Source organism: Microbulbifer sp. ABF4_148 (genome assembly GCF_056158985.1).
This window is the reverse complement of the sequence record NZ_JBSWUI010000001.1, coordinates 180,515-295,857: the sequence shown is the minus strand read 5'-3', so window position 1 is coordinate 295,857 and position 115,343 is coordinate 180,515. Positions and strand designations below refer to the sequence as shown.

The 115,343-nt window shown below is 59.0% G+C and carries 100 protein-coding genes and 2 tRNA genes (2 of these 102 running past the window's edge); 67 read left to right on the top strand and 35 right to left on the bottom strand.

What is annotated here, in order from left to right; genetic code table 11:
* The 10 genes from mutL to ACXAD0_RS01175 all read left to right on the top strand — a co-directional run.
* Window positions 1-1,070, top strand: partial view of a DNA mismatch repair endonuclease MutL gene (mutL, locus tag ACXAD0_RS01220; protein WP_475086522.1) — the 3' portion only. It extends 808 nt beyond the left edge of the window; the window shows 1,070 of its 1,878 coding nt (coding positions 809-1,878); the start codon falls outside the window, past its left edge; its stop codon occupies window positions 1,068-1,070.
* Window positions 1,071-1,164: 94 nt separating this feature from the next.
* Entirely contained in the window at window positions 1,165-2,088 is a 924-nt protein-coding gene (gene miaA / locus ACXAD0_RS01215; protein ID WP_475090280.1) for a tRNA (adenosine(37)-N6)-dimethylallyltransferase MiaA, read from the top strand.
* A gap of 178 nt (window positions 2,089-2,266) precedes the next feature.
* Window positions 2,267-2,545: an RNA chaperone Hfq gene (gene hfq / locus ACXAD0_RS01210; RefSeq protein WP_475086521.1), complete on the top strand. Its 279-nt coding sequence runs from the start codon at window positions 2,267-2,269 to the stop codon at window positions 2,543-2,545.
* 134 nt (window positions 2,546-2,679) lie between these two features.
* Window positions 2,680-3,978 (top strand): ribosome rescue GTPase HflX, encoded by a 1,299-nt coding sequence (hflX, locus tag ACXAD0_RS01205; RefSeq protein WP_475086520.1) that lies wholly within the window; start codon window positions 2,680-2,682, stop codon window positions 3,976-3,978.
* Between the two features lie 117 nt (window positions 3,979-4,095).
* Window positions 4,096-5,244 carry an FtsH protease activity modulator HflK gene (gene hflK, locus ACXAD0_RS01200; RefSeq protein WP_475086519.1) on the top strand — a complete coding sequence of 383 codons (1,149 nt, stop codon included), beginning with the start codon at window positions 4,096-4,098 and terminating at the stop codon, window positions 5,242-5,244.
* Between the two features lie 12 nt (window positions 5,245-5,256).
* Window positions 5,257-6,126: a protease modulator HflC gene (gene hflC / locus ACXAD0_RS01195; protein ID WP_475086518.1), complete on the top strand. Its 870-nt coding sequence runs from the start codon at window positions 5,257-5,259 to the stop codon at window positions 6,124-6,126.
* 159 nt (window positions 6,127-6,285) lie between these two features.
* Window positions 6,286-7,470, top strand: coding sequence for an ATP phosphoribosyltransferase regulatory subunit (locus tag ACXAD0_RS01190; protein WP_475086517.1), 1,185 nt, complete (start codon window positions 6,286-6,288; stop codon window positions 7,468-7,470).
* Window positions 7,471-7,521: 51 nt separating this feature from the next.
* A complete protein-coding gene (locus ACXAD0_RS01185; protein ID WP_475086516.1) occupies window positions 7,522-8,844 on the top strand; it encodes an adenylosuccinate synthase in 1,323 nt (440 codons plus the stop codon).
* A gap of 266 nt (window positions 8,845-9,110) precedes the next feature.
* Window positions 9,111-9,797: a PAQR family membrane homeostasis protein TrhA gene (gene trhA / locus ACXAD0_RS01180; protein ID WP_475086515.1), complete on the top strand. Its 687-nt coding sequence runs from the start codon at window positions 9,111-9,113 to the stop codon at window positions 9,795-9,797.
* A 133-nt stretch (window positions 9,798-9,930) separates the two neighbouring features.
* Complete coding sequence (locus tag ACXAD0_RS01175) at window positions 9,931-11,157, top strand: lytic murein transglycosylase (protein WP_475086514.1); 1,227 nt, start codon at window positions 9,931-9,933, stop codon at window positions 11,155-11,157.
* A 63-nt stretch (window positions 11,158-11,220) separates the two neighbouring features.
* Here the strand turns inward: ACXAD0_RS01175 and ACXAD0_RS01170 are convergent.
* A tRNA-Leu gene (locus ACXAD0_RS01170) sits at window positions 11,221-11,307 on the bottom strand.
* A 162-nt stretch (window positions 11,308-11,469) separates the two neighbouring features.
* Window positions 11,470-11,556, bottom strand: a tRNA-Leu gene (locus tag ACXAD0_RS01165).
* Between the two features lie 259 nt (window positions 11,557-11,815).
* Here ACXAD0_RS01165 and rnr point away from each other — a divergent pair.
* From rnr to dnaB, 11 genes are all read left to right on the top strand, one after another.
* A complete protein-coding gene (gene rnr, locus ACXAD0_RS01160; RefSeq protein WP_475086513.1) occupies window positions 11,816-14,545 on the top strand; it encodes a ribonuclease R in 2,730 nt (909 codons plus the stop codon).
* 3 nt (window positions 14,546-14,548) lie between these two features.
* Complete coding sequence (gene rlmB, locus ACXAD0_RS01155) at window positions 14,549-15,304, top strand: 23S rRNA (guanosine(2251)-2'-O)-methyltransferase RlmB (protein ID WP_475086512.1); 756 nt, start codon at window positions 14,549-14,551, stop codon at window positions 15,302-15,304.
* A gap of 311 nt (window positions 15,305-15,615) precedes the next feature.
* Window positions 15,616-16,188: an RNA polymerase sigma factor gene (locus ACXAD0_RS01150; RefSeq protein ID WP_475086511.1), complete on the top strand. Its 573-nt coding sequence runs from the start codon at window positions 15,616-15,618 to the stop codon at window positions 16,186-16,188.
* 18 nt (window positions 16,189-16,206) lie between these two features.
* Entirely contained in the window at window positions 16,207-16,929 is a 723-nt protein-coding gene (locus ACXAD0_RS01145) for a zf-HC2 domain-containing protein (RefSeq protein ID WP_475086510.1), read from the top strand.
* Between the two features lie 90 nt (window positions 16,930-17,019).
* Window positions 17,020-17,568, top strand: coding sequence for a hypothetical protein (locus ACXAD0_RS01140; RefSeq protein ID WP_475086509.1), 549 nt, complete (start codon window positions 17,020-17,022; stop codon window positions 17,566-17,568).
* A 64-nt stretch (window positions 17,569-17,632) separates the two neighbouring features.
* A complete protein-coding gene (locus ACXAD0_RS01135) occupies window positions 17,633-18,940 on the top strand; it encodes a tetratricopeptide repeat protein (RefSeq protein WP_475086508.1) in 1,308 nt (435 codons plus the stop codon).
* A gap of 301 nt (window positions 18,941-19,241) precedes the next feature.
* Complete coding sequence (gene rpsF, locus ACXAD0_RS01130; RefSeq protein WP_475086507.1) at window positions 19,242-19,688, top strand: 30S ribosomal protein S6; 447 nt, start codon at window positions 19,242-19,244, stop codon at window positions 19,686-19,688.
* 12 nt (window positions 19,689-19,700) lie between these two features.
* The gene (rpsR, locus tag ACXAD0_RS01125) at window positions 19,701-19,931 is read left to right on the top strand and encodes a 30S ribosomal protein S18 (protein ID WP_067084304.1); all 231 of its coding nucleotides are present in this window, start codon (window positions 19,701-19,703) and stop codon (window positions 19,929-19,931) included.
* A 47-nt stretch (window positions 19,932-19,978) separates the two neighbouring features.
* Complete coding sequence (locus tag ACXAD0_RS01120; protein WP_475086506.1) at window positions 19,979-20,812, top strand: hypothetical protein; 834 nt, start codon at window positions 19,979-19,981, stop codon at window positions 20,810-20,812.
* 38 nt (window positions 20,813-20,850) lie between these two features.
* Window positions 20,851-21,297, top strand: a complete 447-nt coding sequence (rplI, locus tag ACXAD0_RS01115; protein ID WP_475086504.1) for a 50S ribosomal protein L9 — start codon at window positions 20,851-20,853, stop codon at window positions 21,295-21,297.
* Between the two features lie 188 nt (window positions 21,298-21,485).
* Window positions 21,486-22,931 carry a replicative DNA helicase gene (gene dnaB / locus ACXAD0_RS01110; protein WP_475086503.1) on the top strand — a complete coding sequence of 482 codons (1,446 nt, stop codon included), beginning with the start codon at window positions 21,486-21,488 and terminating at the stop codon, window positions 22,929-22,931.
* A gap of 66 nt (window positions 22,932-22,997) precedes the next feature.
* Here the strand turns inward: dnaB and ACXAD0_RS01105 are convergent, their stop codons facing one another.
* From ACXAD0_RS01105 to ACXAD0_RS01070, 8 genes are all read right to left on the bottom strand, one after another.
* Complete coding sequence (locus ACXAD0_RS01105) at window positions 22,998-24,518, bottom strand: aldehyde dehydrogenase family protein (protein WP_475086502.1); 1,521 nt, start codon at window positions 24,516-24,518, stop codon at window positions 22,998-23,000.
* A 297-nt stretch (window positions 24,519-24,815) separates the two neighbouring features.
* Window positions 24,816-25,418, bottom strand: coding sequence for a hypothetical protein (locus ACXAD0_RS01100; protein ID WP_475086501.1), 603 nt, complete (start codon window positions 25,416-25,418; stop codon window positions 24,816-24,818).
* Between the two features lie 168 nt (window positions 25,419-25,586).
* On the bottom strand, window positions 25,587-26,225 hold the full coding sequence (locus ACXAD0_RS01095) for a DUF6515 family protein (RefSeq protein ID WP_475086500.1): 639 nt from the start codon (window positions 26,223-26,225) through the stop codon (window positions 25,587-25,589).
* A gap of 100 nt (window positions 26,226-26,325) precedes the next feature.
* Complete coding sequence (speB, locus tag ACXAD0_RS01090; RefSeq protein ID WP_475086499.1) at window positions 26,326-27,201, bottom strand: agmatinase; 876 nt, start codon at window positions 27,199-27,201, stop codon at window positions 26,326-26,328.
* 24 nt (window positions 27,202-27,225) lie between these two features.
* Window positions 27,226-28,419 (bottom strand): carboxynorspermidine decarboxylase, encoded by a 1,194-nt coding sequence (gene nspC, locus ACXAD0_RS01085; protein ID WP_475086498.1) that lies wholly within the window; start codon window positions 28,417-28,419, stop codon window positions 27,226-27,228.
* 27 nt (window positions 28,420-28,446) lie between these two features.
* Window positions 28,447-29,652 (bottom strand): saccharopine dehydrogenase family protein, encoded by a 1,206-nt coding sequence (locus ACXAD0_RS01080; RefSeq protein WP_475086497.1) that lies wholly within the window; start codon window positions 29,650-29,652, stop codon window positions 28,447-28,449.
* A 55-nt stretch (window positions 29,653-29,707) separates the two neighbouring features.
* Window positions 29,708-31,630 carry a biosynthetic arginine decarboxylase gene (speA, locus tag ACXAD0_RS01075; protein WP_475086496.1) on the bottom strand — a complete coding sequence of 641 codons (1,923 nt, stop codon included), beginning with the start codon at window positions 31,628-31,630 and terminating at the stop codon, window positions 29,708-29,710.
* A 263-nt stretch (window positions 31,631-31,893) separates the two neighbouring features.
* Complete coding sequence (locus ACXAD0_RS01070; RefSeq protein ID WP_475086495.1) at window positions 31,894-32,769, bottom strand: DUF6515 family protein; 876 nt, start codon at window positions 32,767-32,769, stop codon at window positions 31,894-31,896.
* A 291-nt stretch (window positions 32,770-33,060) separates the two neighbouring features.
* Here ACXAD0_RS01070 and panC point away from each other — a divergent pair, with 291 nt between their 5' ends.
* Together panC and panD are read left to right on the top strand one after the other, a co-directional pair.
* Window positions 33,061-33,912: a pantoate--beta-alanine ligase gene (panC, locus tag ACXAD0_RS01065; RefSeq protein WP_475090278.1), complete on the top strand. Its 852-nt coding sequence runs from the start codon at window positions 33,061-33,063 to the stop codon at window positions 33,910-33,912.
* A 16-nt stretch (window positions 33,913-33,928) separates the two neighbouring features.
* Complete coding sequence (panD, locus tag ACXAD0_RS01060) at window positions 33,929-34,318, top strand: aspartate 1-decarboxylase (protein ID WP_475086494.1); 390 nt, start codon at window positions 33,929-33,931, stop codon at window positions 34,316-34,318.
* 14 nt (window positions 34,319-34,332) lie between these two features.
* On the opposite strand, the gene ACXAD0_RS01055 is transcribed toward panD, so the two are convergent.
* Window positions 34,333-34,686 (bottom strand): cupin domain-containing protein, encoded by a 354-nt coding sequence (locus ACXAD0_RS01055; protein ID WP_475086493.1) that lies wholly within the window; start codon window positions 34,684-34,686, stop codon window positions 34,333-34,335.
* Window positions 34,687-34,968: 282 nt separating this feature from the next.
* On the opposite strand from ACXAD0_RS01055, the gene acs reads away from it, so the two are divergent.
* The gene (acs, locus tag ACXAD0_RS01050) at window positions 34,969-36,906 is read left to right on the top strand and encodes an acetate--CoA ligase (RefSeq protein WP_475086492.1); all 1,938 of its coding nucleotides are present in this window, start codon (window positions 34,969-34,971) and stop codon (window positions 36,904-36,906) included.
* A 131-nt stretch (window positions 36,907-37,037) separates the two neighbouring features.
* Window positions 37,038-37,553: a RipA family octameric membrane protein gene (locus ACXAD0_RS01045; protein ID WP_475086491.1), complete on the top strand. Its 516-nt coding sequence runs from the start codon at window positions 37,038-37,040 to the stop codon at window positions 37,551-37,553.
* 80 nt (window positions 37,554-37,633) lie between these two features.
* Here the strand turns inward: ACXAD0_RS01045 and ACXAD0_RS01040 are convergent, their stop codons facing one another.
* The 6 genes from ACXAD0_RS01040 to ACXAD0_RS01015 form a co-directional block, all read right to left on the bottom strand.
* A complete protein-coding gene (locus ACXAD0_RS01040) occupies window positions 37,634-37,780 on the bottom strand; it encodes a hypothetical protein (RefSeq protein ID WP_475086490.1) in 147 nt (48 codons plus the stop codon).
* A 205-nt stretch (window positions 37,781-37,985) separates the two neighbouring features.
* Window positions 37,986-38,219, bottom strand: coding sequence for a hypothetical protein (locus ACXAD0_RS01035; RefSeq protein WP_475086489.1), 234 nt, complete (start codon window positions 38,217-38,219; stop codon window positions 37,986-37,988).
* A 118-nt stretch (window positions 38,220-38,337) separates the two neighbouring features.
* Entirely contained in the window at window positions 38,338-38,985 is a 648-nt protein-coding gene (locus ACXAD0_RS01030; protein ID WP_475086488.1) for a flavin reductase family protein, read from the bottom strand.
* A 23-nt stretch (window positions 38,986-39,008) separates the two neighbouring features.
* Entirely contained in the window at window positions 39,009-39,395 is a 387-nt protein-coding gene (locus tag ACXAD0_RS01025) for a thiol-disulfide oxidoreductase DCC family protein (RefSeq protein WP_475086487.1), read from the bottom strand.
* Between the two features lie 169 nt (window positions 39,396-39,564).
* Complete coding sequence (locus tag ACXAD0_RS01020) at window positions 39,565-40,101, bottom strand: cytochrome b (protein WP_475086486.1); 537 nt, start codon at window positions 40,099-40,101, stop codon at window positions 39,565-39,567.
* 158 nt (window positions 40,102-40,259) lie between these two features.
* The gene (locus ACXAD0_RS01015) at window positions 40,260-42,161 is read right to left on the bottom strand and encodes a tetratricopeptide repeat protein (protein WP_475086485.1); all 1,902 of its coding nucleotides are present in this window, start codon (window positions 42,159-42,161) and stop codon (window positions 40,260-40,262) included.
* Window positions 42,162-42,355: 194 nt separating this feature from the next.
* Between ACXAD0_RS01015 and ACXAD0_RS01010 the strand changes: the two genes are divergently transcribed.
* The 6 genes from ACXAD0_RS01010 to ACXAD0_RS00985 all read left to right on the top strand — a co-directional run bounded on the left by ACXAD0_RS01010 (window position 42,356) and on the right by ACXAD0_RS00985 (window position 46,450).
* Window positions 42,356-42,694: a DUF4242 domain-containing protein gene (locus tag ACXAD0_RS01010; protein ID WP_475086484.1), complete on the top strand. Its 339-nt coding sequence runs from the start codon at window positions 42,356-42,358 to the stop codon at window positions 42,692-42,694.
* Between the two features lie 183 nt (window positions 42,695-42,877).
* Window positions 42,878-43,249 carry a VOC family protein gene (locus tag ACXAD0_RS01005; RefSeq protein ID WP_475086483.1) on the top strand — a complete coding sequence of 124 codons (372 nt, stop codon included), beginning with the start codon at window positions 42,878-42,880 and terminating at the stop codon, window positions 43,247-43,249.
* 32 nt (window positions 43,250-43,281) lie between these two features.
* Window positions 43,282-43,668, top strand: coding sequence for a DUF6632 domain-containing protein (locus tag ACXAD0_RS01000; RefSeq protein WP_475086482.1), 387 nt, complete (start codon window positions 43,282-43,284; stop codon window positions 43,666-43,668).
* A gap of 77 nt (window positions 43,669-43,745) precedes the next feature.
* Complete coding sequence (locus ACXAD0_RS00995; protein ID WP_475086481.1) at window positions 43,746-44,732, top strand: serine/threonine protein kinase; 987 nt, start codon at window positions 43,746-43,748, stop codon at window positions 44,730-44,732.
* Between the two features lie 41 nt (window positions 44,733-44,773).
* Window positions 44,774-45,595, top strand: a complete 822-nt coding sequence (cysE, locus tag ACXAD0_RS00990; RefSeq protein WP_475086480.1) for a serine O-acetyltransferase — start codon at window positions 44,774-44,776, stop codon at window positions 45,593-45,595.
* A 54-nt stretch (window positions 45,596-45,649) separates the two neighbouring features.
* Window positions 45,650-46,450, top strand: a complete 801-nt coding sequence (locus tag ACXAD0_RS00985) for a GNAT family N-acetyltransferase (protein WP_475086479.1) — start codon at window positions 45,650-45,652, stop codon at window positions 46,448-46,450.
* Between the two features lie 10 nt (window positions 46,451-46,460).
* On the opposite strand, the gene epmA is transcribed toward ACXAD0_RS00985, so the two are convergent.
* Both epmA and efp read right to left on the bottom strand, forming a co-directional pair.
* The gene (gene epmA / locus ACXAD0_RS00980; RefSeq protein ID WP_475086478.1) at window positions 46,461-47,420 is read right to left on the bottom strand and encodes an EF-P lysine aminoacylase EpmA; all 960 of its coding nucleotides are present in this window, start codon (window positions 47,418-47,420) and stop codon (window positions 46,461-46,463) included.
* Between the two features lie 62 nt (window positions 47,421-47,482).
* Window positions 47,483-48,055, bottom strand: coding sequence for an elongation factor P (gene efp / locus ACXAD0_RS00975; RefSeq protein WP_475086477.1), 573 nt, complete (start codon window positions 48,053-48,055; stop codon window positions 47,483-47,485).
* Between the two features lie 195 nt (window positions 48,056-48,250).
* Between efp and epmB the strand changes: the two genes are divergently transcribed.
* From epmB to ACXAD0_RS00940, 7 genes are all read left to right on the top strand, one after another.
* Window positions 48,251-49,282: an EF-P beta-lysylation protein EpmB gene (gene epmB / locus ACXAD0_RS00970; protein WP_475086476.1), complete on the top strand. Its 1,032-nt coding sequence runs from the start codon at window positions 48,251-48,253 to the stop codon at window positions 49,280-49,282.
* Between the two features lie 143 nt (window positions 49,283-49,425).
* Entirely contained in the window at window positions 49,426-51,144 is a 1,719-nt protein-coding gene (locus ACXAD0_RS00965; protein WP_475086475.1) for a hypothetical protein, read from the top strand.
* A gap of 192 nt (window positions 51,145-51,336) precedes the next feature.
* Complete coding sequence (locus ACXAD0_RS00960; RefSeq protein WP_475086474.1) at window positions 51,337-53,424, top strand: EAL domain-containing protein; 2,088 nt, start codon at window positions 51,337-51,339, stop codon at window positions 53,422-53,424.
* Between the two features lie 243 nt (window positions 53,425-53,667).
* Entirely contained in the window at window positions 53,668-55,632 is a 1,965-nt protein-coding gene (locus ACXAD0_RS00955; protein ID WP_475086473.1) for a M1 family metallopeptidase, read from the top strand.
* 197 nt (window positions 55,633-55,829) lie between these two features.
* The gene (locus ACXAD0_RS00950) at window positions 55,830-56,870 is read left to right on the top strand and encodes an efflux RND transporter periplasmic adaptor subunit (RefSeq protein WP_475086472.1); all 1,041 of its coding nucleotides are present in this window, start codon (window positions 55,830-55,832) and stop codon (window positions 56,868-56,870) included.
* Complete coding sequence (locus ACXAD0_RS00945; RefSeq protein WP_475086471.1) at window positions 56,867-59,995, top strand: efflux RND transporter permease subunit; 3,129 nt, start codon at window positions 56,867-56,869, stop codon at window positions 59,993-59,995. The genes ACXAD0_RS00950 and ACXAD0_RS00945 overlap by 4 nt, the downstream gene beginning before the upstream one ends.
* A 215-nt stretch (window positions 59,996-60,210) precedes the next feature.
* Window positions 60,211-60,387 carry a hypothetical protein gene (locus ACXAD0_RS00940; protein ID WP_475086470.1) on the top strand — a complete coding sequence of 59 codons (177 nt, stop codon included), beginning with the start codon at window positions 60,211-60,213 and terminating at the stop codon, window positions 60,385-60,387.
* A gap of 103 nt (window positions 60,388-60,490) precedes the next feature.
* On the opposite strand, the gene serB is transcribed toward ACXAD0_RS00940, so the two are convergent.
* A complete protein-coding gene (gene serB, locus ACXAD0_RS00935) occupies window positions 60,491-61,606 on the bottom strand; it encodes a phosphoserine phosphatase SerB (RefSeq protein ID WP_475086469.1) in 1,116 nt (371 codons plus the stop codon).
* A 101-nt stretch (window positions 61,607-61,707) separates the two neighbouring features.
* Between serB and ACXAD0_RS00930 the strand changes: the two genes are divergently transcribed.
* From ACXAD0_RS00930 to ACXAD0_RS00895, 8 genes are all read left to right on the top strand, one after another.
* On the top strand, window positions 61,708-62,790 hold the full coding sequence (locus ACXAD0_RS00930; RefSeq protein WP_475086468.1) for a hypothetical protein: 1,083 nt from the start codon (window positions 61,708-61,710) through the stop codon (window positions 62,788-62,790).
* A gap of 179 nt (window positions 62,791-62,969) precedes the next feature.
* Window positions 62,970-63,371: a MerR family transcriptional regulator gene (locus tag ACXAD0_RS00925; RefSeq protein ID WP_475086467.1), complete on the top strand. Its 402-nt coding sequence runs from the start codon at window positions 62,970-62,972 to the stop codon at window positions 63,369-63,371.
* 46 nt (window positions 63,372-63,417) lie between these two features.
* Complete coding sequence (locus ACXAD0_RS00920; RefSeq protein ID WP_475086466.1) at window positions 63,418-64,587, top strand: isovaleryl-CoA dehydrogenase; 1,170 nt, start codon at window positions 63,418-63,420, stop codon at window positions 64,585-64,587.
* 40 nt (window positions 64,588-64,627) lie between these two features.
* Window positions 64,628-66,235 (top strand): carboxyl transferase domain-containing protein, encoded by a 1,608-nt coding sequence (locus ACXAD0_RS00915; RefSeq protein WP_475086465.1) that lies wholly within the window; start codon window positions 64,628-64,630, stop codon window positions 66,233-66,235.
* 34 nt (window positions 66,236-66,269) lie between these two features.
* Window positions 66,270-67,067 carry an enoyl-CoA hydratase/isomerase family protein gene (locus ACXAD0_RS00910; RefSeq protein ID WP_475086464.1) on the top strand — a complete coding sequence of 266 codons (798 nt, stop codon included), beginning with the start codon at window positions 66,270-66,272 and terminating at the stop codon, window positions 67,065-67,067.
* A 37-nt stretch (window positions 67,068-67,104) separates the two neighbouring features.
* Complete coding sequence (locus tag ACXAD0_RS00905) at window positions 67,105-69,117, top strand: acetyl/propionyl/methylcrotonyl-CoA carboxylase subunit alpha (RefSeq protein ID WP_475086463.1); 2,013 nt, start codon at window positions 67,105-67,107, stop codon at window positions 69,115-69,117.
* 2 nt (window positions 69,118-69,119) lie between these two features.
* Window positions 69,120-70,025 (top strand): hydroxymethylglutaryl-CoA lyase, encoded by a 906-nt coding sequence (locus tag ACXAD0_RS00900; protein ID WP_475086462.1) that lies wholly within the window; start codon window positions 69,120-69,122, stop codon window positions 70,023-70,025.
* Between the two features lie 85 nt (window positions 70,026-70,110).
* Complete coding sequence (locus ACXAD0_RS00895) at window positions 70,111-71,379, top strand: DUF945 family protein (protein WP_475086461.1); 1,269 nt, start codon at window positions 70,111-70,113, stop codon at window positions 71,377-71,379.
* A gap of 45 nt (window positions 71,380-71,424) precedes the next feature.
* On the opposite strand, the gene ACXAD0_RS00890 is transcribed toward ACXAD0_RS00895, so the two are convergent.
* The 6 genes from ACXAD0_RS00890 to ACXAD0_RS00865 form a co-directional block, all read right to left on the bottom strand.
* Window positions 71,425-71,778: a DUF4870 family protein gene (locus tag ACXAD0_RS00890; protein WP_475086460.1), complete on the bottom strand. Its 354-nt coding sequence runs from the start codon at window positions 71,776-71,778 to the stop codon at window positions 71,425-71,427.
* Between the two features lie 135 nt (window positions 71,779-71,913).
* A complete protein-coding gene (locus ACXAD0_RS00885) occupies window positions 71,914-73,281 on the bottom strand; it encodes a response regulator (RefSeq protein WP_475086459.1) in 1,368 nt (455 codons plus the stop codon).
* Window positions 73,282-73,548: 267 nt separating this feature from the next.
* The gene (locus tag ACXAD0_RS00880) at window positions 73,549-74,241 is read right to left on the bottom strand and encodes an aspartate/glutamate racemase family protein (protein ID WP_475086458.1); all 693 of its coding nucleotides are present in this window, start codon (window positions 74,239-74,241) and stop codon (window positions 73,549-73,551) included.
* 18 nt (window positions 74,242-74,259) lie between these two features.
* A complete protein-coding gene (alaE, locus tag ACXAD0_RS00875; protein ID WP_475086457.1) occupies window positions 74,260-74,781 on the bottom strand; it encodes an L-alanine exporter AlaE in 522 nt (173 codons plus the stop codon).
* Window positions 74,782-75,199: 418 nt separating this feature from the next.
* Window positions 75,200-76,345 carry a beta-ketoacyl-ACP synthase III gene (locus ACXAD0_RS00870; RefSeq protein WP_475086456.1) on the bottom strand — a complete coding sequence of 382 codons (1,146 nt, stop codon included), beginning with the start codon at window positions 76,343-76,345 and terminating at the stop codon, window positions 75,200-75,202.
* 167 nt (window positions 76,346-76,512) lie between these two features.
* Window positions 76,513-77,214, bottom strand: coding sequence for a ComF family protein (locus ACXAD0_RS00865; RefSeq protein ID WP_475086455.1), 702 nt, complete (start codon window positions 77,212-77,214; stop codon window positions 76,513-76,515).
* A gap of 120 nt (window positions 77,215-77,334) precedes the next feature.
* On the opposite strand from ACXAD0_RS00865, the gene bioB reads away from it, so the two are divergent.
* From bioB to bioC, 3 genes are read left to right on the top strand one after another with little or no spacing between them, the layout of a single operon-like run.
* Complete coding sequence (gene bioB, locus ACXAD0_RS00860; protein WP_475090276.1) at window positions 77,335-78,384, top strand: biotin synthase BioB; 1,050 nt, start codon at window positions 77,335-77,337, stop codon at window positions 78,382-78,384.
* Window positions 78,381-79,607: an 8-amino-7-oxononanoate synthase gene (gene bioF / locus ACXAD0_RS00855; protein WP_475086454.1), complete on the top strand. Its 1,227-nt coding sequence runs from the start codon at window positions 78,381-78,383 to the stop codon at window positions 79,605-79,607. Before bioB ends, bioF begins: the two co-directional genes overlap by 4 nt.
* Window positions 79,604-81,208 (top strand): malonyl-ACP O-methyltransferase BioC, encoded by a 1,605-nt coding sequence (gene bioC / locus ACXAD0_RS00850; protein ID WP_475086453.1) that lies wholly within the window; start codon window positions 79,604-79,606, stop codon window positions 81,206-81,208. The genes bioF and bioC overlap by 4 nt, the downstream gene beginning before the upstream one ends.
* A gap of 62 nt (window positions 81,209-81,270) precedes the next feature.
* Here the strand turns inward: bioC and ACXAD0_RS00845 are convergent, their stop codons facing one another.
* The gene (locus ACXAD0_RS00845; RefSeq protein WP_475086452.1) at window positions 81,271-81,876 is read right to left on the bottom strand and encodes a L,D-transpeptidase family protein; all 606 of its coding nucleotides are present in this window, start codon (window positions 81,874-81,876) and stop codon (window positions 81,271-81,273) included.
* A gap of 195 nt (window positions 81,877-82,071) precedes the next feature.
* Here ACXAD0_RS00845 and bioD point away from each other — a divergent pair, with 195 nt between their 5' ends.
* From bioD to ACXAD0_RS00825, 4 genes are all read left to right on the top strand, one after another.
* Window positions 82,072-82,761, top strand: a complete 690-nt coding sequence (bioD, locus tag ACXAD0_RS00840) for a dethiobiotin synthase (RefSeq protein ID WP_475086451.1) — start codon at window positions 82,072-82,074, stop codon at window positions 82,759-82,761.
* Window positions 82,762-82,851: 90 nt separating this feature from the next.
* On the top strand, window positions 82,852-84,633 hold the full coding sequence (locus ACXAD0_RS00835; protein WP_475086450.1) for an acyl-CoA dehydrogenase C-terminal domain-containing protein: 1,782 nt from the start codon (window positions 82,852-82,854) through the stop codon (window positions 84,631-84,633).
* Window positions 84,634-84,817: 184 nt separating this feature from the next.
* Window positions 84,818-85,045 carry a DUF3094 family protein gene (locus ACXAD0_RS00830; RefSeq protein ID WP_475086449.1) on the top strand — a complete coding sequence of 76 codons (228 nt, stop codon included), beginning with the start codon at window positions 84,818-84,820 and terminating at the stop codon, window positions 85,043-85,045.
* A gap of 19 nt (window positions 85,046-85,064) precedes the next feature.
* Entirely contained in the window at window positions 85,065-85,733 is a 669-nt protein-coding gene (locus ACXAD0_RS00825) for a nitroreductase family protein (protein WP_475086447.1), read from the top strand.
* 96 nt (window positions 85,734-85,829) lie between these two features.
* Here the strand turns inward: ACXAD0_RS00825 and ACXAD0_RS00820 are convergent, their stop codons facing one another.
* Window positions 85,830-86,294 carry an EVE domain-containing protein gene (locus ACXAD0_RS00820; RefSeq protein ID WP_475086446.1) on the bottom strand — a complete coding sequence of 155 codons (465 nt, stop codon included), beginning with the start codon at window positions 86,292-86,294 and terminating at the stop codon, window positions 85,830-85,832.
* 136 nt (window positions 86,295-86,430) lie between these two features.
* Between ACXAD0_RS00820 and ACXAD0_RS00815 the strand changes: the two genes are divergently transcribed.
* From ACXAD0_RS00815 to ACXAD0_RS00790, 6 genes are all read left to right on the top strand, one after another.
* The gene (locus ACXAD0_RS00815) at window positions 86,431-87,525 is read left to right on the top strand and encodes a sensor histidine kinase (protein WP_475086445.1); all 1,095 of its coding nucleotides are present in this window, start codon (window positions 86,431-86,433) and stop codon (window positions 87,523-87,525) included.
* Window positions 87,526-87,530: 5 nt separating this feature from the next.
* On the top strand, window positions 87,531-88,349 hold the full coding sequence (locus ACXAD0_RS00810; RefSeq protein WP_475086444.1) for a LytR/AlgR family response regulator transcription factor: 819 nt from the start codon (window positions 87,531-87,533) through the stop codon (window positions 88,347-88,349).
* A 124-nt stretch (window positions 88,350-88,473) separates the two neighbouring features.
* Complete coding sequence (locus tag ACXAD0_RS00805; RefSeq protein ID WP_475086443.1) at window positions 88,474-89,118, top strand: DUF6515 family protein; 645 nt, start codon at window positions 88,474-88,476, stop codon at window positions 89,116-89,118.
* An 81-nt stretch (window positions 89,119-89,199) separates the two neighbouring features.
* Window positions 89,200-91,089, top strand: coding sequence for a hypothetical protein (locus tag ACXAD0_RS00800; RefSeq protein WP_475086442.1), 1,890 nt, complete (start codon window positions 89,200-89,202; stop codon window positions 91,087-91,089).
* Window positions 91,090-91,211: 122 nt separating this feature from the next.
* Window positions 91,212-93,386 carry a mechanosensitive ion channel domain-containing protein gene (locus ACXAD0_RS00795; RefSeq protein ID WP_475086441.1) on the top strand — a complete coding sequence of 725 codons (2,175 nt, stop codon included), beginning with the start codon at window positions 91,212-91,214 and terminating at the stop codon, window positions 93,384-93,386.
* Window positions 93,387-93,463: 77 nt separating this feature from the next.
* A complete protein-coding gene (locus ACXAD0_RS00790; RefSeq protein ID WP_475086440.1) occupies window positions 93,464-94,873 on the top strand; it encodes a rhomboid family intramembrane serine protease in 1,410 nt (469 codons plus the stop codon).
* 10 nt (window positions 94,874-94,883) lie between these two features.
* On the opposite strand, the gene ACXAD0_RS00785 is transcribed toward ACXAD0_RS00790, so the two are convergent.
* A complete protein-coding gene (locus tag ACXAD0_RS00785) occupies window positions 94,884-96,290 on the bottom strand; it encodes a B-box zinc finger protein (RefSeq protein ID WP_475086439.1) in 1,407 nt (468 codons plus the stop codon).
* A 189-nt stretch (window positions 96,291-96,479) separates the two neighbouring features.
* On the opposite strand from ACXAD0_RS00785, the gene pepB reads away from it, so the two are divergent.
* A complete protein-coding gene (pepB, locus tag ACXAD0_RS00780; protein ID WP_475086438.1) occupies window positions 96,480-97,769 on the top strand; it encodes an aminopeptidase PepB in 1,290 nt (429 codons plus the stop codon).
* Between the two features lie 39 nt (window positions 97,770-97,808).
* Window positions 97,809-99,122 carry a DUF3667 domain-containing protein gene (locus tag ACXAD0_RS00775; protein ID WP_475086437.1) on the top strand — a complete coding sequence of 438 codons (1,314 nt, stop codon included), beginning with the start codon at window positions 97,809-97,811 and terminating at the stop codon, window positions 99,120-99,122.
* A 99-nt stretch (window positions 99,123-99,221) separates the two neighbouring features.
* On the opposite strand, the gene ACXAD0_RS00770 is transcribed toward ACXAD0_RS00775, so the two are convergent.
* From ACXAD0_RS00770 to ACXAD0_RS00750, 5 genes are all read right to left on the bottom strand, one after another.
* Window positions 99,222-101,033: an IlvD/Edd family dehydratase gene (locus ACXAD0_RS00770; protein ID WP_475086436.1), complete on the bottom strand. Its 1,812-nt coding sequence runs from the start codon at window positions 101,031-101,033 to the stop codon at window positions 99,222-99,224.
* Between the two features lie 220 nt (window positions 101,034-101,253).
* Complete coding sequence (locus tag ACXAD0_RS00765) at window positions 101,254-101,409, bottom strand: hypothetical protein (protein ID WP_475086435.1); 156 nt, start codon at window positions 101,407-101,409, stop codon at window positions 101,254-101,256.
* A 38-nt stretch (window positions 101,410-101,447) separates the two neighbouring features.
* Window positions 101,448-102,635, bottom strand: coding sequence for a fumarylacetoacetate hydrolase family protein (locus ACXAD0_RS00760; protein ID WP_475086434.1), 1,188 nt, complete (start codon window positions 102,633-102,635; stop codon window positions 101,448-101,450).
* Between the two features lie 18 nt (window positions 102,636-102,653).
* Window positions 102,654-103,544, bottom strand: coding sequence for an SMP-30/gluconolactonase/LRE family protein (locus ACXAD0_RS00755; RefSeq protein ID WP_475086433.1), 891 nt, complete (start codon window positions 103,542-103,544; stop codon window positions 102,654-102,656).
* A 115-nt stretch (window positions 103,545-103,659) separates the two neighbouring features.
* Window positions 103,660-104,673 carry a LacI family DNA-binding transcriptional regulator gene (locus tag ACXAD0_RS00750; protein WP_475086432.1) on the bottom strand — a complete coding sequence of 338 codons (1,014 nt, stop codon included), beginning with the start codon at window positions 104,671-104,673 and terminating at the stop codon, window positions 103,660-103,662.
* 219 nt (window positions 104,674-104,892) lie between these two features.
* On the opposite strand from ACXAD0_RS00750, the gene ACXAD0_RS00745 reads away from it, so the two are divergent.
* From ACXAD0_RS00745 to ACXAD0_RS00730, 4 genes are all read left to right on the top strand, one after another.
* Entirely contained in the window at window positions 104,893-105,660 is a 768-nt protein-coding gene (locus tag ACXAD0_RS00745; protein ID WP_475086431.1) for an SDR family NAD(P)-dependent oxidoreductase, read from the top strand.
* Between the two features lie 241 nt (window positions 105,661-105,901).
* The gene (locus ACXAD0_RS00740; RefSeq protein ID WP_475086430.1) at window positions 105,902-108,871 is read left to right on the top strand and encodes a TonB-dependent receptor; all 2,970 of its coding nucleotides are present in this window, start codon (window positions 105,902-105,904) and stop codon (window positions 108,869-108,871) included.
* 105 nt (window positions 108,872-108,976) lie between these two features.
* Window positions 108,977-110,569 carry a sugar porter family MFS transporter gene (locus ACXAD0_RS00735; protein WP_475086429.1) on the top strand — a complete coding sequence of 531 codons (1,593 nt, stop codon included), beginning with the start codon at window positions 108,977-108,979 and terminating at the stop codon, window positions 110,567-110,569.
* Window positions 110,570-110,605: 36 nt separating this feature from the next.
* Window positions 110,606-111,595 carry a Gfo/Idh/MocA family protein gene (locus tag ACXAD0_RS00730; RefSeq protein WP_475086428.1) on the top strand — a complete coding sequence of 330 codons (990 nt, stop codon included), beginning with the start codon at window positions 110,606-110,608 and terminating at the stop codon, window positions 111,593-111,595.
* A 97-nt stretch (window positions 111,596-111,692) separates the two neighbouring features.
* Here the strand turns inward: ACXAD0_RS00730 and ACXAD0_RS00725 are convergent, their stop codons facing one another.
* Window positions 111,693-113,330: a glycoside hydrolase family 43 protein gene (locus ACXAD0_RS00725; RefSeq protein WP_475086427.1), complete on the bottom strand. Its 1,638-nt coding sequence runs from the start codon at window positions 113,328-113,330 to the stop codon at window positions 111,693-111,695.
* Between the two features lie 115 nt (window positions 113,331-113,445).
* On the opposite strand from ACXAD0_RS00725, the gene ACXAD0_RS00720 reads away from it, so the two are divergent.
* Window positions 113,446-114,294 (top strand): helix-turn-helix transcriptional regulator, encoded by an 849-nt coding sequence (locus ACXAD0_RS00720; RefSeq protein ID WP_475086426.1) that lies wholly within the window; start codon window positions 113,446-113,448, stop codon window positions 114,292-114,294.
* Between the two features lie 41 nt (window positions 114,295-114,335).
* Window positions 114,336-115,343: the 5' portion of a GH1 family beta-glucosidase gene (locus ACXAD0_RS00715; RefSeq protein ID WP_475086425.1), read on the top strand. The gene runs 369 nt beyond the window's last position; the window shows 1,008 of its 1,377 coding nt (coding positions 1-1,008); its start codon is at window positions 114,336-114,338; its stop codon lies off the right edge, out of view.

Here is a 115,343-nt window from a genome sequence, read left to right as displayed (position 1 = left end):
GCCACGCTGTGCGGCGGGCCTTCGCCGACGTGCTTTACCACGGCCGCCACCCGGCATTCGTGCTCTATCTGGAACTGGATCCGGCTTCAGTCGATGTGAACGTGCACCCGACCAAGCATGAAGTGCGTTTTCGGGATGGCCGGCTGGTGCACGACTTCCTGTTCGGCAGTTTGCATCGGGCCCTGGCATCGGTTCGCCCCGGCGACCGCTCCGGGTCCGAGGAGGGCGCGCCTCTGGAGCCGACGCCGGCGCCGCAGGTGAGCGGTGTGCAGGCGGGCGAATTCGGCGGCCAGGGCAGCATACCCCTTGCGCCGACGCGGGAGCCCGCGGCTTCCCCGGGGGGGTACCAGCCGTCGGTGCCTTCTCTCAATGTGCCCGCACAAATGGCCGGCTACGGGCAGCTGCACCAGCCGGCGGCGGCGCCTGGTGTCGCCGAGTCAGCGGCGATGGCCGGCGCGCTGGACGACAAGCCTGCTGAAGGGGATGCCCCTCCATTGGGATATGCGATGGCGCAGCTGCACGGTATTTATATTCTGGCGCAGAATAGTCATGGCCTGATCGTGGTCGACATGCACGCGGCCCACGAGCGCATTGTCTATGAGCAGATGAAAGCCGCCCATGCGGCGGGCGGTATCCAGGCGCAGCCGTTGCTGGTACCGGTGAGCCTGGCGGTGAGCCAGCGCGAAGCGGACTGCTTTGAGGAGCGCAGTGAAGTGTTTACGGCGCTGGGTTTTGTATTGCAGCGGGCGGGCCCGGAAACTTTACTGGTACGACAGGTGCCGACGATGCTTCACGGTGCCGAGGTCGAGCAGCTGGTGCGCGATGTCCTCGCTGACCTGCTGGCGCAGGGCGGCAGTGACCGGATTGGCGAGCGCATCAACGAGGTGCTGGGTACCATGGCCTGTCATGGGTCGGTGCGGGCGAATCGCAAACTCACCGTTCCCGAAATGAACGCGCTACTCCGCGACATGGAGCGGACCGAGCGCAGTGGCCAGTGTAACCACGGCCGCCCGACCTGGACCCAGGTCACCCTCGCCGATATGGATAAGTGGTTTATGCGGGGCCAGTGAGCAGGCCACCCGAGGATATCCAAGTTTGAACCAGTCAGCTGATGGCGCCGGGCCGGCCGCGTCGACAGAGAGCAAGCCGCACGCGATTTTCCTGATGGGCCCCACGGCCTCGGGAAAGACTGACCTCGCGATGGCGATCGCCGACCATCTGCCCGTGGAGCTGGTCAGCGTCGATTCCGCGCTGGTGTACCGAGGGCTCGATATCGGTTCCGCCAAGCCCAGTCCCGCGGAACTTGCACGCTATCCCCACCGTCTTATTGATATCTGCGATCCTGCGGAAGCGTATTCCGCCGGGCAGTTTCGCCGCGATGCGCTCGCGGCGATGGCCGAGATCTCGGCCGCTGGCCGGATCCCGCTGCTGGTGGGAGGGACCATGCTGTACTTCCGCACGCTGCTGGAGGGAATGGCTGATTTGCCCTCGGCAGATCCGCAAATACGCGCCGAGATTGAAGCGCGCGCGCAACGGGAGGGTTGGCCGACATTGCATCGGGAGTTGGCGCGCGTGGATCCCGAGCTGGCTGCCGAGCTCCATCCGAACCACTCGGCCCGTATTGAACGGGGTCTGGAGGTCTACCGGATTACCGGGCGCCCCCTGTCGGCGCTGCGCCAGGAGCAGGGTGGCGAGTCTGTGCGCGATCACTATGACGTCATCCAGCTGGCACTGGTGCCAGCCGACCGGCAACTGTTGCACGAGCGAATTGCTTTGCGCTTTCAGCGCATGCTGGAGCAGGGCTTTATCGAGGAGGTGCGCGGGCTGCGTGCCCGTGGCGACCTCCACGAGGACCTGCCGGCGATCCGTGCGGTCGGCTATCGCCAGGTCTGGCAGTACCTCGAGGGAGAGCTGGACTACGATGCGATGGTGGAGGCGGGCGTTGCCGCGACCCGCCAGCTGGCCAAGCGGCAGTTGACCTGGCTGCGCCGCTGGGCCGGGCTGACGCGTATTTGCACGCAGGATTCACGCGGCACGCCGCGCAAAATTGACGATTTATTGGCTGAAGCCTTGAAATTTCTGCCTTGAGCAGCCATAACGTCTGTGGGTAACCAAAGGGGGCCCATTCAGTCAGTTTTTACTGGGTACGGATTTTCGTCCCAACTTTATAACGCGTATTCAACCGTTATCGTCTTTTAGCCCGCGGAGTTCGCGAGCGCGGTGGCGGCCTGCATACGGCTTTCAGCTTTTGACAAGGAGAAAAAAGATGTCAAAAGGGCACAGCTTACAAGACCCTTACCTCAACGTTTTGCGCAAAGAGCGAATCCCGGTTTCTATCTATCTCGTAAATGGCATCAAGCTCCAGGGACAGATCGAGTCTTTTGACCAGTTCGTGGTGTTACTGAAAAACACCGTAAGCCAGATGGTATACAAGCACGCCATTTCCACCGTTGTGCCTTCCCGGGCGGTGCGCGTGCCGCTGCTAAACCCGGCTGCGCAACAGGGCGCTGGCGGTGAAGGTGGCGAAGGCGAAAGCTTCTCCTGAGGAAGATCGCGCGGATCGCAAATTCAAAGCCCCGGTTTACCGGGGCTTTTGCCCTGGGGGCGATATACCCCGGGTTGCTGTACACGTCTTTGCGGGGCTGCTTCGGTACCCCCAGCTACGCATGAGAAATCCCTTTGTTTTTTGATCGACCCGAGTCCGGTGAGCTGGCAGTGCTGGTGCACCTTGAACTATCTGCCATCGATAGCCCTGAGGATCCCCGAGAGTTTGAAGAATTGGCCCTCTCTGCTGGTGCCGATCCGGTAGCGTTTGTATTTGGCCAACGCGCCACGCCAGATCCAAAGACCTTCGTGGGACGCGGCAAGCTTGAGGAAATCCAGGGGCAGGTCAAAGAGCATGGCGCTGAACTGGTCATTTTTGACCATACCCTCTCCCCCAGCCAGGAGCGCAATGTCGAGCGCGAACTGCACTGTCGGGTGCTGGATCGCACCGGTCTGATCCTGGATATCTTTGCCCAGCGGGCCAGGACCCATGAGGGTAAGCTGCAGGTTGAGTTGGCACAGCTGCGTCATATGTCCACACGCCTCGTAAGGGGATGGACCCACCTGGAGCGCCAGAAGGGCGGTATCGGCCTGCGCGGCCCCGGTGAGACCCAGCTGGAAACGGACCGTCGATTGCTGCGGGCGCGTATTGATTCGATCGAAAAACGATTGGATAAAGTACGGCGCCAGCGAGAGCAGGGGCGCCGCGCGCGCTCCCGCGCAGAGGTCGCGACGGTGTCGCTGGTGGGCTACACGAACGCTGGTAAGTCCACTTTATTCAACCGGATCACCGATGCCGGCGTATATGTCAGGGACCAGTTGTTCGCCACACTGGATCCGACCATGCGCCGGGTAGAGCTGCCGAGTGTCGGCGCAATGGTGTTGGCCGATACGGTGGGGTTCGTCTCCCACTTGCCACACCGCCTGGTGGAGGCGTTCCGTGCAACCCTGGAAGAGGCGGCCAATGCCACCTTGTTGTTGCATGTGGTTGACGCTGCGGCAGACGATCGGCTGCATTTACAGGAAGAAGTGCAGTTGGTGCTGGAAGAGATCGGTGCCGCCGAGTTGCCCCAGCTGATGGTGTATAACAAGATTGACCTGTTGCAGGATCGCGAGCCGGGGATTGACCGCAATGCCGACGGCGTGCCGGTTGGCGTGTGGTTGTCTGCTGCGACGGGTGCCGGTTGTGACCTGTTGATCGAGGCCATTGCTGAGCGCCTCGGAGAGCAGATGGTGCGGGGGTTCCTGACATTGAAGCCCGCCCAGGCGCGCTTGCGCGCGCAGTTGTACGAAATTAATGCCGTGCAGCAGGAAGCATATGCTGACAATGGCGACTGCACACTGCAGCTGTTGTTACCCCGGAGTGATTTCCAGCGTTTGCTGGCACCGTTCGGGGAAGGAGACGACAGGCCGCAGTGGCAAGTGACAGAGTGACGGCAGTCGGGGGCAGAAGAGTGCTAAAATCCCGCCTCGGGGAAGCGCTTTTCGCCCGTCGAGCGAAGTGCCGCAGATAACAGTTCCCAAATTCACGCAGACAGTTGGAGTAGATCGATGGCCTGGAACGAACCGGGTGGTAATAACAAAGATCCCTGGGGCGGTGGTAACCGCAACAATGATGGCCCGCCGGACCTGGATGAGCTTTTACGCAAGCTTCAGGCAAAGCTGAGCGGTTTGTTTGGTGGTTCGGGTGGTGGTGCCAGCGCCGGGCAGTCTGGCGGTAGTTTCCCCTGGACAGTGGTGCTGGTGGTCGCTGCCGTACTGTATGGTTTGCTTGGCTTCTATCAGGTCAATGCCAACGAATCCGCGGTGATCATGCGCCTCGGTAAGTATCACGACACCAAGATGGCCGGTCTGCACTGGCGCCCGTTGTTTATCGATAGCAAAGATATCGTCAACATGACCGAGGTACGGACTGAGCGTACCACCGGGCAGATGCTGACCGAAGACGCGAGCATTGTGGATGTGGTACTGCAGGTTCAGTGGCATGTGGACGATGCAGAGTCCTACGTATTGCGTGTACGCGACCCGCTCAAGAGCCTGCAACAGGCCACGGACAGCGCCCTGCGCCATGTGGTGGGTTCCACCAGTTTGAATGGCGTTATCTCGCAGAATCGTACCCAGGTATCCGCAGATACGCAGGAGCGCCTGCAGGAGTACCTCGACCTCTATCAGACCGGTATCCGGGTTGATGTGGTGAACCTCACTGATGCCAAGGCCCCGCGCGAAGTGCAGGACGCGTTTGATGACGTGGTGCGAGCTCGGGAAGATGAGGTGCGTTTGCAGAATGAAGCACAGGCATACTCCAACCAGGTGATCCCGGTGGCCCGCGGTCAGGCGCAGCGCATGCTGGAAGAGGCGGAAGCTTACAAGTCCCGCGTCGTCGAAAGTGCCCGCGGTGAGGCGGCTCGCTTCGATAAGCTGCTGGCCGAGTACGAGCGTGCGCCGGAAGTGACCCGCGAGCGCCTGTACCTCGATGCTGTACAGGATGTGATGTCCAACTCCTCCAAGGTCATGCTCGACGTCGAGGGCGGCAATAACATGATGTATCTGCCGCTGGATCGGATGACCCAGCAAAGTACCCAGCGCGCGGCACCGAGTGTTGAAGCCGGTTCGAATGTCGTGGATGAGGTGTACCAGCGCGTGGTCGACCGCCTGCGCCAGGAAGCCGCCAATAACCGTCGCGCCCGCGAAGTACGCTGAGGGAGGTGAAGCATGAATAACAAATCCATGATTATCGTTGCGGCCGCTGTACTGGGTGTGCTGGTCTTTGCCTCCAGTGCCTTTGTGGTCAAGGAAACCGAGAAAGCAGTCTTGCTGCGCTTTGGTGAGCTGGTGCGCGCCGACTATACGCCGGGGCTGTATTTCAAGATTCCGCTGGTGCATGAACTGCGTAAATTCGATGCGCGTATCCAGACCGTGGACTCACAGCCGGTACGGATGCTGAACAGCGAAAACAAGTTCATGATGGTGGACTCTTTCGCCAAGTTCCGTATTTCCGATGTCAGCCGCTACTACATCGCCACCCGTGGTGACGAGCGCAATGCGGTGCGACTGTTGTCGGAACAGGTCAATAACCGCCTGCGGAACCAGTTTGGTGTGCGCGATCTGCACGAGGTGGTCAGTGGCCAGCGCGATGAGTTGATGGCCGAGATCACCAAGAACCTGAACGAGGCTGCGCAAAAAAGCCTGGGGGTGGATGTGATTGACGTCCGCGTCAAGCGGATCGATCTGCCACCGGAAGTATCCGAATCGGTGTTCCAGCGGATGCGTGCCGGCCGAGAGCTGGAGGCACGTGACCATCGCGCCAAGGGCCAGGAAGCCAGTGAGCGGATTCGTGCCAACGCCGATCGCCAGAAAGTGGTGATTGAGGCCGAAGCCTATCGTAAAGCCGAAGAGCTGCGCGGTTCCGGTGATGCGGAAGCAGCGGCGATCTATGCCAATGCCTTCAACAAGAACCCGGAGTTCTACAGCTTTACCCGGAGTCTGCAGGCCTATCGCGAGAGCTTCCAGGACCAGTCGATGCTGGTGGTCGACCCGGACAGCGAGTTCTTCCGTTACCTGAAAGATCCCAAGGGCCAGTAAGGCCGGGTCGCGCGATTGGCGGGCCGCGTGAGCGGCCCCTACCGCTGCGCGGCCACTTAGTGGTAAAATCACGCAAACCGGGCGCCGCCCGGTTTTTTTGTGCGACCGCATCCGGGTTCATCCGGGCGGTTACTGTCCTGGAAAGCACCTGATTTAACCATGAGCCGAGCCGATCGCTGGATGCTGCCCGAGGGCATTGCGGAAATCCTTCCCGCCGATGCCAAGCAGATAGAAACCCTGCGCCGAGACCTTCTGGACCTGTACCATCACTGGGGCTATGAGCTGGTGATACCGCCAATGGTGGAATTTACCGATTCTCTCCTGATTGGCATGGGCCGGGATATCGAGCTGAGCACCTTTAAGGTTACCGACCAGTTGAGTGGTCGCACCCTGGGTATCCGCGCGGATATCACGCCGCAGACCGCGCGCATCGATGCCCACAGTTTCCCCCGTTCCGGTGCCAACCGCCTGTGCTATGCCGGACAGGTTCTGCACACCCGGCCACGTACAGCGATGGGGTCCCGCGCGCCGATCCAGGTGGGTGCCGAGCTATACGGTGTGCCCGGCCTGGAAGCCGACATCGAAGTCATCTCCCTGATGCTGGAGAGCCTGGATTGCGCTGGCGTAAAGCACATTCACCTGGACCTCGGCCATGTAGCCATTTATCGCAGCCTGGCTGAAGCCGCTGGCCTCGACAGTGACCAGCAGCAGGAGCTGTTCGCGTTGTTGCAGAGCAAGGCCAGTGCCGATGTCAGCCGCTGGGTCGAATGCAATGTCGAGAATGAGGCTGCAGCCACCTGGCTGCGCGCGCTGCCAAAACTGGCTGGCGATGAGGCCTGTCTCCAGCACGCTCGCGAAGCCTTTAGTGGTGCTCCCGCGCCCCTGTTGCAGGCACTCGATGACCTGCAGCGTGTCGCCGCGGCACTCTCCCGCCGTTATCCTGCGGTTGAGCTCTTTTTCGACCTCAGCGAGGTGCGCGGTTACGACTACGAAACAGGGCTCGTCTTTGCCGCCTATACCCCCGGACACGGCCAGGCGCTGGCCAACGGCGGTCGCTATAACGGTATTGGCGCAGTGTTCGGCCGAGATCGAGCTGCCACCGGTTTCAGTAGCGACCTGGTGGCGCTGAACACTCTGGGGCGCGGTATCCGGCCCGAGCCCGGTGCGGTGCTGGCGCCCGCCCAGGAAGACGATGCGCTCTGGCAAAAGGTCAGCGAATTGCGCAACAGAGGCGAGGTGGTGGTGTTTGACCTGAGTGGAGACACCTCACAGGAGCTGCGCGATCGCTGTGATCGCGAGTTGGTGCGCCAGGGTGACGACTGGATTTTACGTCCGCTCTCCTGAGCGGTTCCTCAATAGCTAAGATTTACTGAGTTAACAGCGAGAATTGCGCAAATGGGCAAGAATGTAGTGGTGCTGGGCACCCAGTGGGGCGACGAAGGCAAAGGCAAAATCGTCGACCTGCTGACCGAGAAGGTTTCTCTGGTAGTGCGTTTTCAGGGCGGCCACAACGCCGGTCATACCCTGGTCATTGACGGCGAAAAAACCGTCCTGCACCTGATTCCCTCCGGTATCCTGCGTCCTTCGGTGACCTGCCTGATCGGCAATGGTGTGGTGCTCTCCCCGGAAGCGCTGCTGAAGGAAATGGGTGATCTCGCTGAAAAGAATGTCCCGGTGCGCGATCGCCTGCGACTGTCTCCGGCCTGCCCGCTGATCCTGCCGGTGCACGTGGCCCTGGATCAGGCGCGCGAAAAAGCCCGCGGCTCGAAAGCCATTGGCACTACCGGCCGTGGCATCGGCCCTGCCTATGAAGACAAGGTTGCTCGTCGCGGATTGCGTCTGGGTGACCTGTGCAACTGGGACAGCTTCTGCGCCCAGCTGAAAGAGCTGCTCGAATATCACAACTTCGCTCTGACCGAGTACTACAAGGTAGATCCGGTCAGCTATGAAGAGACGCTCAAGGAAGCAGAAGTCTGGCGCGAACAGCTGGTACCGATGATCGCCGATGTGGCAGACATCCTGCACTGCGCGCGTGAGCGCGGCGACCACATCCTGTTCGAAGGCGCCCAGGGGTCTCTGCTGGATATCGATCACGGTACCTACCCGTTTGTGACCTCTTCCAACACCACCGCCGGCGGCACGGCGACCGGTTCTGGTTTTGGCCCCCTTTACCTGGATTATGTTTTGGGAATTACCAAGGCCTACACCACCCGCGTGGGTGGCGGTCCCTTCCCGACCGAGCTCGACTGCGAAGTCGGCCGTCACCTCGGCGAAAAGGGTCACGAGTTTGGCGCGACCACCGGTCGCCAGCGTCGTACCGGTTGGTTCGATGCCGTGGCAGTGCGCCACGCCATTCGCATCAACAGTATCTCGGGCCTGTGCCTGACCAAGCTGGACGTACTCGACGGTCTCGAGGAAGTGAAAATCTGCGTGGGTTACCGCAATAGTGCCGGTGAAGAAGTACCGGTGCCGTTCGATGCGGCGGGCTGGGAAGGTGTCGAGCCGGTGTACGAAAGTGTCCCTGGCTGGAGCGACAACACCTTTGGTGTGCGCCGCGAGGAAGACTTGCCGGCGAACGCGCGCGCTTACATTGCACGTATCGAAGAGCTGGTGGGGGCGCCAATCGATATTGTCTCGACGGGCCCCGACCGCAACGAGACCATCGTACGCGCCTCATCTGCATTGTGTGAGATGGGTATCCATAACCCCAGCGTGTAATGCCTGGTGGGCGGCCGGCACCCGTCGGTCGCCTCTCTCCACTCGTCTCTCCCTTCTCTCTTCCTCTCTATAGGTTTTTCCGGCGAACGGTAGATCGCGTTGTCTACGGTTGACGATTTCATTTATGACCCGTCCTCTCGGGGAGTGGATTGTTGGTCGCAAATGTTCATTGCGCTCAGTTTTTGAGCACTGCATGATAGGACTGAATTAACTCATTCAGTCACAATTTTGTGGTTGTTCACCGAAAACCCCTGCTCGAGGTCATCATGTCGGCTACTCCGTCCGAGACTGTTGAGGCGCGCCAGCCGCGCTATAGCTTTGCCGAGGAAATTGCCAACAGCGTCACCCATGGCATTGGTGCGGTGCTGGCCATCGCGGGGCTGGGTGTGTTGTGCGGTTTTGCCGCCCTGCGGGGCGATGCCTGGCATATCGTCAGCTGTGCCATTTACGCGGCGACGCTGATTCTCTGTTTTGGTGCCTCGACCCTGTACCACAGTATCAGCGAGCCCCGTGCCAAACAGGCATTGCGGACGCTGGACCATTCGTCGATCTTCCTGCTGATTGCCGGCAGCTACACGCCTTACACGCTGGTTACCCTGCGCGATGCGAGTTTTGCGCTAGGCTCCTGGGGTTGGTGGCTGTTCGGTTTGATCTGGGGGTTGGCGGTGTTGGGACTGGCGATCCAGTTTACCTCCCTGAAAAAGTACCGCGCCCTGTCGATCACCCTGAGTGCACTGATGGGCTGGGTGGTCGTATTGGCAACCCGTCCCCTGCTGGAGAACTTGCCTACGGGTGGCCTGTGGCTGCTGCTGGCTGGCGGTCTCTGTTATACCGGCGGGATCGTGTTCTACCTCTGGCGCAGCATGCCCTTTCATCATGCCATTTGGCATGTCTTTGTACTTGCCGGCGCGATCCTTCACTACTTCGCGGTATTGCTATACGTCATTCCCTGAACCGGGTGATGGCCGCTGACGGCCTGGTCCACAATTCGGGTTGGCAGTGGCGCACACTCCCGGCAATCGGGCTTTCCGTTTGCCGCAACTGGCTCTACCCTTGTGCGAGCATCCCAGAGTTCCAGGAGTTGCCATGTTTGGCTTGCCGCTGTTGTCGCGCCTGATTCCCATTTTGATGATCCCACTGCTCGCCGTCTGCGCACCGGTACTATCGGTTGCAGACACGCCCGACCCCGGCTTTGAGCGCTGGAAAAAAGACTTTCGCCAGACCGCATTGAAGCAGGGGATTTCCCCGGAGGTTTTCGACAAGGCATTTAAAGGGGTGGATTCGCCTGATCAGTGGGTGCTCGACAAGGCGAACTACCAGCCAGAGTTCAAGGCACCGGTCTGGCAGTATTTCGACAACCGGGTGCAGAAGCGCGCAGTGCAGCGAGGTCAGGCAAAGAAGAAAGAGTTGCATACCTGGCTCGACCGAATCGAGCAGCGCTTTGGTGTAGATCGCAATATCCTGCTGGCCATCTGGTCGATTGAATCCAGTTTTGGCGCCATTCTGGATAACGACAAAGTTATGCGCAGTGTGGTCCGCTCACTCGCAACCCTCGCTTATGCTGATCCCAAGCGCGCCAAGTTCGGTCGCCAGCAGTTGCTCGCGGCACTGAAAATTCTGCAAAGCGGTGATATCGACGAGGGGCACTTGACTGGTTCCTGGGCCGGGGCAATGGGTCACACACAATTTATCCCCACCAGTTATCAGGCTTATGCGGTGGATATGGATGGAGACGGCAAGCGGGATATTTGGAACTCCGTGCCCGACGCACTCGCTACCGCCGCTAACCTCCTCAAGCAGAATGGCTGGCGTACCGGTGAAACCTGGGGCTATGAAGTGACGATTCCCGATCGCAAGTTGCCCGGCGGCAAACTGAGTATCGCCGAGTGGGAAAAGCTCGGGGTGAAACGCGCCAATGGCAAACCTTTCCCGCGCACCAGCGATAAGGCCGAGCTGAAACTACCTGATGGTCGCAACGGCCCTGCCTTCCTGATGTTGAAGAACTTTTTTGTGATCAAGCGCTACAACAACTCCGACCGCTATGCGACCGCAGTGGGACTGCTGGCGGATCAGATTGGTGGTGGTAGCGGGTTGGTGAAAGACTGGTATCGTCCGTTTACCCCGATTAGTGGCAAGCAGGTCGAAGAGCTGCAGCGGTTGCTGAAGCAGAAGGGCTTCTATGACGGGGAGGTTGACGGCAAGGCTGGCCCGGCAACACGCAAGGCGATTGCGGCATTTGAAAAGAAAGCCGGACTGGAGGTGCAGGCTTTCCCCAGTAAGGAAGTGTTGGACAAGTTGCGCAAGCACAAGTAAATCGCGGTCGCGGCGATAAAACAAAAAAGGCCGACTCTCGAGAGTCGGCCTTTTTTATAAAGATGGTGCCCAGGAGAAGACTTGAACTTCCACGGCCTTGCGGCCACTAGCACCTGAAGCTAGCGCGTCTACCAATTCCGCCACCTGGGCAAAGCAACACGGTGTGCCGCTGAGGTGGCGCACTATAGAGAAATCCGTGTCAGAGTCAATTGTTGTTTGTGACTGGCTGCCCGGCCGGGACGGGGAGATTAAAGAAGCTGAGGGTCCCAGAACGAAAAAAGGCCGACTCTTGCGAGTCGGCCTTTCGGAATATGGTGCCCAGGAGAAGACTTGAACTTCCACGACCTTGCGGTCACTAGCACCTGAAGCTAGCGCGTCTACCAATTCCGCCACCTGGGCATTCAACAGCGTGTGCCGTTGAGGTCGCGAACTATAGAGATTTGGTCGGGGGGTGTCAACGGGCTCCTGCCGCTTTTTTCCACTTTGCCTTTGCCAGTCGGGAAATGCGCGGAAATCGCTTATACTGCCTGTCAGATGCGACCAAACCGCCGGTAATTGTCACGCCGGTATTCACCGACCCGCGTCGCAGAATCATTTTCCCGGGCCCGCCCCGGACGCCGCCGGCCAATAGGCGGCCCTTTCGACAACGGATGCTGTTTTGACCCAAAAGATACCCGCCAGCCACGCTGCCGACCCTCATGCCGCGCGCGAGGCGGAAAAATATGAAAAACCTGTACCCAGCCGCGAGTACCTGTTGCAGCTGCTGGAACAGCAGGGCGAACCTGTCGCCTGGGAAACGGTGGCGGATCTCCTCGCCATTGACGATGACGACCGGCGCGAGGGTGTTCGCCGCCGCCTGATTGCCATGTCCCGGGATGGCCAGATTGCCAGCAACCGGGCCGGCGACTTCGGTGTGCTGGAGAAAATGCACCTGGTGCGTGGTCGTGTCATCGGCCATCGCGATGGTTTTGGCTTCGTCTCCCCGGGCGACGGCAGTGACGACCTGTTCCTGTCCCACCGCCAGATGCGCAAAGTCTTTGACGGGGATGAAGTGCTGGTGCGCGAGACCCCCGGCGGTTATCGTGGCAAGCGCGAAGGCGCTGTCGTGCGCGTACTCAAGCACAATACTCAGCAGTTGGCCGGCAGGTTGTACCGCGAGAGCGGAATTTGCTTTGTCCGTCCCGATAACCCCCGCATCAATGTCGATATCATGGTGCCGGAAGACAAGACCGGCGACGCGGCCCATGGCCAATACGTGGTAGTGGATATCGTCACCCAGCCCAGCCGCGACAGCTTGCCGAAAGGTGAGGTGAGCGAGGTGCTCGGTGATCACCTGGCGCCGGGGATGGAAATTGATGTCGCCATCCGCAATTACGGTATTCCCCATATCTGGCCGGCAGCGCTGCAATCAGAAGTGGACGCCATCGCTGAAGAGGTGGAGGAAGAGGACAAGCTTGCCCGTGTCGATCTGCGCCCCCTGCCTCTGGTGACCATCGACGGGGAAGATGCGCGTGACTTTGACGATGCGGTTTACTGCGAGCTGACGCCGGATGGCGACTGGAGGCTGCTGGTTGCGATCGCTGATGTATCCCACTATGTGCGCCCGGGTACGGCACTGGATGAGGAAGCCCATAGTCGCGGCAACTCCGTGTACTTCCCGGACTTTGTTGTGCCGATGCTGCCGGAAAAACTGTCCAACGGGCTCTGCTCCCTGAACCCGGAGGTGGATCGCCTGTGTATGGTGTGTGAGATGCACATCGATCCCCAGGGTCAGATCCGCGACTTTCGTTTTTTCGAGGGTGTCATGCGCAGTCATGCGCGCCTGACCTATACCCAGGTTGGCGAGATGCTGGCGGAGCGGGACAACCGGGACAGCGGGTCGCGTAAACAGCATGCGGCACTGGTGCCCCATCTCGACAATCTGCACGATCTGTATCAAGCGTTGCGCGGTGCGCGCGATCGCCGCGGCGCCATCGACTTTGAAACCACAGAGACCCGTATTCTGTTTGATGCCGCGCGCAAAATTGAACGCATTGTGCCGGTGCAACGCAATGACGCGCACAAACTGATTGAAGAGTGCATGCTGGCCGCCAACGTGTGTGCAGCCCGAATGATGGAAAAGTCGGAGTTGCCTGCCCTCTACCGCGTTCACGACACGCCGAAAGAAGAAAAGCTTTCCAACCTGCGCGAATATCTCGGTGAGCTGGGCTTGCGCCTGGCGGGGGGCAGTGAGCCACAGCCGAAAGATTTCCAACTGTTGCTGGAGCAGGTAGAGGGGCGTGCGGATGCCCACATCATCCAGATGATGCTGCTGCGCTCGATGAATCAGGCGGTATATCAGCCGGAAAATCGCGGCCATTTTGGTCTCGATTACGACGCCTACGCGCACTTCACTTCACCGATTCGCCGTTACCCGGACCTGTTATTGCATCGTGCATTGCGCTGGCTGGTGCGCAATGGCAGCGCCAATGAAAGAGTTGTCATGCCGCATGTGCACAGTGTGGCCGGCGCCCGTGCTATCCCGCGCGAGGCCATCCTGCCCTACGACATGCCGGCGATGGTGCAGCTCGGCGAGCATTGCTCGATGACCGAGCGTCGCGCTGACGACGCGACCCGGGACGTCGTGAGCTGGCTCAAGTGTGAATACCTGCAGGATCACGTCGGCGAGGTTTACCCCGGCGTCATTAGTGCGGTGACCGGTTTCGGGCTATTCGTCGAGCTGGATGACCTCTATGTCGAGGGTCTGGTACATGTGACGGCGTTACCGAAGGACTACTACCACTTCGAACAGGCGCACCAGCGACTGGTCGGTGAGCGCTCCGGCAAGCGCTATCACATGGGAGATTCGGTGCAGGTCCAGGTGGCGCGTGTCGACCTGGAAGAGCGCAAGGTGGACTTCACCCTGGAATCTTTGCAGCCGCGGCCGGCGGTGACTTCTGTGAGTCCGCGGGCCATGGAGCTGGCGGTGGAGCATCAGCAGGAGCGCGAGCGTCGCGGTAAAAACCGGCGCGGCGACAGCGAAACCGATGCGCCAGAGAAGAAGAGTGGTCGTGCCGCCAAGAATCCTTGGCAGCAGCGGGGGGAGATAACGCCGCAACCGCGCCCTATTCGCAAGCGCAATGTCACCAGTGGTGAGACAGTTGAGGTAGAGATTGATGCCTCTGAGCGCGAGATTGAGACGGAGCGACGTCAGGAGGCGTCGACCGAGGAAGCGCCGCAACGCAAGCGTGGCCCGCGCCGCACACCAACGCGCAAGGGCGGCAAGCGACCTGCCGTAGCAGCGCGCAAGGCGGCACACAAGGCGGCAAAGGCAAAAGCCAAGAGTGCCAAGCCCAAGAGCAAGGCGCGCAAAAAGCACACCGCCGCCAAGGGCAGGAAGAAGAAATAAATCGTGACTGAACAACTTGTTTACGGTCTGCACGCAGTGCAGGCGCTGTTGAAAAGTTCTCCGCAACAGGTGCAACAGCTGCTCCTGTTGCGCGGCCGCAAAGACCAGCGCTTGCAGAAAATCCTGCGTCAGGCGGAAAAAAATGCGATTGCGGTACGCTATGTGGACCGGCGTGCACTGGATGAAAAGGTCGGTGATGAAGGGAATCACCAGGGTGTCCTGGCCCTGTGTGTCGGGGATACCCGGGTTTACGATGAAAGCTTTCTCAAGGGGCTGCTGGGTGAGCTGGAGCAGCGCGGCGACGCGCCGTTTTTGCTGGTGCTGGATGGCGTGACCGATCCCCATAATCTTGGCGCCTGTTTGCGTTCCGCAGAAGCCGCCGGCGTGCATGCGGTGATTGCACCCAAGGACAAATCCGCCGGGTTGACGCCCACCGCGCGCAAGGTGGCTTGCGGTGCGGCAGAAGTCTTGCCGTTTGTGACGGTGACCAATCTCGCCCGTACGCTGCAGCAATTGCAGCACGCGGGTGTGTGGATCTACGGTGCGGCCGGAGAGGCCGAGCAAGATGTCTACCAGAGCCAGTTGACGGGTCCGATGGCGCTGGTCATGGGCGCCGAAGGCAGTGGTTTGCGTCGCCTCACCCGTGAACATTGCGATCACCTGATCAAGATTCCCATGGCGGGCGAGGTGAGTTCCCTGAACGTTTCGGTTGCCACCGGTGTGTGCCTGTTCGAGGCGGTACGCCAGCGTTCCACCTGAACCTGATGACGGGACCCGGCAAGCGCATTGCCTGGGGTCCCGCTCTCAATTCCCGACGACTCTCCGTCGCTCTCCAATTCCCTTCAACACGCTCCGCTCGGACCCTTTGCGCGACGCGGTTGGCACCAGATCGCAGTTTGCCAAAGTCGGCTGCGCCATTCTCCTTCGTGTCGCCGCGCGACTGCTAAATTAAATCGGACATGCGATGCCCGCAGGCCGCGCGTTTGGTCTGCAGGTCCTTTCATCGCCGCGCTCGCTTCGTGAGCGCAATCTGCGATGCTCGCGCCCGGATGATGCAGAGGAAGCGCGAAATGAGTGCTTGGCTATCTCGATTGTTTCACGGGCCCGCTGCGCGCGAAGATCAATTCGCGCGTCTGGTGCGGCCGCATATTCATTCCCTTTTTCGAATGGCCTTTCGATGGACCGGGGACGCGAGTGAGTCAGAAGATCTGGTTCAGGATGTCCTGGCCCGGTTGGTGCCCCGTCTCGATGAAGTCCAGAGTGTCGATCGGCTTGGCCCGTGGCTGGTAAAGGTGCTCTACCACCGCTATGTCGATCTCTATCGCAAAGACCGTCGTTCCCCGATCGATACCAGTCTGGAATGGGACGAACAGCTTTATTGCATCGAGCATGACCATGATGTGATGGAAGGCAGCTCGGGCCAGATGGAGTTGCGTCACGCGTTGGAACGGGCGCTGCTGCAGCTGGATGATCGATGGCGTGACGCCGTGCTGCTGCACGATGTGGAGGGGTATACGGTGCTCGAGGTGGCAGAAATTCTCGATATCAATGTGGGCACGGTGAAATCCCGCCTGCACCGGGCGCGAAAACAGCTGAAAAAAGTGCTTGAAGCGGGAACCGTTTCCGAATCGCGGGCGTGTTAAAGGGTATGGAGTAACACGATGGGCAGAGCGATGGATTGTGAGCAGGCACAGCAATTACTGCAGGCCAGGCCGCTGCGCAGAAATGCATTACTGCGCGCCCACCTGGCGGGTTGTGAGCGTTGCCGTACCTTCGCCAGCGATCAGCAGTTGATCACACTGTTGCAAAGCTCGCCCGGGCCCGCCGCGGATCCCACACGGGAAGAGAGAATCCTGCAGCGGGCGTTGAATAGCAGTCGACCGACAGAGATCTCCGCAGGCCCTGCGCTATGGCCGCTCGCAACCGCCGCCGCTGTGCTGCTGACCGTGCTTGTCATGCTGCCGTTTTCCCAAGAGACACGCGAAGTCCCGGTGTCGGCCTCCGTGCCGGTGCAGCCCGGACAGTCTGCTGGAATGGGTGCACCATTGGCGGAGAGTGGGCCGCGGGAAGTCTCCCAGACTGTCAGTGTGGTACTCGAAAGTGCCAGGGCGCTCGAAGGCGCGACCATTCGTATCGAGCTGCCACCGCACCTTTTATTAGACGGTTACGGCGGCCGGCGCGCGCTTGAGTGGCAGGCGGATATCGTGGCGGGATCCAATCGACTCGAACTGCCATTGCGTCGACAGCCTGGCGCGCATGGCGGTGAAATCCTGATAGAGATTGAACATCAGGGCGACAGCAAACGCTTGCGCCTGCCTGTGCCGCAGCCGCCTCCGCCGGAAGTCATCGAGAAGGCGCACGGCGAGCGTTTGCAGAAAATTTAATGCGTTTTTAACAAGGTGTCGGGAGCTGTCGTGTTCCCGTCGCGTCTGGAACTGTTTTGCTTGGTTCGACATTCGAGAGAGGTATTTGCAATGAAGTCGAAGATCAACGGGATTGCGCTGGGTTTATTGATTGCCACCGTCGGCAGTAACTGCCTCGCGCAGGTGGAGGCGAGCGACCTGGATATCACCATGACGGTCGTGGAAGAGGGGCAGGATGTCAGTGAGCTCCTGAATAATATCGAACTGCCCCAGGACGTGAGGGACCTGATAGAGAACAGTGCCGCTTTTGAGAGCGTGATGGCGGACGCCATGGAAACTGGCAGATTTGAATCCCGCGAGGAGGTCGAAGCCTACGTAAAAGAGATTGTGACCCGCAGCAATGAGGCGGCGATGAATGCACTGGCGGAAATGGACACCGCCAATGCATCGGCGCAGGAAGCCGCCACCATCGCCCGTGAGGCGGTGGAAGATGCCCTGAAAAACGCACTTTCCGGTGCGGAAATAGAGGGCATCGTAGAGGATATGACGCGCGATATTCTCGAGAACCTGCCCCAGGATGTACTCGACGAACTACCGGACAACTTCGACGCATTGATTGAGGAAGCCCTCAACGCACGCAAAGAGCCCGGTGAGAGCTAGTGCGTTGTTCCTCGCAGGGTAACCCTGCAGCAGTGGTCGTCATGGTGGTTTAGAGGAAAGTGCAGTGCGTAGTACAGTCAAGGGAATGGCTTCAGTCATGGCCGTTGTTGTGGCAATGGGATCTGCCACAGTCGATGCCGGAGCGGGTGATGCGGCCCGCGCATTCAAACAGGGGGATTATGAGCAGGCGCTGCTGCTCTATCGCGAGCAGCGTCGCGACAACAGCAGTGCGCGCCTGACCTACAACATCGGGGTTACGTTACACAAGCTGGGGCGTTATGCGGCCGCGGAACGCGAATTCCGGCGATTGCTGAAAGAGCCGGAGTGGCGACATCTGGCCCTGTTGAATCTGGGCAATATTGCAGAGAAGGACGGTCGCCAGCAGGTCGCGATTGGACACTATCGCATGGTGCGAGAGGAGGCTGCACCGGACAAGTTGCGCGCGCTGGCGGACCGCCGGCTACTTACCCTGGCGCGCAGTGAAGCTCAGGTCGACACCAAGCCCTGGCTGGCTGTCGCGAGCCTGGCGGCAGGATACGACGACAACGCTTACTCCTTGCAGAGTGAGCTACAGGTTGATGATTCGGCCGGGGCGGATACGTTCACCGAACTGTTCGGGTGGGGCCAGTACCAGTTGAGCGGTGATGCCGATGACGGCTGGAGAATTCACGGCTACGGTTTCGGCCGGCGCTACAGTGATCTCGACAGCCTGAATCTCACCAGCGGCAGTATTGCCCTGTCCCGCGACCTGACCTGGCGAGCCTGGCGTATCGAACTCGGCGGTGCCGCAGAAACCGCCTTCCTTGGGGGTGACAACCTGAGCCGCCAGTGGCAGCTGGTGGGGCGCCTGCGCCAGGATTTTGGCAGCGGCCGGCTATCGCTGTCATATATCCCCGCCTATTACAGTGGCGCCGACAATTACGCCTATCTGGATGGCTGGCGGCAGCGGATTGAAACCCGCTGGGAGCAGCCGTTGTGGGGGGTGGATATCAATACCTATTACCGCTTTGACCTGAATAACCGCGCCGACCTCGCCAGTACCGCGGGGGACTACTACAGCTATTCGCCGACCCGGCACAGCTTCGGCGGCGAGCTCGACTGGGGATTCATGCCGGGTTGGTCGATGTCGCTGGGCGCTGAGTATCGTCGCAGCGTATACGACGGTACCAACCGGCTCACCGACATTGACGGCACCGTAAAAACCCAGCAGCGAGCCGGCGACCGCTGGCGAACGTGGCTAGGCTCACAGGTACACCTGTCCCCCCGGTTGCGTATCGACGGCAAGTGGCTGTATCTCAACAACGACGACAACTATGACGTCTACTCCTATGACAAATCCGAGCTCAGCCTCGGTGTCAGCTATACCTTCTGATCCCACAGGGGCTGCGTGACCACGCAGCCCCTCCTTCGACGGCTGACCCTCGGGACCCCGCCCCGCAGTACCCCGGTATCGAGGCTCGGCCCCCCGCGATTCTGCGCTTTTATGACCCTTCTGTTCTCTTCGGTCATGTTTCTGACTGTGGGCCCTTCCGTCCCAAATCGATCAACTTGCAACCAGTTACGCAAGTGCATAGAATACGCCGCCCGCAATGGGACCCGTTTGTGCGTGGTTTCTGTTGTACTCCTTGCCTCACCGGATATCCGGGAGGCTGTTTAACCCGTAAGGAGCAAAAATGCGTCATTACGAAATTGTATTCCTGGTCCACCCGGATCAGAGCGAGCAGGTACCTGGCATGGTGGAGCGTTACACCGCTTCCATCAAAGACAGCGGTGGTCAAGTTCACCGTCTGGAAGACTGGGGCCGTCGCCGTCTGGCTTACCCGATCAACAAGATCCACAAGGCTCACTACGTTCTGATGAACGTTGAGTGTTCCGAGCAGGCTCTGGAAGAGCTGACCACCAACTTCCGTTACAACGACGCGGTGCTGCGTAACCTGGTGATTCGCGAAGACGAAGCCATCAGTGAAGAGAGCCCGATCATGAAGGCGGAGAAAGAGAGCCGCGAGCGTAAAGCTGCCCGCGCCGAGCGTGGTGAGCGCCGTGAGCGTTCCGAGCGTTCTGAAGCTCCTGCCGAGTCCAAGGAAGAGCAGTCTTCCGATAACGCCGCAAGCGAAGAGTAAGGGGATTATCAGATGGCACGTTTTTTCCGTCGTCGTAAATTCTGTCGTTTCACCGCCGAAGGTGTAAAGCGTATCGACTACAAAGATCTCGATACCCTGAAAGCCTACGTTTCTGAAACCGGCAAGATCGTACCGAGCCGTATCACCGGCACCAAAGCCAAGTATCAGCGTCAGCTGGCCACTGCGGTCAAGCGCGCGCGCTACCTGGCCCTGCTGCCGTACACGGACAGCCACGAGGCCTGATAGGCACTCGGTCTGTTTGTACGAGTAATTAGAGAAGTTATCTAGAAGTGCGCGCCCTGGCCGAATTCATCATGCGCGGGCGCATTCGCGCGATACTCATCACGATGCTGGGTATCCCGCTGATCAGCCCTGCGACACTGGCATTGGTCAGTCTCCGCAAGGGAACTGGCGAAGGTCTGGTCATACTGGCCTGGGCGTTACTGCCTGTGGTGCTGTTTGCGGCGAATGGCTGGACCTCGCCGCTGATGACCGGGCTTGCGGTCTGTCACCTGGTCGCAGTGTTTGTCGGATCGGCAGTGCTGCGCAGCAGTCGCTCATGGAGTGCCGCGTTGTTGGCACTGACCGCAGTGGCTGCAGTGGGCATGCTGTTGACGTCACACTTCAGTGGCGGTCTGTTGCAGACCCTGCTGGTGGCCGCGGAGGAATCCGGTAGCACAGTCCAGTCAGACCAGCTGCAACAGGTGTTTGGCAGCGAGCCGCTGGCCAGTGGTTACCTGGCGCTGGTATCGGCGATAACCGCCACTCTGGCGTTGGTATTGGGACGCTGGTGGCAGGGGGCGCTGTACAACCCCGGCGGATTCCGTAAGGAGTTCCACCAACTGCGGATGCCGTTGCCGGCAGCCGCTGTGGCGATGCTGCTGTGGGTCTACTGCCTGATGAGCGAAGACTACGTGTTCTGGGGCGCGGTACTGGCGTTCCCGATGGTGGTCGCAGGTATTGGCCTGATCCATTGGCTGGTGGCCCTGAAGGGCTGGGGACGTGGTCCCCTGGTTGGCATGTATGTGGCGCTGGTAATTGCTGCATTGCCGCTGGCTGGCTTCCTGTGTGGACTGGCGCTGATAGATAGCTGGATAGATATTCGCAGTCGTACCGCCGCCTGAGCGACGACTGCACAAGAACTGAAACAGAGGATTCCGAAATGGAAGTTATTCTGCTCGATAAAGTAGGCAAGCTGGGCAACGTGGGCGACCGCGTTGATGTGAAAGCGGGCTTTGGCCGCAACTTCCTGCTGCCGACTGGTAAGGCTGTTCCGGCGACTGAAGCCAACATCGCCGAGTTCGAAGCCAAGCGCGCTGACCTGGAAGCTGCTGCAGCTGCCAAGGTTTCCGCAGCTGAAGCTCGCGCCGAGAAACTGGCTGAGCTGGTAGTGACCATCGCTGCCAATGCCGGTGACGAAGGCAAGCTGTTTGGCTCCATCGGCACCCGCGACATCGCTGAGGCGATCACTGCGGCTGGCGTTGAAGTGGTCAAGGCGGAAGTGAAGCTGCCGGAAGGCGCTCTGCGTGAAGTGGGCGAGTACGACGTAGACGTACAGCTGCACGCTGACGTAGTGACTGCTGTTAAGGTAGTTGTCGAGGCTGAGTAAGCCCGACCGGGTCCGGCTGCGGCCGGGCCAGCCTTCGCGCGCGTGCGGGCCAGTTCCGCCGCAGAATGGGCACTGCCCCCCGAGTCGGGAACAGGGCGGGCGCTTATCTGTCAGTCGCGTTACAATCGGGCGCTGATTTCCCCTTATGGGATCAGCGCCCGTTTTGTTTTTGTCGGTCATACCAAGCCATGAACGAATTTCTGACCTCGCCAGAGGAAGAACTGCAGACTGAGGCTCAGTCGCCTCTGCCCCACTCGGTGGAAGCGGAGCAGTCGGTGCTGGGCGGCCTGATGCTGGATTCCAGCCGTCTCGACGGCGTCGCGGAGCAGCTCGCCGAGCAAGACTTCTTTGTCGCCAGTCACCGCCAGATCTTTACGGTTATGACCGAACTATCCACCGGCGAGCAGCCGCTGGATATTGTCACCCTTGCCGAAGCACTCGCCAGCCGAGAGCTGCTGGCGGAAGTGGGCGGTGCTGCCTACCTCGCAGAACTCGCCGAGAACACACCCTCTGCGGCAAATATCGTCGCCTACGCCAAGATCGTGCGTGAGCGCTCTATGCTGCGCCAGCTGATTGCGGCGGCGGGTGAGATCAGCCGTACCAGCTTCAATCCCGGCGGCCTGGCCTCCGAAGACCTCTTGCAAATGGCCGAGCGCCGCGTGTCCGAGATCGCCGAGGGGCGAGCCAAGGAGGGTGGCTTCGTCGGTGTGGATGACCTGCTCAAGCAGACGGTCGAACGCATTGACCAGCTGTTCAAGAGTGAAGGGGATATCACCGGCCTCAGTACCGGCCTGACTGAGCTCGACCAGCGCACCTCCGGTTGGCAGCCCGGCGAACTGATTATCCTGGCCGCCCGTCCTTCCATGGGTAAGACTGCACTGGCGCTGAACTTTATCGAGAGCGCGATGCTCAAGCAGGACAAGCCCACGCTGGTGTTCAGTATGGAAATGCCCTCCGATAGCCTGGTGATGCGGATGCTGTCCTCCATCGGTCGCATCGACCAGGGGCGGATTCGTAACGGCAAGCTGCAGGAAGAGGATTGGCCCAAGCTATCCAGCGCCGTGCAGAAGATGAAGGGCAAGGGGCTGTATATCGACGATACCCCGGCGCTGTCCCCCAGTGAGGTGCGTGCGCGGGTCAAGCGCACGGTGCGTGACCACACCAACAAATTGATGCGCGAGAACAAGCAGTTGTCCCGCGAAGCCGCCGAAGCCGCCGCCATGCCATCCGTCATCATGGTGGACTACCTGCAGCTGATGCAGGTCAAGGGCAGTACCGAGGGGCGAACCCAGGAAATCTCCGAGATTTCCCGCTCTCTCAAGGCGCTGGCGAAAGAATACGATTGTCCTGTCATCGCCCTGTCACAGCTGAACCGGGGCGTGGAACAGCGCCCCAACAAGCGCCCGATGAACTCGGATCTGCGGGAATCCGGAGCGATCGAGCAGGATGCGGACGTGATCCTGTTTATTTATCGCGACGAGTATTACAACGAGGACAGCCCGGACAAGGGGCTCGCCGAGCTGATTATCGGCAAGCAGCGTAACGGTGAGATCGGCACCTGTCGCGCTGCCTTCGTGGGCAAGTACACGCGCTTCGACGACCTGGCGCCAGAGTACTACCAGGACCACGAATAGCGCGCACCCAAGCCGTAGAAAAAACAGGGCCCGCGGGCCCTGTTGCTGTTTGTGGCAGAGAGAGCGTCAGAAGAAACCCAGCGGGTGAATATCATGGCTAACCAGTACATTCTTGGTTTGCTGATATTGTTCCAGCGCTGCTTTGTGGGTCTCGCGGCCGATGCCGGACTTTTTGTAGCCGCCAAACGCCGCGTGGGCCGGGTAGGCGTGGTAGCAGTTCACCCACACCCGGCCAGCCTGGATACCCCGCGACATGCGGAAGATCCGGTTGCTGTCGCGGGTCCAGATGCCGGCACCGAGGCCGTAATCGGTGTCGTTGGCAATCGCCAGCGCCTCGGCTTCGTCCTTGAAGGTGGTCACCGCGAGTGTCGGGCCGAAAATTTCGTCGCGGAAGACGCGCATACTGTTGTCGCCTTTGAGCAGGGTGGGTTCGACGTAGAAGCCACCGGCAATCTCCGAGCTCACGGATGCGACGCTGCCCCCCATCAGGAACTCCGCCCCTTCGTTGGCGGCGATATCCATATAGGTCATGATTTTGTCGAGCTGTTGCTGTGACGCCTGGGCACCGACCATGGTGTTCGTGTCGAGTGGATTCCCCTGCGTGATGCCCTTGGCACGCTCCAGTACCCGGGCCATAAAGTCCCCATAGATACTTTCCTGTATCAGCGCCCGGGACGGGCAAGTGCATACCTCGCCCTGGTTGAAGAAACCGAGCAACAGGCCCTCGGCACACTTGTCGATATAGTCGGTTTCCTGCTGCAGGATATCCTCAAAATAAATATTGGGAGACTTGCCGCCGAGCTCGACAGTCGATGGGATCAGGCTACGCGCGGCTTCCTCGAGAATACGATGGCCGGTGGCGGTGGAACCGGTAAATGCAATTTTTGCGATGCGGTCTGAACTGGCCAGCGCTGCGCCAATCTCGTTGCCATATCCATTGAGGATATTCACGGTGCCCGGCGGCAGCAGGTCCTGGATCAGTTCCATCATGACCAGCACCGATGTGGGTGTCTGTTCGGCGGGTTTGAGTATCACGCAATTACCCGCTGCCAATGCCGGCGCCAGTTTCCAGCCCGCCATAAGCAGGGGAAAGTTCCACGGAATGATTTGCCCGACTACGCCCAATGGTTCGTGGAAGTGATAGGAAACGGTATTGGCGTCCAGATCTGCGCTGGCACCTTCCTGCGCACGCAGACAACCGGCGAAATAACGGAAATGATCCACCAGCAAGGGAATGTCGGCGTTGAGCGTTTCGCGAATGCCCTTGCCGTTCTCCCAGGTCTCTACATAAGCCAGTGTTTCCAGGTTTGCTTCGATGCGATCAGCGATTTTCAGCAGCAGGTTGGAGCGCTCGGCCACCGAGGTTTTGCCCCAGCTGGTGGCGGCGCTGTGGGCGGCATCCAGCGCCCGCTCCAGGTCGGCGTCGTCCGAGCGGGGCACCTCGCAGAACGCCTCGCCATTTACCGGTGAGACGTTTTCAAAGTAGCGTTCGCTGAGCGGCGCCACCCACTCGCCGCCGATAAAATTTTCATAACGTGACTTGAACTCGAATAGTGCGCCCGGTGATCCGGGGTTGGCATAGATCATCGTGATGTCCTCTTTTGTTATCTTTGTGCGCAGGCGCGAGTCACATCATGCGTGTCGCCCCGATCCTGCGATGCAGTGGAAACAACGTCATCAACATAGGCCAAAAACCGAGGGGTGGTGTTGTTAGCGTAGAAGTCAGCGTCAGTTTTCATTCGCTTTATCGAAAACTGTGCTACGCGCGCGACGAACCGCGCTGTGTGAAGTGTATGTGGTGTTAACCGCCCGGTTGTGCCGGAAGGGAGAGGCTGAGCGGGCCCGGTCAGGCCGTGCTGCAGGGGCTGTGACGCCGCGAAGGGGTCACTCCTGGCGCTGGCAAAGTGCGTTGATATTTTGCGTCATCACCAGATCCCAGGGTGTTTCCAGTATCTCTACGGGGCAGACATAAGTGCCGTCCAGGTCATTGGCCGGCGAAAACTCCACTGTGCATCTGGCCGCCAGCGTTTTATCCACCGTCGTTAACGAACAGTCGACAGAAAACGCCGCACGCAACAGGCCGCAGGTAAAGTAAGAGCTGATTCGGTTTCGCGATTGTTCGATCCAGCGCGCTTTCTCGCACATCTCGAGCACAGACTCGAAATACTGGTGCTTGCAGCCGGTGTAGGTATCGAGGAAAGGGACGCGGCGCTGTCGCATGGTATTGCTGGCGCAGGGGCCAAAGACGATAAAGCGTCCCAGGTCGAAGCCGGGGGGGACGTCTGGCAACACCCCGGTTTCGTCGGCGCCTCGCTTTCGCCCGCCGGGGATCGAGGGGACTTGTGGCGCGTTCTTGAACTCCCGTTTGATTTTCTTGGACTCGACACTTTGCAGTTTGAGATCCGGGCCGTCGCGGTTCTGGGCTGTGACACTGCTGACCAGTGCACAGCTGAAGAGCGCGATGACCAACCCGGTTACTGTTCGCATCTGTGTCTCCCTGTGACTACGCCCTTCTCGATATCCCCTTATATCTAGTTAAGATCAATTGGCGCAGGACAGGCAAAAGCTGTGCCGCTGGCTTTTTTGCTGGCGCAGACGAAAACGGGCCCGCCAAGCGGGCCCGTTTCAGGCAGGATTTTGTAATGACCCGAATGATCAGAGGCGCACGACCACAAACACTTCACGACCATCGCGCTGCGTCGGCATAAAGTAATCGCTGCCGAAACGGTAGTACTGGACGCCATTGATGACTTCCGCCGAGTAGCCGGTCGGCAGGGTTTCCACGACGTCACCCGCTTTGTAACGATGCTGTACGGCGGCGGGTGCGGGCGCAGGTACGACGACGTAGGCATTGCGCGCGGGCTGCCACTGGTAATAGGCGTTGTCGTAGCGATAGTAGGTGAAGCCACCAATTTCAACGCGCACCGCACTCGCGGGCAAGGTCAGCACCTGTGCGCCGAGCGGTGCGTCGACCACCACATAACCGCCTGGCGTCGGGCGGTAGTAATAGCCGCCATGGTAATAGTAAGGATGCCCACCCACGGCCATCCGCACGTAGCCGACCGGTAGAACCGGGGCAATAAAACCGATAGAGATACGCGGACCACGGTGTCGGGGGCCGCGGTAATAGCGCGGACCGTGGCCAGGCCAGTGACCATAGCCCGGACGATGGTGGAAGTGGGCTGAACCGCTGCGCTCGAGGGTCGGCGTGCGGGCATCTGCCGAGGGCGTAAAGGCCAGGGCCAGTAACAGGGCCAAGGCGGCACTGCCCAGGGGTATCTTCAGCGAATTCATCTGACCTCCAGCGGAAGTAACTACTTACTATAGGTTGAATTTTAACCTGTCTAAGCTGACATCTTCCAGTCCCGGCGGTCAATTGTGGGTCGAAAAAGTGTTAAGAATGGTTGCGCTGGATAATCCCCATCAGACGATAGAGCAGCTGTGCGGCGGCGAAATCATAGGCGTGAAAGCCCTCGATGGGCGCGAATTCGAGCAGGTCGAAGCCGATGATCTGGCGCTGGCGGGCCACCGATTCAAACAGGTTCAGGGTCTGGTACCAGCCCAGTCCGCCGGGTACCGGGGTGCCGGTCGAGGGAAAGACCGATGGGTCAATACCGTCCACGTCGAGCGTAAAAAAGACGTTTTGGGGGAAATCCTCTGGCAGCGTGAATGCCTGCACGTTGGTTGGCACCAGCTCGTGGGCGTCCAGGTGGTGGACGCCGAACTGGCGGCGGGTTTCACGCTCCTCTTCACAGTAGGCGCGAATTCCCAGTTGGAACAGTGGGATCCCGGCCTCCACCACCAGTCGCATCACGCTGGCGTGACTGTGTCGCTGGCCTTCGTAGCGATCCCTGAGGTCCGCATGGGCGTCGATCTGCACCACACCGAAATCGCGCATGCCCGCGTCGAGATAACCCTTGATCACGCCCCAGGTAACCGAGTGTTCGCCACCGATCCCCACCGGCATCTTGCCCAGCGCCAGAACCTCACCAGTCGCGGCGGCAATGTTGTCCATGACCTGCTCTGCGCTGCCGTTCACGTTCACCGCAGTGCGGGTGTAGATGCCGAGCTCCGATGGGTTGGAAAAGTTATCAAAGGTTTCCAGCTGCCAGGAGGCTTCGAGAATCGATGCGGGACCGCTGGCGGTGCCACCTCCGTAGGAAACGCTCTCCTCATAGGGGATCGGCAGGATATGAAATAACGCATCTTCGGGCCGTGGCTGTTCGATTTCAGAACCGAGAAAGATCGGATAGTCGTCGTCTGAACGCATGCCGTGAGGGTTCCGGTTGAGAGGTTATGACAGTCGGTTGCGGAAGTCCGAGTAATCGAATTCGCGTACCACTTCGAGGGCATCGGTTTCGGAGTTCCACAGGACAATCGCAGGCAGCGGAATGCCGTTGAACGTATTGGTTTTGACCATGGTGTAGTAGGCCATTTCCTCGAATACCAGTCGGTCGCCGATCTTGAGCGGTTCGGCAAAACTGTATTCACCAATGCTGTCGCCGGCGAGACAGCTTTGCCCACCGAGGCGGTAGTCGTGTGGCAGTTCTCCGGGGCGTGACGCACCGGTGATCTCGGGACGATACGGCATTTCCAGGACATCGGGCACATGGCAGGTCGCGGAGACGTCGAGAATCGCCTGCTGACTACCGTTCCAGGTGAGGTCCACCACTTCTCCGACCAGGATGCCCGCGAACAGGGAGATGGCTTCGCCGGGCTCGAGGTACACCTGCACCTGGTGCCGGCTGGAAAAATCACGTACAGCGTCTACCAAAGCGTCTATCTGGTAGTCCTGCCGGGTAATGTGGTGGCCACCGCCGAAGTTGACCCACTCCATTTGTGCCAACAGGTCGCCGAACTTTTCTTCCACTGCGGCCAGGGTACGCTGCAGTGGCGCGAAGTCTTGCTCGCACAGGGTATGAAAGTGCAGGCCGCTGATGCCCGACAGGTCTTCCCCGTCAAACAGCGAGCGCACAATGCCGAGGCGCGAACAGGGCGCGCAGGGGTCGTACAGGGCGATGTGGCCCTCCGAGTGCTCGGGGTTGATCCGCAGGCCAAAACTCAGTTGGGGTCGTTTTTGTTGTGCGGCCAGGCAGCGCTCGCGAAAATGTCGCCACTGGGAGAAAGAATTGAAAATGATGTGGTGGGCGAACGTGAGAATTTCTTCGAGCTCGGCGTCCTTGTAGCCGGCACTGAATACATGGACCTCCTTGCCCTGGTCGCGCCCACCGTATTCCTCATAGCCGAGCCGGGCTTCATGCAGGCCGCTCGCACAGGTCCCGGTCAGGTATTCCGCCACCACCGGACCAATACGAAACATGGAAAACGCCTTGAGTGCGGCAAGGACCTTGGCGCCACTGCGGCGTTGCACATCCGCCAGCACGGCAAGATTGTCACGCAGCGCAATCTCATCCACGACGAAGCTCGGGGTCGGCACCCGGGTGGGATCAAAATTACCGAAATAATCCTTGCGCGGGGTCAGGTCCATAGCGGTGTCCTGGCTCGGCTTGTGCCGTTACTGGAAAGGCTTGTCCAACCAGACTTCCTGCCAGGGCAGGCCGTACTGGTTGAGATCTGCCATAAACGGATCCGGGTCCAGTTGTTCCATATTCCACACCCCGGGCTTCATCCATTTTCCTTCGAGCATCATCTTCGCCCCGATCATCGCGGGCACCCCCGTGGTGTAGGAAATAGCCTGAGACTGCACCTCCTTGTAACACGCCTGGTGATCACAGATGTTATAGACGTAATACACTTTTTCCTGCCCGCTGGTATCGCCTTTGGCGGTGCCGCAAATGATATTGCCAATACAGGTCTTGCCCTTGGTCAGCGGTCCCAGGCTGGCCGGGTCGGGTAACAACGCCTTGAGAAACTGAATCGGCACGATCTCCTGTCCCTGGAACTCCACCGGCTCAATGCTGGTCATGCCGACGTTTTGCAATACTTCCAGATGTTTCAGATAGCTGGCGCCGAAGGTCATCCAGAAGCGCGCGCGCTCGATTTCCGGCAGATGCTTGCTGAGTGACTCCAGCTCCTCGTGATACAGCAGGTAGATGTCCTTCTCGCCAATGCCCGCCGGGAAATCGAATACGCGCTTTTCTTCCATCGGCTTAGTCGTTACCCATTGACCGTTTTCCCAGTAACGGCCATTGGCAGTGATCTCGCGAATATTGATCTCCGGATTGAAGTTGGTTGCAAATGGCAGGCCGTGATCGCCGGCATTGCAATCGAGAATATCCAGTGTGCGGATCCGGTCGAAATGGTGTTTCTTGGCATGGGCGGTAAACACACTGGTGACACCCGGATCAAAGCCGCTGCCGAGCAGTGCCATCAATCCGGCTTTTTCAAAGCGCTCCTGATAGGCCCATTGCCACTTGTATTCAAACTTGGCTTCTTCGGGGGGTTCATAGTTGGCGGTGTCCAGATAATGCACGCCGGTCTCGAGGCAGGCATCCATGATATGCAGGTCCTGATAGGGCAGGGCCACATTGATCACCATGTCCGGCTTTATTTTTTCAATCAGTGCCACGGTTTCGCCGACGTTGTCGGCGTCGACTTCCGCGGTTTGGATCGGGCGGTCAATCATGTCGGCAATCTTGTCGCACTTGGCCTTGGTGCGGCTGGCCAGCGTAATGTGTTCGAAAACCTCCGGCACCTGAGCGCACTTATGCGCGACAACCTGGCCGACGCCGCCGGCGCCGATGATCAAAACATTAGCCATGGAATTTCTCCCCAAGCCTGATGGTGTTTATCAAACCGCGACAAGTGGCTCGCCGCTACTTCTCGAAATACGTATACCCACTCATGCTTACGGTATAGGTATGCAAAATCTGTTTGCGCTGCTGGGCCGAGATGCGTCCCTGTTTGACCGCGCGCTCTGCCAGGTTGCGAAAGCGCTCGAACATATCCTGTGGTCGAAATTCAACGTAACTGAGTACGTCAGAAATACTGTCGCCATGGATTTCCCGACTGTAGTCAAAGCTGCCGTCCTCATGGATGCGGACACTGACGACATTGGTATCACCGAACAGGTTGTGAAGGTCACCCAGGGTTTCCTGATACGCGCCCACCAGAAAGGTACCGAGAATATAGTCCTCACCGTCGCGCAGAGGATGGAGCGGCAATGTGTTGTTTTCATTGCGCTCACCGATAAAGCGGTCAATTTTCCCATCACAATCACAGGTGATATCAGCGATGATGGCGGAGCGCGTCGGCGCCTCGTCCAGCCGATGAATCGGCATCAGCGGGAAAACCTGGTCGATGGCCCACATGTCCGGCAGCGACTGGAACACGCTGACGTTGGCATAGTAGATGTCGGACAGCACTTCCGGCAGTGCCTTCAGGTCTGTGGGGATTTCGTCGACTTCATCGAGCAGCGCGCGAATCTTTTGCGCGCCCTTGAGAAACAGGTTTTCCGCGTTGGCACGTTCGCGCAAACTCACCTGGCCATGCAGGTATAGGGCGCGCACTTCATCGCGATAATAGAGGGTGTCGTTGTAGCTCTCCTGCAGATTGTTGGCGCTGGTGGCATGGACGGCTTCGAGTAGATTCCGCAGCATCGGGTGATCGTCTTGCGAAATTTTCGTGTATTCGAGTTCCACCGGTTCGAAGCGGGTGGTATCGAGAATGTCGAACAGCAATATTGACGAGTAGGCCACCGTGGCGCGGCCAGACTCGGTGATGATCACGGGATGCGACACCCCCTCACTGTCCAGCGTATCCATGATGGCTTCGACCACATCCACGCAATATTCATCGAGAGAATAATTTTTGCTATGGGTGTAGTTGGTTTTCGAGCCGTCATAATCCACTGCCAGGCCTCCGCCCAAGTCGAGATAACCCATGGCAGCGCCTTCTTCGACAAGATCAGCGTAGTAGCGGCACGCCTCCAGTACCCCGGTCCGGATATCGCGAATATTCGGCACCTGGGAGCCGAGGTGATAGTGCAGCAGCTTGAGGCAGTCGAGCATATCGTGCTCTCGCAGCTTGTCGACCATCGCAATCAGGTCGTTGCTGCCCAGGCCAAAAATACTGCGGTCGCCGCTGGTGGCATTCCAGTAGCCGCCGACCTTGGAGGCCAGTTTTACCCGCGCCCCAATATTGGGGCGCACCACTTCCCGTTCGGCACAGGCGATGATGGTATCAACCTCAGAAGGTGTCTCCACCACAAAGAAAACCTGAACGCCCAGACGCTGCGCCTGTAGCCCCAGATTGATGAATTCCTCGTCTTTATACCCGTTGCAGACGATCAGTGACTCGGTGTCGTCCAGAGTCGACAGCGCGGCGATGAGTTCGGCCTTGCTGCCGGCCTCGAGACCATGGTGAAAGCGACGGCCTGCGCTGGCGATTTCCTCGATCACCTGACTCTGCTGGTTGACCTTGATGGGGAATACACCGCGAAAAACATTGCCGTACTGGCTCTGCGCAATGGCTCGTGCAAAGGATTCATTCAGTCTGGTGACTTGCGCATCCAGCAGGTTTTCAATGCGGAGCAGCAACGGCATGCCGAGACCGCGGTCCATCGCACCACGGGCAATTTCCAGCAGCGATACCGCTGTTCCGGCCGTGTTGTCGCCAGTCAGTTTGAGTACCACCTCACCATCGTCGTTCAGGTCGAAATACCCTGCGCCCCAGTTGCGAATGCCGTAGAGCTCGGCGGAGTCTTCGCAGCGCCATTGCTGTATCTGCTGTCGCTTCATGAATCCTCATCTGCACATTTTTTCGGGCGGGAATCCTGGCGCCACTGAATGGCAAATACGATATGCCGGTTTTTGCAAAAAGCACCTGTCTTTTCGCTGAAACAATCAAATTCTTATTCGGCTTTTTGCTCGCCACAACAGCAGGGATTGCTGGCATTAAACCGTAACAAGATTAGTCAATCGGCGAGCACGGTCGAGCAGGGAGAATAAAAAAAGGCGGCCAGAGGCCGCCAAGTTGGGGTCGGAGTAAGGAGGGGTTGGGTTCAGTAAAATCCCGGGTTGGCGACGACGCGGAAACCCACCGCAATGTCGTCCCACTGGTAGTAAGTGTCATAGGCGACGTAATAGTCCCGTCCGGAGAAAGAGATGGTCACTGCGGTCGCCGGCAGGCTGTAGACCACTGCACCCATGGGCGGCTGGACGACCGTGTAACCGTGGCTATAGGGGCGGTAGAACACGCCATCGTTGTAGTAGAAACCCAGGCCGCCGACGTTGATGCTAATAAAGCTGGTGGGCAGGCGACGCAGGTGATAGCCATAGTGGTAATGCGTCGGGCGCCAGTGGTGGCAGCCATGATGGTGACGATGTCCGCGCTTCCATTTCACCCGACGCGGCCAGTGGTGAGGCTTGTGGCGGTAACCATGGCGGCGGCGGTCATGATAGTGGTTTGCCTCGCGATACCAGTCACGGCGTTCCCAATCACGACGGTTCCAGTCTTTCCGATATCCATCGTGTTGATCTTTATGCCGGTGGCCGTCATAGGCAGGACGATGCTTGCCCTTGTGATGACGGTCGCGATCCCGTCGCGGTTCGTGATGGACGACTTTTTTATGCACCACTTTCTTGTGCACTACTGTCTTGCGGTCGCCTTTACGGGGGCGATGTTTCTCAGACTTGTGCACTGTCTTTTCAACCACGACTTTCTTGCGCTTCTTATTCGGGCGATGTTGCTCGCCGCGGTGTGGTTTGTGCTTTTTCTCGGCCCGGTACTTGTCACCACGACGTGGCTTGTGGTCTGCGTGCGCGGCCCGTTCCGACTTGGGCACACCGCGGTACTGGTGTTTGCTGTCGCGATCTGCAAAGGCCGGCGCGGCCAGCAGCAGGCTGGCGGCGGCGAATGCTGTGATGAGTGTGCGCATGGGCTTCCTCCGGTGCCCGCCTGGCCTGATTGGCTGGCGGGCTATTTCTGTCACTGTGCGCACAGTGTGCCGGGGCGTCACTGAATCAAACCTGAACCGATCGCGTTGCCTGAAGAAAGCGTCGGACAGAAACCCGAGGGATTATTCTGTTTTGCCTGTTTTTTCGCTCATTACCCTCACGATCGCCGAAGTTGGGTGTATTTTCTGGTAAATGGCCCTGTGGGAATGTTGTCGCCCGCGGGCGCCGAGAGTATGATGCCGCGCTGATCAACCGTGGCAGAAATGATTGCTATGCAAGTATTCCATCACGTTGCGAGCCTGCGCGAGGCGCTGTCTGAAGCCCGCCGGGTCGGCAAGACCATCGGCTTTGTGCCGACCATGGGCAATTTGCACGACGCCCACATCGAGCTGGTAAAAGCCGCCCAGCAGCGATGCGATGTGGTGGTCGTATCGATCTTTGTGAATCGCCTGCAATTTGGGCTGAACGAAGACTGGGACAAGTATCCCCGCACCATGGAGTCGGATATGGCGCGCCTGCGTGGGGCCAATTGCGACTTCCTGTTCCACCCCGATGAAGCGGAGATCTATCCCAACGGTATGGATCAGCAGACCAAGGTGATCTGCCCGGCTATGACGGATGTCCTGTGCGGTGCCAGCCGCCCAGGCCACTTTGAAGGGGTCACCACGGTAGTGACCAAACTATTCAATATCGTTCAGCCTGACCAGGCGGTATTCGGTGCCAAGGACTTCCAGCAGCTGGCGGTGATTCGTCGCATGGTGGAAGACCTGTGTATTCCGGTGAAGATCGTCGCGGCGCCAGTGCATCGCGAAGCGGACGGCCTGGCGATGAGTTCGCGCAATGGTTATATCACCGCGGCGGAGCGTCCGCGTGTGGCGGTGCTCAATCAGGCGCTGAACTGGGCCAAGGGCGAGGTGGCAGATGGGCGGCGGGATTTCGCCGCGCTCGCAGAAGAGGCCCGTGCGCGTATCGAGGAGGCTGGCTTCCGGGTGGACTACTTCTCCATCTGCAATAGTCGCAATCTTGAGCCCGCCGCCAACGACGACACCGAGATTACTTTCCTCGGCGCCATGTATACCAGCGGCGCACGCCTGATCGACAACGTGTCACTGACGCTGACCTGAGACAAGAGGTATTTCCGTGCAGATCGAGATGCTCAAGTGCAAGTTGCATATGGCCGCGGTGACCCAGGCTGAACTCTGGTATGACGGCTCCTGCGCAATTGACGAAGACCTGGTTGAGCTGGCGGGTCTGCGCGAATTCGAGAAAATCGACATCTACAACGTCAGTAATGGCGAACGCTTTCACACCTATGTGATTCTGGCTGAACGCGGTTCCGGCATTATTTCCATGAATGGTGCGGCGGCGCGGCGGGTGCAGGTCGGCGACAGGGTTATCATCGCCTCCTATGCGTCCATGAGCGAACAGGAGGCCGATGTATTCAATCCACGGCTAGTGTACCTCGACCAGCACAACCGGGTGGAGCGGAGTACCAACACCATCCCGGTACAGCTGCCCGAACAGGCCTGACACCGCCCCTCGTTTTATTCTTCGTAAATGGCGTAAAACTTCTTCACACGGTCGATGGTTTCCCAGGTGCCTTCAAACCCTGCCGGAATACAGAAGGCATCCCCGGCCACCACCATTTCGCTGAGCCCATCGGCATCGGTGATGATCGCCGTGCCGTCGATGATGTAGCAGAACTCGTCTTCGCTATAACTGAGCTTCCATTTGCCCGCATCGGAAGACCAGATACCGCAGAAGAAATTCTCTTTCGCATTGGTGAAAAAGTGCTCGGTGAGCTGCCGGGGCATCCCGGTGATGACCTTCTCCTCAGCGACGGCACTGGCCTCGCGCTCGCCTTTGCCCTCGCTGATACGTAACAGTTTCTTATTCATCTCGATGTCCTGCTTATTTGTGATCACATTTTCCTATTGTGCACGCTGTACGGAAAAATGGCACGAATTTCCTCGCATCGCCGTCGACACGGGGATTGGCAGGAATTCGACGCGTTAAAATGAAGAGAGGCATCGCTTGACAGCGTTGTCATCCTGCTGCCGGCAGTGTTATAACGGTGACGAGATGGTCGCACTTGCCGGGTACTGCCGGCGTGCGCCCGTACCCCGGTTAGGGGAACCATGGCCGCGGAGGCCAACAGCATACTAATAACGGAGAAAGCGATGTCCGAAGTGCACACCCGCCCTGTGCCCCCCGAGTTTGCCGCCGAGGCCCTGATTCGCGCGGATGATTACCAGCGCCTCTACCGCCAGTCGGTGGAGCAGCCGGAGGCCTTCTGGTCTCAGCAGGCCAAGGATTTTCTGCAGTGGCACAAGCCCTTCACCAAAGTCTGTGAAGAGGATTTGCAACGGGGTCATGCGGCCTGGTTTGCGGATGGTGAGCTCAATGTCACGGTCAACTGCATTGATCGTCACCTGCCCGCGCGCGCACAACAGACGGCGCTGATCTGGGAGGGGGACGATCCCGCGGACAGTCGCCACATCACCTACGGCGAATTGCATGAGCAGGTATGCCGGCTGGCTAACCTGCTCAAGGCGCGTGGCGTCGATAAGGGGGATCGTGTGTGTATCTACATGCCGATGATCCCGGAAGCCGCATACGCCATGCTGGCCTGCGCCCGCATTGGTGCGGTGCATTCGGTCGTGTTCGGCGGCTTCTCGCCGGAATCCCTCAAAGATCGCATCCTCGACAGTGATTGCCGCGTGGTGATTACTGCCGACGAAGGTGTGCGCGGTGGGCGTAAGGTGCCACTCAAGGCGAATGTCGACAAGGCCCTGGGGCACTGCCCGGACGTGCATACGGCGGTTGTGGTCAAGCGCACTGGCGCCAATGTGGATTGGGATAGCCGTCGCGATATCTGGTACGCCGAAGCGGTGGCCGAGATGAGCACAGACTGTGCGCCCGAGGTCATGAACGCGGAAGATCCGCTGTTTATTCTCTATACCTCCGGCTCGACCGGTAAGCCCAAAGGGGTGCTGCATACCACTGGTGGCTATCTGCTGATGGCCACCATGACCTTCAAATATGCCTTCGATTACAAAGAAGGTGAGGTGTTCTGGTGTACCGCCGATGTGGGCTGGATCACCGGGCACAGCTATATCGTATATGGTCCGCTGAGTGCCGGGGCAATTTCCCTGATGTTTGAAGGGGTGCCGACCTACCCGGATGCATCGCGTTGCTGGCAGGTTGTGGACAAGCACAAGGTCAATATCTTCTACACCGCCCCCACCGCTATCCGCGCGCTGATGGGCGCTGGTGACGAATATGTCACGTCCACGGATCGCAGCAGCCTGAAACTGCTGGGCACCGTGGGCGAGCCGATTAACCCGGAAGCCTGGGAGTGGTACTACAAGGTGGTCGGCGATGAGCGCTGCCCGATTGTCGATACCTGGTGGCAGACCGAAACCGGTGCCCATCTGATTACGCCCCTGCCCGGTGCGACGGACATGAAGCCCGGTTCTGCCACACGTCCATTCTTCGGTGTGCAGCCTGCGCTACTGGACGAAAAGGGCGTGGAAATCAAAGGGGAAGGGGAAGGTGCGCTGGTGATGAAGGCCAGCTGGCCGAGCATGATCCGCAGCGTATATGGCGACCATCAGCGTATGATCGACACCTATTTCTCCACTTTCCCCGGTTATTACTTTACCGGTGACGGTGCCCGTCGCGACGAAGATGGCTACTACTGGATCACCGGCCGCATCGATGATGTGCTCAATGTCTCTGGCCACCGTCTGGGCACGGCGGAAATCGAAAGTGCGATCGTCCTGCATGATGATACGGCCGAGGCAGCCGTGGTTGGTTACCCACACGATATCAAGGGCCAGGGTATCTATGCGTATGTCACGCTCAAGGCGGGTCACCAGCCCTCGGAAGCACTGCGCAAGGAGTTGATCGATTTGTGCGTGAAGGAAATTGGTCCGATCGCCAAACCAGATATTATCCAGTGGGCGCCGGGTCTGCCGAAAACCCGATCCGGAAAAATCATGCGGCGTATCCTGCGCAAGATTGCCTGCAATGAGCTCGATACACTGGGCGATACCTCCACTCTGGCGGATCCTTCCGTGGTTGATGAATTGATTGAACATCGCGCGAATCAATAAGCAAATCATCGACCCATAAAAAAGCCGGGCAGTGCCCGGCTTTTTTTGTGCCTTGCAAACTATTCCATCTGAGGCAGACTGGCGCGCTGGCGCCAAGCCGGCAATTCCGGGTATCCAGTTGGGGGAAGGGTGTGACAGCAACGATAGATGATGAAACCTTGACGAATAGTAGAGCGGCGGACGCGCAACGAGCGGGCCAGGAGGCCTATGTTCTGGGCACGCCTGCCAGTACAGAGACGACCAGCTACCTGATGGAGCATTACCGGTTCAATGCCGATCAGCGTCTTAAAGCGTTCAACTTTTTTGTGGTGCTCACCATGTTTGCCGAGGGTGGGATCTTTACTGCGGTAGAGAACCAGTTTCACCCGTTGATCCTCGCCCTGCTGGGAGGGTTCGTCTTGATCCTGTGTTCAGTTTTCTGGCTGGTGGATATGCGCAGCCGGCAGTTGCTGGATCTCGCGGTGCCCGGCTTGCAGAGTCTTGAGCAGCAGTTGCCATTCAATGCACGGATATTTTGTGCCGATGCGCGGCAGTGCGGGCCAATCGTGCGATATTCCTTTGCGATCCGCGCATTGATCGTGGCGCAATTCCTGTTCGGGATTGGTGTGGCGAGTTATGGTATCTGGCAATGGATTCACTCCCCCTGATGGCCTCCAGCATCGTTGCGGACGGGAAAATGAAGACTTTCACCTGCAGTGGTTTTCATGCTGTGCACAGGGGGAAACGGCTAGCGTCCGGGGGGATTGCCGGATTTACGTTTTGGGTCAACCGGCTCGGCGCCAGCGCGATGAAATTCCCAGATCGTCAGGGCAATGCCGATCACCAGTAACGCGAAAACGCCAACGGCAATTTTCAGTAGCAGTGCTTCGGACATGGCTACTTCCTCCGCGCGAGCAGGGCGGACACTTTAAAATATATGCCGAAACATAAAATACTGGGCACCCATAGCGCGGTAAAAATACCCTGTTCCTTATAGCCGTTGAACCAGAGGTAGCCCGACAGAATGAAGGAAACCGCAACGGCGAGCAGAATAAACAGATCCGAAACTTTGAACATGCCAGAGCCCCTCAGGTGATGGTTCAGTTCTGGTCGTAATCCCAGAACCCAATGGCTGCAATCAGTAATCCGGTGATTGCCGCTGATGCTGGCACACGTAAACCAGGCACACCGAAGACTTCCACCATCGACGGTATCCCCGGTAGTACTCCGATCAACAACCAGAAAGCGAGCGGGGCAACGATTAGCACGCCGAGCCAGCCGGTGGCCCGGCGCACTTTGCGCGAGTGACTAAAGCGGTCAAAAAGATTTTTCACTGTACTGACCAGTGCTGCGCATTCGGGCGGCGGGATTCCACATTAGTTGAAGATAGCAGGCGCCGTGACAATGTTGGCAGTGAATCGTTGGCAGTGAGTCGAGAACCAGGGTGGCGAACTACTCGTCGATGCGCCTTGGTGGGTGCTCGGGCTTGGCATAGCTCAGGCGGCCCAGGCGCTCCGTTACGTGGTAGCTGTCCAGTCCGCTAATGGCGATGGCGCCCAGTTGTTCAATATCGATATAGCCATCGTCACCGGCTGCACCTGCTTTTACCTGCAGTTCCATGATCTGTCCGATGACCATGATGGTACCGTTCACCGCCAGGCGTTGCTGCTCCACCACCTGGCAGGCAAAGCGCAAATGGCTTTCTTCCACATAGGGGGCCGGACAGCGCTCGCTGAATGTCGGCGCTAGCCCGACCTCGTCAAACTCAGAAACCTCGCGCGGATAGCGCGCAGAAGTCTGATGTGCCCGTTGCCAGATGTCCCTGTTGACCTGGTTGACGGTGAACCAACCGCAAGCCGTCAGGTTCTCCAGGGTATGGCGCGCGGTGGAATCCGGCCGGCTAATAAACGCGATCAGTGGTGGGTTGGCGCCCAGATGAACCAGGGAGCTGACAATCGCCAGGTTGGTAACACCGCTTAAATTCGCCGTGCCGATCAGATTGGCGCTCTTGAAGCCGGACAGGCTGTTGATCAGGTTGACGCGGAAGCGCTGTTCCAGCGCGTCGAGGTCAGTGGACAGCCAGGTGTGGAAAGCGGTCATTGCGGCATATTCCGTGTTCCCTGTTATTGGTTGCGGCAGTCGTCATTATCGCACTGGCTGCGGCCAGTGAGCAGGCGAGCGATCTGCGGGCGGTAACGGGCAAACCCGCGGTAGAGCGCAGGACTGATCCAGCGAATGCCCGGCCAGCGCAGCCAGCGCACCCAGTGGCCGTGGCCAACGCCTTCCCACGCGGCAACGGTTGCGTCGATACCGGTCACTATCCTTCCGTCATCCAACTGGCCGTGCAGTATGGCCAGGGCGGCGTCGGCATCGATATGGGGGAAGTCCCGCGGAAAGTCGTCGTCGTGGATATTCACAAAGCGTACTTCGCCTGCAGTATTCCACTGGCGCAATTGCCGGATTTCCTTCATGCACAGAGGGCAGCGACCATCGTAAAACAGCGTAAACATTACCTTGCCGCGATTTTTCCTGAGTCAATCGGGTTCGTATACGCAGTGTAGAGTGGTCCGGTTTTGCCGGGTCGCCGATCGCGGAGGAGGGGGCGAATGATATCGATGAATACAGGGGCGGGGAGGGAGGGAGGCGCGCAGCCGCGAGGGCGACTGCGCGGTCTCAGTGTCAGGCCATACGCTTCAGGTACGCGCGCTCGCTGTCGTCAAACCAGTGATGCTTAATGGCGGCGCCAATGTGCAGGGCAATCAGGCCCAGCAGCACATAGGGAATGGTGACGTGAATGTCGTGCATCAGCGAACCCAGTTCCTTGTTCTTCTCGACCAGGGTCGGAAGTGTGATGCCGAACATCTGTACTGCGCGGCCGCCGGCGTTGGACATGAGGTAGCCGGACAGCGGAATCGCCAGCATGAGCATGTACAGTAAATGGTGAGAGGCCACGGACGCCTTACGCACGGCGCCGTTCACAAAGTCGGGCAGGGCCGGCTTGCTGGAGAATACTTTCACCAGCACGCGCACCAGCACCAGAATCAGGACCAGCGCGCCGAATGACTTGTGCAGGGGATAGAACACGGCGAACTTGGCTTCGACGGAGCGATCCAGCCCGACCATATACCAGCCAACGGCAATCAGGCCCAGGATCAGGGCGGCCATCGCCCAGTGCATCACGCGCATGGGCAGGGAATATTTCGCGGGTTGGGACATGGTCAGGGTTCTCCAATGAATCTGTGAGCTTCAGTGATTGCCCATCCTGCCTCAATTTCCCTCGCAAGGCTATACGCGCCAGTTTCGGAGGGGCGTATAGCCTGTGACTGGAATGGCAGATGTAGTACCCAATGCAGGGCTGTGTGGGCGGGAAGATCTCAGTCGGTTTTGAACACCCGTGCGAGCACGTGCTCAAAGGACGCGGTGTGGCGATGCGCAGAGAGCTGCGGGTCCACGCGCAGGAACACCAGCGAATGGGAATGCTGTTCATAGGCGCGTTCGAGCCAGCGTGCCGCGGCGTCGCCATCCCCGGCGGCGAGATGGGCCTTGGCCACCTCATAGGCGGGTACATAGCCGTCGGATGCCTGCAAGGCATCGAGTAGCGTGCGGGCTTCGTCTTCTCTGCCTGCCAAAGCGAGCACGCGGGCCAGTGAGGCCACGCTGATGCCGCTGCCGGGCGCTTGCTCGACGCTGCGCTGCAGCGCGGAGATGGCCCCGGCGTAATCACCCATGGCCTCAAGGGTCCAGCCGCGCCAAAGGTCGACGAGCTGGAATTCCGGGTCGAGTTCCCGTGTCGTCTCCAGCTGCTGCAGGGCCGCTTCGTATTCCCCAGCGTGGTACAGCACCCAGCCCAGTGCCGCATTGGCGATGAGTGACAGCGGGTCGAGCTGGGTGGCGCGCCGCATCTCGCGCTCCGCTTTGTCGAAGCGTCCCGCAGCGACCAGCAGGTTGGCATACCACTGGTGTGCCTTGGAGTACGCCGGATTGATGGCGATCGACTGTAAGAAACGGGCCTCCGCCTCCTCGAAGTCCCAATCAAAGTATAGGGCGGCGTAACCGAGGGTCGCCTCTGCGGAAGCATTGGCGGGGTCGAGCTGCAGTGCCCGTCGGGCGGCTCCCTTGGCCCGGCCGAAGGCTTCTTCCGGTGGCAAGTAATCGTAGAACCCGAGCACGGCAAAGGCGTCGGCGAGCCCCGCCCAGGCCGGGGCATAGTCCGGCGCTAGGCCAATGGCAGCCTCAAAATGTTCCACTGCGCGGCGCAGGTCCGCCTCAGAGCGTCTGTGCCAGTAGAAACGTCCTTTCAGGTAGTTGTCATAAGCGGCCGGATTGATTGCTACAGGGCTGCGGCTACTGCTGTCGGGCAGTAGTTTACCGGCCAGTGAAGTCGCGACCGTCAGCGCAACTTCCTCCTGTAGGGCGAAAATATCGGTGACGTCCCGCTGGAAGCTCTGCGCCCAAAGCTGGTAGCCGCTGCGTGTGTCCACCAGACGCACATGAATACGCAGTTTGTCATCGCTGCGGTGGACGCTGCCCTCCACCAGCGCATCGGTATCGAGGACCTTGCCGATAGCCCGCGCGTCCAGTGCAGAACCCTGCATTGAAAATGAGGAGGTGCGCGCCACCACGCGCAGGTCGGGGAAGCTGGTAAGGCGGTTTATGAGCTCGTCCGCCAGACCGTCGCTGAAATAGTCACGCTGGTTATTTTCGCCGGCATTCATGAAGGGCAGCACCGCGACTGAATGGAAGGGTTGTTCGCCGGGGGCTTCCCGGCCAGCAAAATTGAGTCCTGCGATCAGCGCGAGCGCCAGGGTGACTGCCAAAACTGCGGCGACGCCAGCGGCTTTTCGGCGCCGCGAAAATGTATTGCCTGCCGCCCGTTGTGGCGCGACAGTGCCGGTGTCCATATCGGGCGCATTTTTATCGGTATCTGCAGCTGTGGGGTCGGGATTGGCAGTGAGGGTTTCCGCCACTACCGGAGCGATAAACCGATAGCCCCTGCGCGGTAGTGTCTCGACAAAGCGCGGGTTGCGTGGGGAATCGTCGAGAGCCTGGCGCAGTTTGCGCACCAGCGTGTTGAGGTTGTCGTCGAGCATGCCACTCTGGTCATCCGGCCAAAAGTGGCGGCAAAGTTCGTCGCGATCAAGCAGCTCACCGGGGCGACTGGCCAGCAGTGCCAGCAGCCTGAGGGGGAGCTCCTGTACCACTACCTTGCGCCCGCGCCGGCACAGAGTGAGATATTCGGTATTGAGGGTGAACTCGCCGAATTGCAGTGTCGCCATGCGCCAGCCCTGCGCGGGGTCTGTACCCCACTATCCAGTTCATTGTTGTTGCTATGCGTTTGATTTAATGACAGTTTCCAGTTCAGGTAAAGGTTCAGTTGCAGTTCATTGAGAGCGCGGCGGGTACTTGTTTCCATGGTGATGCCAGCCGCAAGCGGGTGCTTGTGGAGGCTTAACCCAAGGAGACTTTTACCATGCGCCTGAGCAAAACCATTGTCGCCCTGACCCTTTCCGGTCTGACTTCTCTGGCGGCTGCCAGCAACCAGTACATCATCGAGCGTACCATTCCCGGTGCGGACCAGCTGAGCGCAGCCGAGCTCAAGTCGATATCACAAAAGTCACGCGCGATCCTCGAATCACTCGGTCCGGAGATCCAGTGGCAGCAGAGTTATGTCGCCGAGGACAAGTTCTATTGCGTCTATGAGGCACCCAACAAGGACATCATTGCGAAGCATGCCAAGCTTGGTGGTTTTCCGGCAGACAAGATCGTTCAAGTGAGCGGCGTGATCGGGCCACAGACCGCCGAGAACTGATATTGCCACTGCCAACGCCAGCGTCGGATGACTTCGCAGGGTTTACTGCGGGCATCTGGCGAGGGCGCACGGCGGTGGCGATGCCCGCCAGTTCGTGTGCCTACTGCCAGTGCTCGCCGGCGATAGCGGTTAGTCTTAAGTTGCGCCCGCGATCCTGCGGGTCTTTCGCCGGGGGCTATACCGATGCTTGACCATATTCGCATGAGCGTTCACAGCTACGAACGCAGCCGCGACTTTTACCGGTTGTCACTCGCTCCGCTGGGCTACGAGCTGGTGACGGAGTTTGGCGACTGGGCAGGTTTTGGTTGGGCAGACAAACCCGGGTTGTGGATCCGGGGGGGCACTAGCATGGCGCCCGCATTGCTGCTGGCGTTCCGTGCGGAGGATCGGGAAACCGTGGACGCCTTCTACCGCACAGCCATCGATGCCGGAGGGAAAGACGCGGGAGCCCCCAAATTGCATCCGGACCAGCACGAGAACTACTACGCTGCCAGTGTACTGGACCCGGATGGCAACACGGTGGAAGTTGTGTGTCATTTGCCGGTCTTTGACTGAATGGGAATGTACCGACCATCTGGGAGGAAATCGTGACCCCCGCTACTGCCAATCGCTTCCTGAAAATCGCCCTGGTCGTGTTCGGCCTGTTTTTTATCTTCGGTATCTTTCCGATGATGACCTGGATCTGGCCGGAGGGCTGGGGCTGGGAGCCGCGCCAGCAGGAGTACGAGCAGATGATCGTGGGCATCTACGCCACACTGGGGGTGTTCCTGTTACTGGCCGCGCGCAACCCCCAGGCGCATGCCAGCCTGATCTGGTTTACGGTCTGGTCGAGCGTGGTACATGGCGGCATCATGCTGGTGCAGGCACTGGTGGATCGTCATGAGCATGCCAACCTGTTTGGCGATGTACCGGCCTTGTTTGCGGTGGCGGTGATCCTCGGGTACCTGATGAGCAAGGCCAAGACTGCCGCGTGAACGCCCGGCAAACCGCAGTTTGTACTGAATCGGGGAGGGCGTTAGCATAGCCGGCCAATCGCCAGTCGGTTCGCACCATGTCCGAAAATCATCACCCCTATGAAGCCCTCACGCCGGACGTGGTGATCGACTGCGTGGAGAGCGTCGGGTTGCTCTCAGACGCGCGCATATTCCCGCTGAACAGCTATGAAAACCGGGTCTACCAGATTGGTATCGAGGGCGCTGAGCCTCTCATTGCCAAGTTCTACCGCCCCGGGCGCTGGAGTGATGCGCAAATTCTGGAGGAGCACGCGTTTACGGCCGAATTGGCAGAGGCGGAAATCCCGGTGGTTGCGCCGCTCGAATTCGAAGGCCAGACCCTGATGGCATCCCACGGGTTTCGATTTGCCCTGTTTCCCCGTCGCGGTGGTCGCCAGGTGGAACTGGATAACTTCGATCACCTGGAACAGGTGGGCACCATGCTCGGGCGAATCCACGCGGTGGGTGGTGCGCGGGATTTTGAGTATCGTCCTACGCTGACGCTGCAGCGCTTCGCGATCGACAGCCGAGAATTTATCCTGGCCGGAGACTTCCTGCCGCGGGAAAATCGCGAGGCCTATGCAACCGTGACGGAGCACCTCATCGAGCGCGTCGCGCCAATCGTAGAGCGCCCGAGGAAAACCCTGCGATTGCACGGTGATTGCCACAGCGGTAACTTTCTCTGGCGGGATGAGACTCCCTGGTTTGTCGACCTGGATGATTGTCTGACCGGCCCGGCGATACAGGATATCTGGATGCTGCTGTCCGGCAGCCGTGCCGAGCAGACGGCCTTTCTCGATGCGATTATCGAGGGCTACGAAACGTTTACGCCGTTTGATCCGCAGCAATTGCAGTTGGTCGAACCGCTGCGATGCCTTCGCCAGATGCATCATGCCGCGTGGCTGGCGCGGCGCTGGCAGGATCCCGCTTTCCCGCTGGCGTTCCCCTGGTTTAATACGCCGCGTTACTGGGCCGAACACATACTCGCGCTTCGCGAGCAGTTGTCAGCGTTGCAGGAGCCACCGCTGACACTGGGGGCCGTTTAATGTCCGCCATGGACACCTATCCATCCACAGGAGCCCGCGACATGGAAGCCGTAAAGTCCGATAGCACCACTGACACGCTGTGGCAGCAGATTCGTACCGATGTGACTGGGCAGGCCGAGCGTGAGCCGATCCTCGCCAGTTTCCTCCATGCGACCATTCTCAACCACAGTTCACTGGAGTCGGCGCTCAGTTTCCATCTCGCCAATAAACTCGACAGTGCGGTGGCTCCGGCGCTGCTGATTCGCGAGGTGATTGACGAAGTCTTTGTCTCTGATCCGGCACTCGGGCAGGCGGCCCGTGCGGATCTGGTGGCCGTGCGCCAACGGGATTCGGCCTGCCAATCCCTGAGTGAGCCTTTCCTGTATTTCAAGGGGTACCACGCCCTGCAGGCGTGGCGAGTCGCACACTGGCTGTGGCAGCAACAGCGCCGCTCACTGGCGTTGTTCCTGCAGCATCGTATTTCCGTGGTGTTTGGTGTCGACATCCATCCGGCCGCGCAGCTGGGGCAGGGGATATTGCTCGATCACGCGACTGGCATTGTGATCGGCGAGACGGCCGTGGTGGAAGATAACGTCTCGATCATGCAGTCCGTGACCCTGGGGGGGACGGGCAAGGAGAGTGGCGATCGCCACCCTAAAGTGCGCTGTGGTGTGCTGATTGGCGCCGGCAGCAAAGTGCTGGGCAATATCGAAATTGGCCACTGCTCACAGATTGCCTCGGGCAGCGTGGTGCTCAAAGATGTGCCGTCGAAAAAGCTGGTGGCCGGCGTCCCCGCAAAGGTGGTGGGTGAGGCCAGTTGCGATCAGCCCGCCCTGTCGATGGATCAGTTGGCGCTCGCCCAGCCGGGGTGTTCGCAGGGCTGACAACGGCGTTGCAACCCTCCTGACCGCGCGACAATCACGGCTATCCTTGTAGGCATGAAATACAGTCTCAGCGCCAAGAATCTCGTGTCTCGAAACCTCGAGTCCCGCGCCAGCTATTGTGCGGGTCTGGTCAATCCCGGCCACACCAAGGAAATTACCAGTATCCTTCGCAGTGACAGTGGCCTGCTGTCTTACACCTTCAATCAGGTGGTGACCAACGCGGTAATGCCCGCCCAGATTCTCAAGCGTTTTGTGGTGGATTACTTCGCCGAGCGACACAGTCCTTTTACGCTCTGGCACTGTGGCAGCAAATCACTCGACGTAGACGAAATGGGGGAACTCTCCCTGGCACCGCGCGACCCTTTGGTGGCGATGGCGGCCGAGGTGCCCAGGCTGGCTGTCGAGGATACGTTGCCGGAGGCACTGGATGGCAAGTTATCGTTTCGCGCGGTCACCGATGCGGACCTTGAGGCGTTCAGCGAATTGCAGGTCGCCAGTTTTGATGATGCGCGCGAGGCCGCACAGGTGCACAAGTTCTACCAGACGCTGGTGACCTTGCCCGAGCAGAAACGCAGTCGACTGAAGTACTTTATGGCGTTGATGGACGGGCAGCCGGTTGCCAGCGGCAGTCTGTTTGCGTCCGCCGAAGCGCTGGGTATCTATGACCTGTATACCCTGCCAGATTTCCGCGGTCGCGGTGTCGGCCTGGCCTTTTTGCATTACCTGTTCGAGCAGGTGCAGCACAGCCACCATAAGCATGTGGTAGCGCTCACCCCGGAGAGTCGTCAGCAGGCTTATCTGGATGTGGGTTTCTATGCGGTCGGCGAGGTGGGCCGGTTTCGTTTTAACGGTTGAGCATGCCGCTTTATGCGCGATTGATCGGGAACGCCAGAACGTCCTCGATTCGCCCAAACCCTCCGGCGAGCATCAGTAGCCGGTCAACCCCCAGGGCGACTCCCGCACAGTCGGGCAGGCCCGCCTCGAGGGCGTGCACCAGGCGGTCCTCGAAGGGTGCCTGTGGCAAGTGCAGCTGCTGCCGGCGCTGTAAATCCGCTTCAAACCGACGTTGCTGTTCTGCGGCGTCGGTCAACTCCCAGTAGCCGTTCGCCAGTTCAATGCCGTTAACGTAGGCCTCGAATCGTCGTGCGACGGATGTGCCCTGTGCGTCAGGCACTATGCGCGCCAGGGCAGCCTGGCTGGCGGGAAAGTCATACAGCAGGGTGATGCCATCACCCATGCGCGGCTCGACATAATGACTCATCAACAAATCGAGACATTCATCGCGATCCTGCGGAGAGAAGGACAGATCGACGTGCGCTTCTACACAGCGGCGCAGGGCATCGTCACTGGCGGTATGGGGGTCCAGTTTCAGGTGCTGGTCAAACAGCGCGCGGTAACTCAGTGACTGCCTGACCGGAAGCCCCAGTATCCCGGTGAGCAGTTCACCCACCTCGCGCATCAGCTGCCGGTCGTCCCACCCGCAGCGATACCACTCCAGCATGGTGAATTCGGGATTGTGGCGTCCGCCGGCTTCGCCCTGCCGGTACGCCTTGCCCAGGTAATAGCAGTCGCCCAGGCCGGCAGCGAGCAGGCGCTTGAGGCCAAATTCCGGGCTGGTCGCGAGCCAGGCTGGCTCTCCGTTACAGTCCAGCGTGATTGACTGGATATGCGGGTCGCTGGTGGCCCGGCGGGAGATGGTGGGCACCTCGACCTCGAGTACCGAGCGCCGGGCGAAGAATGCGCGGATGTTGGCCAGCAGGGCAGCGCGCTGATGTAGCGCATCAGTACTGGCGGTTGGTTGCCAGGCAGACGGGTCGTTGGTCATGGCAGAGAGAAAAAAGGGTGGCAGGGGAAGGCCGCTCCGGCGCTGCGGAGCGGCTGGCAGGGTCAGTCTTCCTTGGCGCGACCGAGATATTCGGCAGTGCGGGTATCGACTTTAACCAGGTCGCCAATTTCCAGGAACAGCGGCACCTTCACCACGGCGCCAGTGATCAGGGTGGCTGGCTTGGTGCCGCCCTGGGCGGTGTCGCCACGCACACCAGGGTCGGTGTCCGTGATTTCCAGTACAACATGGTTGGGCGGGGTAACCGCCAGCGGGGAGCCGTTGTACAGGGTTACCACGCAGACGTCCTGCTCTTTGAGCCACTTGCCGGCATCACCGACCACATCGTTGCTGGCCTGGTGCTGCTCAAAGGTTTCCGGCTCCATGAAATGGAAAAACTCTCCATCGTTGTAGAGGTACTCCATGTCGCGGTCCATTACGTCCGCCGCTTCGAGACTCTCGCCGGAGCGGAAGGTGCGCTCCCAAACGCGACCGGTCTTCAGGTTGCGTAGCTTGACGCGGTTGAAAGCCTGGCCCTTGCCCGGCTTGACGAACTCGTTGTCCACGATGGAGCAGGGGTCGCCGTCCAGCATTACCTTGAGGCCGCCTCTGAATTCGTTGGTGGAGTAACTTGCCATAACTTAAGAACGCTCTAATTGGTCATCGATATTGGGGGCGGAGTATACAGTACAGCCGGGAGGGTAACGAATCCGCAAGCAGAACTGCCGAACCCTTTGTCACGCCGACCCCCGGCAGTATTCGAGGGTTGTATAAAAAAGCGTCAGGCAGTCGCAGGTTTGCTACAATCCGCGCTTTGCCAATTCGGGGCCATTATGAGTAACACGGCACAGGTAAACGCGGTGACTTCCCGCCTGGTTGCGCGGGAGCGCACACCGCGCTGGCAAGACGAGCTCGCCGACCTGGTGACCGATGCAGATGAGTTGCTGCAATGCCTGCAGCTGGCCCCCAACCAGCTTCCCCATCTCTTGCAAGCGTCGGAGCGCTTTGCCCTGCGCGTGCCCCGCCCCTACTTGCGTCGGATCCGCCCCGGCGATCCGCGCGACCCACTGCTATTGCAGGTACTGCCCGGTGCATCGGAACTGCAGGAGACGCCGGGATTTGGCGCAGATCCGCTGGGCGAGGCTGAGGCCAACCCGCGTCCCGGCATCGTGCACAAGTACCACGGTCGCCTGCTATTGATTACCGCGGGTCAGTGTGCGGTCAATTGTCGCTACTGTTTTCGGCGTGAGTTTCCCTATGCCGACAACCACCTGAGCCGCAGCCAGTGGGAAGGTGCGCTGAGCTATATTCGCCAGCGCACAGAGTTGCGCGAGGTCATCCTGAGCGGCGGTGATCCACTGGTCCTCGGAGATCGACAGTTGTCCTGGCTGGTGGAAGCGCTGGCCGAGATCCCGCATCTGGACAAGCTGCGCCTCCATACCCGTTTGCCGATCGTGGTACCCAGCCGGGTCACAGATGAGATGGTTGATTGGTTTACCAGCTCGCGCCTGAAGCCGGTGATGGTTTTACATTCGAATCATGCCAATGAGCTCGATACGGAGGTGGCGGCGTCGTTGGGGCGCCTGCGCAAAGCCGGCGTGACCCTGCTGAATCAGGCGGTGTTGCTGCGGGGGGTGAATGACAGTGCCGCGGCCCTGGCCGAACTCAGCGAGGCATTGTTCGACTGCGGGGTGCTTCCCTACTATCTGCACCAGCTGGACCGGGTGCGCGGTGCTGCGCATTTCGAAGTCTCAGATACACGGGCGCGTGCACTGGTTGCCGCACTGCGCGAGCGCTTGCCTGGTTATCTGGTGCCGCGCCTGGTGCGGGAGATTGCCGGTGAGCCCTCGAAATCACCGTTGTGACATCGTTCCGGTTCAAAAGCGCCGAATTCATCGTTTAGTCGTGAGAAAAGTCGCAAGGTTGGCGTAAATATCATCTTTCGGCGCTTGTTGGGGTTGTCGGCATCTCCTTATACTGAATTTCCAATGGATGGAAGACAGCAATAATGAAGGACCAGTATTCCTCCGCCGGGGCAGGGAGCCCGCGTGCGGTATCCGCGCTTGCACAAGAGTTGGGCCTGACCGAGCCGGCGCTGCCAGCGCTCAGCTGCGGGTGCGCCAATGAGCGCCAACTCTTTTCCTGGCTCTCTGCCTACGAACTCCAGCCCTATGCGGTGAATGACCAGAAGCGCCTCGCCGCCATGTTACTGGCGCTTATCGAGGAAGTGGGTCAGTGGACCGCCCCCACGTCTACCCGCCTGCCCATGCTCGACCTGTTGCGCGAATATGCGATTGCCTGTGTCGACGCCATGGCACTGCAGCGGATGGCGCTGGCCACCACGCAGACGGAACAATTGCGCGCCGCGGTCGGCGAGGCCCTGCGCCTGCAGCTTGCCCTGGGCGACGCGTATGCCGCGATCTTTTTGCAGCTGGCGAGGGTGTCGGGCGTTGTGATGTTTGTTGGCCGGCGTCGTGCGCGCGCCCTGCAGCGAGCACTCGACAGTTACCGCCGGGTCCTGCGTATCAATGCGTTGTTCGGGCTGGCGTTACCGGAGGGCTGCTGGCGCAAGGTCCACTCATTGCTGAGGTTTGGCATGACCCAGCAGGTGGCCACGAAGCGCACGGCAGATCCGCTACACAGTCGCGGTAAAGACAGTGCCATGGAGGCCTATCTGCACGCGGCGCTGTTTGCCAATGTCGAGCCGGCGCAGTTATCCGGGGAAGAGCAGGAGTCCCTGTGGGGTCTCACCGAGGGTTGGAGTCGCCAGACTTCCGTTGAGCCCAGCTATGTGAATGCCGGTGACGCGCTACTGGCCAGCTCCGCGCTGGACCAGGCGCCTTTGCCGGCACGACGACTCGAGGGAACCGACTTCAACCCGGGTTTGTTCTGCGCGCCCAGCGGCTGGAAGGTTGATCTGAGTGCTTTGCTGGAGAAACTCGAGAAAACCCGCGGCCCCAAACCATTGGTCATGCATGTACTGAAGAGTCTCGGTAGTGCCGCTGGTCGCACGGACGAGCGCAAACCGTGGCGCCTGGAGTGCGAAGTCTGTATCGGGCTGGCGGCCACCGCGTTCCATCTCGGCAGTGAGGGCCGTGTCGCGCGCCTGCGTTCAGCGGGTGCCCGCTCCAGTGCCCATGCGCACAGCTACCAGCGCGAGAAGCGTCTGTGCCTCGAAGTGGGGGCGGTCGATTTTGCCTCCGGCCGGGCTGTGGATGAATATGATGTGGCGTTGCCCAGCGCGCCGCGCCCGCGCAGCGAGTCGCTGTCCCGGGCGGGACGGGCAGCCCAGCACTACTTCACCGAGCGGGGCCAGGTGTTGAATCGCAGTGCCGAGGGACTGGGCATTCGCCTGCCTCTCAATATCAGCCAGCGTCTGAAAGTCGGGGAGCTGCTGGGGGTGCAATTGCAGGAGGGTTGGAAAGTGGCGGTGATTCGCTGGCGCTGTATCCAGAGGGATCACTGCCAGGTCGGGGTGCAGGTCCTGTCGGACCGGGCGCTGCCGGTACAGGTGCGTCGCCATAACGTCTCCGGACGCTCCTCGGAACCGATCCCTGCGCTGCAATTACCGGCCGAAGGCGAGGGGCCTGATACCCTGTTGCTGCCGGTGCCCCTGTTCAAGTGCTTCGATAACATCGAGTTGCAGGTGGCCGGGATGAACCGCTCGGTCGTCCTGCAAAAGCAGCCGATGACCGCGGCCAACTTCGCCCGCTTCGAATATGTGTGAGCTGGGTCGCGCTCTCCGGATGGTGTCTCACTTGTAAGAGATGGCGCTGGCGCCATACACTAATCGTTTCGCGTCACCGCCTGAGCGGCGGTGCGCCGCAGTGGCAGGAGGGATGGTCGCCGCGGTACAGGCGGCCGGGGGCGAGGTCCCTGGCGCCCCGGAAGCCTCAGCAGTAGCACAAGAGCAGATTTAATGAGCAGCAACGACACCATCCGACTCCTCCTGATCCACGATGTCCCTTCAGAGGCCCAGCGCCTGGTGAGCATGCTGCACAATGCCGGTCGCCCCAATCGTGCCCAGCACGTTGCGAATGAAGCGGCCCTGACCAAATTGCTGCAGGATGGGACCTGGGATCTCCTTATCGGTGCCGAAGACTGCCGTCAGCTCCCTCCAGCGGTTGCCCTGCGCACCATCAGCAAGTTGCAGAAAGACATACCGGTACTGTTGTTGAGCGAGCGCGACGGCACCCAGCCAGCGGTCGAGGGCCTCAAGCTCGGCGCCCGAGACGTAATACGGGTCGATGAGGACCAGCACTTGCTGCTGGTCATCCAGCGGGAAATCAAAGCGCTGCAGGACCGCCGCAGCGCGCGTCGGCATGATCGGCGTTACCATGCAGCGATGCAGCGCTCACAGGAGCTGCTCGATAGTTCAAAAGACGGCATCGCGTATATTTCCGATGGGTTGATCGTCTATGCCAACCAGTCGTTCGCCGAGTATTTCGGCCATTCAGAAACGGACGACGTCGAATACCAGCCCCTGATCGACATGATCGCCGATGGCGAGCAGGAGGATGCGCGCAGCTTCCTCCGGCAGTGCGCCATTGATGCCAATGAGGTCGAGGCAGCGGAATGGGCGTTCACCGCCCAGTCGGCCTCGGGTAGCCCGGTAGCACTGCGCGCCGAGGTGCTCTCCACTCGCTACGAGGAAGAGCCCTGCTTGCAGGTGCGCATCGCCGCGCGTGTGGGGGACACCGAAGAGCTGGAGGCCAAACTCAGCGACCTCAAAAGCCGCGATGCCATTACGGGGCTGTATAACCGGCAACACTTCCTCAAGGCGCTGGATGCGGCAATCAAGTCTGTCGCCGGCTCCCAGACCACGGGCGGCCTGATGTTCATCGAGGTGGACCGCTTTGAGGAAACGGTGCAGAAAGTGGTGGGTGTCGCCGGGGCCGATGAATTCAGCAAGCGGCTTGCCGACCTGCTGCAAACCAGTGTGCGCCGCGGCGACCTGGTCGCCCGCTATGCCGATGAGTGCTTCTGCCTGATGATGGGAGAGACCTCTCCTGACAGCGCAGAGCACCGTGCGCGGGAACTGCTCAGGAAAATTGCCGATACCATTTTTGATGTTGCCGGCAAAACGGTCCAGATCACAGCATCGATCGGGATTTCCCTGTTTAGCGAAGCGTCCGGAAATGCGCAGGCGGTGCTGGACCAGGCGCTCAAGGCGCACGATCAGGCGCTGCAGAAAAAGACCGATGGCGGCGGGCTGGCGCTCTACGAGCCGGGCGATAATCAGCAGGATGATGTGGATACTTATCATCGTGCGCGGCTGGTTCAGGCGCTCGAGGCCGGTAATCTCAAGTTGCTGTACCAGCCGATCCTCAGCCTGCAGGGTACCGGGGAAAAGCTGTACGAGGTGCTGGCGCGCCTGGTCGATGGCAAGAACGAACTGTCTCCGGTGACCTTCCTCGAGGGCCTCCACGACGACGCCCTCGCCATCAAGCTGGACCGCTGGGTGATTCTCACCGCAATCAAGGCTGCGGCCGCGGAACGGGCGGATGGCAAAGAGGTTTCCCTGCTGTTGCATCTGTCCGCCGCATCGTTGGTCGACGCATCCTTGCCCGCCTGGCTGAAGGTGGCGTTCAAGGCGGCACGGGTGCCGCCGAAATCGGTGTGTTTCCAGTTGCGTCAGGAAGATATCAACAGCAACCTGCATGCAGCGCGCGATTTCGTCACCCAGGTGCAGGAGTTTGGCAGCAGCGTGGCGGTATGCCAGTTTGGCTCCGGACTGAATCCCTTCAAGATGCTGGACCACGTGCCGGTGGATGTGGCGAAGGTCGATCCTTCTTTCGTGCGCGAAGTACAGGACGAAGGCGAGAGCACAGAGGCGCTGGCGACGCTGGTGACCGATCTCGGTGCCGCGGGCAAGAAAGTGATCGTGCCCCATGTCGAGCAGGCGAGTATGTTGCCGACCCTGTGGCAGACCGGCACAGACTATATTCAGGGCTATTACGTTCAGGCGCCTGCTGAGGCGATGGACTTCGACTTCAACCTGGACTGATTCGATTCGGTCTGGTGAGCGGGGCGCGATGCGCCCCGTCTCTCTCCGCGCTGACCCCTTTCCTCTCTCTGCCCAATTTCCCTCTGCTGTTTCATTGGTCATCAGTGCATCAGTGCAGGAGCGTCTGGCGCACTTATTGTCATCGGCCAGTGGAAAAACGCGTGATAATTTTTCCTGAAACGCCTTTCGTTAGTTATGCTGTGCCGGATAACGCCCATCCGATGAACAATGTTGGAGTTGACCATGCCGTCGCGCCTCATCTGTATAGGCTTGCTGTCGGGGTTGCTTGCCCTGGCCAGTGCCTGCTCTAAGCCTGAAACCGAATCCCGCTCTCCCGACGCGGCGCCAGCCGCCTCTGACGCTGCGGAGTCGTCCCCCAAGCAAGCCACAGCGGCGGATAACGCTGATGTGCCGGAATCCGGGGTCGACTACCATTCATTCGCCAACACGGGCGATTATCGCGTCAAGCATATGGATCTTGAGCTCGACGTAGATTTCGATCGCAAGGTGCTGGTGGGTGCCGCGCGACTGCAGCTCGATCGCCTGACCAAAAAAAATCCGCTGTTGATTCTGGATACGCGGGATTTGGACATCAAATCTGTGGAAGCCGGACATGGCAGCCAGTTAAAACCGGTGAAATTTGCGCTCGGCAAGACGGATCCAGATCTGGGAACGCCGCTCACCATCCAGCTTCCCAAGAATGCCACCACGGTCCTGGTGCGCTATGAAACCTCACCGGGAGCTTCTGGTGTGCAGTGGCTGGAGCCCGAACAGACGGCGGGTAAAAAGCATCCGTTCCTGTTTACTCAGGCCCAGGCGATTCACGCGCGGAGTTTTGTCCCGCTGCAGGATTCCCCGCAAGTGCGCATGACCTACAACGCGACCGTGCGTACGCCGCCGGAATTGCTCGCGGTTATGAGCGCCAACAACGATCCACAAACGGAAAAAGATGGGGAGTACCAATTCTCCATGCCGCAACCCATACCGTCCTACCTGATCGCACTGGCGGTGGGTAATCTGGATTTCAAGCCGATGGGGGAGCGCACCGGGGTTTATGCAGAACCTGAGTTACTGGATGCCGCCGTTGCGGAGTTCGAAGATACCGAGTCGATGCTGGAATCCACCGAGAAAGTGTACGGACCCTATCGCTGGGATCGTTACGACCTGCTGATCCTGCCACCGAGTTTCCCGTTTGGTGGAATGGAGAACCCGCGCCTGAGCTTCATTACCCCGACGGTGATCGCCGGGGACAAGAGCCTGGTTGCGCTGATCGCCCACGAGCTGGCGCATTCCTGGTCCGGTAACCTGGTGACCAATGCCAGCTGGCGCGATCTGTGGCTTAACGAGGGTTTTACCACCTATCTGACCAATCGCATCATGCAGAACATCTATGGAGATGATCGCTACCGGATGGAGATGGCGCTGGGGTATGACGATTTGCAGGCGGATCTGAAGGATCTGGATTCCAATGCTGAAATCATGGCCATCGACTTGCGTGGTCGGGATCCCGACGTGGTGTTTTCCAATATTCCTTATGAAAAAGGTTCCCTGTTCCTGTACGAAATTGAGCAGAAAATCGGTCGTGAGGCATTCGACAAATTCCTGCTCGATTACTTCAATAATTTCTCTTTCGAGAGTATTACCACCGAAGACTTCCTTACCTACCTGCAACAGACTTTGCTCAAGCAGTACCCGGATCAGCTGGATGAGGCGCGTATTCGCGAGTGGATCTTCGAGCCGGGCCTGCCAGAGGGGGCGCCCCGTCCGACTTCCGACGCCTTTACCAAAATCGATACCGCGCGCCAGCAGTGGCTCGATGGTGATGTCAAAGCCGCCGATATCGATACCCAGGGCTGGACCTACCACCAGTGGAAATATTTCCTCGATGGCATGCCGGAAAAGCTGTCTGCAGCACAGCTCAAGGCACTTGACGATGCTTTTGATCTCACCGATACCCGCAACAACGAGGTGGCCTTTAGCTGGTTGATGATTGCGGTGCGCAATGATTACCAGCCGGCCTTTGCGCGGCTGGAGAACTTTCTTACCAGTATCGGTCGCAACAAGTTTCTGCGTCCGCTCTATCGAAACCTGGTAGAGAATGACAAGCAGGAACTGGCTGCGCAGATTTTTGAGCAGGCCAAGTCGGGTTACCATCCTCTGACCGTCAAGGTAAATAGCCGCATTATTTACGGGGACAAATCTCCCTGATCCAGTAAACCCCGATGGCCGTATGTCATCGGGGTTAATTTTTGTAAATTTGTCCCAAACCTCTGTGAATGCAGTAGACTGATGCGCATCTGTATTATGCGGCCGTGACCGCATTCACACTATTTTTCCCGATGTTTTTTGCGAGTGTCGCGCCGAGGATGACGCGCTCTGGCCACTTTTGGTGCAACAATCTGCCTATGAAATTTTTTGGTGCTTTTAGTCTCGCGCTGCTGCTGATTTCTTCCCAGTCCCTGGCGCAGGGTCGCGGTCCCTCCGGTCCGGTCCCGGTCCGGGTTGCGGCGGTCAAGGAGGAATTAGTCAGTTCACCGGTGGAAGCGCTGGGTACCGCGCGCGCCTGGGAATTTGTTTCGCTGCGCTCCAATGCGACCGAGCGGGTAACGCGCATCGCCTTTGAAAGTGGCCAGCTTGTCGCTGAAGGAGATGTGCTGGTCGAGCTGAGGCATGCGGAAGAGAAGGCAGAGCTGGCCGGGGCGCGCGCGAGCCTGGAGCGTTATCAGCGTGATGTGGACCGGCTGAAGGGGCTGGTGAGCCGCAAGCTGTCCACCCGCGAACAACTGGATGCGGCAGAAACTCAGGTGGCTGAAACCAAGTCTCGGGTCGATGTGCTGCAGGCGCGCGTTGACGACCGTATTATTCGCGCGCCATTTGGCGGGCAGCTGGGTTTGCGCAACATCAGTGTGGGCAGCCTGGTGCAGCCGAGCACCGAGATCGTCACCCTGCAGGATCTGTCGCGGATCAAAGTGGATTTCACGGTACCCGAACGTCAGCTCGCCAGGCTGAAGGCCGGTATGAAGGTGACGGCGCGCAGCCAGGCCCACTCCGGTCGCGAGTTCCAGGGCGAGGTGATGCTGGTGGAGCCGCGCATTGATCCGGAAACCCGTGCACTGACCGTGCGCGCGCGCATCAATAATCCGGAGCAGTTGCTAAAGCCAGGCATGCTGCTCGAGGTGGAAGTGCAAAGCCAGCCGCGCAATGCGCTCACCATTCCAGAGGCGGCCATCGTGCCACGTGCAGATCGCAGCTGGGTCTATGTGGTTGAGCGTGGGGACAAAGGGCTGGTCGCACGCCAGCGCGAGGTGACGCTGGGGCAACGTTACCCCGGTAAGGTCGAAGTACTCAGCGGCCTGAATGGCGGGGAGCAGGTGGTCACCCGCGGCACCATCCGATTGCGGGATGGCCAGTCGGTGGAACTTGAAGGCGAGCGAGCAGCACAATGATTATTAGTGATACTGCGGTAAAACGTCCCGTTTTCGCCCTGGTGCTCTCCCTGTTGCTGGTGGTGTTTGGGGTCATCAGCTTTGATCGTTTGTCCCTGCGCGAATATCCGGATATCGATCCGCCCATCGTGTCTATCCAGACCAATTATCCGGGTGCGTCGGCCAGCGTGGTAGAGACCCGCATCACGCGCTTGATCGAGGACCGGATTGCCGGTCTCGAGGGCATCCGCACCCTGTCGTCGTCCAGTCGCGACGGCCGCTCCTCGATTAATATCGAATTCAATATCAATCGGGATGTCGACGCCGCGGCCAATGACATTCGCGATCGGGTTTCCGGTGTGCTCAACAATTTGCCCGCAGAGGCAGATCCCCCCGAAATTGAGAAAGTTGATAGCAGCGACGATGTAGTGCTGTGGCTCAACTTGTCCTCGGACCGCCATACGGTCGAGCAGTTGACCGACTATGCGCGTCGCTACCTTGTCGATCGCTTCTCCGTACTCGATGGCGTTGCCCGCGTGCGTGTTGGTGGCGGCAAGGAATATGCCATGCGCATCTGGCTTGATCGCAATGCGATGGCGGCGCACGGCGTGACTGCCGGAGACATCGAGCGGGCGTTACGTGCAGAAAACCGCGAGCTGCCGGCAGGCTATCTGGAATCTGATGATCGCCAGTTCACCCTGCGCCTGCAGCGTCAGTTCGCCAGTGCGGAGGATTTTGCCCGCCTGGCGATTTCCCGGGGTGAGAATCGCCATGTTGTGCGTCTGGGTGACGTGGCCCGGGTCGAGCTTGGCTCGGTGGAGGAGCGTTCTACTTTCCGCGGCAATGGCGAGTCCATGGTGGGTATTGGCATTACACGTCAGTCCACGGGCAATATTGTCGCGGTCGCAGAGGCTGCCAAGGCGGAGTTGCCCAGGGTCAATGCCAGTCTGCCGGACGGCATGCAGATGGCACAGAGTTACGACTCGTCGGTGTTTGTCAGTGAGGCGATTAGCGAGGTATACACCACGCTGGCGATAGCGGTGATCCTGGTGGTGCTGGTGATCTATATGTTTCTCGGCAACTGGCGCGCCACGATTGTGCCCGCTGTGACGGTGCCGGTATCGCTGATCGCTACCTCAATTTTGCTGTACGCGTTCGGGTTCAGTATCAACCTGCTGACGCTACTCGCCCTCGTTCTGGCCATTGGTCTGGTGGTCGACGATGCCATTGTGGTGCTGGAAAATATTTTCCGCCGCATGGATGAGTATGGCGAGCCGCCTCTGTTGGCCGCTTATCGCGGCGCACGGGAAGTGGGTTTTGCGGTCGTGGCCACGACTCTGGTGCTGGTTGCGGTGTTCGTGCCCATCACCTTCCTCGAGGGAGACATTGGTCGGCTGTTTTCCGAGTTTGCCCTGACCATGTCAGCAGCGGTGATCTTCTCGTCAATTACTGCGCTGACACTGTCGCCCATGCTGGCGTCGCGTCTGCTGCGTAGTGGTGAGGAAGGCAGCCACCTGACTCGGCAAATGGAGCGCTTCCTTGGCTGGCTGCAACGGAAATATCAGGGGGCGCTGGACGGACTGCTGCAACGCCGCTGGATTGCCATCGCCGGCTTTTTCTCTCTGCTGGCGTTTTCTGTGCTGGCGGTTCGAATGATCCCCAGTGAGTATGCCCCGCGCGAAGACCGCGGATCCTTTTTCCTGTTGGTAAATGGCCCGGAGGGTGCCAGTTACGAATATATGCAGGAATACATGGATATTATCGAGCAGCGCTTGATGCCAATGGTGGAGGCCGGGCATGTGCGCCGCTTGCTGGTGCGCTCGCCACGTTCGTTCGGCACCTCGTCCACCTTCAATACGGGGATGGTCATTTTTACCCTGGCGCCCTTTGGGGAGCGGCCGTCTGCCTTTGAATTAATGAACCAGGTACGCGCGCAGGTCAGCGACTTGAGTGGCGTTCGAGCATTCCCCGTCATGCGCCAGGGGTTTGGCGGCGGCCTCGGCAAGCCCGTACAGTTTGTTTTGGGTGGGCCGAGCTATGAAAAGCTCACCGAGTGGCGTGATCAACTGAATGCTGCGATTGCCGAGAGCAATCCCGGTCTGATTGGCGTGGAATGGGACTATAAGGAAACCCAGCCGCAGATGCGCATCGACGCGAATTATGAGCGCGCGGCGGATCTGGGTGTCCAGGTCAGTGAGGTTGGCACCACCCTGCAAACGCTGTTCGGGTCACTGCGTGCGACCACCTTCCTGTTTGATGGCGAGGAATACGATGTCATCCTGGAGGGAGAGCGTGAACTGCAGCGCAGTCCGACAAGTGTGGAAAATGTCTATGTACGCTCGACGACCACGGGAGAGCTGATCCCGCTGCAGAGCCTTGTGACCGTGCGTGACTACGCCGACTCGCCGAACCTGCAGCGCTATAACCGGGTACGGGCAATTACCCTGGAGGCCAACCTGGCCGATCACCTGGTATTGGGCGACGCAATTGACTACCTGAATGGGCTGGTCGATACGGAACTCGAAGGCTCGCCAGTGATCGACTACAAAGGCCAGTCAAAGAACTTCCAGGAGTCGGGCAGTACGATTGTGTTTGCGATTGCGCTTGGTGCCCTGGTGGTGTTCCTGGTGCTGGCGGCACAGTTCGAGAGCTTTATTCACCCTCTGGTGATTATGGTGACCGTGCCGCTGGCGATGGCAGGTGCACTGGCCGGACTGATGTTGACGGGCCAATCCCTGAACATCTATAGCCAGGTTGGACTCATCATGCTGGTGGGGCTCGCAGCCAAGAATGGCATTCTGATTGTGGAGTTCGCCAACCAGCTACGCGATCGCGGGCGCTCATTCAGCGAGGCGCTGCGTGAGGCTTCGGCCACGCGTCTGCGTCCGATCCTGATGACGGGTATTACCACTGCAGCAGGTTCACTGCCGCTGCTGTTGTCCTCCGGTGCGGGATCGGAGACTCGGTCGGTGATTGGCGTGGTGGTGTTGTTCGGTGTGCTGGCGGCGACCGTCTTTACCGTGTTCATCGTGCCGGCTGCGTACGATCTGTTTGCCAGGGGCACCGGATCTCCAGGGCGGGTCGCGCGGGAAGTAGCGGCGCTGGAATCGGAATATGATGCGCCGCGAGAGAATGCGGCACGCTAACCGAGGGCAGTCCCCTTTCGGGCCTGATCGACGGAGTGAATGCACTTAAACGGTGAAGCGAGCCGCAAAATCGACAGGCCGTGGATTGAAGTAATGATTATCGCGCCACTGCGATAGTGCGCGCGTGCTATCTCGTTTACAGTCGGTGATGAGACCTGCGAAAGCCGGTTCTCGCCGGCAAATGGGGTGGGTGTAACAATATGTGGGGTTTAGGGATGGTACGGAAAAACGTTGCTCGTAAGCAGGTCTCGCGGATTGCGAAACTGTTCGCCGTGCTGTCGGTCGTGCTGCTGACCAGTTGCACGGACTTGGATTTTGGCTCCAGCGCCTGCGGGGATCGCAATGGCCCCAACGGCTTCCCTTATCCCCACGCAGGTCGCTTGATTATCTGATCCCTTTCCTGCCGGCGCGGCACGCGTTGCGTGCCGGTGCCACTTGCCTGTCGCGCTCTCCGAAAACTCTCTCGTCTTTGTCCGAGCTCCGTTTCTGGGGGCTTTACTTCTGTAACAGTGTCAGGATCTGTCGGTCATTCAGGCCGAACAGGTAGAGCGCGGCGTCCAGGCCAAAATGCTGGATGGACTGCGGGGCCACTTCCCGGACTTTGGGTTTTGGGTGGATAGCGATACCCAGTGCGCCGAGCGCCAGCATCGGGATATCGTTGGCGCCGTCGCCGACGGCAATCACCTGATCCAGTGAAAGGCCCAGTTCCTCAGCCATCTGCGTCAGTAGTGCCCTTTTTCGCGCGCCATCCACAATCGGCTCGATCACGCCGCCTGTTAGCGCGCCATCGTCAAACTCCAGTTGATTGGCGTGCACAAAGTCGATAGCGAGACGTTCCCGCTGGAGGAAGTTGGCAAAGTAGGTAAACCCGCCGGAGAGAATGGCGGTTTTACAGCCCAGCGCATGCAGGGCGCTCAGCAGGCGTTCAGCACCTTCCTTGATCGGCAGTTCACGGGCAATTTCCGCCAGGCGGGTTTCGGAGAAGCCTTTCAGCAGGTGCATGCGTTTGCGGAAGCTCTGCTGGAAATCCAGTTCACCGCGCATGGCGGCGGCGGTAATGTCGGCTACCTGTTGGCCGATACCGGTAATCTTGGCCAGTTCGTCGATGACTTCTGCATCGATCAGGGTCGAGTCCATGTCAAAGCCTGCCAGTTTTGGTGCTGTCTGGCTGGCAGCGGGTTGCAGGGTCAGGTCTGCCTGCAGTGTCTCTGCCCATTCGAGACAGGTGCGTCGTGCGCTTTCAAAATCCTTGACCCCCTGCACGGTGAAACGGATTACGGTGCGCTGAGGGTCCTGGGACAGGGTATCGATCGCCATGACCGGCCACTGTACCTCTGCCAGGCGCGCCAACAGGCTGTTGATCTGGGTAACCGTCAGGTGTCGCGACAGCAGGGTGAGGCACCAGCCATCACCCGCCACAGGGGCCATTTCCGGGAGCGCGGGCAGATGATTGGCCGCCGGTTGTCCAAACAGATGGCTCAGGTCTCCGGAGGTCGCCAGCTCGGCTTTGCCTTCACGGCTGTGCAGGTGGTGCACGGCGACATTGCCCGCTGCCTGTTTGAGGCGGGTCACTGGGAGGTGAAAGACTTGAACGGTGTGCTGCGGATCCATGGTGTCCCTTCCGGTAGTGTGCGGTCGCGCATTATAGCGTTGCCGCTGATATTCGCTAAAATCATCTCCATAACGATTACTCGGCCCGATGGACCCTACTGATGAAGACCCTGCCCGGGGCGGATCTGCGCAAATTGCTGTCCCGCCTATCCAAGTCTGATAGCCAGCGCCTCGTCGCGGCAGTTACCTGGCTGCTGCTCGTCGTGTTTTGCGGACTGGCACTGAGCCACTCGAATAGTGCGCGGCTGGACGAGCAGCGACAGCGCGATCGTGCGACCGCCCAGGCGGCGGCGGTTCTGCTGGCTGGCCAGAGTCTGGAGGGCATCGTCGCGGGCGACCAGCTGAGCATGCAGTTACTCGGCCAGCAGGTGGCTGCGTTGCCGGCGGTTGTCGGAGTCTCCGTTCAGGATGTGGAGTCCAATGTTCTGGCCGAAGTCGGAGAGACGGCGCGGGGGGAAACCTTTTCTGCTCCGGTCGTGTTGCATGACAGTATGGCGGGAAGTGTCACTATCAATCTGGCGGACACGAATGGTACCGGCTTCCCCTGGGCAAGTTGGCTGCTGGCGATGGTGATTGCGCTGCCGATCAGTGCCGCGGTTGCGCTCGCCGTTGCCGGCTTGCCCGCGGCTCGAGGGCTGCCCGTGGTGGCCGCGCCAGTCGCAGCACCGGAGCCGGTGGCGCCAGCCAAACCGGAGCTGCGCGTGGGGATTTACCTGCGCCCGGTCAACTGGAACCAGTTGGGCAACCAGCTGAGCCGATCTGCCCTGCAGAGCCTGCAGGATGAGTTGGCTGAGCGCCTGCAATTGTTACAGCGCATCTATGATGCCCAGCCTCTCGCGCATGCCGGCCCGCAACAGGGGCTGGGGTTTGCGGGTGACGATGCGGTGTTTCGCGCGGTGTGTGGCGGTTTGCTGCTCCGCCGTCTGCAAAGTGGCGCTCGGGCCAGTGGCCTGCAACTGGCGATTGCGGTTGTCCCGGTAAGCAGTTCGGCGGTCGACTTCTCGGGTGAACAGTTGCTCGCGCAAACGCGCGATCTCGCCGTCGATCGCGCGCTCGAGCAGGATCCGGCCCTTGCCGGCCGCATCCTCTATCGCGACGCTGGCTGGGGGCTCGAGGTCACCGGTCTGGCGGACCCCTATCAGTCGCTGCTGGACAACCAGTTCCGCCAGTTGGTGGCAGGCTGATCCCATCGATGTGGTAGGCCGCCGAGATTGGTGGCCGGCCTGTCCCTCAATCGACAATCCCATCGCTCACTTGTGACTCCTTAATCGTCATTGGTCCGAAAGTGTCACCTGTGACGCGATAGTTTACGTTTACGTTAACGTCAACTATTGCTAGGCTTCACCCGTCGATAGGAGCCGATATGAGTAACACCAGTTCGCCATCCCCCCAGCAGGAATTCAGCATTTCTGATCTGGCCCGGGAATTTGACATCACCACCCGCACCATTCGTTTTTACGAAGACAAGGGCCTGCTGGCCCCCAGGCGGCGCGGACAAACGCGGGTCTATAGCCCGGAAGACCGGGTGCGCCTGAAACTCATCCTGCGGGGTAAGCGACTGGGTTTCTCTCTCGACGAGAGTCGGGAAATCATCGAACTGTATGACCCGGAGCACGGCAACCGGGAACAGCTGCAGCGTTTGCTGCAGAGCATTGAACACAAGCGCGCACAGCTGCAGCAGCAGTTGCGTGATATTCAAACTCTGATGAGTGACCTGGATGAGGCCGAAGCACGTACCCGCACCGTAATGGAATCCGCGGAATGAATGCTCAGGCACATTTCCATGCACTGAAAAGAAGGACTAAGTGAATATGAACACTGCTTACCGCACACTGAATTTTGGCCTCGGGGAAGACGTCGACATGTTGCGCGACATGGTGTACCGGTTCTGTCAGTCAGAGCTGGCCCCGCGTGCGGCACAGATCGATGAAGACAACCTGTTCCCTGCCGATATGTGGCGCAAGTTTGGCGAGCTGGGCTTGCTGGGAATGACCGTGGCAGAAGAGTACGGCGGTTCCAATATGGGGTACCTCGCCCACGCGGTTGCGATGGAGGAAATTTCCCGTGCCTCGGCGTCTGTTGGCCTGTCTTATGGCGCGCACTCCAATCTTTGTGTGAACCAGATTCACAAAAATGGCAGCGCGGAGCAGAAAGCCCGCTACCTGCCCAAGCTGTGTTCGGGCGAGCATATCGGTGCACTGGCTATGAGTGAGCCGAACTCGGGTTCTGATGTGGTCAGTCTGCAGTTGCGCGCCGAGAAGAAAGGTGATCGCTTTATCTTAAATGGCAACAAGATGTGGATCACCAACGGTCCCGATGCCAACACCTATGTGATCTATGCCCGGACTGAACCGGGTGTCAGCTCCGGTGGCATCACCGCGTTTATTGTCGAGCGGGACTTTCCGGGATTCAGCCAGGCGCAGAAACTCGACAAGCTCGGAATGCGCGGCTCCAACACCTGCGAACTGGTGTTCGAGGATTGCGAAGTGCCCGAAGAAAATATTCTCGGGGAGTTGAACGGCGGCGTGCGAGTGCTGATGAGCGGTCTCGATTACGAACGCACGATTCTCGCCGGCGGGCCGGTGGGCATTATGCAGGCCTGCCTCGATGTGGTTGTGCCTTACGTCCATGAGCGCAAACAGTTTGGTCGCGCTATCGGCGAGTTTCAGTTGATGCAGGGCAAGCTCGCGGACATGTACGCCGACTTGAATGCCAGCCGCGCCTATCTCTATGCGGTGGCGCAGGCGTGCGACCGCGGCGAGGATTCCCGCAAAGATGCCGCCGCAGTGATTCTGTTTACCGCAGAGCGTGCCACGCAAATGGCGCTGCAGGCGATTCAGACACTGGGTGGCAACGGCTATATCAACGAATATGCCACGGGCCGACTCCTGCGGGACGCGAAGCTGTATGAGATTGGCGCCGGGACTTCAGAGATCCGCCGCATGCTGATCGGCCGCGAATTGTTTACAGAAACCCGCTAACCCCCAGTTACGGCAACACCGAGCAGGACGAACTCGAGTAATGAACAAGCTTCAAAGCCAAATCAATACCCGCGATGCCGCGTTTGCAAATAACCGCGAGCAGATGCGAGAGCTGGTCGCCGACCTGCGTGCGAAAGTTGAGAAGATTGCACGTGGCGGCGGCGAGCGCGCGCGGCAAAAACACCTCGATCGCGGCAAATTACTACCGCGCGACCGGATTGACGCACTGCTGGATCCGGGCAGTCCTTTTCTGGAATTTTCCCAGCTGGCTGCGCATGATGTGTACGGTGAGGAAGTGCCGGCTGCGGGCATTCTCACAGGTATCGGTACCGTGTCCGGCCAGCCCTGTGTGATTGTCGCCAATGACGCGACGGTAAAGGGCGGCACCTATTATCCGCTCACCGTAAAAAAGCATCTCCGCGCCCAGGCCATTGCCGAGCAGAACAATCTGCCGTGTATTTATCTGGTGGACTCCGGGGGAGCGAATTTGCCGCGACAGGATGAAGTGTTTCCGGATCGCGAACACTTCGGGCGGATTTTCTTTAATCAGGCCAATCTGTCTGCGCAAAATATTCCGCAGATCGCCGTGGTCATGGGTAGCTGCACCGCCGGCGGTGCCTATGTGCCGGCCATGGCCGACGAGTCCATTATGGTCAAGGAACAGGCGACGATTTTCCTTGCCGGGCCGCCACTGGTCAAAGCGGCTACCGGTGAAGTGGTATCTGCGGAAGAGCTCGGTGGGGCGGAGGTCCATTGTCGCACCTCCGGAGTGGCAGACCACTATGCCAATAACGATGTGCATGCGCTGGATCTGGCACGCCGTTCCGTCAGCCGTCTCAACCGGGTGAAGCAGCCGCAGTTGGATCTGACTGAGCCGCGAGAACCGGCTTATGCGCCGGAAGAAATCTATGGCGTCGTGCCTGCGGACCCGCGTCAGCCCTACGATGTGCGAGAAGTCATCGCGCGGGTTGTCGACGGTTCCGAGTTCGATGAATTCAAGGCGCTCTATGGCACCACTCTGGTCACCGGCTTCGCGCGTATCCATGGTTACCCGGTTGGGATTGTGGCCAATAACGGCATCCTGTTCGCCGAGAGCGCGCAAAAGGGCGCGCACTTTATCGAGCTGTGCGCGCAGCGAAAGATTCCGCTGGTTTTCCTGCAGAACATCACCGGGTTTATGGTGGGTAAACAGTATGAAGCGGGTGGCATTGCCAAGCACGGTGCGAAGATGGTTACTGCAGTGGCGACAGCCAATGTGCCGAAGATCACCATACTGATCGGCGGCTCTTTCGGGGCCGGTAACTACGGCATGTGTGGTCGCGCATACGACCCCAACTTCCTGTTTATGTGGCCGAATGCCCGTATTTCGGTGATGGGCGGAGAGCAGGCCGCGGGTGTTCTGGCTCAGGTGAAACGCGATCAAATGGAAGGGCGCGGCGAAAACTGGAGTGACGAAGACGAACAGCAGTTCCGCCAGCCGATCGTTGAAAACTATGAACACCAGGGGCATCCGTACTACGCGTCTGCGCGCCTGTGGGACGACGGTGTGATTGATCCGGCAGATACCCGCCGGGTGCTGGGGCTCTGCCTCGCCGCCGCAACCCATAAGCCGCCGCAGGAAACACGTTTCGGCGTGTTCCGCATGTAAATCCTGTAACTCCAAAACCTGCCAAGGAAATTTCATGAGCGAAAAACTGTTGTGCGACGTCGACAACGAAGGTGTTGCGACCGTCACGCTAAACCGGGCGGAAATTCACAACGCTTTCGACGGTGGTTTGATTCAGGAGCTGAGTGCGACCTTTAGCCAGTTGGCGCAACGGGGCGATGTGCGGGTACTGGTACTGGCCTCGACCGGGAAAAGTTTCTCTGCAGGTGCTGACCTGAACTGGATGAAACGTATGGCCGGCTATTCCGAGCAGGATAATCAGCTCGATGCCGCCGCTCTCGCCACCATGCTGCATCAGCTGGACACTTTCCCGGCGCCGACGATCGCGAGAGTCCAGGGTGCGGCTTTCGGTGGAGCCGTTGGCCTGGTGAGCTGCTGTGATATGGCGGTCGCAAGCGCACGGGCGAGTTTCTGCCTGTCGGAAGTGAAGATTGGCCTGGTGCCCGCCACCATCAGCCCCTACGTGATCAATGCGATCGGTGCGCGCCATGCGCGGCGCTACTTTGTCACCGCCGAGCGTTTTTCCGCGCAACGAGCGGTGGAAATCGGGCTGGTCTCTGAGGTGTGCCCGGAAGGTGAGCTGGATCTGTCCGTACAGCAGTTGGTGAATGCGATTCTCGACAATGGCCCGCGCGCAGTGGCAATTGCCAAGCAGCTGGCAATGTCGATGGCCAACCGCGTTGTAAACGACGAGCTGCAAGCGCAAACAAGCGCATTGATTGCCGCGGTGCGCGTATCCGAAGAAGGGCAGGAGGGTCTTGCTGCATTTCTGGACAAGCGCGTTCCCCGGTGGATGAAAAGAGAAGATAACTGAACGGCATGGGTGCCCGATCGTATAACGGAAGCAACATATGATTCGCAAACTATTGATTGCCAATCGCGGCGAAATTGCCTGCCGCGTGATCAAAACTGCACGTCGTCTGGGAGTGGCAACGGTCGCCGTCTACTCCGATGCCGACGCCAATGCCTTGCATGTGCAAATGGCCGACGAGGCGGTACACCTTGGACCCGCACCCGCGCGGGACTCCTATCTCGACTTTCATAAAGTACTGGCTGCCGCTGCCCGCACCGGTGCGGATGCCGTGCATCCCGGTTATGGTTTTCTGTCGGAAAATGCACAGTTCTGCCAGCGCTGTGAGGAGGCGGAAATCACTTTTGTCGGGCCGCCGCCATCGGCGATCGAGGCGATGGGCTCCAAGTCTGCTGCGAAGCGGATCATGGAGGATGCCGGCGTGCCACTGGTTCCGGGGTACCACGGTGACGAGCAAGATGCGGCGTTGCTGGCGAAGGAAGCCGATCGCATTGGCTACCCGATCCTGCTGAAAGCGGCTGCCGGTGGTGGTGGCAAGGGAATGCGCCGCGTGGACAGCCCGGCCGAATTTAGCGAGGCATTGGATGCCGCCAAACGGGAGTCACGCAACGCGTTTGGTGATGACCTGATGTTGCTGGAACGCTACGTTTTGAGCCCGCGTCATGTGGAAATTCAGGTTTTTTGCGACCAGCATGGCAATGGTGTTTACCTGTTCGAGCGGGACTGTTCGGTACAGCGTCGTCATCAGAAAGTCGTGGAAGAGGCGCCGGCGCCCGGGCTAGATGAAGACCTGCGCCAGCGCATGGGCGAAGCCGCGCTGCGCGCAGCGCATGCGATTGGTTACGTGGGTGCAGGAACTGTCGAATTCCTGCTGGACGCCAGCGGGGATTTCTTCTTTATGGAGATGAATACCCGTCTGCAGGTGGAGCATCCGGTGACCGAAATGATCTCCGGGCAGGACCTGGTCGCCTGGCAATTGAAGGTCGCCTCTGGTGAACCGCTGCCGCTCACCCAGGACCAGCTTCGAATTGATGGCCATGCGGTGGAGGTGCGGATTTACGCGGAAGATCCGGACAATGATTTCCTGCCGGCAACGGGAACCCTGTTGCGGCATCGTCCCCCGCGGCCTGTCGGTGGCGTGCGCGTGGATACGGGGGTACGCGATGGCGACGAGATCAGCGTGCACTACGACCCGATGATCGCAAAGCTCATTTGCCACGGGGCAACCCGGAGTGAGGCACTGGCGCGGCTCGACCGGGCCCTGGCGGAATATCAGATTGCCGGCGTACGCCACAATATACCGTTCTTGCGTCGGGTGATTAATCAGCGGGATTTTGCCGCGGGGTTGCTGACCACACATTTTATTGATGATCATGCGGATGAATTGTTGCCGTCCCGGCGTTCACTGACCGCTACGGATTGTGCGGCGATTGCCGTCAGCCTGTATCGGCGGGAAACCAATGAGATGCGTTCACATGCCCCGGTTGCAGACTTGTACTCTCCCTGGCACAGCGGAGATAACTGGCGCAGCTGCCTGGTGGGCGAGCGGACCCATACGCTCGATTGCGCAGGTGCGCATGCACACCTCAGCTTCTCCACCGATGGCCGTGTACTGTCTTGGCGCTGTGATGCTGTTTCCGACAGCATTGGCGGTACAGAGCAGCGCAGTGGCAGCGTTGAATTGCTGCGCGATGGTGAGCTTATTGTGCTCGATGGCAGGCGAGTACCGCTGACGAGTGTCGTGACGTCAGAAGGCGGGTCCGTGTTTGTCGATGGCAATCAGGTGGATTACCGCTTGTTGCCGCCGGACCTCGGCGATGCCGGCGACCATGCGCACGGGCTGGAAGCGCCGATGAACGGCACCATTATCGCGTTGTTGGTAGAGCCGGGCACGCAGGTGGAGCCAGAGCAGCCGCTGCTGGTCATGGAAGCCATGAAAATGGAGCATACATTGCGTGCGCCCGCTGCGGGTACGGTGCAACAGTTCTTCTGCTCTGCCGGCGAGCTCGTCGATGGCGGCAGCCTGTTAATCGATTTTGCCGCGGAGGAGTGATCATGGGTGCTACTGAACTGCCAGGCAAAGTGACCATGGTGGAGGTCGGTCCACGGGACGGGCTGCAAAATGAAAAGCAGGAAATTTCCGTGGCGACGCGGGTAGCATTGATCGATTTGCTGAGCGATGCCGGTCTATCAGTGATTGAGGCGGGTAGTTTTGTCAGTCCCAAGTGGGTTCCGCAAATGGCGGCCAGTGAAGAGGTCTTGGCAAATATCCATCGCCGACCCGGTACCGTGTACAGTGCGCTGACACCAAATATGCAGGGCTATGAGCGCGCGCGCACGGCGGCCGCTGATGAGGTCGCTGTGTTTGGTGCTGCATCAGAGTCATTTACGCGTAAAAACATCAACTGCTCCATCGAAGAGAGTCTCGAGCGTTTTCGTCCGCTGGTGGCACAGGCGCTCGCAGATGGTATTCGAGTGCGCGGCTATGTCTCGTGTGTGTTGGGTTGTCCGTACGAGGGGCCGGTGGCAGCGGACCGAGTGGCGGACGTCAGTGGTGCGCTGCTGGAGATGGGGTGCTATGAAATCTCCCTGGGTGACACCATCGGTGTGGGTACCCCGGACGCGGCACGGCAGATGATTGAGACGGTATCCAGGCGCGTGCCGATCGAGCAGTTGGCCGTACACTTCCACGATACCTACGGGCAGGCCCTGGCAAATATCTATGCGGCACTGCAGGCCGGCGTGAGCGTGGTGGATTCTGCGGTGGCAGGGCTCGGCGGTTGCCCGTATGCGCGTGGTGCGTCGGGCAATGTGGCCAGCGAGGATGTGCTGTACATGCTCAACGGGCTGGGGATCGACACCGGCGTGGACCTGGCAAAACTGGTCGCGGCAGGGAATTACATCTCTGCGGCGTTGGGGCGCAGCAGTAACTCGCGGGTTGCGCGGGCATTGTCTGACTGAGCGGTGCCCGGCCCACCAGGCCGCCGCTCTGTCACAGAGAATCTGCTAACATCGGGCTGGTCATTCACTAGCCCTGTTCTACAGCATGAAATTCCTGCGTTTTACCCTGTTTGCTCTTACTGGCCTGATCGTTGTGGCTGCCCTTGCTGCGCCTGGATTAATTGGCCCCAAGGTAGAAGAGATTTGGCAGCAGCAGTTTACCCAGCTCCAGGGTGCGGAGAACACCAGCTATGAACGCAGCTGGTTTGGTGCCTCCGTGGAAACCCGGGTATCGAGCGAGGACGGTCCCACCAGCCTGGTGAGCAGTGTCCAGCATGGTCCGGTGTTGTTTACCCCCGCCGGGCCGCGTGTGGGGCTCATTTACAGTGAAACCCGCCTGTCACTCGAACAGCTGGCGCCGTCGCTGCGGGGTCAGCTGGAAAGCCTGTACGCTGGTGCAGACGGCGCCTTGTCAGAGAGCCCGGTGGTGCTGGAATCTCTGGTGGGCGCCGATAATCAGGTTGTGAATCGCCTGCGTTTCAAGCCCTTCAAGCGGATGGGTCGAGGTGAGCAACTGGAGTTTGGGGGCGCCGTCGTGGAGATGCGCACTGACTACACCGGTGCCCTGCTCACTGGAAGGGTATTCGTCGGGCGTATTCAGGAGCAGCGTGCCGGACTCGAGGTGCTGTCCACCGAACCGGTCGAGGGCACCTTCGAGGTACAGCCCAGCAGTCATGCCAAGCTCAGTTTGCATCTGCCAATTCTCCGCGCGGAGCCGGATTCGGGCCCGATGGAATTGCGCGATGTCAGTCTGCAAGTCGACACAAAATTCCTTCCGGGGGGGAATCTGCAACTGGACAGCGAATTGCTCGCACCGGAAGTTCAGTCTGCGACCCCGATCACCTCGGTGCTGCAGCGACTGTCCCTGCCGTCTATCCGTCCTGCGGACCTGGTGCACTACCTGCGTCAACTGGCGCCGGCAGCGGAGAGCGGTCGCAACTGGCCCCTGACCATGTCGCGTCCTCTGCAGCTGCAGCAGCAGTTGGCCATCGAATCCGCCAATGGTCCCATTTTGATGGATGTCGATGCGGACTGGAGCGGCATGCCCGTAGGGGCGCGTCCTGTCCGTCAGGGGGCAGGCCCCTGGTTGAAGCCCCTGCAGGGCAGCATGACCATTTCCGCAGCGGAAAAGGCTTTGCTGCAGTCACCGTTGGTGGGACAGACGCTGACGCTGCGCCAATACGGCCTGTTACTGGAGCAGGGGGATGAGTTGCAGATGCACCTGGAAGTGGACCGCGGTGAGCTGCGCATCAATGGCCAGCTATTGCCTGCAGATCTGCTGCTGGCCGCATTGCTGGGCGGCTTCGGCCGCTAGTGTCGCAGGCGCGGACGGGGCTTGTCCGCGCCGGTTACGATCGATTCAGGAATAGGCGGGGCGATGGTCGGCCAGGGTCAGCCAGCCGCGAATCACTCGATACACCAGCCACAGCCAGCTGATACCCAGGAAAAGGAAGCCGATCAAAAACCAAACGGTCAGCCAGCCAATGACCTGCCACAGAACAAAGTACCAGAAGCTGCGGATCTGCCAGCGGAAGTGGGATTCCGCCATGGTGCCGCGGACGTCGCCCATTTTGAAATAGTTCACCAAAACGCCGATAAAAATCGGAATCGCTGTGAAGATGGCGATCGCCTGTATCAGGTACACCAGGGTGGCGAGGTCGCGGCCGGATTGCTCGCGGGCCTCGTTGGATTTTGTGGGGTATTGCTCCGGCATCGGATCCTCTCATTGTTATCTGGTTGTTCAGGCAGGTGTGGTAAACCCACAGACGTTCCTGATACCGGAAATAATATTGGGGTCCTGGAGCTGTGAATCAAGCGCGATAGCCGCTCGTGCCATCGCCTGCCTGACTCACTTCAGCGCCCAGGCGGTGTGGACATTCTGTTCCCGCCAGGCTTTCAGTTGCTGCACGGATGCGCGCATCAAGTTGAGGACCTCGGTGCGCTGGTGGCGGCAATATTCTCGTTCGCTGTCGACACCGAGGCTGTTCGCCAGCTCGCGCAGGCGCGCCGCAATTGCTTCCAGACCAACCTCGTCCGCACTGGCCGCGGCAGCGCGCGCTTGCTCTTCGGCATCGAGCCAGTGGCGTCCGGTCAGGGAAGAGGTCAGGGCCGAGATGCGCTTTGGCAGAGCCGCAATACGACTGCTGAGCAGCTCGGCGAACGGTAAGTGCCCGAGCGTATCGCGCTGGCGACAGAGGGTATTGGTGTTCAACAATCGCGGCGGGGGAGCGCCTTTCCCCCCCTTGGCTTTCTGCTTGTTGGTGCGTCGGCTCACCCAGCTGGTGAGTTGTTGCAGGTTTGCCTGACTGACAGGGCGTGGCAGAACACCGGACAGGCCCTCGGCCTGGTATCGCTCCTTCTCGCCGGGCAGCAGGTTGTTGGCGAGTGCAAATATGGGCAGGTCCCGGCCGCGCTCCTGACGGATTTTACGGGTGACCTCGACGCAGTCCGTGTGGCGCAGGTCGCAGTCCATCATGACCAGCTGAAAGTTACCGTGCACCGCCGCCTCGATACCGTCCTCGCCTTCATTTAACCGGGTAACCCGATGGCCGAGCATCTCCAGGGTGCCGCTGACGGATTCCTGGCTGTGATTTTCAATCAGCAGAATGGATAGCTGCGGGGCATCGGTCGGGTGCGCCTCATTGGCAGCTTGAGGTGAGGAAGCGCCCTCCTGGCTAATTTCAGCAATCTGGCTGACAGTGAGCTTGGTGGCTTGCAGCTGTTGTTGTGCCATCTCCACCAGGCCAGCAGATTCCTCGCTGGTACTGCGTGCCAGCAGGCTGAGGCTGCTGCGCAGGGCTTCCAGTGGACGTTGCAGGCGGTGGCCCACCATCGCCTGCAAATCGCTTTTCTCCTGCTGTAGGAGTTCCAGCGCTTCTCGTGTCTCGCCGAGTTGCCGCTCGCGCGTGGAGAGCTCGGAGCCATAAGACTGCAGCTGGCGATAAAGTTTGTTGTTGTCCGCTTTGAGTTCCGCGGCGGCCGACTGACTCTCGGCGGCGGTACGCTGCAGTTTTCGGTGCATGAGTGTAAAGGCGAGCGCGGTGGCAACCAGTGCGATCGTGAGGCTGAGCGGAAGCCACAGGGGCACCGACATATTGGCAGTGTCCACCAGCGCATTGGCTGCAGCAGGCGTTGCTGCGGCAGAGGCTATAGCGGCGAGAAGCAGGCGCGAAGCGCCGACGGGATTTATCCCGCGACGACCAATGGCAATATTCATCCTTGTTACCAGTTGGGTTGAGGCGGACCAGTTCCTTCGGTCCGGCTGTTGTTATCGTTTTACGCGAAAACGTTATTCGACTTTTATTAGTTAGATACTGCAAAAAAGCCGGTTATACAAGTAACCAATGCGGTGTGATCGACGAAAGGAGGGATGCCGCTGAGCAACGGCGCGGCATGCGGCGCATATTCCCTTTTATTACAACGTCTTACGGTTTTTTACCGTTGGCGCCTCAGTCTTCGGTCCGGCGACGGCGGACAAGGAAATTCACGCCGCCTGAGTGGCTCGTTCCTGCAGTAGAGCCAGCATCCGCTCGGAGGGCAGGAAGAGTTGGATGCCATCGCAATGGGCAAGCAGCTCATCGTAGAAATAATCGAAGTGGGTGCAGCCCAGAATCAGTATTTGCACGCCACTTTTTACCAGCGCCGCGACGAGGTCATCGAGTGCGTGTTGCCGCACGATCTCATCAGCGGCAACACCGTCTTCAATGTCTTCCACAATTTGCAGATTGCCGATGCCAATGACTTTGGCGGTCCGGTTACGCAGCAGGATCTCCCGTTCGATGTTGGCGCAACTCTGGCAGTTCGCTGCCAACAGCCCAAAATTCCGATAGCGCTGAGTGAGCTCCGCATACACATCCAGCGGGGATACCACCGGGATGCTGATCGCCCCGCGCACCACATCGAGGTCTACCGCCCCGGAGAGGGAATTGCAGTAGATCATTACCGCGTCCGCGCCCCGCTGGTGGAGCTGCTGGATGGCGTCGATCAGCAATTTCGTGAGTGCACCGCGCTCCAGTGCCTGCAACTGGGTTTGCGCCTGAGGAGAGGGTGACAAAGACAGGCCCAGGCCCGCTACCTTGCGCGCAGCGAGGAAGTCCAGGCCGAAACGGGTATCGGTAGCGGTCCCGGCGATCACTCCGATCGTCGGGTTACTGTTATTAATGCCATTGCTCAACATGGAGCACCTCCCGGCGAGTTAAAGGCTGCGTTCGCGCTTATTTATCCATATACGGCGGAGCCAGTCGAGATATATCCCGTAAGGACGTCCGAGCGCACCGGCGATTAGCAAGAACGTCAGGCTGGCGGTGGTGATTTCTGCCCAGCTGGCGCCGCCCAGCAACATGTTGGCCAGATAGAGTGGCAGCTGGAAGCTCAGGAAGACAAAGGTGTCCACGAGATAGGCGTTGACGGGGCCTCCGCCCCCCAGATGCCGGTTCACCCAGCTGCGGTACAGGCTGAAGGGCCGTGCGATCAAGGTATTGAACACAATGGCCAGCAAGCGGACTTTCAGGTGTTCCTGCAGGCTCATCCCCGCCAGCAGTAACTCGATCGGCACCGCAATTGCCCAGGAGAAGCTGTTCATCGCGAAGATATCCAGCACCAGTTCGCGGCGGCGACACAGGGTGCCTGATTCGCTGTGTTGTTCAATCTGCGCCGGTAGGAGGGGGTTCTCGGGTGTCGTGAAGGTGTCGGCGCTGGGTACTGCAGTGGGCGGCATCTGGGTTGGCTCTCTTGCGGGGGTCCGCGGTCAGTAACGACTCAGCGCCCGCAGGTCGCCGAGGGCGGCCATTATATCTACGAAGCGGCTTTAATCTAGTTTAATTTATCCTAAATAGTATCTTTTTGGGTTTGGTATCCTTGTATATACCAATAATTAGTAGAATTATTTCCCGGTTATCTTTGGGTGCGGCTTGTTTGGATAGCACGTCATGCCACGCGGGGGCGTCAATTGGTGAGAAAGTAATCGTTTGGGGAGTTCCGCGGGGGGGCGGGGTGCCCGCGCGCGATGTTCCAGGGCGGCACCGGGCAAAGGCAGTTGGCGTGTTGTTGCTAGGGGTTTTGCTTTGGAGCGTGAGGCGGGTCGCGGCGGAGTCGTGCAGGGGCTGCTGCGCAGCCCCGACACGGATAGGAACCGGTTAGGCCGGGGTCCGCTCTACCAGCAGGCTGCCGATCGAGTAGCCGGCGCCGAACGAACAGATCACGCCGCGATCGCCCGGCTGCAAGTCTGCGCGGTGGAGGTGGAAGGCGATCATGGAGCCGGCGCAGCCGGTATTGGCATAGCGATCCAGTACGATCGGCGCGCGTTCCGCACTGGTATCGGCGCCCATCAGCTTCTTGGCGATCAGGTTGTTCATGTTGATGTTGGCCTGATGCAACCAGTAGCGAGCGACCTGAGCCGGTTCACTGCCACCATCGCGGACGTGCTGCTCAATATGCTCGGCGGCCATCGGGCACACTTCCTTGAAGACCTTGCGCCCATTTTGGCGGAACAGCTTGCCGGGGCCGAACGGGTCAACGTCCGCCGCGCGTGCGGTGTAGCTGAAGTTGGAGCGGATGTTGTTGGAGAACACCGTCTGCGCGCGCGTCGACAGCACACGCCAGGGCGCGTCGGTGGTGCAGGTCTCTTCCAGCTCCAGAACACTGGCGACGGCCACATCGCCGAAAATGAAGTGGCTGTCACGGTCGGTAAAATCGATCTGCGGAGAGGCCAGTTCCGGATTGACCACCAGCACGGTGCGAGCGGATCCGGAGCACAGAGCATCGATTGCGCGCTGCATCGAGAAAGTGGCGGACGAACAGGCGACTTCCATATCGAAAGCGAAGCCGTGAATGCCCAACGCTTGTTGAATCTCAATGGCGATCGCGGGATAGGCGCGCTGGAGATAAGAGGCACCAACGATCACCGCATCGATGTCTGCCGGGGATTTGTTGGCTTGCTCCAGTGCGATGCGCGCGGCAGCCAGGCCCATTTCCGCCTGCAGGCAAAGCTCGTCGTCGGCGCGCTCCGGTAAGACCGGGCGCATACGCTCTGGATCGAGAATCCCGTCGCGGCTAACCACGTAGCGATTGCAAATCCCGGAGGCTTTCTCGATGAACTCCGCGGATGAGAGAGGTTTTGCCGCGAGGGTACCCGCCTCGATCTCCGCCGCATGGGCTGCATTGTAGCGCTCGGCATGTTTATTGAAGGCGTCGACCAGTTCCTCATTGCTGATGGCGTCTGGCGGCGTCCACAGCCCGGTGCCGCTGATGACAATACGGCGCGGCAGCGTGTTCTCACTCATCGTTCAATCCCTATCCCGCACTGCTTGGAAGCGGGTACTGCTGATCTTGTGGTGCGCAATTTATGCAGGGCACATTTTAACGTTAGCACTGTGCCGCCGCGCTCCGCGCGTTCGTTGCGCGCCATTGTGACGGGATTGTAAAAAACGGTCTACCGGTGTCTGGGTGGTCACGGCGTGCGTGCCAGTGCAAATGCACTGACTTTTGTCGCCCCCGCATGCAAGAGTGCGCTCGCCGCGGCTTCCAGGGTCGCGCCGGTGGTGATGACATCATCCACCAGCCCCAGGTGCAGTCCGCTGCAATCGCCGCGCACGCGAAAGCTGCCCGCCAGATTGCTGAGGCGCTGGCGGCGATCCAAAAGTTGCTGGCGCTTGCCGCCGCTACGTTTGCGGAGAAGCCTGCCGGCGAGGGGAATTTGCCAGTGCTCGCTGTAAACACGCGCGATCAGGTGCGACTGATTGAAGCCGCGCTGCAACGTACGGCGCCAGTGAAGAGGAATCGGTACCAGTAGATCCGGACGGTCTGAGCCCGGTTGCAGGCGCTCGCTCGACTGGATGGCCAGCGCGCGACCGATTGCCATGTCGCCCTGGTATTTGAATTGCTGGATCATTTGCGCGACAGGATAGGCATATCGCCACGCGACGCGGGTGCGGGCCATTGCCGGGGGGGACTTGAGGCAGGAGGGACACCCGGGGGCGCTGCTGGCCAGGGGCAGTGCGCACAGCGGACAGGCAAATTGCAGGGTGGGCAGCGTGTGCCGGCACTGTTGGCAGGTACCGGAGCGGTCGGCGCCATCGGCACCGCACAGGGCGCAACTGGTGACGAGTTCCGACATGCGTGTAGATAGCCAGCGTCGCAACTTGTAAACCATGAATCAATCCTGCGGTTGACAGCGGTTCGGCCACCGTTACACTGAGTGATCCCGGTGCGTGTGCCCGATCAGTCAAAAAAGAATTTAGGGGAGACTAACCCTGTGACCGCCGCCCAGCAAATGCCGACCGCTTCTCTTCGCCATGACTGGACTCGCCAGCAGGTACTCGACCTGTTTGCGCTGCCTTTCAACGACCTGTTGTTTACCGCACAGCAAGTGCACCGGACGCATTTCGATGCGAATCGGGTACAGGTGAGCACACTGTGCTCGATCAAAACCGGTGCATGCCCCGAGGACTGTTCCTACTGCCCCCAGAGTGCCCGCTACGACACCGGTTTGGAGCGTGAAAAGCTCATGCGGGTCGAGAAGGTGGTGGAAGAGGCTCGCGCCGCCAAAGCCAGCGGTGCCACCCGCTTCTGCATGGGTGCCGCCTGGCGTTCCCCGAAGAAAAAAGACATGCCTTACGTGACCCAGATGGTTCGGGAGGTCAAAGCCCTGGGGCTCGAGACCTGCATGACCCTGGGCATGCTCAACGATGACCAGGCTTCGGAGCTGGCGGAAGCTGGCCTCGACTATTACAACCACAATCTGGATACCTCGCCGGAGTACTATGGCGAGATCATCACTACCCGGACTTATCAGGACCGCCTGCAAACCCTCGGCCGCGTTCGCGCCGCCGGTATGAAAGTCTGCGCCGGCGGTATTGTTGGTATGGGTGAGGGCGAGCAGGACCGCGCAGGCCTGCTGGTGCAGCTGGCCAACCTGCCGGAGCATCCGGAATCCGTGCCGATCAATATGCTGGTGCGGGTGGCGGGCACGCCGCTCGAAGACGAAAAAGACCTGGATCCATTTGAATTCATTCGCTGTATCGCCGTGGCCCGCATCATGATGCCGAAATCCCACGTGCGCCTGTCCGCTGGCCGTGAGGCGATGAGTGACGAGATGCAGTCGCTGGCCTTCCTCGCCGGTGCCAACTCCATTTTTTATGGGGAAAAGCTACTGACGACCGCCAACCCGGAAGAAAACAAAGATATGCAGCTGTTCCAACGCCTGGGCATCCAGCCTGAGGAATACCAGCAGTATGCGGATGAGACGGCGATCGAGGCCGATCTCAATGCCCAGGTGGCCGAGCAGCAGAATGACCCCTTCTTCTATGACGCGGCAAAATGACTGCGAGACCGTCGCTGCGCGAGACGCTGTCGGCGCGGCTGGCGCAGCGCCGGCAGGATAACCTCTATCGCCAGGTAAAAACCCTGGAGGCGGTGCCGTCACCGGAAGCGGTCGTCGATGGACGGCGCCTGCTGGCCTTCAGTAGCAACGATTATCTTGGCCTGGCCGCCCATCCCGCGGTGATTGCCGCACAGCAGGCCGGTGCCTGTCTGGGCGCGGGCGCCACAGCCTCCCATCTCGTCAATGGCCACCTGCAGGTCCATGAGGTGCTCCAGCAGCGTATTGCTGCAATGACCGGCCGTGAAGCTGCGCTGGTGTTCTCGAGTGGCTATATGGCCAATGTAGGCACCATCTGTGCGCTGGTTGCCCGGGGCGATAGTGTCATCTCCGACAAGTTAAACCATGCTTCTCTCATCGACGGCGCACGTCTGTGTCGTGCCGATAGCCTGCGCTTTGCTCACAATGACCTGCAGGCCCTGGAGCGACAGCTGCAGCGCGCCAGCGGGTCCAGCGGCAATATTCTTCTGGCGGTCGACGGCGTCTACAGCATGGACGGTGACTGCGCGCCGCTGGCAGAGATGGCCGAGCTGTGCGCACACTATGGCGCCTGGCTGATGGTCGATGAAGCCCATGGCTTCGGCGTGATGGGCAGCGAGGCATTACCCTGTGCCGGCAGTGTGGCGGCTGCCGGGTTGGGGCAGGAAGAAGTGCCGGTGGTAATGGGCACCCTCGGCAAGGCGGCCGGCAATGCGGGCGCTTTTGTGGCGGGGTCACAGGAGCTGATCGATTACCTGACGCAATTTGCCCGCCCCTATATTTACACCACCGGAATGCCACCGGCGGTCGCCGCCGGTGCGCGGGCAGCCCTGGATGTGATGCAGGGTGAGCCGCAGCACCAGCAGCGACTGAAAACCCTGATTGAGTACTTTCGTCGCGGCGCCGCTGCGCGCGCGCTAGCCCTGATGGATTCATCGAGTGCGATCCAGCCGTTGCCCCTCGGCTGTGAGCGACGGGTAATGGACGTGGCAGCTGCGTTGCAAGAAAGTGGATTTCTTGTTGGCGCCATTCGTCCGCCGACGGTACCGGCCGGCACCGCGCGATTGCGGATCACCCTGAGCGCCGCACATACCGAAGCGCAGATCGATCGATTGCTGGATGCGGTTGTCGTTGCGCTCGCCCACCATGCGCAAGCACAGCCCCAGTCCGGCGAGGCGCGCACGTGAGTAAACTGAATACACCCATGACGCTGGTATTCCTGCACGGTTGGGCTGGCGATCGCTACATCTGGCAGGCGCTGCTCGATGCGCTGCGCGCGCAAAAACCGTCGGTAGCAATCCGTCTCGAATGCGTGGAATTGCCCGGTTTCGGCGAGCGGGCTGGTGAATCCTGGCCGGATCAGGAGGCGCTACTGGAGACGCTGTATGCGGCGCTGCCAGAAAACACTGTACTGGTCGGCCACTCCCTGGGCGGGATGCTGGCGGTGCAACTGGCATCGCGACCTGACCAGCGCAAAATTCGCGGTGTGGTGACCGTCGCCAGTAACGCGATCTTTTCCGCGGCCGCAGACTGGCCGGCGATGGACCCCGCAACGTTTGCGGATTTTCGTTCGGCCTTTTCCCGGAATCCTGCGGTGACGGCTGCGCGTTTTTGCGGGCTGCAGGCTCGCGGAGATCGTGCGCAAAAGTCACTGGTTCGCGCGTTGCGCGAGCGCCTGCCGGCGGTGTCCGCACCCGCATGGAATGATTCGCTGGAGACGCTCGGTACGCTGGATAACCGCGGCGCGCTCAAAGCACTGGCCGTACCATCGCTGCACTTGCTCGGGGCTGTAGATGCCCTGGTGCCGGTCGCCGCCGCAGAACCGCTGGCAGAACTGGGGGTGTCCGTCAAAGTGTTGCCCGACAGTGGTCACGTGCCGCACCTGTCACAGCCGGACGTGGTCGCCGGTGCTCTGCGCGCTTTCCTTGCCGGGATGGAAGCCCGTCCGGCCAGGGAGGATTCGCCCTTCGCCAAATCTGCCGTTGCGCGCTCCTTTGGTCGCGCCGCCGCGACCTATGATGCGGCCGCGCACTTGCAGCGTGCGGTCTGTCGTCAGTTGCTGGCCAACCTGCCCGTCGATGCGGCGCCGCGACGAATCCTCGATCTGGGCAGTGGTACTGGCTACGGTAGTGCGCTGTTGCGTCAGCGATTCCCCAACGCGGAAATTATTGCGGTCGATATCGCCGAAGGCATGCTGCAGTTCGCCAGGGACCAGCGGCCGGCTGCGGACTTCTATATCAGCGGAGATGCGGAATGCCTGCCGCTCGTGGACGGATGTATCGACCTGGTGTTCTCGAGTATGGCGCTGCAGTGGTGCTATCGACTGCCGCAACTGTTTCAGGAATTACGCCGGGTCACCGCGCCCGATGGCTTCTGTCAGGTGGCGACCCTGGGGCCGGGCACGTTACGGGAGTTGCGTCATAGCTGGGCCAGCGTCGACAGTGATGTGCACGTGAATCGGTTTCTCAATTGCCAGCAGTGGCAGGAGGCGGCCGCCGGGGCAGGCTTTCATGGAGAGACGGCAGCGGAAGAGCGCGTGCTGCACTTCGCCACAGTCGTTGAACTGATGCGCGAACTGAAGAGCATTGGAGCGCATAATATTAATCGGGGTGCCGGGCGCGGCCTGATGAGTCGCGGGCGCTTGCGGGAGCTGGCGGCAGCTTATGAGCCCCTGCGCTCGGAGACGGGGTTGCCCGCCAGTTACCAGTTATTTTACCTGAGTATGCGGGCGTCGGACGCTGGCACTGCCGCCGGGGTCACGCATCGCGCCGGCGCGGGTTGCCCGTAAAAGCTGCTCATAAAAAAGCCCCGCAGATCGGGGCTTTTTGACAATCAGGTGGCGGACACGGATCAGGGATAGATGGTGATCGGCGTCGGGGTTTTGACCAGTGCCCAGATCTCATCCATCTCGCGGTTGGTCACGGCGATGCAGCCGGCAGTCCAGTTAACCCGGGTCAGGTACTTCTCGATACCTTTCCACTGGGGCTTCTGGCCGTGGATCATGATGTCGCCACCGGGATCGACACCCAGTTTGCGGGCGCGGGCGCGGTCAGCCTTGTTCGGATAAGAGATATGAATCGAGCGATAGAATTTGCTCTTTGAGTTTTTCCAGTCGAGGGTGTAACGACCCTCAGGGGTGCGGTTGTCGCCCTGGCGCACCTTGTGGCCCACCGGATTCTTGCCGAAAACGACCTTGTAGCTCTTCACGACTTTGCCCTTACGCATGAGCTGCATCAGGGATTTGGACTTGTATACCACGACATGGTCCACAGGCTTGACCGTCGCGTGGGACAGCAGTGGAGCCATGAGCAGAAGGGCAAGGGTCAGGATACGCATAAGCTGGCCGGTACTCTCTACGTTAATTGATGAGCTACTTGGGTTTCGTGGCGCGGCATCCGGGCCGGCGGGCGGCATATTGAACCGCCCGGCGCAAAATTTGATGACAGCGTTGTCCATCTTCGCCGTCTTTCCAGTCAACTGGTGCGTGACTGGGGGAATTTCGGGACAGATATCCTAATATTGTCCCTCAGAGTGGCAGTCACAATGGTCGATGACTGCACGATTTGGTCAATTTATCATCAGTTAGGCCATGTTTAAAGAGGCGTCAAGAAAAAAACTGCCAAGGACGCTTAAGTTGAGACGGGAGGAGTTGTGGCGAAGACATATTTTGTAGCGGGCACGGATACCGAAGTGGGCAAGACCTATGTTTCTGCGGCGCTGCTGGCGCGTGCCGCAGAACTGGGACACCGCACGGCGGCGGTGAAACCGGTCGCGTCAGGCTGTGAAATCACCCACGATGGACTGCGGAATGAGGATGCCCGGCTGCTGATGGAAGCCATGACTCTGGATTTGCCCTATCAGCAGGTCAATCCTTTTGCGCTGGAGCCGGCCATCGCGCCCCATATCGCCGCGTTTGAGGCGGGTAAGCGGCTGGATGTGAGCCGTATGGCGGGTGTCTGTCGCGGGGTGATGTCGGCGGGTGCGGATCTGGTGCTGATCGAGGGTGCCGGCGGCTGGCGCACGCCGCTGGGGCCGCGCAGCTTCCTGTCCGATCTCCCCAGGGAGCTGGATATCCCCGTGGTACTGGTGGTTGGCATGCAGCTCGGATGTATCAATCACGCGCTGCTCACGGCGGAGGCTATTCGTCGCGATGGGTTGCAGCTGGCCGGCTGGGTGGCAAATTTTGCCCGGGATGGGATGGCCCGTCCGGAGGAAAATGTCGGTACCCTGCGCGCAATATTGCCCGCCCCGCTGCTCGGTGTGGTGCCGTATGCGGAGCAGCCGGACTACCGCAAGTCCGCCGCCGGCCTGGATCTGGAGCCGCTTCTGCCCACCGGCTGAACCGCGTCAGCGCAGCCGGTGGTTGACATTGCGGGGGCCTGAATCTAAATTTCAAACAAACGTTTGAACGAATCGGTTGAGGAACGCGCTATGGCGGACTATCAGGCACCCCTGCGGAAGATGAACTTCCTGCTGCACGAAGTATTTGAAGCGGAAAAACTGTGGGCACGGCTGCCCGGCCTGGACGGCGCCGTGGACCGGGAAACCGCCGATGCGATCCTGGAAGAAATGGCCAAACTGGCGGCCAACACCCTCGATCCCATCAACCGCAGCGGCGACGAAGAGGGCTGTCGCTGGGAAGACGGCGTGGTCACCACCCCGCAGGGCTTTCCCGAGGCTTATGCGACCTACTGTGAAGGCGGCTGGGGCGCACTGCTGGGTAACCCCGAATACGGCGGTATGGGGATGCCGAAAATGCTCGGCGCGCAGGTCGAGGAAATGATCAATGCGGCCAATATTTCCTTCTCCCTCTACCCGGTGCTGACTGCCGGTGCCTGTCTGGCGATTGACGCCCACGGCAGCGAAGCGCTGAAAGAGCAGTACCTGCCGAAAATGTATGAGGGTACCTGGTCCGGCGCCATGGACCTGACCGAACCTCACGCGGGCACCGACCTGGGTATTATCCGCACCAAGGCGGTGCCGCAGGAAGACGGCAGTTACAGCATTACCGGTAGCAAGATTTTCATTACCGGCGGCGATCATGACCTGTCCGAGAATATTATCCATCTGGTACTGGCCAAGCTGCCGGACGCGCCTGCTGGCCCGCGGGGGATCTCGCTGTTCCTGGTACCCAAGTTCCTCGTGAACGCGGATGGCAGTATCGGTGAGCGCAACGCCGTGAACTGTGGCTCCATCGAGCACAAGATGGGCATCAAGGCGTCTTCCACCTGCGCGATGAACTTTGACGGGGCCAAGGGCTGGCTGGTTGGCGAGCTCAACAAGGGTCTTGCCGCCATGTTCACCATGATGAATTACGAGCGCCTGGGTGTGGGTATCCAGGGGCTGGGGGCTTCCGAGCGCTCCTACCAGAATGCCGTCGAGTATGCCCGCGATCGTATCCAGAGTCGCTCTCCGTCCGGCCCGGTGCAGGCCGACAAGGCCGCCGATCCCATTGTGGTCCACCCGGACGTGCGCCGTATGCTGCTGACCCAGAAGGCGCTGATCGGCGGTGGCCGCGCCCTGTCCACCTATGTGGCGCAGTGGTTGGATATCGCCAAATTTGGCGATGCCGAGGAGAAGAAGAAGGCAGAAGCGCTGGTGGCATTGCTGACGCCGGTGGCGAAAGCCTTCTTTACCGACAAGGGCCTTGAGTGCACCATTCTCGGCCAGCAGGTCTTTGGTGGTCACGGTTATATCCGTGAGTGGGGCCAGGAGCAGCTGGTGCGCGATGTGCGTATTACCCAGATCTATGAGGGCACCAACGGTATCCAGGCGCTGGACCTGGCCGGCCGCAAGACCGTGGCCAATGGCGGTGCTTTCTTCAATCTGTTTGCCGAGGACGTTCAGTCCTTTATCGACGCACACAGTGACGACGAGTCCCTGGCGGAGTTCATCCAGCCGCTGCAGGCGGAGCTGCAGCGCCTGAAAGATGTGACTGCGGGCCTGATTGAGGCCGCTCATGGCGATCCCTATGCACCGGGCGCCGCCTCCGTGGAGTACCTGCATCTGTTTGGTTACGTGGCCTACGCCTTTATGTGGGCGAGGATCGCAGCCGTGGCGGGGCCGCAACAGGAGGCCGATGCCTTCTATCGCGGCCAGGTGCAGACTGCGCGCTTCTTCTTTGCACGTCTGCTGCCGCAGACCGCCGCGCTCGCCGGTGCAGTCGACGCCGGTAGTGCCGCGCTGATGGATATCGACGCTGAATTGCTGTAAAAAGTGACTCAGATTGAATACCGGACCGCCCAATCGGGCGGTAAAGATCAGCGATGATCAGGTAGATTCAGCCCCGCTCTGCGGGGCTTTTTTATGGGTGCGGTTTGGTTCGCCGGGCCGAACACCGACACCGGGCTTTTTATCTCGCCGGGATTTTTCTACACTCGGGACACAATAAAAATTAGTGCCGCCCGCGGCAGTCGAGGCCAACGTGCAGGATCAGCAGCAGATTCCCCCCAAGAAACTCTCCGAAGAAGACCAGGCGAAAGTCGATGCATACCTGCAGCGCGGGGTGAATCGCGTTGAACGCAAGCCGTTTCGGCCGATGTTGCTGCTGGGGATCATTTTGGTGGTGCTCACGCTACTCTCCCTGCTGAGCCTGTTCATCGCCGGCACCAAGGGTGTGGTCTAAGCGCGGAAGGAGAGATAACTTGAAAGAAGAGAAAGGCTTCAGGCCACTGGCATTTGAGCAGCGCGAGCCCGCGGAGATGTGCCGCCGGGCCGCGGATTTCTATGCGCAGATGCGCGAGCGACGCAGCGTCCGGGATTTTTCCAGTCAACCCGTGCCACGCGAAGTGATCGAAAACGCCTTGCGTACAGCGGGCAGTGCACCCAGTGGTGCCAATATGCAGCCCTGGCATTTCGTGGTGGTTGAGAGCGCAGCAATCAAACGGCAGATCCGTGAAGCGGCGGAAGAAGAAGAGCGGGAGTTCTATCAGCGCCGTGCCTCCGAGGAATGGTTAAACGCGCTGGAACCGCTGGGCACCGACGCACACAAGCCATTTCTGGAAACCGCTCCCTACCTGATTGTGATCTTTTTGAAAAAGTTTTCCGACGACGAGGGTGGGGAGCGCCGCAAAAACTACTATACGGCGGAGTCTGTCGGCATTGCCACGGGTATGCTGATCGCGGCTCTGCACAATGCGGGTGTCGCGACACTGACGCATACGCCGAGCCCGATGAAGTTTCTCAATGAGATTCTCGGACGCCCGGTGACGGAGAAGCCCTATATGATTCTGGTCACAGGGTTGCCGACGGCAGGTGCCGAGGTGCCGGCAATCGACAAGAAGCCTCTGGAAGAGATCGCGGACTTTATCTGAACCGCTGGCGCGGGCGCCGTGCCGGCGCCGACGGTCTTCGCAATGTCGCGCACCGAAAGCGTTGGTCCCTCCCGGGAAAGCCGTGGGCTGGCATCTTCAGCTTGCGCTTCCCAACCTGACAATTGTGTCCCATTCGTCAGGTCGCACAGGTTGAATAGACAGGCGTCCCTGTTTGACCAGCACCATCTCCTCCAGCGGCGGGGTGCGCTTGATTTCGGCCAGGGTGACCGGTCGTGGGAATACGCTGCGCCAGCGAATATCAACGCAAAACCAGCGCGGCTTGTCCTGCTGTGCCTTGGGGTCGAAGTAGGCCGATTCCGGGTTGAACTGGGCCGGGTCGGGGTATGCCGCCCGCGTGACTTCGGCGGTGCCGACCACGGCCGGGGTCTTGCAAGCGCTGTGGTAAAACAATACCAGGTCGCCTACGGCTACCTGGTCGCGCAGGAAGTTGCGAGCCTGGTAATTGCGGATACCGTCCCAGCGTCCGGTGGCAGCGGGTTCTCGTGCCAGGTCATCGAGGCTATATTCGTCCGGTTCTGACTTGAATAGCCAGTAATTCATGGGGATACCTGCGGCAGTCGGTTAGTTGGCTGCGCCCGGTGGTATTTCGCCTCCAGGCTGCGCCAATTAGTATGTTGTGCATTAAAGAAGTCAATAGAGCACGCTGGAACGCGGCGTGACGTGAATCGATAAGACTATGGGACATAACGTATTTAACTGGCTCACCCAGCGTCTGGCGCTGCCCCGCTGGCAGTACTGGGCACTGCAGCTATCCGGCTGGGGTGGTTACACCCTGCTGATTTTTATCGGCAGTTTTTTCTGGGTCGAGAACCACTGGATGCACACCGGCTATATCGCAGCGGCGACCGCTTCGGGCGCGGCGCTGTCTGAGGGGATGCGCCGCTGTTTCCAGCGCCTGTGGAACCGACCCCCGGCCACGCGCCTGTTTGGCACGTTATTGGTCGTGATCCTCGCGGCGGCGCTGTGGGCGGGTGCCAAGTTTGCCGGATCTGCCTGGCTGTACGGGACCGATGAAAAAGAACATCCGTTTGTTCAGGCGGTGTACTGGTTCTCCTATTCGTTCATGATCCTGATGACGTGGACAGCGCTTTACTACGGCATCAAGTATTACCGGACGTCCCAGGCCCAGCAGGCCAAGGCACTGCAGGCGGAGTCGATGGCGCACCAGGCACAGCTGAAAATGTTGCGTTACCAGCTGAACCCCCATTTTCTCTTCAACACCCTGAACGCCATTTCCACCCTGATTCTCGATAACCAGGGCCGTACCGCCAACGACATGGTCTCGCGATTGTCGCAGTTCCTGCGTCACTCCCTGGATAACGATCCCATGCAGAAAGTCACGCTGGCCAAGGAAGTGGAAGCGCTGATGCTGTATCTGGATATTGAGAAAGTCCGGTTTGCCGATCGTTTGTCGGTTCAGGTCGATCTCGAGGGGGATTCTGCCACGGCCCTGGTGCCGAGTTTGCTGTTGCAACCTCTGGTGGAGAACGCGATCAAATACGGTATCTCCCAGCTGGAGTGGGGCGGTGAGATCACCATCAACGCGCGGGTGTTCGCGGGTGAATTGCTGCTGGAAGTCAGTGACAATGGTCCGGGCGTATCTGAAACCCAGTTGGCCACGCTCGGTCGCGGTGGTGGCAGTGGTGTCGGTATCCGTAACACCTGCGATCGCCTGCTGGCGCTGTACGGCCCGGAGCAGAAAGTGCGTTTCCGCAATCGTCCGGAAGGTGGTCTCGCGATCCATATCCGGATTCCCTTTGAACAGGAATGAGAACGATGACAGGTAGTCAAAAAACGCTGACCGCAATGGTTGTGGACGACGAACCTCTGGCGCGCAGGGGGTTGCGGTTGCGCCTGGAGGCGCTCGGGGGAGTCGATGTGGTGGCGGAGTGTGCCAATGGCCGCGAGGCTCTGGCGAGCCTGCAGGAGCGTTCGGTCGATGTCGCTTTTGTCGATATCCAGATGCCTGGCATGAGCGGTCTGCAGCTGGTGCAGCAGATCCCTTCGGAAAAATTGCCACAGGTGGTGTTTGTAACCGCTTACGATCAATACGCGATCGAGGCCTTTGAAATCAACGCCGTGGACTACGTGTTGAAGCCCATCGAGGAAGACCGACTCGCCGTGGCCATGGACCGGGTGCGGGAGCGTATTGCTTCTGCCGATCTGGCTAGCCAGCGCGAACAGTTACTGGAAACGGTCGCTGACCTGACTCGGGAATCTCCGGAAGTACTCGAAGAAAAGCTGGTTGCGGGTGAGCTGTCCGGCAGTCAGTATCCGGAAAAACTGGCGATCAAGGACGCCGGGAAGATCACTCTGGTACCGTCTGCCGATATCGACTGGATTGATGCTGCGGGTGACTACATGTGTGTGCATGCCTCCGGCGAAACCCATGTCATGCGGATCACCATGAAGGAGCTGGAGCAGCAGCTGGATCCGCGCCGTTTTCAGCGCATCCACCGCTCGACGATTGTTAACCTGAAGCGGGTGCGCGAGATTTGCGCGCATATCAATGGGGAGTATTACCTGATCCTGCACAATGGCGAGCGCCTGAAAATGAGTCGAAGCTACAAGAGCAAAGTGCAGCACTTTCTCTGAGCACTTGTTCGGAGCCCTTTCTGACTGCCATTTGGGATCGGCGTCCCGAATCGATACACTAGCGGGATAATTCGACTTTTCGCGTGTATCGACGCCGGCAGATGGCCGGCACGGGAGGCACAGCATGGCCATTCGCCGTTCACTCTGGGGTACCCATCGCACATCCAAATGGCGCTGTGCCGCCGCTGGTTTGGCCTGTCTGCTCTGTACGGCGGGTGCTTCGCACAGTTGGGGCGCGGACCGGGTTGCCCAGTTGCCCGCGGGCACAACAGAAGTCCGGGTTGCCGGTGCCTCCTATTACTATTACGCCGGTGTGTTTTACCGTGCCGATCGCGACATTTATATCAAAGTCGAGCCACCTCTTGGGGCGCGGGTGAACGCCGTACCGGCGGGTACCAGTTTCAGCATCGGCAACGATGTCTATGTCCTTACCGGCACCGGGACTTTCTATCTGTTTGACCAGCGCCACCGGGTGTATGTAGTGGTCAGACCCCCGTATAACTGGCGCAATTACTATCGGGATCCACTCGCACCCCAGGTGCAGGTGTACCCGCAAGCCTATCCACCGGGTTATCCGAATTACTATCCCGATGCCTACGGCCGGCCATTTTCGGACCGTCGCGCGGTGCGCGAGGCGACCTGTCGACAAGTCGCCTCTGATGTTTCCCGGCGGGATACCGTCACTGGCAGTGTTTCAAGTCGAAAGCAGGCGCAATATCGGGATGCCTATCGGGAGTGCATCGATAGCCCCAGTCGCCGCCGCCGCTAAAAAATTCCCGCACGCGTCAACCGACGCTGATACAAGGGCGTTGTGATTCCCAGGTTTACCAACAACCAGGGAACGAACAACATGCCTACCCAACGATTCGCACCCGCTTCGATGCGGGCACTCTTTATCTCGGTTATTACACTCGCCCTGAGCGCTTGCGGGGGCGGTGGCAGTAGCGATCCCCAGCAAGCGGTGACACCGCCACCGGTATCAACGGACCCAGGATGTGTCACCGCGGACACCGCCCCCGCCTCTGACCAATGTGGTGTGGTGTGGCTGACGGTGACGGATGCCGATGGAGACTTCACCCGCTATCAGGTGGAGGTGGTTTCCGTGACACTGGAAAGTAGCAGCGGTGCCCTGGTGGAAGCATTGCCCGCGCAGACCTCCATCGACTTTGCCGACTATGTTGATCTGACCGAATTGGCCGCTGCCGCAGCGGTGCCAGTGGGTACCTATGTGCGTGGTGAAATTACCCTGGATTACCGCGATGCCGATATTCAGGTAGAGGTCGCCGGCGAGTCGGTCGCCGCTGCCGTGGTCGACGCACAGGGTAACGCGGTTGAGACCATTACCCTCGCCCTCGAGCTCGATCATCGCAATCGACTGGTGATCACGCACCGCAACCCGGCCATGTTGGCGTTGGACTTTGATCTTGCGGCCTCTCACGTCGTTGCCACTGATGTGTCGCCGGCGCAGGCGGAGCTGTTGCCAGTACTGACGGCGGAAATCGATCCGCTCGAGCAAAAGGAAATGCGTTTGCGCGGGGCCTTGCTCGAGGTTGACGCCACTGAGGACAGCTACCGTATCGCTTTGAGACCCTTTAGCCGCAGAGAGGGACGTTTTGGTGGTGTCGATATCTATACCGACGCGGAGACTGTTTGGGAGATTCACGGTGAAGCTTTTACCGGTGCCGCCGGCCTGAGCGCTCTGGAGGAATTGGATGCCGGTACCGCGACGCTGGCATTTGGCGTTTTTGATCGGGAAAACCGCCAGTTTCTCGCGGAACGCGTTGCTATTGGCGAGAGCGTGCCCGGTGGCACCCTGGATGCGGTGCGAGGCTACGTCGTGGCGCGGGATGGCGACCTGGTCATGCTGAGCGGCGCGCGCGTCCTGCGCACTGACGGCAGTGTGAGTTTTCACGATGGACTGTTGCTTGAGCTGGATCCGTTGACCAGTGTGCGCCGGGCGCGAGCCCCCGCGGATCCCATTTCCATCGATGCGATTTCCGTCGGACAGAAAATCGACGCACTGGGAGTCTGGGATGCGGAAAGAGCGCTGATGGATCTGGGTGAGGGTGCCGTGCGACTGCGCGTCAGTACTGTAGCGGCGACTTTGGCTGGTCACTCCGACGAGCAAATGCAGGTCAAAGCGCTGGCGTTTGGTGGTCGCGACATTTCCCTGTTTAGTTTTGCGGGTACCGGCGCGGCGGCAGACACCGATGCAGACCCGGAAAATTATGAGGTGGATGCCGGGGGGCTGAATGCAGGACTGGAAGTGGGCGATGCGCTACAGCTGCGTGGCTTTGTTACACCGTTTGGATCCGCGCCGGCTGATTTCGAAGCCTTGTCAGTGGTGAACTACAGCGATGTCGATGCCCGATTACTGGTCAACTGGTCCGAAACCTCCACCGCCGCGGCATTGACGGCTTTTGATGCCAGCGGCCTGTCGCTGAATCTTGATAGTGATGCGCTCGGGCCCCTGCATTACCTGCGCTTGGGGGCGGTTCGCACCGACCTGCTCGCGCTGGATGCCATACCGCTGCTCGTGCCAGCAACGGATCGCGGTATTTATGTCATCAGTGAGTCGGGCAATCTGGTCGCGTTTTCCGACTTTACCGAATTCGTTACGGAGCTCAGTATGCGTCTGGAGCAGGGCTCGCTAATTGCCATGATGCATGGTCGCGGCCAACTCGTTGAAGACAACACCCGGCTGGTGCTCCGGCGCCTGGCGGTAGTGCTCGGTCGTTAAGTACGTTGCTTGAGTGGGCGCTTCTGCAACGGGGCGCCCCGGTCTGTTAGCTACAATTTTCTAAGCGATACCGGTCACGAACTATCGGTTTGGCGCGGAATTTTTTGTTGGAAACGGACCAGATGTCAGCAGTCGGCAGTGCAACAGGCGCAGAGGATTCGCGCGACTCACTAGGATGCCGTATTGGCGTGCTTCTGATCCCGTTACTGTTGGTACTGCTGACTCTTCCCGCCACCCTCTCCCTCGCGCAGTCACCGCTCACCCAACCCAAAGAAATCGAACAAATGATTCCCGATTTCGCGTGGCCGTCTTCTGACTGGTGGACCGGCTGGCCGAATGTACCGACAGAGCAGCGCAAGGAGTGGTTGGCGACCTTCGAGGCAGACTGGGTGGAATGGCAGAAAAGCTTGCCCGCCAGTGAGCCATTACGGCAGGCCACTGCGTATGTTGACGTCGCTTTGCGGGATATCCAGGCGAGCTGGGCACGCGCGGACGAATACCAGGAACTCAAGTTGTTGCCAGAGGTAGAGTTTGCCAAGAACCCCAATGTATTACAGTGGGCGGCAGCTGACGCGGCCATTGCCAAGGGCAAGCAACGTCTCACAGGCGTCGACCTGGAGGCACAACACCTTACCAATGTACAGCAACGATCGCTGGCTCAGCTGCGCCAGAATGTGCTCAAGACGCGGGACACCGATAGCGATGTGACTGAGTCCGAGCAGGTAGCCGGCTTGAAGCTGCTCGCCAGCCAGTTAAAGCACCTGAATGTGATTGAGCAGAAGAGCTTACTGTTGCAGCATCAGCGTGCCTGGCAGGAACAGCTGCAAGTGGCCGAATCGCAACTGCAGCGCATGCAGGCGGAACTGCGCTACGATCCAGCCGCCGGGAGCGAGCTTGAGCAGGAAATATCTGAACTCGATAAGGAAATTACCACGCTGAGCAGTGAGCGCACGCAACTTAATGCGGCCACGTTGGAATCGCCTGAGCCCGAGACACGCGGTTCCCGCGAGTTACGTCTCATGGAACTGGATGTGGCGCTGTTGCAAACCCATCTGAATCGCCGCAAGCGGGAACTGCTGTTCGCCATTAACGAAGCACTGCAGCCCGAGCCGGAAAAACTGCCGGACCTGCAAAGTGCAGAGCTTGCCGACAGCGCAAAGAAGCTTATCGAAAATACACAGCAAAAACTGGACTTGCGACAGCGGCAGGTCGTGGCGTGGCTGGGGGAAGACCAGAAGGCACTGGCACGCTGGTGGCACAGTTTCGAGAAAATCAGTAGCGGGATCACCGCTGCCGAAGAACAGCTTGCGGACATTAACCGCTACGAAGCGCTGCAGCTTCAGGTCTATAAAGAGCAGCAGGGGTGGTGGGCGACGGCTATGGAGCGCGGGCAGCGCTTTATGAATACGCTCAAGGCCAGCTGGAGAGGCTTGGCGAATTTCAAACTGTTCACCATCAGCGAAACGCCGGTAACGCTGAAGGAAATTGCCAAGATTTTTTTGGTATTTGTCGGTGCCTGGCTAGTCTCATTGCTGTCCCGTCGGCTGCTGGGGAGCCTGGTCTCCAGGCGCCATGCCAGTGAATCCTCCATGTACACCCTCGGGCGGGTGCTGCACTACAGCCTGATTGCGCTGGCATTTTTCCTGTCGTTGAGCATCCTCGGATTACTGGATACCGGTAAACTGGCGCTGGTGGCCGGTGCGTTGTCGGTTGGCATTGGCTTTGGTCTGCAGGCTATTTTCTCGAACTTCATATCGGGCCTGATACTGCTCTTTGAACAGCCGCTGCGCGTGGGCGACCTGGTCGAGCTGGAATCCGGCGTCTTCGGCAGGATTCGGGATATCAATGTGCGCTCGACTCGCATCACCACGCGTGACAATGTGGACATCGTCGTTCCGAACTCGGAATTCGTCGTGGGGCGGGTGACCAACCACACGTTAGAAGACCCGGTCCGCCGCATCCATGTGCCGTTTGGTGTGGCCTATGACTCCGACCCCGATGAAGTCAGAGAGGCCGCGCTCGAAGCGGCGACTCGGGTAACCATCACCCACACCGACTGGAAGCGGAAAACGGCAGTTTGGCTGATGGAATTCGGCGATAGCGCGCTGAACTTCAAGCTCGTCGTGTGGATCAACAGCAACATGGTGTCGCCGCTCGATGACCCGTATGCGCTGTATAACCTCGAACTGTTTCGCGAGTTCAAGTCTCGCGGCATTGAAATTCCCTACCCGCAGCGGGACCTGCACCTGCGAACCTGGCAGTCCCTGCCAACCCTGACCCGCCGCGCGGATCAGTAACGCGGCTGACGCGATTGTCCCTCACAGCGAGCGGGGGTATTCTGGATCTCCACTTCCGGTAACCAGCGGGCTGCACCTTGCTCATTATCCCGATTGACAACAAGCCCGACTGGCGCCGCCCACCGCTATTGTGTTTTGCCCTGATTCTGGTGAATTTGCTGGTTTTCGCGTTCTACCAGAGCGAGGATGGCAGGCGCTGGGAGGCAGCGGAAAACTATTATTTTTCCAGTGACCTGCCGGACTACGAAGAGCAGCAGTTACTGATATATATCGACGAGCTGCACCCGGAGTGGCGCCTGTCTCTCGATGGGGACGGCGAGGACTTCGTCTACAACGAACTCCTCTGGAATATCGAGTTCCATCACTGGTTGATGCCGCGCCTGCAGGGGCCCGAGCATTCGACATGGCGCGCCCAGCGCGAAGCGTTTGGTGCGCTGCGTGATCGCGTGAGCAGCTTTGCCTTTGGCCTGCAGCCCGCCGAGCTGGACCTGGCCGGCGTTCTGGGGCACATGTTCCTGCACGGCAGCTGGGACCACCTGATCGGCAATATGATTTTTCTCCTGCTGTTTGGCTTGTCGGTGGAGCTGGCGCTCGGGGGGCGCTGGTTTCTCGGCCTGTACCTGCTGGGCGGCGTGGCCGCAGCGGGCCTGCATGCCTATGTCGAGGCGGGGAGTTATGTCCCGATGGTCGGCGCATCGGGGGCGGTGTCTGCGGTAATGGGGATGTTCGTCGCCGTCTACGGTATCCGTCAGCTCAGGTTCTTCTATACCGTTGGCTTTTTGTTTGGTGAGTTCAGTGCGCCGGCCTTATTGGTGTTGCCCTTGTGGCTGGCCAAAGAGGTGTTCGGTTATCTCTATGGTGCAGAAAATGTTGCCTACTGGGCCCACTTCGGCGGATTGCTGGCGGGTTTCTACTGTGCCTTGGGGCTGGTGTATCACCGTGGACTGCGGCACTCAATGCCGGTGGAGTCGGATCCACAGCCGGTGACGGCAGAGAGTGCAGCACTGACCCGGATTGAGCGGTTGCAGTCTGCTGGCCGCCTGCAAGAAGCGGGGCGTGCCGCCTTTGATGCATTGCGCCAGTTTCCCGAGTCCGTGGATATCGTTGTAAAGGCCATCGATCTCAATGCGATTGCCCCGGCTGGTGAAGCGTATCACCGCGCCAACCTGGCCCTGTTCGCGCTGGCGCGGGACCCCAAGGTGGATATCGACATTATCGCCGCGCGTTTCGATCAGTATCTGAAGCGCACACCGGTGCCGCGGGCGCTGACCGACAAAGCCTGTCTGCTGCTGGCGCGCAGGGCCGTTCAGGCGGGCAAGTGGCGTTGGCTGGAGACCCTGTTCAAGCGACTCAGCGAGCGTCAGGTGCGACACCCGCAGATGGCTTCCTTTGGGATGGCGCTGGTCCAGCATCATCGCCGCATGGGGGAGGAGCTGCGTGCGCGGGAGCTACTGCAAATGACGCGCGCGCTGCAAGTGGCCGATTAACGCGGTATTGTCAGGAGGTCGCCAGTACCTTCTGCAGGTTCACGATATCGGCGTTGTGTGTGCTCTGTGGGAAATGTTTGCGCAGGAAAGCCACCAGCTGGCTGGCAAGATCCGTCCGATTGAATCCATCCACAAAGATATTGGCGAGTAACAAATAGGCTGCATCCAGCTCGCGGTAATCACGGTCTTCCTTGTGCAGGTTGGTGAGAAGTTTTGCTGCAGGCTGGTAGCGCTGCTGACGGTAGAGCGCATCTGCGATCTGGTGGCGCAAAAACGACTTGTCGATCACGGGGGTTGGCTCCGTGATCAGATAGAGCTCTGCCGCCTTGTACGCCCGGTCCATGCGCACAAACTTCTCCAGCAGATAGGGCGCCAGTTCACGCAAGGCCTTGCTGTCCTGTGCTGCGAGTAACAGCCGGTAATAGCGCTCGTTTAGCTCGACATCTTCACTGTCACGGCGCAATGCCTCCACCAGAACTTTGCGCGCGCTGTCGAATTCCGCTTCACATGACAACACGTGGGATTGCGCCAGGGCCCGAGCGCGCTCAAATGCGCGCTCATCGAGCGGCTCCTGCCGCGCATCGGTATCGGGAATGATGCCCAGTGCCTGCTGTCGGGTCAGGCACAGATAGCCCATCATCGCGCTGGTGACGATATAGAAATAGCTGACGGCCGCCGCGCCGAGCATGAAAACAGCCCACAGTGGCAGTTTGGTGGCTGTGATACCCACCAGCAGGGTGGGGGCGGTGGATACCGCACTGCTGGCGACCCACAGCAGCAGGTAGGGCCAGCCTATGACCAGCATAAAATGCAGCAATTTAATCGGGTTGATCGCGGCTCTGAGACGACCTTCCAGTGCCAGTACGATCATTGCTGCAGGCGAGAGTAGTGACAAGAGGATGGAATAGAGTTGCAGCGCACCTTCGCCCAGGGGGGCGATCAATGTAGCCGCGCCGCCGGCAACGACGATCATCCCGATGACCTTCAGTAACAGTACCGCACTGTTGCCATCCATTGCCTCCCCAAGGGAAGGGGCCCGCAGTTGTCCATGCGCCAGGGACTGGATGACCAGCAGGTTATAGCGCGTCAGCAGTGCAAATACTGCCACCATCACGAGAATGGTAAACAAGGATGGCATTGTCAGCAGCAGCGCCACTAGCGCGGTAAGGCCGATCATTTGCAGCGGGCCTCCGCTCGCTGCAAAGCGGAAAAAGAACGCTCCCATTTGCCAGAAAGGCTTGGCAGAGTTACTCGCGCTGATGTTGACGACCGGTTTGTTGCAGCGCGTGCAGGTGGCGACGCCGCGTGGATAATTATCCGCGGTACCCGGCTGGCACTGTGTGCAAAGGTGTGTCTGGCAAGACGGACAATGCCACGCAGCATCCTGTTCTGCGTGATACTTACAGGACTCGGCCATGGATCCCCTCCGTGTGAGTGACTGTCACCTGGCGTGTTAAATCGCTTTTTCCTGATTGTACGGCGTGAGTGCGCGGCGCAGCAAACATCACCCGCATGGTTCGGCTAACTTGTTAGAATGCAGGGCAATGATCTACCGCGGCCTGGTGGCATACCATGCAACAGCGGGAACTAAATAGAGAGAGTTCACATGAGTAAGGCGATGAAAGTCGAATTGGTACGTATACCGGCCGGGGAACAGTGGGGCGAGAAGGCGCTATTGAGTTTCTCCGGCAAAGGCGCGGTCGTGCATGCGGTTGGGGAGGCGATGCCCCCTGCGCTGGCTGCACAGCGGGCCGGGCGGCGCATCGATGGCATGGGGATCTCCGCTGTCACACTGGTCGGCGATGGCTGGGATCTGGAAAGTCGCTGGGCGTTTCGTGTCGGCTATTTCAATCCGCGCAAGCAGAGCACGCTGGACTGGGGCACCGAACATGCCGCCACGTTAAAAGAGCTGGAAGCGCGCGAACTGGCCTCCACCTGGGTGCGGCAGGTAACCAATGGCACTCCCGAGGACATTTCCCCGCGGGTGCTTGCACAGAGTGCGGCGGACTTACTGCAGAAGCTTGCCCCGAATGCGGTGACGTATCGCATTGTTGCCGGTGAAGAACTGGTACAACAGGGTTATACCGGTATCTGGAACGTTGGTCGCGGCAGCGTGCGGGAGCCCGCACTACTTGAGCTCGACTACAACCCGCAGGGGGATGAATCCGCGCCGGTGCATACCTGTCTGGTGGGCAAGGGCATTACGTTTGACTCCGGTGGCTACAGCATCAAGCCCTCGGACAATATGGCCGCAATGAAATCCGATATGGGTGGTGCGGCGATGGTGACCGGTGGCCTGGCGCTGGCAGTGGCCCGGGGGCTGCAGAAGCGGGTGAAACTTTACCTGTGTTGTGCGGAAAACCTGATATCCGGCCATGCCTTCAAGCTGGGGGACATCATTACCTACAAAAATGGCGTCACGGTCGAGGTATTGAATACCGATGCGGAAGGCCGCCTGGTACTTGCGGATGGATTGATCGCCGCATCGGAGCAGAATTCGAAGTGGATTCTCGATGCGGCGACCTTGACCGGCGCGGCAAAAATGGCGGTAGGCCGCGATTACAATTCCGTGTTCAGCTTTGAAGATGAAGCGGCACAGCAAGTGCTGGATGCCGCAACAGCCGAGCAGGAAAAGGCCTGGCGTCTGCCGCTGGAGCCCTTCCACCTGGAGCAGATCCCTTCCGGTTTTGCGGATATCGCGAATATCGGCGTTTCCGGTTCTGCGGGCGCGTCGACCGCTGCGGCATTTCTCGCACGCTTCGTACGGGACAACGGTCGTGGGTGGATTCATATGGACCTGTCGGGGTCCTACCTGTTGGCGGCGAATGACCGCTGGGCGCAGGGTGCCAAGGGACACGGCGTGCGCACAATTGCGCGCTTCCTGCAGGACAGCTAATCCATATCTCGAAAAAAATAATGAGTTTGGGGGGACACCGTGAGCACACTGGATGCGGAATTACCGCTGGGCGCCACTGACAAAGGGCGCTGCGATGAATCTTCAGCGGAGTTGACTTCGCCCGCTCTGTCGTCGCCTGACGAAAACCCTGAACAGCGGGCGCAAAGCGCCGAGGCCGACACCACTCCATGTGCCAATTGTGGTACCGACCTGCTCGGCCCGCATTGCTATCAATGCGGGCAACCAGTCAAAGGCCTGGTGCGGCCGTTTTCCAATATCGTCGGGGACTTTTTCGATACCCTGCTCGCCCTCGATTCTCGTATCTGGCGTACCCTGTGGCCGCTTCTGGTCAAGCCCGGGTTCCTCACCCGTGAGTACTTCGCTGGCCGCCGCATGCGCTATGTCAGTCCGGTACGGTTGTTTATTTTTCTCTGCCTGACCACGTTTTTTGTGTTGCGACTCAGCACCGACTGGGGACAATCCATCCTGGATGACGGTCCGCTGATTGAAGAGTTCGCCAATGCCGAAACCGTCGAGGAAGTGGAGCGCATTCGCGATGAAATGATCGCCGAGCTCGATCGGGAAATCGACGCGGCGCAGGGCGGTGTTGTGGAGCCGAGTCTGCGTGTCGCCCAGGGACAGATCCGTGGTCAGGCGGGACGCCGGATAGGTGAATTACGCATAAACAGTGAAGGACTGTCGTTGCCTGGCCAGGACGGTGAGACGAAGCCCGGAGAGCAGACTACCGGCGCGGCTGACTTCAAAGACTGGACCATTACCGAGCCACAAGAGTGCACCGGTGATGCATGCGAGCAGTCGGGACAGAACGCACTCAACATCAGCGGTTTTGATTTTGCGCCCGGATTGAATGCCTGGCTATCTGGCATGACAGAGCAAGCGGAGCGCAACTTCAAACTGGTGCAGGAAGATCCCAACCTGTTTAAAGAGGCGTTCTTCCGGGGAATTCCCTCCACGCTACTGGTGCTGCTACCACTGTTTTCCCTGTTGCTCTGGTGTTTGTACTTGCTGAAGCGGCGTATTTATATGGAGCACCTGATCGTTGCCCTGCATAGTCATGCATTCCTCTGCTTTGCTTTGTTGCTGTTTGTAGGGCAGGGGGAACTCGCCGACTGGTTGGGAGAGGGCTGGCCGCGTCTGCAGCAACTGCTGAGTTTTACTGGCATTCTATTACTGCTATGGATGCCGGTTTATCTGCTGTTGATGCAAAAACGTGTCTACGATCAGGGCTGGCCGCTCACGCTGGTGAAATTCTGGAGCCTCGGGATCGTGTATAGCGTGCTGGTGGTGTTTGCCACGTCGCTCACCGCACTAACGGCACTGGCAACCCTGTAGAATCGGAAAGCCTGCCTGCCGCACGCAGGCTTGTACACTTTTCTTTCTGGTCGGTGTCGACCCGGCAGTAACGCTATGCGATGACCAGGTCTCGCCTCTTCAGTGGGAATGACGCCCTACGGGATTCTTTTCCAAAATCCGGATGTATTGCTCGTCTGATTCCATGGTCGCACCAGTTTCCAGCTGGGTAACGGTTCGACGGTAGAGTTCTTGCCAGGGCGTGTGGGACTGCAACTGCGGTAACTGGAAGGCGGCTCGACGCTCCGCCAGTTCGTCATCCGAAATCATGACATCCACACGGTGGGCCGTCAGGTCGACCCGGATATGATCACCACTCCGCAGGAGCGCAAGGTTGCCGCCCACGGCTGCTTCCGGAGAAATATTCAGAATGGATGGGCTGGGCGAGGTGCCACTTTGCCGGCCATCGCCCATGGTGGGCAGGCAGGTGATGCCGCGCTTCACCAGAGCGTCCGGTGGCAACATGTTGACGACTTCGGCTGACCCCGGATAGCCGACCGGACCGCAATAGCGAATCACCAGCATGCATTGTTCGTCGATGTCCAGGGCAGGATCATTGATGCGTGCGTGGTAGTCCTCCGGACCGTCAAAGACAACGGCGCGGGCTATAAAGCAGTTGGGGTGCTTCGGGTTATTGAGGTATGCGTCTCGGAACTCTGTGCTGATGACAGATTTCTTCATGAGTGCCGAAGAAAAGAGGTTGCCGCTCATCACCGCGAACCCTGCATTTTCTTTCAGGGGTTTCTCCACGGGAAGAATCACTTTTTGATTGCGACTCTGTTGTCCTTGGCAATTTTCCGCGATGCTCCTACCGCTGACGGTCTTTGCACTGCCATCAATCAGTTTCGCCTTGAGCAGCTCCGATAGCAGGGCCGGAACGCCACCCGCGCGATAGAATTCTTCACCCAGATATTCCCCCGCAGGCATGCAGTTTACGAGCAGCGGGATTTGCTCACCATATTCCTGAAAGTCGTGGGTGCTGAATTCGACATTTTTTATCTGTTTGGCAAGGGCGATGAGGTGGACGGGTGCGTTGGTGGACCCCCCCAGAGCGCTACATGCAGCCACCGCATTCAGGAAAGACTGACGGGTGAGGATGTCCGAAGGTTTCAGGTCTTCATGCACCATGTCCACAATGCGGCGGCCGGTGTGGTAGCCCATTTGTGGGCGCTCTTTATAGGTTGCCGGAATTGCCGCACAACCGGGCAGCGACATGCCGAGTATCTCCGCCAGACAGTTCATGGTCAGTGCGGTGCCCATCGTATTGCAATGGCCCACGCTGGGCACAGATTCCGCGGCCGCATCCATAAAACCCTCATAGTCCAGCTCACCCCGGGCATGTCGTTCCCGGTTTTCCCAGATCGCGGTTCCGGAACCCACGCGCTGTTCGTGCCCCTCGCAACTGGTCGGTTGGTTGCGCCAGCCATTCAGCATCGGGCCACCGGAGTACACAATGGAGGGCAAGTCCAATGCCAGCGCCGCCATCATGGTGGCCGGCGTCGTTTTGTCGCACCCGGTGGTCAGGATGACACCGTCGATCGGGTAGCCATGCAGGGTTTCTATCAAGCCGAGGGTGGCCAGATTCCGATCCAGCGCAGCAGTTGGACGCCGCCCCTGTTCGAAAATAGGATGTACTGGAAATTCCATTGGGATGCCCCCGGCGTCCCGGATTCCATCCTTGAGGCGCTGTGCCAGTTCCATATGGTGACGGTTGCAGGGCGTCAGGTCACTTCCAGTCTGTGCGATACCGATAATCGGCTTGCCTGCCTGTAACTCTTCCCGGGTAAGGCCGAAATTAAAGTAGCGCTCCAGGTAAATCGAAGTGTGATCGGGGTGATTACGATCATCGAACCACTGGGCGCTGCGTAATTTTTTGGCTTTCGTAAGGTTCATCACATTCGCTCTTTTCTAATTCCCATTTCCGGCATCGAGAAAAAAACGCCCCGCGGAGCGGGGCCAAAACCACTTACAGAGAGTGATGATGATGCCTTTGCATTCTTTCAGGCGCGCCCCGTTGTTTCGCTCCGAGGTATGCGCCTGAATCTTTCCTTGTGCGTCCTTTGCAGAGAAAAGGTCCCCGCCGGAGCGGGGCAAGCAACAACTGGGGAGAGATTCAGTTGTATCCAAAAATAAAGCAGCGCTCGAGATCAGCCGGGGGTAGAACATCAACTTTTACAATCGGTTTTGTTCCGGATTGCTTTTTGCTTTCGGCCTGCTTGGTGATGGATTTGCGCCGCACGTGAGCTTGTTTCTGCTGCTTGGTTGCCATTGTCCTCTCCTGCAGAGCTATGTGTTTTTCCTGTCTGCCTACAGCAGGCCGCGCTTTGCCAGATTCTGCATCAACGCGGAGAAACCGAATTGCCACCTGGGTGCCTTGTTGGTGTGGTTGACACGATTTTCCAGTGCACCGAGTTTCGGGCTGGAGATCCTGACGCGGTCTCCGAGCTTATGGGTGAAACCCTGGCCCGGATGGTCGCGGTCTTGTGTGGGTGCGAACAGGGTACCGGTAAACAGTGCAATGCCATCCGGGTACTGATGATTTTCATTCATCGTCTGGCTAACGAGATCGAGTACATCGCGGCTAATCGCTGTCATCGGACTGACTTCGTTCAGGCGAAACCCGTCTTCGCCCTCAATGTCCAGAGTAACTTCTTCCGCGCGCACATCCTCAATCGAGAAGGTGTCATCGAACAGGCGGATAAACGGACCAATTGCACAAGATGCGTTGTTGTCTTTTGCCTTACCCAGTAGTAGCGCGCTGCGCCCCTCGATATCGCGCAGATTGACATCGTTGCCGAGCGTTGCGCCGATCACCGTTCCGCGATCATTGACGATGAGTACGATCTCCGGTTCAGGATTATTCCAGTTGGAGAAAGGCAGGATGCCGACATCGGCGCCCACGCCTACGGCAGATAATGGCTGTGATTTGGTAAAGACTTCTGCATAAGGGCCGATCCCCACCTCCAGATACTGGGACCACAGGCCTTCCTGTTGCAGTACGGCTTTCAGGGCTTCGGCATCAGCGGAACCTGGTTTGATATCAGCGATGTCGCCCTCGATTTTGCTGCTGAGCTGGTCCCGTACGGCCTGGGCCCTATCGCTGTCTCCCCCGGCACGCTCCTCGATAATGCGCTCAAGCATGCTGCACATGAACGTGACACCGCAGGCCTTGATCGCCTGTAAATCAATAGGTGTCAGGAAGTGCGCGGTCTCAGGTGTGCCATTGTGGGAATTGGCCAGCAGCTCCTCTGTTTGGCCCACGAAAGTCAGGTGCTGGGGCTGTAGCTCGGACCGATCGAACTCTCCATTGACCAATTGCGCCATGGTTGGTGCGACCCTGCTCAGGTCGAAAACGCCATCGGCGTTGATCAGGACGGGGCTTGGCCCTGCGATATCCCCATTTAACCCGGCGGGCAGCCATGCGCGACCGACAAGGGTGCCGGCACAGCCGTCTTCCGGTAGTAGGGCGGTGAGGTCCAGTACTTGTTGTGACATGAGACAATCCAGAAATTATTAACCGGCAAAAACATTCGGGGCAACGCCCTGTATGCCAGGCTTGCAGCGGAATAGGCCACCCGCCAGGGGTTGCTCTTCGAGCTCCTGTTCGGACAGGCCTTTACGGGCGGTGGTGATATACAGCGTATCCAGATTTTCCCCGGCAAAGGTGCAGCTGGTGACATTGGCCACGGGCAAATCAATACGCCCGATCTTTTCCCCCTCGGGAGAAAAGCGAGTGATCCCCCAGCCGGCGAAATGGCAAACCCACAGGCAGCCCTCGGCATCCACAGTCATTCCATCCGGAAATCCGCTTTCTTCAGGTAGTTCGATAAACAAACGTTTGTTGCCGATGTAGCCCTGTGCATCCACATCAAAAACGTAGATCTTTCGCGCCAGTGTGTCGGTGTGGTACAGCCGATCACCGTTGAGACTAAAGGCTGGTCCATTGGTGATGCAGTAGCCGTCATCACAGCGATCCCAGCTGAGGTCCGGATTCAGCCGATACAGGACGCCACTCTCTGCGCTTTCGCCATCGTCCATGGTGCCGGCCCAGAAGTTGCCGAAGCTGTCGACCTTGCCATCGTTGAAACGGTTGCCCGGTAAGTGCGCTTCCGGAGGATTGTCGAGCGGAGTGATTTCTAGCGCGGGCAGTTCCAGTAGGGCAAAGCCGTGGCGCAGCGTGCCGACATAACCGCCCTGCGCCCGCGGTGCCAGTGCCGTCAGCTGTTGATCGAGCTTCCACATCTGGCGCTGGCTGCTGAGCGTGTCGTAGCGGAACAGCCGTTGTTCGATGATGTCGACCCAGTAAATGGCCTGTTCACCAGCGGCCCAGCACGGGCCCTCGCCCAGGGTTGCAGAGGCCTCCCAGACACAGGAGACCGCAGGAGATACGGTTGCAGTGGTCATCGCAAACTCCGCTGTTGCGCGGTTGTTGTTATCTGATCTTCTGTCGAGATTAATGTAAACGTTTACATTATGCAAATGCTCACAGAGATAATTGTGTTGGGTTGTGCGGTGGGTGCTATTCGGGTGCGCGCCCGGTGGATTCCCGGATGATCAGCTTGTGCGGCACGATTTCCGGCTCGGTGCTGGTTTCCGTGCCGTCGATGGCGCGACACAGGCGGCGCATGGTGCGCTCGCCAATCTCTTCGGCAGGCTGCGCGATGGTAGTGAGCGGAGGGTCCATGACTTCGGCGTAACGGATGTCATCGAAGCCAATGATGGAGATATCCTGGGGGATTCTCAGCCCTGCGCGTTTGATTTCGTGGGCAGCGCCTATGGCCATTTCGTCATTCGCACAGAAAATTGCGGTGGGGCGCTGGCGGTGACTGAGCAGCTTACGGGTGGCGCGGCGGGCGCCCTCGAGCGTCTGTTCGCCATCGACAATCCAGCCTTTGGCCACTTCCAGGCCGGCTTTACGCATGGTCCTGCGATAGCCCTGCTCGCGGTCTTTGGTGAGAAGCGAGCTGCGCTTGCCGGCAATAAAACCGATCTTTTCATGACCAAGCTGGATCAGGTAATGGGTCGCGTCGGCTGCCGCTGCCGTGTTGTCGACACGTACACTGGGGAATGCCGTGAGGTCTGATGTGACGCTCTCGCAGCCCAGCACAATCGGCGGGTGGGAGCCATTGCGGGGCCCATTCTCTGCCTCGGAAAATGGCGAGGTACTGGCGAGCAGGAGAATCCCGTCGGCTTCCTTGGAAAACACCATATTCGTGTAATCGTCGAATTCATGCGTATTCGACTGGGTCTCACGGATCATGATGCTGTAGCCCTCTTCGTCGGCCACCTGCCAGATACCGCGCATCACGCTTTCGAAGAAGGGGTCGCCCACCGTCGGCAGCACGACTGCAATCAGGCTGGTTTTACCGCGGCGGAAATTCCGTGCGAGCGCATTCGGCGCATAGCCGGTTTTTTCGATAGCGGCCTGCACCTTCTTGCGGGTGTTCTCGCGGACCTGCTCCGGGTTGTTCAGGTATCGGGATACCGTGGCAATGGAGACCCCGGCCAGATTGGCTACGTTTTTGATCGACAACGGTCAGTATCCGTGGGCTAGAGAAATTGGGAGTAATTTGGCGCTCGATGATAGCTCCTTGCGCAGTGGCTGCCTACCAGGCGCTTCCATGGGGAAATCGGGTTGACAGATGTAAACGTTTACAATAATTTGTAAAGAGTGGCTGATTTCCCACCGGTGCCCCGATTGCGGGGGGCGCCTGTAACGCTGCAGGAAGTATGTGTGCCGCATGGAGAAGCAATGACTAAGAATAAGCAATTGGCGGTGATCACCGGGGGAACTACCGGTATTGGGCGTGAGATCGCCCTGTATCTGGCTGGTCAAGGGTGGGCGGTTGCCGTTAACAACCTGCACGAGGATGACTTCTCGGCGAGCCTGAGGCGAGAAATGCTTGCCGAAGGCCACGACTTCTTTTTCTCAACTTGTGATGTCGGTGACAAAGAACGCGTCCAGGCGTTCTTCCGTGCAGTTGTTCAGCACTTTGGTGCTGTGCCCAACTTGTTGATCAATAACGCCGGGGTACAGACCTGGGCTCCCCTGTTGGAATTGCAGGAGGAAGATTGGGATCGGGTAATACGGACCAATCTTAAGGGTGCATTTTTGAATATTCAGTGCGCGGCACGGTTGATGGTCGAGCATGAGGTCAGCGGTTGTATCGTCAATATTGGCAGCGGCTGTAACAAGCTGGCCTTTCCGAATCTTGTGGATTACGCAGCTTCCAAAGGCGGGATCGAGATGCTGACGAAGGCTGCGGCGGTCGAGCTCGGTCAGTATTCCATTCGGGTCAATTGCGTTGCCCCAGGTGGAGTGCTGGTTGAGCGAACGATGGCGGAGTCTCCCGAATACGCCGATGTCTGGAGCAAGATTACGCCCATGGGGCGGGTGGGGCTGCCAGAAGATATAGCGCACGCGGTCGCCTTTCTGGCAGAGCCGCGCTCAGGATTTGTGACTGGGCAGACTCTTTGGGTCGATGGCGGTACCTTCACCAAAGCGAACTGGCCGTACTAACTGCATAAGCGCTTCATACATTTTTATCGTTGTTTGGTGGGGTCAGGTCTGGCCCCGGATAGTGGTGATTTCGTTCGATCCAGCGGGTCCGGTTTGAGCGAAATGGAAGACTCTGGAAGGAGTTTTTTGAGAGAGTGTTTACAACTTGAGTTGTAAACGTTTACATTATGGTTAGATCTACCATCCATAACAAATAACCCGGTAGGCTGACTGAATAATAAATGCCCAAGGGAGGCAAATAATGATGAGGAAATCCAACCTGGTCCTGAAGCCGCTGGTGATTTCGGTCGCAATGGCCAATGCTGGCGCTTTGATTGCTCAAGAAGCCACCGATATCGAACCTGCTTTGGAAGAAGTGCAGGTAACGGGTATTCGAGGCAGTCTGGAAAAGGCCGCAGATATCAAGCGCGACGCGAGCGGTGTTGTAGATGCAATCTCTTCTGAGGACATCGGTAAGTTCCCCGACACGAACCTGGCTGAGTCCCTTCAGCGCATCAGTGGTGTTTCCATCGACCGTAAAAACGGTGAAGGAAACCAGATTACCGTTCGCGGTTTCGGTCCCAGTTTTAACCTGGTGACCCTGAATGGCCGCAGCATGCCATTTGCGGATTCGCCGAAGCAGGAAGGTGCGGGCGGTACTCAGAACCGTAGCTTCAACTTCGAGCAGATCGCCCCTGAGTCGGTTACCGGAGTAAATATTTACAAGACTGCCCGCGCAGACCAGGCTTCCGGTGGTATCGGTGCAACCGTTGACGTGCGTACTGCCAAGCCCTTCGACTATGACGGAATGAAGACCGCGTTCAGCGTCAAGACCAACGCAGACACCACCAATGTGAAAGGGGATGACTATACGCCGGAAATGTCCGGCATGTTCTCCAATCAGTTCCTCGACGGAAAGCTGGGTGTACTCGCTGCGCTGTCATATTCTGAGCGTGACAGCTCCCAGGAAATTATTGCCTCTGATGGCTGGCTGCGTCAGACCGCTGATGGCTGTGAGCTAGGCTTTGGTACTTCTGCCAACCCGGGTTGCGGTGGAAATGTTGTCGATGATTCGGCGATCGATCCGAGCAAAAATCCTGAAGGCACAATCTGGCTGCCGCAAAACTACAATATGGACGTGAGCCATCACGAACGTGAGCGTGAGAACCGTCAGTTTGTGGTCCAGTACGAAGTCTCCGATGACCTGGTTGCGACTGTCGACTATTTCTATTCCAAGTATGCCGACACGATCGAGCGTTACCAGACCGCACACTGGTTCGGTAACTGGGTAAGTGCCACCACTGACGAGAATGGTACGATTACCCGTATCGTGAACGGTGCCGGCGGTACGGACTTTATCGGTTACTTCGACGAGCTTGAGACCGAAAATGACTCGCTTGGCTTGAACCTGGCGTGGGATATCAGTGACTCGTTGTCGGCTACCGTCGATATCCACTCTTCAACCTCGCACGCTCAGCCAGACGGAAATCTGTCCGAGCGTACCGCGCTGCTCTGGAACGCTGACTTTGCCTGTTACATTTATGAGCTTTGCTACGCGGGCCAGTTTACCCTTGACTACGGACAGGGCACTGACCTTCCGATTCTGAACGATCCCGCACAAATGGCGGCGGCTGGTTTCGATGGTACCGGCGCGGTTCGCTACCTGTATGATGGTTCTTACAAGGCTGAGCAATTCGACCTGAATGGTATCGGTGCAAACCAGGTTATCGAGCGCGGCAACGAAGTTAAAAACACCATTAACCAGGCCAAGTTTGATTTCGTCTGGGAAAATCTTGATGAATCTATTCTGAAGTCTGCACAGTTCGGTGTGGGTTATGTCGACTTCCAGTTTGACACTACCTGGCGTATGTCCCAGACCTTTATTGGTAATGCGCCATTCCCGCTCAGCCCTAGTGTAGATCAGCTTACTCTGGTCAGCAGCTCTGGCACGGGCAGTGAGTTCAGTGGCAGTAATACCCTGTTCCCGTACTTCGTCGAGTTTGATGTCGAGGGACTGTTGACCCAAATTGCCGAAGGTCGCGACGGTGGCCTGGACTATCTGCCAGAAGTTTACAACTCAGTGCAGGAAGAGACGCTGTCTGCCTACACCCAGCTGAACTTCGAAACGGAACTGGCACAGATGCCAGTCTCGATCGTTGCCGGCTTGCGCTATGAAACGACCGATGTCACCGGTGAAACTACCCAGGATACCCCTTACGCACTGCGTTACATGGGTCTTACCGAACTGCGTCCCGTATACAATGACGAGCCCGTGTACGGTACCACCAACCTCGAGGGTGGCTACGACTACTGGCTGCCAAGCCTCGACGTTCGTCTCGACATTACCGACGACCTGGTGGCACGTGCCTCCGTTGGTCGCACCCTCACCCGTACAGACCTGACTGCGCTGCGTCCTGCGGTAAGCATTGCTAACGCGCGCCCCAATGGTCCTTACCTTGCGTATCAGGGTAACCCCGATCTACTGCCGTATTTGGCGGATAACTTCGACCTTTCGTTGGAGTGGTACTACGCAGAGGGTAGCTACACGGCGTTTAACTACTTCAGCAAGTCAGTGGACAACTACGTGTCCAACGATACGACTTCCGGACTGTTGTACAACGCCGACGGCGTTGCCTATACCGATCCTAGTCAGGGCGATCTCGCCAACTCCAGCTGTATTGCGAATGGCGCCAACGTTCCCGATTGTGATGGCACAGCAGTGCCAGGTTCCCCCGACGTGAACTGGCTGCTGACGACGCCTGTCAACAAGGGGGATTCGTCGGTTGACGGTATCGAACTGGCAATCCAGCACATGTTTGGTGAGACGGGCTTCGGTGTTCAGGCAAACGCCACCTTCGTTGATGGCGACCTTGAGTATGATGTCTTTTCAACTACCGAGCAGTTGGCGCTGCAGGGGCTGAGCGACTCCTACAACATGGTCGGTTTCTACGATAAAAACGGCGTTCAGGTACGTCTCGCCTATAACTGGCGTGACAACTTCCTCGCCTCAACAGATCAGCTGCGTGCGCCGGATGAGCCGGTCTTCACGGAAGAGTATGGTCAGTGGGATCTGAGTGCCAGCTATGACTACAACGACAATATCACCATCTTCCTGGAAGGCCTGAATCTGACAGAAGAGAACTTCCGTCAGCATGGTCGCTTCAGTAATCAGCTGGTGAGTGCACAGGAATTTGGTGCGCGATACAGTGTTGGAGTTCGAGCCAGTTTCTGAAGTTTTTGAACGGATGAATGTGGTGTAAAAACAGAACGGCAGTCCATGGTTTGGACTGCCGTTTTTTGTTGAGCAATAAAAAAAGATCATGGGAGTAGCCGCGCAATGTCCTATGTAACACGATGTGCCTTGATTGTTTCCCTGGGTGGATTTATTTTCGGATTTGATGCCTCGGTGATATCCGGTGTTATTGGGTTCGTCTCCGTTGAATTTGGTCTAACGGAATTTCAGCAGGGGGTGGTCGTTGGAGCGCCCACGCTTGGCGCGATGGTCGCCTCCCTGGTTGCTGGCGCCATGAGTGATTCGCTTGGCCGCAAGCATGTGCTGATGACCATCGCTGCACTCTACGTAGTATCCGCCGCGCTTTCGGCAATTGCACCGACCTATGAAGCACTGGCAATCGCGCGACTTATTGGTGGTTTTGCCTTTGCGTCATTGATTATTGCCCCGCTGTATATCGCAGAGATATCACCGTCTCATTTGCGCGGGCGGATGGTATCCATCAATCAATTGAACATCGTTCTGGGCTTTTCTGCGGCTTACTTTGCCAATTTCCTAATTCTACAACTGAGCAACAGCGCATCGTCGTTGATATCGGTGCTAGCCATCGATCAAATGACCTGGCGTTGGATGTTGGGTATCGAGCTGGTACCGGCACTGGCCTATCTCCTGACACTCAAGCTGATTCCGGAAAGCCCGCGCTGGTTGATCATCAATGGCCGGGAGGCTGAGGGTAGGGCGGTACTTACCAGGTTGATGCCAGATACAGATGTCGATGCAGAAGTCGCTGCGGTAACCGGATCTGTAGAGGGTGGTCAGGCGCCCCTGCTAGACCGGCTGGGTGTCCTATTTAGCAAACGTGTACGCATGGTGTTGGCACTTGGCATCATCGTTGGTGTCGCGCAGCAAATTACCGGCGTCAATGCAATCTACTTCTATGCACCAACGATTTTTGAGCAAAGCGGTGTCGGGACCGATGCGGCTTTTGCACAGGCGACACTCGTGGGCATTATTAACGTCGTATTTACTATCGTGGCAATGCTGCTCATTGATCGGTTGGGAAGGAAGCCGCTACTGATGGTCGGGCTTGCCGGTGTTGCGCTCAGTATGATGCTGTGTGCGTACGCCTTTGATCAAGCCCGGTATGAACTTCCTTCTGACCGAGCTGAGGAGATACAGGCCCTGGTTGGCGGTGACTATTTACAGCCTATGTTGGGCCGTCAATATGCGGACGATGTAGGCTTCAAGCGCGAGCTCGAGCAGCGGCTTGGACGCACCGAATTCTTGCGACATCAGGGCGCACTATTACAGGTGGGCACTAAGGTAAATGCCAAATTGGTGCTCATCGGTATTCTTGGATTTGTTGCCTCCTTTGCCATGTCGCTTGGCCCCGTCATGTGGGTGCTGTTATCAGAGATCTTTCCCAACGCGGTGCGCGGCATTGCGATTTCATTTGTGGGTATCGTTAACAGTGCGGTCAGTTTCAACGTCCAATTGGTATTCCCCTGGGAACTCGCGAATCTCGGCATCATGTGGACGTTTTCGATTTACGGTGCGTTTGCCCTGATCGGTTTCGCTCTGGTGGCCAGATTCCTGCCGGAGACGAAAGGCAAGTCGCTCGAGCAACTGGAGGAGCACTTGGGGGCATCGGGGGGTGCCCCCCAGCCAGTAAATCATTCGGCGATCCAGCCTGGTTAAGTCGTTTGTTCTCGTATCTAGTGAATAGGGGGTGGTATGGCTAAAGTTCGTTGGGGCATTATCGGTGCGGGGCGTATCGCACATTCATTTGCCCGGGATATACAGTACGTGGCCAATGCAGAGCTGATCGGCGTCGCGGCGCGCAACGGAGACAGTGCGCGCAGTTTTTCTGCGGAATACGGGGTGCCCCTATCCTTTGAGGGGTATGCCGATTTGTTTTCGTCTCCGGAGATTGACGCGGTCTATATCGCTACGCCGCATAACCTGCATCTGGAGCAGGCAGTCGATGCGATCAATCATGGCAAGGCGGTGCTGTGCGAAAAACCATTGGTGGTTAACCCGGATCAGTGTAGAGAGTTAACGCGCTATGCGCAGAACAGAAATGTCTATCTGATGGAAGGCATGTGGACTTTCTTCTTACCTGCGGTTATTCAAGCAAAGCGGTGGGTTGCTGAGGGGCGTATCGGAAAGATTCGGCATATTAAAGCGGATTTTGGTTACCCGTTGCCCTACGATCCGAAGCGGAGAGAGTATGATAATCGTCTCGCCGGCGGTTGTTTGCTGGAGATGGGCGTGTATCCGGTCGCGTTCGCCCAGCATTTCTTTGGTAGTGAGCCTGACACGCTGCAGGTACACAGCCATATCGCTGATAATGGCGTTGAAGACGATGTATTGGTCGTCGCTGAACATGGGGATGCCCTTGCTACGTTGGCGACGTCGTTTCGGTGCAAGCTGCAGAACTGGGCGTACATTATTGGAGAAGCCGGTTACATCGCGATTCCAGACTTCTGGCGGGCTGACTCATGCAGTCTGTACCAGCTGGATAAGCGTATAGACCATTTTGAGGATGAGCGTGCAGGCCTTGGCTTCAACTTTGAAATCGAGGCGGTCAGCTCGGAAATCCTGAGCGGTGTCAAACAGTCGGTGCTTGTACCGCATGATGTCAGTCTCAGCTTCCAGAAGACCATGCAGCGTGTTCGTGAGCAGTTTGTGGTTGCGGACGAGAATGTCGCCGTCGAACTCTGACCGGCATTGCACCTTCAGGTTTAAGCCTCATAAAAAACCGGCGGTTGGCCGGTTTTTTACAATTTGAAGGTGCGCCGAAAAAAGAGCATCCGCCAGGCTAAAGGTCGCGATATTCAAAATAGGCGAAATCGGCCGTACATCCCTGTTCAAGGATGTCACAGGCAAACATCCCCACCATGCTGCCAGTAAAGCGAAATACGCTGTCCCCATATTCATCTGACAGAGGTGTGGCGTTGAGTTTTGGTCCGACCGCCGACCAGTGGCGGCCATCTGTGGAGTAGCTGAACTGATACCACGGTGCGTCCAGGGAGACACGCAGATATATCTGCTTTGCATTTCCCAGCTCCACAGCGTCGCCCCTCTCTCCGTAGTCTCCACCAATGGATTGCGTCACCTGCAGTACACGTTTGCCATCATCGTTGCACGTCACTTTGGCGAAATAATACCCTTCGTTGTCGTAGTACACCGTAAGGCCGGCCATATCCGTGGGGGACTGCGGAGTGAATTCCAACAGGGTTTCTGCGCGCATATGGTGCGACTGGATACGGCGCGCGAGCAGCGATTGGTTGAAGCGGGATGAGAGATAGTTGCGGCCGGTCAGCCGCAGGAATCCGGGCCGCTTCTCGAGCGAGCACCAGGCGTCTTCCACCGGTTCGCGCAACGTCTGCCACTGTTGACTGAGCAGCGGGGTATCGAAAGATTCGCGCGGAGAGTCCGCGGGCCAGGGGTGGGGTGGCAGGTCGGGTGCCTCCACTTCCAGCTGGGGTGCATTGCCGCCAAGCGACAACCAGGGCCAACCATCGCGCCACTCAACTTTTTGTATCGCCGTTTCACGGCCGAGGATGGAGTAGCCACTCGCATACCTTGGCAAGTACTGGTAGGCCTCGGGATCATAGACGGGGCGACCACACAGGTGCGTGAGATACCATTCTCCGTTAGGTGTATCCACAAGAAAACCGTGGCCAGCACGCTGCAATGGGCTGGATTCCTGGAAGCGGGAGCTGAGCATATACTTGAGCGGGTGGAGCTCATAGGGGCCGAAGAGGCTTCGCGAGCGGCATACCGTCACCGCATGGTTCCATTCTGTACCCCCTTCGGCGGTAATCAGGTAATAGTAGCCATCCTTTTTCAGGATCTGCGGGCCCTCTGTGCAGCCGAGTTCTGTCCCGGCAAAAATACTCCGACGCTCGCCAATCAGTTTGTTCGTGTCTATGCAGAATTCCTGAATCATGATATCGCCAAACTTGTTGCGTTCGGCTCGTCCGTCCCAGGTCATGTTTACAACCCATTTGCGGCCGTCATCATCGTGGAACAGGGAAGGGTCGAAACCTCCGCCACCAATGGCGACACCATCGCTCCATGGTCCCTCGATCTGGTCGGCGGTGAAGACATAGCAGGGCGTGCTCATCCAGGACATGCCGCGACTGTTATGGGTAATGCTACAGGTGAGCCAGAATTTGCCGTCTGCGTAGGAAAGCGCCGGAGCCCAGACGCCATCAGAATTGTTGAAGCCACGCATGTCCAGCTGTTCGCGGCGCGTCAGCACATGGCCCACAAAGCGCCAGTTCACCAGATCGCGCGAGTGATGAATCCGCACCCCGGGAAACCACTCGAAGGTGGATGTCGCGATATAAAAATCGTCGCCTACCCGCACGATGCTGGGATCGGGATTGAAGCCCGGCAAAATGGGGTTGCGGATGGTTGTGGGTGCGTTGCTGAGCTCGGCGGGAGCCATGGGAATCTCCGTGTACAAATCACTTTGATCCAGTATGATATTGATAGAAATTCAGCAAATATGTAATTAAATACGCAAAAAATATAAATATTTTGCTAAATCATCGGTATCGGTTATGAACATGCACGCTGCATTGGTCTATGAGAACGTAGACCTCCCGGCTGGTCAGGGCGTTAAGGTTGCCCGTTATCAGTTTGAGCCGGGGAATTCCCTGAAAATTGCACCGCATTTTCATATGCTGCTGGAGGTAATGGTCTTCATTCGCGCTCGCGGCTACGCCATGCTGGACGGTGAGCGTTTTGAGATTGGCCCGGGTAGCGTGCTGTTCTTGCCCTCATTGGCGGTGCATGAGTTACACCTTGAAGGCGTAGAGCAGGAATTTTTTCTACTCCAGTTTGAGCCCACATTGCTGGAGGGCTTCAATGCCGACGTTGATCTACAAAAGTTCGCGCCGTTTCTCGATCAGGTCGACCCGCTCACCCTGCAACGTACACAGATGTTGCTGGACTGGTGTTGTGAAATTAATGACTCTTCCAGTCAGCAAGCGATGCGCAACCGGCTGTTGCTGTTGCTGTTACAAAATCTCGCGCAATTGATGGATCGTCATGAGCGCGCCGCTGCTCCACGCTCGGCAGCCGTCGGCAGGCTTGAACCGGTGTTGCGTCATTTTAAGGATAGTAAGCAGTTATCGCTCTCACTGGATGATGCCGCCGGTCTGTGCGGTATTTCGCGCAGCCATTTTTCGCGTCTGTTTCACCAGACATTGAATTTGCGCTACCAGGACTTCCTGCTCAAGCGAAAACTACAGCAAGCGGTTTACCTCCTGGTGAATACCAGCATGCGCATCGCCGATATCGCCTGTCAGTGCGAGTTCAGTGACAGCGCGCATTTTTGTAGCAAATTCAAACGCAATTTCTCGGTGACGCCGCAGCAATTTCGCAAGGCTACGGTGAGTGCGGTTTAAATGCGATTCGAATCAACCACTACTCCTGTTAGAGGGAAAGCATGAACGCGATTGTTTCGCCCGGACTGGTTCTCGACAAAAATTCCGCATTGCTTCAACCCGGCTTTATTTTTGGTGCGGCGACGGCGGCTTACCAGATTGAAGGCGCAGTCGATATCGACGGCCGTACGCCGAGTATCTGGGATACGTTTTCCGCGGAGCCGGGTCGTGTTGTGAATGGTGATACTGGTGCACAGGCTTGCGACAGTTATCATCGCTGGGAAGGTGATCTCAGTTTGGTGGAAGATCTGGGGCTGGATGCATACCGCTTTTCCGTTTCCTGGTCGCGGGTTATCCCTGCACCAGATGGTCGGGTCAATGACCAAGCCATCGGGCACTATCGTCGGCAGCTGAATTTCCTGAATGCCCGGGGAATCAAGCCGTTTCTGACGCTGTACCACTGGGACTTACCGCAGTACTTGCAGGATCGTGGCGGGTGGCTGAATCGGGAGACGGCCTACGCGTTTGCCCACTACGCAGATGTTGTGACCAGTGCCTTTGGCGACCAGGTGGTGTCCTACTGCACGTTCAATGAACCCTGGTGCAGCGCCTTCCTCGGCTACTTGCATGGCATTCATGCGCCGGGTGTGCGTGATCGCAAGCAAGCCTATCAGGCCGCACACCATATCCTGCTGGCGCACGGCCTCGCCCTGGAGCCTATGCGTCGCAACGCGCCACTGGCGGAGCACGGTATCGTGCTGAACCTGTCTCCGGTCGACCCTGAGCGTGAAACCTATGCGGATCGTGCGGCCTGCGCAATTGCCGATGCGGAAAACCGGGACTGGTTTCTGCAACCATTGCTCGAAGCGAGCTACCCGGAGTCAATTCGTGATCGGCACCCGGAGTGCCAGCCATTGGTCCTGTCAGGCGATATGGCATTGATCAGCCAGGATCTGGATTTTATTGGAGTCAACTATTACACCCGCAATCGCGTCAAGGCAGCAGAGGGTGATGGCTATACGGGCGTAGACTATGCCGGCCCGGATATGACCGAGATGGGCTGGGAAATC

Coding starts and splice junctions, on each gene's coding strand:
- miaA (WP_475090280.1), top strand. CDS start 1,165: ATGGGCCCCACGGCCTCGGGAAAGACTGACCTCGCGATGGCGATCGCC.
- hfq (WP_475086521.1), top strand. CDS start 2,267: ATGTCAAAAGGGCACAGCTTACAAGACCCTTACCTCAACGTTTTGCGC.
- hflK (WP_475086519.1), top strand. CDS start 4,096: ATGGCCTGGAACGAACCGGGTGGTAATAACAAAGATCCCTGGGGCGGT.
- hflC (WP_475086518.1), top strand. CDS start 5,257: ATGAATAACAAATCCATGATTATCGTTGCGGCCGCTGTACTGGGTGTG.
- ACXAD0_RS01190 (WP_475086517.1), top strand. CDS start 6,286: ATGAGCCGAGCCGATCGCTGGATGCTGCCCGAGGGCATTGCGGAAATC.
- ACXAD0_RS01185 (WP_475086516.1), top strand. CDS start 7,522: ATGGGCAAGAATGTAGTGGTGCTGGGCACCCAGTGGGGCGACGAAGGC.
- trhA (WP_475086515.1), top strand. CDS start 9,111: ATGTCGGCTACTCCGTCCGAGACTGTTGAGGCGCGCCAGCCGCGCTAT.
- ACXAD0_RS01175 (WP_475086514.1), top strand. CDS start 9,931: ATGTTTGGCTTGCCGCTGTTGTCGCGCCTGATTCCCATTTTGATGATC.
- ACXAD0_RS01150 (WP_475086511.1), top strand. CDS start 15,616: ATGAGTGCTTGGCTATCTCGATTGTTTCACGGGCCCGCTGCGCGCGAA.
- ACXAD0_RS01145 (WP_475086510.1), top strand. CDS start 16,207: ATGGGCAGAGCGATGGATTGTGAGCAGGCACAGCAATTACTGCAGGCC.
- ACXAD0_RS01140 (WP_475086509.1), top strand. CDS start 17,020: ATGAAGTCGAAGATCAACGGGATTGCGCTGGGTTTATTGATTGCCACC.
- rpsF (WP_475086507.1), top strand. CDS start 19,242: ATGCGTCATTACGAAATTGTATTCCTGGTCCACCCGGATCAGAGCGAG.
- rpsR (WP_067084304.1), top strand. CDS start 19,701: ATGGCACGTTTTTTCCGTCGTCGTAAATTCTGTCGTTTCACCGCCGAA.
- rplI (WP_475086504.1), top strand. CDS start 20,851: ATGGAAGTTATTCTGCTCGATAAAGTAGGCAAGCTGGGCAACGTGGGC.
- dnaB (WP_475086503.1), top strand. CDS start 21,486: ATGAACGAATTTCTGACCTCGCCAGAGGAAGAACTGCAGACTGAGGCT.
- ACXAD0_RS01105 (WP_475086502.1), bottom strand. CDS start 24,518: ATGATCTATGCCAACCCCGGATCACCGGGCGCACTATTCGAGTTCAAG.
- ACXAD0_RS01100 (WP_475086501.1), bottom strand. CDS start 25,418: ATGCGAACAGTAACCGGGTTGGTCATCGCGCTCTTCAGCTGTGCACTG.
- ACXAD0_RS01095 (WP_475086500.1), bottom strand. CDS start 26,225: ATGAATTCGCTGAAGATACCCCTGGGCAGTGCCGCCTTGGCCCTGTTA.
- speB (WP_475086499.1), bottom strand. CDS start 27,201: ATGCGTTCAGACGACGACTATCCGATCTTTCTCGGTTCTGAAATCGAA.
- nspC (WP_475086498.1), bottom strand. CDS start 28,419: ATGGACCTGACCCCGCGCAAGGATTATTTCGGTAATTTTGATCCCACC.
- ACXAD0_RS01080 (WP_475086497.1), bottom strand. CDS start 29,652: ATGGCTAATGTTTTGATCATCGGCGCCGGCGGCGTCGGCCAGGTTGTC.
- speA (WP_475086496.1), bottom strand. CDS start 31,630: ATGAAGCGACAGCAGATACAGCAATGGCGCTGCGAAGACTCCGCCGAG.
- ACXAD0_RS01070 (WP_475086495.1), bottom strand. CDS start 32,769: ATGCGCACACTCATCACAGCATTCGCCGCCGCCAGCCTGCTGCTGGCC.
- panC (WP_475090278.1), top strand. CDS start 33,061: ATGCAAGTATTCCATCACGTTGCGAGCCTGCGCGAGGCGCTGTCTGAA.
- ACXAD0_RS01055 (WP_475086493.1), bottom strand. CDS start 34,686: ATGAATAAGAAACTGTTACGTATCAGCGAGGGCAAAGGCGAGCGCGAG.
- acs (WP_475086492.1), top strand. CDS start 34,969: ATGTCCGAAGTGCACACCCGCCCTGTGCCCCCCGAGTTTGCCGCCGAG.
- ACXAD0_RS01040 (WP_475086490.1), bottom strand. CDS start 37,780: ATGTCCGAAGCACTGCTACTGAAAATTGCCGTTGGCGTTTTCGCGTTA.
- ACXAD0_RS01030 (WP_475086488.1), bottom strand. CDS start 38,985: ATGACCGCTTTCCACACCTGGCTGTCCACTGACCTCGACGCGCTGGAA.
- ACXAD0_RS01025 (WP_475086487.1), bottom strand. CDS start 39,395: ATGTTTACGCTGTTTTACGATGGTCGCTGCCCTCTGTGCATGAAGGAA.
- ACXAD0_RS01020 (WP_475086486.1), bottom strand. CDS start 40,101: ATGTCCCAACCCGCGAAATATTCCCTGCCCATGCGCGTGATGCACTGG.
- ACXAD0_RS01015 (WP_475086485.1), bottom strand. CDS start 42,161: ATGGCGACACTGCAATTCGGCGAGTTCACCCTCAATACCGAATATCTC.
- ACXAD0_RS01010 (WP_475086484.1), top strand. CDS start 42,356: ATGCGCCTGAGCAAAACCATTGTCGCCCTGACCCTTTCCGGTCTGACT.
- ACXAD0_RS01005 (WP_475086483.1), top strand. CDS start 42,878: ATGCTTGACCATATTCGCATGAGCGTTCACAGCTACGAACGCAGCCGC.
- ACXAD0_RS00995 (WP_475086481.1), top strand. CDS start 43,746: ATGTCCGAAAATCATCACCCCTATGAAGCCCTCACGCCGGACGTGGTG.
- cysE (WP_475086480.1), top strand. CDS start 44,774: ATGGAAGCCGTAAAGTCCGATAGCACCACTGACACGCTGTGGCAGCAG.
- ACXAD0_RS00985 (WP_475086479.1), top strand. CDS start 45,650: ATGAAATACAGTCTCAGCGCCAAGAATCTCGTGTCTCGAAACCTCGAG.
- epmA (WP_475086478.1), bottom strand. CDS start 47,420: ATGACCAACGACCCGTCTGCCTGGCAACCAACCGCCAGTACTGATGCG.
- efp (WP_475086477.1), bottom strand. CDS start 48,055: ATGGCAAGTTACTCCACCAACGAATTCAGAGGCGGCCTCAAGGTAATG.
- epmB (WP_475086476.1), top strand. CDS start 48,251: ATGAGTAACACGGCACAGGTAAACGCGGTGACTTCCCGCCTGGTTGCG.
- ACXAD0_RS00965 (WP_475086475.1), top strand. CDS start 49,426: ATGAAGGACCAGTATTCCTCCGCCGGGGCAGGGAGCCCGCGTGCGGTA.
- ACXAD0_RS00960 (WP_475086474.1), top strand. CDS start 51,337: ATGAGCAGCAACGACACCATCCGACTCCTCCTGATCCACGATGTCCCT.
- ACXAD0_RS00955 (WP_475086473.1), top strand. CDS start 53,668: ATGCCGTCGCGCCTCATCTGTATAGGCTTGCTGTCGGGGTTGCTTGCC.
- ACXAD0_RS00950 (WP_475086472.1), top strand. CDS start 55,830: ATGAAATTTTTTGGTGCTTTTAGTCTCGCGCTGCTGCTGATTTCTTCC.
- ACXAD0_RS00945 (WP_475086471.1), top strand. CDS start 56,867: ATGATTATTAGTGATACTGCGGTAAAACGTCCCGTTTTCGCCCTGGTG.
- ACXAD0_RS00940 (WP_475086470.1), top strand. CDS start 60,211: ATGGTACGGAAAAACGTTGCTCGTAAGCAGGTCTCGCGGATTGCGAAA.
- serB (WP_475086469.1), bottom strand. CDS start 61,606: ATGGATCCGCAGCACACCGTTCAAGTCTTTCACCTCCCAGTGACCCGC.
- ACXAD0_RS00930 (WP_475086468.1), top strand. CDS start 61,708: ATGAAGACCCTGCCCGGGGCGGATCTGCGCAAATTGCTGTCCCGCCTA.
- ACXAD0_RS00925 (WP_475086467.1), top strand. CDS start 62,970: ATGAGTAACACCAGTTCGCCATCCCCCCAGCAGGAATTCAGCATTTCT.
- ACXAD0_RS00920 (WP_475086466.1), top strand. CDS start 63,418: ATGAACACTGCTTACCGCACACTGAATTTTGGCCTCGGGGAAGACGTC.
- ACXAD0_RS00915 (WP_475086465.1), top strand. CDS start 64,628: ATGAACAAGCTTCAAAGCCAAATCAATACCCGCGATGCCGCGTTTGCA.
- ACXAD0_RS00910 (WP_475086464.1), top strand. CDS start 66,270: ATGAGCGAAAAACTGTTGTGCGACGTCGACAACGAAGGTGTTGCGACC.
- ACXAD0_RS00905 (WP_475086463.1), top strand. CDS start 67,105: ATGATTCGCAAACTATTGATTGCCAATCGCGGCGAAATTGCCTGCCGC.
- ACXAD0_RS00900 (WP_475086462.1), top strand. CDS start 69,120: ATGGGTGCTACTGAACTGCCAGGCAAAGTGACCATGGTGGAGGTCGGT.
- ACXAD0_RS00895 (WP_475086461.1), top strand. CDS start 70,111: ATGAAATTCCTGCGTTTTACCCTGTTTGCTCTTACTGGCCTGATCGTT.
- ACXAD0_RS00890 (WP_475086460.1), bottom strand. CDS start 71,778: ATGCCGGAGCAATACCCCACAAAATCCAACGAGGCCCGCGAGCAATCC.
- ACXAD0_RS00885 (WP_475086459.1), bottom strand. CDS start 73,281: ATGAATATTGCCATTGGTCGTCGCGGGATAAATCCCGTCGGCGCTTCG.
- ACXAD0_RS00880 (WP_475086458.1), bottom strand. CDS start 74,241: ATGTTGAGCAATGGCATTAATAACAGTAACCCGACGATCGGAGTGATC.
- alaE (WP_475086457.1), bottom strand. CDS start 74,781: ATGCCGCCCACTGCAGTACCCAGCGCCGACACCTTCACGACACCCGAG.
- ACXAD0_RS00870 (WP_475086456.1), bottom strand. CDS start 76,345: ATGAGTGAGAACACGCTGCCGCGCCGTATTGTCATCAGCGGCACCGGG.
- ACXAD0_RS00865 (WP_475086455.1), bottom strand. CDS start 77,214: ATGGTTTACAAGTTGCGACGCTGGCTATCTACACGCATGTCGGAACTC.
- bioB (WP_475090276.1), top strand. CDS start 77,335: ATGCCGACCGCTTCTCTTCGCCATGACTGGACTCGCCAGCAGGTACTC.
- bioF (WP_475086454.1), top strand. CDS start 78,381: ATGACTGCGAGACCGTCGCTGCGCGAGACGCTGTCGGCGCGGCTGGCG.
- ACXAD0_RS00845 (WP_475086452.1), bottom strand. CDS start 81,876: ATGGACAACGCTGTCATCAAATTTTGCGCCGGGCGGTTCAATATGCCG.
- ACXAD0_RS00835 (WP_475086450.1), top strand. CDS start 82,852: ATGGCGGACTATCAGGCACCCCTGCGGAAGATGAACTTCCTGCTGCAC.
- ACXAD0_RS00820 (WP_475086446.1), bottom strand. CDS start 86,294: ATGAATTACTGGCTATTCAAGTCAGAACCGGACGAATATAGCCTCGAT.
- ACXAD0_RS00815 (WP_475086445.1), top strand. CDS start 86,431: ATGGGACATAACGTATTTAACTGGCTCACCCAGCGTCTGGCGCTGCCC.
- ACXAD0_RS00810 (WP_475086444.1), top strand. CDS start 87,531: ATGACAGGTAGTCAAAAAACGCTGACCGCAATGGTTGTGGACGACGAA.
- ACXAD0_RS00805 (WP_475086443.1), top strand. CDS start 88,474: ATGGCCATTCGCCGTTCACTCTGGGGTACCCATCGCACATCCAAATGG.
- ACXAD0_RS00800 (WP_475086442.1), top strand. CDS start 89,200: ATGCCTACCCAACGATTCGCACCCGCTTCGATGCGGGCACTCTTTATC.
- ACXAD0_RS00795 (WP_475086441.1), top strand. CDS start 91,212: ATGTCAGCAGTCGGCAGTGCAACAGGCGCAGAGGATTCGCGCGACTCA.
- ACXAD0_RS00785 (WP_475086439.1), bottom strand. CDS start 96,290: ATGGCCGAGTCCTGTAAGTATCACGCAGAACAGGATGCTGCGTGGCAT.
- pepB (WP_475086438.1), top strand. CDS start 96,480: ATGAGTAAGGCGATGAAAGTCGAATTGGTACGTATACCGGCCGGGGAA.
- ACXAD0_RS00770 (WP_475086436.1), bottom strand. CDS start 101,033: ATGAACCTTACGAAAGCCAAAAAATTACGCAGCGCCCAGTGGTTCGAT.
- ACXAD0_RS00765 (WP_475086435.1), bottom strand. CDS start 101,409: ATGGCAACCAAGCAGCAGAAACAAGCTCACGTGCGGCGCAAATCCATC.
- ACXAD0_RS00760 (WP_475086434.1), bottom strand. CDS start 102,635: ATGTCACAACAAGTACTGGACCTCACCGCCCTACTACCGGAAGACGGC.
- ACXAD0_RS00755 (WP_475086433.1), bottom strand. CDS start 103,544: ATGACCACTGCAACCGTATCTCCTGCGGTCTCCTGTGTCTGGGAGGCC.
- ACXAD0_RS00745 (WP_475086431.1), top strand. CDS start 104,893: ATGACTAAGAATAAGCAATTGGCGGTGATCACCGGGGGAACTACCGGT.
- ACXAD0_RS00740 (WP_475086430.1), top strand. CDS start 105,902: ATGATGAGGAAATCCAACCTGGTCCTGAAGCCGCTGGTGATTTCGGTC.
- ACXAD0_RS00735 (WP_475086429.1), top strand. CDS start 108,977: ATGTCCTATGTAACACGATGTGCCTTGATTGTTTCCCTGGGTGGATTT.
- ACXAD0_RS00730 (WP_475086428.1), top strand. CDS start 110,606: ATGGCTAAAGTTCGTTGGGGCATTATCGGTGCGGGGCGTATCGCACAT.
- ACXAD0_RS00725 (WP_475086427.1), bottom strand. CDS start 113,330: ATGGCTCCCGCCGAGCTCAGCAACGCACCCACAACCATCCGCAACCCC.
- ACXAD0_RS00720 (WP_475086426.1), top strand. CDS start 113,446: ATGAACATGCACGCTGCATTGGTCTATGAGAACGTAGACCTCCCGGCT.